This window comes from Azospirillum sp. Sh1, assembly GCF_008365135.1.
In the GTDB taxonomy this organism is placed as follows: domain Bacteria; phylum Pseudomonadota; class Alphaproteobacteria; order Azospirillales; family Azospirillaceae; genus Azospirillum; species Azospirillum oryzae.
The window spans coordinates 1-100,510 of record NZ_VTTK01000025.1 but is presented as its reverse complement, the minus strand read 5'-3'; the positions used below and the strand labels follow the sequence as shown (position 1 = coordinate 100,510).

The 100,510-nt window shown below is 67.4% G+C and carries 83 protein-coding genes and 2 pseudogenes; 35 read left to right on the top strand and 50 right to left on the bottom strand.

Features of this window, described 5'->3' with window-relative positions:
- The 6 genes from FZ029_RS22480 to FZ029_RS22450 form a co-directional block, all read left to right on the top strand.
- A partial coding sequence (locus tag FZ029_RS22480; protein WP_149272007.1) for an ATP-binding cassette domain-containing protein occupies positions 1–504 on the top strand: 504 nt, incomplete at its 5' end.
- An 18-nt stretch (positions 505–522) separates the two neighbouring features.
- Positions 523–1,410, top strand: a complete 888-nt coding sequence (locus FZ029_RS22475) for a branched-chain amino acid ABC transporter permease (RefSeq protein ID WP_149272006.1) — start codon at positions 523–525, stop codon at positions 1,408–1,410.
- Positions 1,411–1,418: 8 nt separating this feature from the next.
- A complete protein-coding gene (locus tag FZ029_RS22470; protein WP_247892447.1) occupies positions 1,419–2,390 on the top strand; it encodes a branched-chain amino acid ABC transporter permease in 972 nt (323 codons plus the stop codon).
- Positions 2,390–4,552: a methyl-accepting chemotaxis protein gene (locus FZ029_RS22465; RefSeq protein WP_149272004.1), complete on the top strand. Its 2,163-nt coding sequence runs from the start codon at positions 2,390–2,392 to the stop codon at positions 4,550–4,552. The genes FZ029_RS22470 and FZ029_RS22465 overlap by 1 nt, the downstream gene beginning before the upstream one ends.
- An 11-nt stretch (positions 4,553–4,563) precedes the next feature.
- Complete coding sequence (locus FZ029_RS22460) at positions 4,564–5,313, top strand: electron transfer flavoprotein subunit beta/FixA family protein (RefSeq protein ID WP_149272003.1); 750 nt, start codon at positions 4,564–4,566, stop codon at positions 5,311–5,313.
- Positions 5,314–5,480: 167 nt separating this feature from the next.
- Positions 5,481–6,407 carry an FAD-binding protein gene (locus FZ029_RS22450; RefSeq protein WP_149272002.1) on the top strand — a complete coding sequence of 309 codons (927 nt, stop codon included), beginning with the start codon at positions 5,481–5,483 and terminating at the stop codon, positions 6,405–6,407.
- A gap of 368 nt (positions 6,408–6,775) precedes the next feature.
- Here the strand turns inward: FZ029_RS22450 and argE are convergent, their stop codons facing one another.
- The 9 genes from argE to FZ029_RS22400 form a co-directional block, all read right to left on the bottom strand.
- On the bottom strand, positions 6,776–7,924 hold the full coding sequence (argE, locus tag FZ029_RS22440) for an acetylornithine deacetylase (RefSeq protein ID WP_149272000.1): 1,149 nt from the start codon (positions 7,922–7,924) through the stop codon (positions 6,776–6,778).
- A 31-nt stretch (positions 7,925–7,955) separates the two neighbouring features.
- Positions 7,956–9,353: a formimidoylglutamate deiminase gene (locus FZ029_RS22435; protein ID WP_149271999.1), complete on the bottom strand. Its 1,398-nt coding sequence runs from the start codon at positions 9,351–9,353 to the stop codon at positions 7,956–7,958.
- A gap of 28 nt (positions 9,354–9,381) precedes the next feature.
- Positions 9,382–10,341 (bottom strand): agmatinase, encoded by a 960-nt coding sequence (locus FZ029_RS22430; RefSeq protein WP_149271998.1) that lies wholly within the window; start codon positions 10,339–10,341, stop codon positions 9,382–9,384.
- A gap of 53 nt (positions 10,342–10,394) precedes the next feature.
- Positions 10,395–10,814, bottom strand: coding sequence for a RidA family protein (locus FZ029_RS22425; protein WP_149271997.1), 420 nt, complete (start codon positions 10,812–10,814; stop codon positions 10,395–10,397).
- Between the two features lie 105 nt (positions 10,815–10,919).
- Complete coding sequence (locus FZ029_RS22420; RefSeq protein WP_149271996.1) at positions 10,920–13,052, bottom strand: ABC transporter ATP-binding protein; 2,133 nt, start codon at positions 13,050–13,052, stop codon at positions 10,920–10,922.
- A gap of 1 nt (position 13,053) precedes the next feature.
- Entirely contained in the window at positions 13,054–13,929 is an 876-nt protein-coding gene (locus FZ029_RS22415; protein ID WP_149271995.1) for an ABC transporter permease, read from the bottom strand.
- 1 nt (position 13,930) lies between these two features.
- Positions 13,931–14,887: an ABC transporter permease gene (locus FZ029_RS22410; protein ID WP_149199975.1), complete on the bottom strand. Its 957-nt coding sequence runs from the start codon at positions 14,885–14,887 to the stop codon at positions 13,931–13,933.
- Between the two features lie 65 nt (positions 14,888–14,952).
- On the bottom strand, positions 14,953–16,455 hold the full coding sequence (locus FZ029_RS22405) for an ABC transporter substrate-binding protein (RefSeq protein ID WP_247892445.1): 1,503 nt from the start codon (positions 16,453–16,455) through the stop codon (positions 14,953–14,955).
- A 292-nt stretch (positions 16,456–16,747) separates the two neighbouring features.
- Positions 16,748–18,157, bottom strand: coding sequence for an MmgE/PrpD family protein (locus tag FZ029_RS22400; protein WP_149271994.1), 1,410 nt, complete (start codon positions 18,155–18,157; stop codon positions 16,748–16,750).
- Between the two features lie 174 nt (positions 18,158–18,331).
- Between FZ029_RS22400 and FZ029_RS22395 the strand changes: the two genes are divergently transcribed.
- Positions 18,332–19,288 carry a LysR family transcriptional regulator gene (locus tag FZ029_RS22395; RefSeq protein WP_246457368.1) on the top strand — a complete coding sequence of 319 codons (957 nt, stop codon included), beginning with the start codon at positions 18,332–18,334 and terminating at the stop codon, positions 19,286–19,288.
- Positions 19,289–19,395: 107 nt separating this feature from the next.
- Here the strand turns inward: FZ029_RS22395 and FZ029_RS33670 are convergent.
- A pseudogene (locus FZ029_RS33670) lies at positions 19,396–19,560 on the bottom strand (IS3 family transposase); the annotation flags it as partial.
- Positions 19,561–19,836: 276 nt separating this feature from the next.
- On the opposite strand from FZ029_RS33670, the gene FZ029_RS22390 reads away from it, so the two are divergent.
- The 6 genes from FZ029_RS22390 to FZ029_RS22365 all read left to right on the top strand — a co-directional run bounded on the left by FZ029_RS22390 (position 19,837) and on the right by FZ029_RS22365 (position 25,487).
- Positions 19,837–20,289, top strand: a complete 453-nt coding sequence (locus tag FZ029_RS22390; RefSeq protein WP_149271993.1) for a cytochrome c — start codon at positions 19,837–19,839, stop codon at positions 20,287–20,289.
- 13 nt (positions 20,290–20,302) lie between these two features.
- Positions 20,303–21,652 carry a cbb3-type cytochrome c oxidase subunit I gene (locus FZ029_RS22385; protein WP_149271992.1) on the top strand — a complete coding sequence of 450 codons (1,350 nt, stop codon included), beginning with the start codon at positions 20,303–20,305 and terminating at the stop codon, positions 21,650–21,652.
- Positions 21,649–22,446, top strand: a complete 798-nt coding sequence (locus FZ029_RS22380; RefSeq protein ID WP_149271991.1) for a CbbQ/NirQ/NorQ/GpvN family protein — start codon at positions 21,649–21,651, stop codon at positions 22,444–22,446. The genes FZ029_RS22385 and FZ029_RS22380 overlap by 4 nt, the downstream gene beginning before the upstream one ends.
- Before the next feature lie 8 nt (positions 22,447–22,454).
- A complete protein-coding gene (locus tag FZ029_RS22375) occupies positions 22,455–24,371 on the top strand; it encodes a VWA domain-containing protein (RefSeq protein WP_149271990.1) in 1,917 nt (638 codons plus the stop codon).
- Between the two features lie 23 nt (positions 24,372–24,394).
- Complete coding sequence (locus FZ029_RS22370; RefSeq protein WP_149271989.1) at positions 24,395–25,069, top strand: DUF4142 domain-containing protein; 675 nt, start codon at positions 24,395–24,397, stop codon at positions 25,067–25,069.
- 139 nt (positions 25,070–25,208) lie between these two features.
- Positions 25,209–25,487 (top strand): DUF6522 family protein, encoded by a 279-nt coding sequence (locus tag FZ029_RS22365; RefSeq protein WP_149271988.1) that lies wholly within the window; start codon positions 25,209–25,211, stop codon positions 25,485–25,487.
- A gap of 133 nt (positions 25,488–25,620) precedes the next feature.
- Here the strand turns inward: FZ029_RS22365 and FZ029_RS22360 are convergent, their stop codons facing one another.
- Genes FZ029_RS22360 through FZ029_RS22340 form a run of 5 tightly spaced genes read right to left on the bottom strand, consistent with a single transcriptional unit; the run spans position 25,621 to position 31,952 of the window.
- Complete coding sequence (locus FZ029_RS22360; RefSeq protein ID WP_149271987.1) at positions 25,621–26,586, bottom strand: phosphatidate cytidylyltransferase; 966 nt, start codon at positions 26,584–26,586, stop codon at positions 25,621–25,623.
- A gap of 8 nt (positions 26,587–26,594) precedes the next feature.
- On the bottom strand, positions 26,595–27,269 hold the full coding sequence (locus FZ029_RS22355; protein WP_149271986.1) for a lysophospholipid acyltransferase family protein: 675 nt from the start codon (positions 27,267–27,269) through the stop codon (positions 26,595–26,597).
- The gene (locus FZ029_RS22350; protein ID WP_247892444.1) at positions 27,266–27,973 is read right to left on the bottom strand and encodes a CDP-alcohol phosphatidyltransferase family protein; all 708 of its coding nucleotides are present in this window, start codon (positions 27,971–27,973) and stop codon (positions 27,266–27,268) included. Before FZ029_RS22350 ends, FZ029_RS22355 begins: the two co-directional genes overlap by 4 nt.
- On the bottom strand, positions 27,970–31,383 hold the full coding sequence (locus FZ029_RS22345) for an acyl-[ACP]--phospholipid O-acyltransferase (RefSeq protein WP_149271985.1): 3,414 nt from the start codon (positions 31,381–31,383) through the stop codon (positions 27,970–27,972). The genes FZ029_RS22350 and FZ029_RS22345 overlap by 4 nt, the downstream gene beginning before the upstream one ends.
- Complete coding sequence (locus FZ029_RS22340; RefSeq protein WP_188052018.1) at positions 31,380–31,952, bottom strand: TetR/AcrR family transcriptional regulator; 573 nt, start codon at positions 31,950–31,952, stop codon at positions 31,380–31,382. The genes FZ029_RS22345 and FZ029_RS22340 overlap by 4 nt, the downstream gene beginning before the upstream one ends.
- Positions 31,953–32,168: 216 nt before the next feature.
- Here FZ029_RS22340 and FZ029_RS22335 point away from each other — a divergent pair, with 216 nt between their 5' ends.
- From FZ029_RS22335 to FZ029_RS22325, 3 genes are read left to right on the top strand one after another with little or no spacing between them, the layout of a single operon-like run.
- Positions 32,169–32,582, top strand: a complete 414-nt coding sequence (locus FZ029_RS22335) for a DUF350 domain-containing protein (RefSeq protein WP_149271983.1) — start codon at positions 32,169–32,171, stop codon at positions 32,580–32,582.
- Positions 32,583–32,600: 18 nt separating this feature from the next.
- Positions 32,601–33,197 carry a DUF1190 domain-containing protein gene (locus tag FZ029_RS22330; RefSeq protein WP_247892443.1) on the top strand — a complete coding sequence of 199 codons (597 nt, stop codon included), beginning with the start codon at positions 32,601–32,603 and terminating at the stop codon, positions 33,195–33,197.
- 4 nt (positions 33,198–33,201) lie between these two features.
- On the top strand, positions 33,202–34,410 hold the full coding sequence (locus FZ029_RS22325) for a glutathionylspermidine synthase family protein (RefSeq protein WP_149271981.1): 1,209 nt from the start codon (positions 33,202–33,204) through the stop codon (positions 34,408–34,410).
- Between the two features lie 12 nt (positions 34,411–34,422).
- On the opposite strand, the gene FZ029_RS22320 is transcribed toward FZ029_RS22325, so the two are convergent.
- The 4 genes from FZ029_RS22320 to FZ029_RS22305 all read right to left on the bottom strand — a co-directional run bounded on the left by FZ029_RS22320 (position 34,423) and on the right by FZ029_RS22305 (position 39,523).
- Positions 34,423–35,175 carry an isochorismatase family protein gene (locus FZ029_RS22320; protein ID WP_149271980.1) on the bottom strand — a complete coding sequence of 251 codons (753 nt, stop codon included), beginning with the start codon at positions 35,173–35,175 and terminating at the stop codon, positions 34,423–34,425.
- A gap of 17 nt (positions 35,176–35,192) precedes the next feature.
- Positions 35,193–36,509 carry a nicotinate phosphoribosyltransferase gene (locus FZ029_RS22315; protein WP_149271979.1) on the bottom strand — a complete coding sequence of 439 codons (1,317 nt, stop codon included), beginning with the start codon at positions 36,507–36,509 and terminating at the stop codon, positions 35,193–35,195.
- A 30-nt stretch (positions 36,510–36,539) separates the two neighbouring features.
- A complete protein-coding gene (locus FZ029_RS22310) occupies positions 36,540–38,252 on the bottom strand; it encodes an NAD+ synthase (RefSeq protein WP_149271978.1) in 1,713 nt (570 codons plus the stop codon).
- Between the two features lie 113 nt (positions 38,253–38,365).
- The gene (locus FZ029_RS22305) at positions 38,366–39,523 is read right to left on the bottom strand and encodes a bifunctional nicotinamide-nucleotide adenylyltransferase/Nudix hydroxylase (RefSeq protein WP_149271977.1); all 1,158 of its coding nucleotides are present in this window, start codon (positions 39,521–39,523) and stop codon (positions 38,366–38,368) included.
- Positions 39,524–39,876: 353 nt separating this feature from the next.
- Between FZ029_RS22305 and FZ029_RS22300 the strand changes: the two genes are divergently transcribed.
- From FZ029_RS22300 to FZ029_RS22250, 11 genes are all read left to right on the top strand, one after another.
- Positions 39,877–40,752 carry an AraC family transcriptional regulator gene (locus tag FZ029_RS22300; protein ID WP_149271976.1) on the top strand — a complete coding sequence of 292 codons (876 nt, stop codon included), beginning with the start codon at positions 39,877–39,879 and terminating at the stop codon, positions 40,750–40,752.
- Between the two features lie 183 nt (positions 40,753–40,935).
- A complete protein-coding gene (locus tag FZ029_RS22295) occupies positions 40,936–43,890 on the top strand; it encodes a molybdopterin cofactor-binding domain-containing protein (RefSeq protein ID WP_247892442.1) in 2,955 nt (984 codons plus the stop codon).
- Positions 43,887–44,723, top strand: a complete 837-nt coding sequence (locus FZ029_RS22290; RefSeq protein ID WP_149271974.1) for an FAD binding domain-containing protein — start codon at positions 43,887–43,889, stop codon at positions 44,721–44,723. Before FZ029_RS22295 ends, FZ029_RS22290 begins: the two co-directional genes overlap by 4 nt.
- Positions 44,711–45,241, top strand: a complete 531-nt coding sequence (locus FZ029_RS22285) for a (2Fe-2S)-binding protein (protein ID WP_149271973.1) — start codon at positions 44,711–44,713, stop codon at positions 45,239–45,241. The genes FZ029_RS22290 and FZ029_RS22285 overlap by 13 nt, the downstream gene beginning before the upstream one ends.
- Positions 45,234–46,775 carry an AMP-binding protein gene (locus FZ029_RS22280; RefSeq protein WP_149271972.1) on the top strand — a complete coding sequence of 514 codons (1,542 nt, stop codon included), beginning with the start codon at positions 45,234–45,236 and terminating at the stop codon, positions 46,773–46,775. The genes FZ029_RS22285 and FZ029_RS22280 overlap by 8 nt, the downstream gene beginning before the upstream one ends.
- A gap of 30 nt (positions 46,776–46,805) precedes the next feature.
- Positions 46,806–47,615 carry an enoyl-CoA hydratase-related protein gene (locus FZ029_RS22275; RefSeq protein WP_247892441.1) on the top strand — a complete coding sequence of 270 codons (810 nt, stop codon included), beginning with the start codon at positions 46,806–46,808 and terminating at the stop codon, positions 47,613–47,615.
- A 44-nt stretch (positions 47,616–47,659) separates the two neighbouring features.
- Positions 47,660–48,844, top strand: a complete 1,185-nt coding sequence (locus tag FZ029_RS22270) for an ABC transporter substrate-binding protein (RefSeq protein WP_149271970.1) — start codon at positions 47,660–47,662, stop codon at positions 48,842–48,844.
- Positions 48,845–48,869: 25 nt separating this feature from the next.
- A complete protein-coding gene (locus tag FZ029_RS22265; RefSeq protein ID WP_149271969.1) occupies positions 48,870–49,763 on the top strand; it encodes a branched-chain amino acid ABC transporter permease in 894 nt (297 codons plus the stop codon).
- On the top strand, positions 49,756–50,799 hold the full coding sequence (locus FZ029_RS22260; protein ID WP_149271968.1) for a branched-chain amino acid ABC transporter permease: 1,044 nt from the start codon (positions 49,756–49,758) through the stop codon (positions 50,797–50,799). The genes FZ029_RS22265 and FZ029_RS22260 overlap by 8 nt, the downstream gene beginning before the upstream one ends.
- Positions 50,796–51,578: an ABC transporter ATP-binding protein gene (locus FZ029_RS22255; protein ID WP_211104190.1), complete on the top strand. Its 783-nt coding sequence runs from the start codon at positions 50,796–50,798 to the stop codon at positions 51,576–51,578. The genes FZ029_RS22260 and FZ029_RS22255 overlap by 4 nt, the downstream gene beginning before the upstream one ends.
- Before the next feature lie 5 nt (positions 51,579–51,583).
- Complete coding sequence (locus FZ029_RS22250) at positions 51,584–52,291, top strand: ABC transporter ATP-binding protein (RefSeq protein WP_149271967.1); 708 nt, start codon at positions 51,584–51,586, stop codon at positions 52,289–52,291.
- 167 nt (positions 52,292–52,458) lie between these two features.
- Here FZ029_RS22250 and FZ029_RS22245 read toward each other — a convergent pair whose 3' ends face one another.
- The 9 genes from FZ029_RS22245 to betC form a co-directional block, all read right to left on the bottom strand.
- Entirely contained in the window at positions 52,459–53,133 is a 675-nt protein-coding gene (locus tag FZ029_RS22245) for a TetR family transcriptional regulator (RefSeq protein WP_149271966.1), read from the bottom strand.
- A gap of 123 nt (positions 53,134–53,256) precedes the next feature.
- A complete protein-coding gene (locus FZ029_RS22240) occupies positions 53,257–54,264 on the bottom strand; it encodes a TRAP transporter substrate-binding protein (RefSeq protein ID WP_247892440.1) in 1,008 nt (335 codons plus the stop codon).
- 51 nt (positions 54,265–54,315) lie between these two features.
- A complete protein-coding gene (locus tag FZ029_RS22235; protein ID WP_149271964.1) occupies positions 54,316–55,596 on the bottom strand; it encodes a TRAP transporter large permease subunit in 1,281 nt (426 codons plus the stop codon).
- Positions 55,597–55,608: 12 nt separating this feature from the next.
- The gene (locus FZ029_RS22230) at positions 55,609–56,235 is read right to left on the bottom strand and encodes a TRAP transporter small permease (RefSeq protein ID WP_149271963.1); all 627 of its coding nucleotides are present in this window, start codon (positions 56,233–56,235) and stop codon (positions 55,609–55,611) included.
- An 85-nt stretch (positions 56,236–56,320) separates the two neighbouring features.
- A complete protein-coding gene (locus tag FZ029_RS22225) occupies positions 56,321–57,229 on the bottom strand; it encodes a shikimate dehydrogenase (protein ID WP_149271962.1) in 909 nt (302 codons plus the stop codon).
- Positions 57,226–57,690 (bottom strand): type II 3-dehydroquinate dehydratase, encoded by a 465-nt coding sequence (aroQ, locus tag FZ029_RS22220; protein ID WP_149271961.1) that lies wholly within the window; start codon positions 57,688–57,690, stop codon positions 57,226–57,228. The genes FZ029_RS22225 and aroQ overlap by 4 nt, the downstream gene beginning before the upstream one ends.
- A gap of 40 nt (positions 57,691–57,730) precedes the next feature.
- Entirely contained in the window at positions 57,731–59,656 is a 1,926-nt protein-coding gene (locus tag FZ029_RS22215) for a sugar phosphate isomerase/epimerase and 4-hydroxyphenylpyruvate domain-containing protein (RefSeq protein ID WP_149271960.1), read from the bottom strand.
- A gap of 508 nt (positions 59,657–60,164) precedes the next feature.
- The gene (gene choX / locus FZ029_RS22210; RefSeq protein ID WP_247892439.1) at positions 60,165–61,175 is read right to left on the bottom strand and encodes a choline ABC transporter substrate-binding protein; all 1,011 of its coding nucleotides are present in this window, start codon (positions 61,173–61,175) and stop codon (positions 60,165–60,167) included.
- Between the two features lie 55 nt (positions 61,176–61,230).
- Positions 61,231–62,772: a choline-sulfatase gene (betC, locus tag FZ029_RS22205; RefSeq protein ID WP_149271959.1), complete on the bottom strand. Its 1,542-nt coding sequence runs from the start codon at positions 62,770–62,772 to the stop codon at positions 61,231–61,233.
- A 111-nt stretch (positions 62,773–62,883) separates the two neighbouring features.
- Here betC and FZ029_RS22200 point away from each other — a divergent pair, with 111 nt between their 5' ends.
- Positions 62,884–63,816: a LysR substrate-binding domain-containing protein gene (locus FZ029_RS22200; protein ID WP_149271958.1), complete on the top strand. Its 933-nt coding sequence runs from the start codon at positions 62,884–62,886 to the stop codon at positions 63,814–63,816.
- A gap of 39 nt (positions 63,817–63,855) precedes the next feature.
- Here the strand turns inward: FZ029_RS22200 and FZ029_RS22195 are convergent, their stop codons facing one another.
- A complete protein-coding gene (locus FZ029_RS22195; RefSeq protein ID WP_149271957.1) occupies positions 63,856–65,238 on the bottom strand; it encodes a PLP-dependent aminotransferase family protein in 1,383 nt (460 codons plus the stop codon).
- A gap of 258 nt (positions 65,239–65,496) precedes the next feature.
- On the opposite strand from FZ029_RS22195, the gene FZ029_RS22190 reads away from it, so the two are divergent.
- Both FZ029_RS22190 and FZ029_RS22185 read left to right on the top strand, forming a co-directional pair.
- Complete coding sequence (locus FZ029_RS22190) at positions 65,497–66,786, top strand: hydroxymethylglutaryl-CoA reductase, degradative (protein WP_149271956.1); 1,290 nt, start codon at positions 65,497–65,499, stop codon at positions 66,784–66,786.
- Between the two features lie 51 nt (positions 66,787–66,837).
- Entirely contained in the window at positions 66,838–68,064 is a 1,227-nt protein-coding gene (locus tag FZ029_RS22185) for an ABC transporter substrate-binding protein (RefSeq protein WP_211104189.1), read from the top strand.
- Positions 68,065–68,119: 55 nt separating this feature from the next.
- Here FZ029_RS22185 and FZ029_RS22180 read toward each other — a convergent pair whose 3' ends face one another.
- From FZ029_RS22180 to FZ029_RS33665, 9 genes and pseudogenes are all read right to left on the bottom strand, one after another.
- Complete coding sequence (locus FZ029_RS22180; protein ID WP_149271954.1) at positions 68,120–69,859, bottom strand: M14 family metallopeptidase; 1,740 nt, start codon at positions 69,857–69,859, stop codon at positions 68,120–68,122.
- Positions 69,856–70,710 carry an ABC transporter permease gene (locus tag FZ029_RS22175; protein WP_149271953.1) on the bottom strand — a complete coding sequence of 285 codons (855 nt, stop codon included), beginning with the start codon at positions 70,708–70,710 and terminating at the stop codon, positions 69,856–69,858. The genes FZ029_RS22180 and FZ029_RS22175 overlap by 4 nt, the downstream gene beginning before the upstream one ends.
- Before the next feature lie 5 nt (positions 70,711–70,715).
- Positions 70,716–71,639 (bottom strand): ABC transporter permease, encoded by a 924-nt coding sequence (locus tag FZ029_RS22170; RefSeq protein ID WP_149271952.1) that lies wholly within the window; start codon positions 71,637–71,639, stop codon positions 70,716–70,718.
- A gap of 281 nt (positions 71,640–71,920) precedes the next feature.
- Positions 71,921–73,456 (bottom strand): ABC transporter substrate-binding protein, encoded by a 1,536-nt coding sequence (locus FZ029_RS22165; protein ID WP_149271951.1) that lies wholly within the window; start codon positions 73,454–73,456, stop codon positions 71,921–71,923.
- Between the two features lie 49 nt (positions 73,457–73,505).
- Positions 73,506–75,296 (bottom strand): ABC transporter ATP-binding protein, encoded by a 1,791-nt coding sequence (locus FZ029_RS22160; protein WP_348771134.1) that lies wholly within the window; start codon positions 75,294–75,296, stop codon positions 73,506–73,508.
- Between the two features lie 214 nt (positions 75,297–75,510).
- Entirely contained in the window at positions 75,511–75,696 is a 186-nt protein-coding gene (locus tag FZ029_RS22155) for a hypothetical protein (protein ID WP_149271949.1), read from the bottom strand.
- Positions 75,693–76,841 carry a PepSY domain-containing protein gene (locus FZ029_RS22150; protein ID WP_149271948.1) on the bottom strand — a complete coding sequence of 383 codons (1,149 nt, stop codon included), beginning with the start codon at positions 76,839–76,841 and terminating at the stop codon, positions 75,693–75,695. Before FZ029_RS22150 ends, FZ029_RS22155 begins: the two co-directional genes overlap by 4 nt.
- A 36-nt stretch (positions 76,842–76,877) precedes the next feature.
- Entirely contained in the window at positions 76,878–79,346 is a 2,469-nt protein-coding gene (locus FZ029_RS22145; protein ID WP_247892438.1) for a TonB-dependent receptor, read from the bottom strand.
- 215 nt (positions 79,347–79,561) lie between these two features.
- Positions 79,562–79,702, bottom strand: a pseudogene (locus FZ029_RS33665) (IS1595 family transposase); the annotation flags it as partial.
- 409 nt (positions 79,703–80,111) lie between these two features.
- Between FZ029_RS33665 and FZ029_RS22140 the strand changes: the two are divergent.
- Entirely contained in the window at positions 80,112–84,722 is a 4,611-nt protein-coding gene (locus tag FZ029_RS22140) for a chemotaxis protein CheB (RefSeq protein WP_247892437.1), read from the top strand.
- 275 nt (positions 84,723–84,997) lie between these two features.
- On the opposite strand, the gene FZ029_RS22135 is transcribed toward FZ029_RS22140, so the two are convergent.
- The 7 genes from FZ029_RS22135 to FZ029_RS33110 form a co-directional block, all read right to left on the bottom strand.
- Positions 84,998–86,044, bottom strand: coding sequence for a FecR family protein (locus FZ029_RS22135; RefSeq protein WP_149271946.1), 1,047 nt, complete (start codon positions 86,042–86,044; stop codon positions 84,998–85,000).
- 101 nt (positions 86,045–86,145) lie between these two features.
- On the bottom strand, positions 86,146–86,670 hold the full coding sequence (locus FZ029_RS22130; RefSeq protein WP_149271945.1) for a sigma-70 family RNA polymerase sigma factor: 525 nt from the start codon (positions 86,668–86,670) through the stop codon (positions 86,146–86,148).
- Between the two features lie 192 nt (positions 86,671–86,862).
- Positions 86,863–87,525 carry an alternative oxidase gene (locus tag FZ029_RS22125; protein WP_149271944.1) on the bottom strand — a complete coding sequence of 221 codons (663 nt, stop codon included), beginning with the start codon at positions 87,523–87,525 and terminating at the stop codon, positions 86,863–86,865.
- A 396-nt stretch (positions 87,526–87,921) separates the two neighbouring features.
- A complete protein-coding gene (locus FZ029_RS22120; RefSeq protein ID WP_149199919.1) occupies positions 87,922–88,452 on the bottom strand; it encodes an Rrf2 family transcriptional regulator in 531 nt (176 codons plus the stop codon).
- Between the two features lie 87 nt (positions 88,453–88,539).
- The gene (locus FZ029_RS22115) at positions 88,540–88,956 is read right to left on the bottom strand and encodes a cupin domain-containing protein (RefSeq protein ID WP_149271943.1); all 417 of its coding nucleotides are present in this window, start codon (positions 88,954–88,956) and stop codon (positions 88,540–88,542) included.
- A 73-nt stretch (positions 88,957–89,029) separates the two neighbouring features.
- A complete protein-coding gene (locus FZ029_RS22110) occupies positions 89,030–89,878 on the bottom strand; it encodes an SDR family oxidoreductase (RefSeq protein WP_247892436.1) in 849 nt (282 codons plus the stop codon).
- 158 nt (positions 89,879–90,036) lie between these two features.
- On the bottom strand, positions 90,037–90,204 hold the full coding sequence (locus tag FZ029_RS33110; RefSeq protein WP_188052017.1) for a hypothetical protein: 168 nt from the start codon (positions 90,202–90,204) through the stop codon (positions 90,037–90,039).
- A 158-nt stretch (positions 90,205–90,362) separates the two neighbouring features.
- On the opposite strand from FZ029_RS33110, the gene FZ029_RS22105 reads away from it, so the two are divergent.
- Positions 90,363–90,854 (top strand): Rrf2 family transcriptional regulator, encoded by a 492-nt coding sequence (locus FZ029_RS22105; protein WP_149272010.1) that lies wholly within the window; start codon positions 90,363–90,365, stop codon positions 90,852–90,854.
- A gap of 110 nt (positions 90,855–90,964) precedes the next feature.
- On the opposite strand, the gene FZ029_RS22100 is transcribed toward FZ029_RS22105, so the two are convergent.
- Positions 90,965–92,041, bottom strand: coding sequence for an alpha/beta hydrolase (locus FZ029_RS22100; RefSeq protein WP_149271942.1), 1,077 nt, complete (start codon positions 92,039–92,041; stop codon positions 90,965–90,967).
- A 185-nt stretch (positions 92,042–92,226) separates the two neighbouring features.
- Positions 92,227–93,825 (bottom strand): ABC-F family ATP-binding cassette domain-containing protein, encoded by a 1,599-nt coding sequence (locus tag FZ029_RS22095; RefSeq protein ID WP_149271941.1) that lies wholly within the window; start codon positions 93,823–93,825, stop codon positions 92,227–92,229.
- Between the two features lie 115 nt (positions 93,826–93,940).
- Between FZ029_RS22095 and FZ029_RS22090 the strand changes: the two genes are divergently transcribed.
- Positions 93,941–94,588 (top strand): TetR/AcrR family transcriptional regulator, encoded by a 648-nt coding sequence (locus tag FZ029_RS22090; RefSeq protein WP_211104188.1) that lies wholly within the window; start codon positions 93,941–93,943, stop codon positions 94,586–94,588.
- A gap of 7 nt (positions 94,589–94,595) precedes the next feature.
- Here the strand turns inward: FZ029_RS22090 and FZ029_RS22085 are convergent, their stop codons facing one another.
- Together FZ029_RS22085 and FZ029_RS22080 are read right to left on the bottom strand one after the other, a co-directional pair.
- A complete protein-coding gene (locus FZ029_RS22085; RefSeq protein WP_247892435.1) occupies positions 94,596–95,933 on the bottom strand; it encodes a HAMP domain-containing sensor histidine kinase in 1,338 nt (445 codons plus the stop codon).
- A complete protein-coding gene (locus tag FZ029_RS22080; protein ID WP_149271940.1) occupies positions 95,930–96,670 on the bottom strand; it encodes a response regulator in 741 nt (246 codons plus the stop codon). The genes FZ029_RS22085 and FZ029_RS22080 overlap by 4 nt, the downstream gene beginning before the upstream one ends.
- 225 nt (positions 96,671–96,895) lie before the next feature.
- Between FZ029_RS22080 and FZ029_RS22075 the strand changes: the two genes are divergently transcribed.
- The gene (locus tag FZ029_RS22075) at positions 96,896–97,678 is read left to right on the top strand and encodes an alpha/beta hydrolase (RefSeq protein WP_149271939.1); all 783 of its coding nucleotides are present in this window, start codon (positions 96,896–96,898) and stop codon (positions 97,676–97,678) included.
- A 61-nt stretch (positions 97,679–97,739) separates the two neighbouring features.
- Positions 97,740–99,506 carry a cytochrome c biogenesis protein DipZ gene (locus FZ029_RS22070; protein WP_149271938.1) on the top strand — a complete coding sequence of 589 codons (1,767 nt, stop codon included), beginning with the start codon at positions 97,740–97,742 and terminating at the stop codon, positions 99,504–99,506.
- Positions 99,507–99,548: 42 nt separating this feature from the next.
- Here the strand turns inward: FZ029_RS22070 and FZ029_RS22065 are convergent, their stop codons facing one another.
- On the bottom strand, positions 99,549–100,055 hold the full coding sequence (locus FZ029_RS22065) for a MarR family transcriptional regulator (RefSeq protein ID WP_149271937.1): 507 nt from the start codon (positions 100,053–100,055) through the stop codon (positions 99,549–99,551).
- Positions 100,056–100,510 lie beyond the last annotated feature (455 nt).

The window sequence follows — 100,510 nt, the reverse complement described above, 5'->3', positions numbered from 1 at the left end:
GAACTGATCGGCATGGCCCAGCACAAGATCCCCCGCCTCGGCATCGGCTATGTGCCGGAGGAGCGCGGCATCTTCTCTTCGCTCAGCGTGGACGAGAACCTGACGCTGCCGCCGGTGGTGAAGGAAGGCGGGATGACGGTCCCGCAGATCCACGACCTGTTCCCCAACCTGAAGGGCCGCGGCTCGACCCAGGGCACGCGCCTGTCGGGCGGCGAGCAGCAGATGCTGGCGATCGCCCGCATCCTGCGCACCGGCGCCACCCTGATCCTGCTGGACGAACCGACCGAGGGGCTGGCCCCGGTCATCATCGAGCAAATCGGCGTCGCCGTGCGGGCGCTCAAGGCCCGCGGCTTCACCATCGTGCTGGTCGAGCAGAACTTCCGCTTCGCCGCCACCATCGCCGACCGCCATTACGTGATGGAGGAGGGCCATGTGGTGGACATGATCCCCAACGACCAGCTCGACGCCAACATGGACAAGCTCCACACCTATCTCGGCGTGTGAGCGGGAGAGAGACGCCCGATGTCCCAACTGCTCGGCATTCCGCCGCAGGCCCTGTTCGGCCAGCTTCTGCTCGGCCTGATCAACGGCTCCTTCTATGCGCTGCTCAGCCTGGGGCTGGCGGTGATCTTCGGCATGCTCAACGTCGTCAACATGGCGCATGGTGCGCTCTACATGGTCGGCGCCTTCGTGGCGTGGCTGCTGCTGAGCTATGCCGGCGTCGGTTACTGGGGGGCGCTGCTGCTGGCGCCGCTGGTGGTCGGCGCCGTCGGGCTGGTTCTGGAGCGCACCATGCTGCGCCGGCTCTACAAGGTCGACCATCTCTACGGACTGCTGCTGACCTTCGGGCTGGCGCTGATCTTCGAGGGCGCCTTCCGCCATCAGTACGGCGTCTCCGGCCAGCCCTATCCCATTCCCGACCTGCTGAAGGGCGGCACCAACCTGGGCTTCATATATCTGCCGACCTACCGGGGTTGGGTGGTAGTGGCGTCGCTGCTGGTGTGCCTGGGCACCTGGTTCGCCATCGAGCGGACGAAGCTGGGCGCCTATCTGCGCGCGGCGACGGAGAACCCGACGCTGGTCCAGGCCTTCGGCATCAACGTGCCGGTGATGGTGTCGCTGACCTACGGCTTCGGCGTGGCGCTGGCCGGGCTGGCCGGGGTGCTGGCGGCGCCGATCTATCAGGTGTCGCCGCTGATGGGGTCGAACCTGATCATCGTGGTGTTCGCGGTGGTGGTAATCGGCGGCATGGGCTCGATCCTCGGCGCCATCGTCACTGGTCTCGGGCTGGGGCTGCTTGAGGGGCTGACCAAGGTGGTCTACCCGGAAGCCTCCAACATCGTGGTGTTCGTGATCATGGCCGTGGTGCTGATGATGAAGCCGGCCGGCCTGTTCGGACGGGAGAGATAGCCATGACCATGCAAACCCGCGACACACTGGAAGAAAGCCTCGTCATATCTGGCGGCTCGCCGAAAATCCTGCTGACCGGGGCCGGGCTGCTGCTGGCGGTCCTGGCACCCTTCGTGCTGTATCCCGTCTTCCTGATGAAGGTGTTGTGCTTCGCGCTGTTCACCTGCGCCTTCAACCTGCTGATCGGCTTCGCCGGCCTGCTCAGCTTCGGCCATGCCGCCTTCTTCGGCGGGGCGGCCTACATCGCCGCCCACACCGTGAAGGAATGGGGCTGGACGCCGGAGGCGGGCCTGCTCGCCGCCACCGTGGTGGCCGGGCTGATGGGGCTGGTCTTCGGCCTGATCGCCATCCGCCGGCAGGGCATCTATTTCGCCATGATCACGCTGGCGCTGAGCCAGATGGTGTTCTTCCTGGCGCTGCAGCTGCCCTTCACCCACGGCGAGGACGGCATCCAGGGCGTGCCGCGCGGCCTGCTGTTCGGGCTGTTCGACCTCAGCCAGCCGCTGACCATGTACTACACCGTGCTGGCGATCTTCATCGCCGGCTTCGCCCTGATCTGGCGCACGGTCCATTCGCCTTTCGGGCAGGTGCTGAAGGCGATCCGCGAGAACGAGCCGCGCGCCGTCTCGCTCGGCTACCGCACCGACCGCTACAAGCTGGTCGCCTTCGTGCTGTCGGCCTCGCTGGCCGGGCTCGCCGGCGGGACCAAGGCGTTGGTGTTCCAGCTCGCCAGCCTGACCGACGTGACGTGGCAGATGTCGGGCGAGGTGGTGCTGATGACGCTCTTGGGCGGCATGGGCACGCTGTTCGGCCCGGTGGTGGGTGCCGGACTGGTGGTGACGCTGGAAAGCTACCTCGCCTCCACCAGCCTGCCGGTGCCGGTCGTCATCGGCTGCATCTTCGTCGTCTGCGTCCTGCTCTTCCGCCGCGGCATCGTCGGCGAGCTGATGGCTCGGCTGCCCGGAAAGGGGAATCGCTGATGTCCCGCCCCAAAGGAAAGCAATTGCTGCTGCGCCATAGGATTCCCGGCGCGCTGGTGGGCGCCGCGGTGGTCACGGCGATCCTGCTCGGCGGCTTCGCCTACTCCGCGGCATCGAGCCGCCTGCGAGCGGCTGCCGGTGAAAAGCTGGTGGCGCTGGCCGATGCCCGCGCCGCCAGCGTGCGGTCCTACCTCGACGGTCTGGAAGGCGATGTCGTGCTGACCGCCAACACCCGGTCCATGCGCGATGCGACGGTGGCCCTCGTCAACGGTTGGCGGATCGAAGCCGACCGTGGCGATCCTACCGCCCTACTGCGCAAACGCTATGTCGACGACAATCCCTATCCGGCGGCCGAGCGTTACAAGCTGGAGAAATCGGCCGACAACGCCATGTACGACACGGCGCATCTGCGCCTGCATGGCTGGATGAGCGATCTGATGCAGCGGCGCGGCCTGGCCGACGTGCTGCTGGTGGCGCCGGACGGCACCGTTCTTTACAGCGCCGCCAAGGGCGACGATTTCGCCAAAGCGGTCGCCGACGGCGCGTTGCGTCGCCTTGTGGACGGCGTCATGGCGGGCACCATGGCCGGCGATGCGATGATTGCCGACTTCGCGCCCTATGGCGTCGGCAAAGCCGCCTCCGCATTCCTGGCGGCGCCGGTCGCCCTTCGGTTCCCGGACGGTCGCCAACAGCTTCTGGCGACGCTGGTATTCAGGATCGAAGCGGGCGGGCTCGACCGCATCATGCTGGCGAGTGACGGCATGGGAGAAACCGGAGACACCTTTCTGATCGGGGAGGACGGGCGTCTGCGCAGCACGCCGCGTTTCTCCGGCGGGCAGGGCGTACTGGCGCCTTATGACAGCCCCGTCGTCGCGGCGGCGAAAGCCGACCCCGACCATATCGGCGTCATGGAGGCCACCAGCTTCGGCGGCGGCTCTCCGGCTCTCGCCGCCTATCGGCCGGTGAGCCATGGCGGGCTGCATTGGCTGGTGCTGGCGGAGGCGTCGGTCGACGAAATCCAGGCTCCCGTCCGCGCCATGCGCAACCAGATGATCGGGGTAGGCGCCGCCCTGCTCCTGGTCGTCAGCCTCGCCGGGACCCTGCTGGCCCGCGGCATCGTCCGGCCGCTGACGGCCATGTGCGCGGCGATGCAGCGCCTCGCAGAGGGCGACCGCCGGCTGGACATCCCCGCGACCGAAAGGGGCGACGAGATCGGGCGGATGGCCGGAGCCATGCAGGTCTTCAAGGAGGCGTTGATCCGCGCCGACGCGCTCCATGCCGAACAGGAGCGTGTCCGTGCCCTGCGCGACGAGCGGGCGCAGGAACTGGAGCGGATGACGCAGGATTTCGACCTGCGGGTTGGCGGCATCGTCCGGGCGGTAACCGCGGCGGCCGAGGGGCTGGAGGCGACGGCACGCTCTATGAGCATCGGTGCAGACCGCACGCTGAACGAGGCGACCAGCGTCACCGCTGCGGCCGACGAGACGGCGGCCAGCGTCGGCACGGTGGCGTCGGCGGCCAACCAGCTGAGCGCCTCGATCACCGACATCAGCCGCTATATCGACGAATCCGGCCGCATCACCCAGGCGGCCGTCGGGGCGACGGCCGAAGCGGGGGAGACCATGCGCGTGGTGGTGGAGACGGCCAGCCGCATCGGCGCGGTGGTCCAGTTGATCCACGATATCGCGGCCCAGACGAACCTGCTGGCGCTGAACGCCACCATCGAGGCGGCACGGGCGGGCGAGGCCGGCAAGGGCTTCGCCGTCGTCGCCGGCGAGGTGAAGCATCTGGCGGCGCAGACCGCGAGGGCGACCGACGAGATCGGCAGCCAGATCGCGACCATGCAGTCGGTGACCGACGGCGCCGCCGCCGCCATCGGCCAGATCGTCGCGGTGATCCAGGACATGGGCCGCATCTCCGGCATCGTCGCCGAAGCGGTGGAGGAACAGGAAACGGCGACCGCCGAGATCGCCACCAATGCCGCCCAGGTCGCCAAGGCCACTCATTCCGTCACCACCATCATCGACAGCGTCGCGCGGTCGGCCGACACCACCAAGACCGCGGCGGGGGACGTGCTGAGCGCCTCCAACGATCTCGCGCGGCAGGCGGGGGACCTCCATCAGGAGATCAATCGCTTCCTTGCAGACATCAGAGCCGCATAAGGATGCAAGCCATGAAGATCCTCGTCCCTGTGAAGCGGGTGGTCGACTACAACGTGAAGGTCCGCGTCAAGGCGGATGGCAGCGGCGTCGAGACCGCCAACGTGAAGATGAGCATGAACCCCTTCGACGAGATCGCCGTCGAAGAAGCCGTGCGCCTGAAGGAAGCCGGCACAGCGACCGAGATCGTGGTCGTTTCCGTCGGCCCGACCCAGGCCCAGGAGACCCTGCGCACGGCGCTGGCCATGGGTGCCGACCGCGCCATCCTGGTGCAGACCGACGTGACGACCGAACCGCTCGCCGTCGCCAAGCTGCTGAAGGCCCTGGTCGAGAAGGAAGCGCCGGGGATGGTGATCCTCGGCAAGCAGGCGATCGACGACGACTGCAACCAGACCGGCCAGATGCTGGCGGCGCTGCTCGGCTGGGGCCAGGGCACCTTCGCATCGAAGGTGGTTGCCGGCGACGGCAAGGTCGCGGTAACGCGCGAGATCGACGGCGGGTTGGAGACGGTGGAGCTGAAGCTGCCGGCGGTGGTCACCGCCGACCTGCGCCTGAACGAGCCGCGCTATGCCTCGCTGCCCAACATCATGAAGGCGAAGAAGAAGCCGCTGGAGACCGTCACGCCGGATGCGCTGGGCGTCGATGTGACGCCGCGTCTGAAGACGCTGAAGGTCACCGAGCCGGCCAAACGTCAGGCCGGCATCAAGGTGCCGGACGTTGCCACCCTGGTCGACAAGCTGAAGAACGAGGCGCGGGTGATCTGAGCGCCGGCCCCGGTGCCCCCACCCTAACCCTCCCCCGCTACGCAGGGGAGGGAACTGCCGCCGCTCTCCCGCCTAAGCACCTACCCCCTCCCCCGCCCAGCGGGGGAGGGTCGGGGTGGGGGCAAGTGCCCGCACTGCCAACACTCCGCCCGCCAGAGGAATCCGCCATGCCCATCCTGATCCTCGCCGACCACGACAACGTCACCCTGAAGCCCGCCATCGCCCACGCGGTGACCGCCGCCGCCAAGCTCGGTGGCGACGCCCACCTCCTCGTCGCCGGCCGCAATGCCGCCCCGGCCGCCGAGCAGGCCGCCAAGCTGGCCGGCGTCGCCAAGGTGCTGCTCGCCGACGATGCCGCCTACGAGCACGCCCTGGCCGAGCCGGTCGCGGCGCTGCTGGTGTCGCTCGCCTCCGGCTACAGCCATATCCTCGCCGCCGCCACTTCGGTGGGCAAGAACGTGCTGCCGCGCGTCGCCGCCTTGCTCGACGTGGCGATGATCTCCGACATCACCGCCGTGGTCTCCGCCGACAGTTTCGAGCGGCCGATCTATGCCGGCAACGCCATCGCCACGGTGCAGTCGTCCGATCCGGTGAAGGTCGTCACCGTCCGCACCACCGCCTTCGAGGCCGCCGCCGCCACCAACAGCGCCCCGGTCGAGAGCGTCGCAGCGGTCGCCGATCCCGCCCTGTCGAGCTTCGTCTCGGCCGAGCTGTCGAAGTCGGAGCGGCCGGAACTGACCTCCGCCCGCATCGTGATTTCCGGCGGGCGCGGCATGCAATCGGGCGACAATTTCCACCTGCTGGAGGCCATCGCCGACAAGCTGGGCGCGGCGGTTGGCGCCAGCCGCGCGGCGGTCGATGCCGGCTTCGTGCCGAACGATTATCAGGTCGGGCAAACCGGCAAGATCGTGGCACCGGAGCTGTACGTCGCCGTCGGCATCTCGGGCGCCATCCAGCATCTGGCCGGCATGAAGGATAGCAAGGTGATCGTTGCGATCAACAAGGACGAGGAGGCGCCGATCTTCCAGGTCGCCGATTACGGCCTCGTCGCCGACCTGTTCAAGGCTGTGCCGGAACTGCAGCAAGCACTGTGATCGGGTGTCAATCGCTCACAGAACAAGGGTGCGATGCCCTGGCCGACACCAATGCACATGGTGCACAGGGCGTACCGGCCACCGCGCAGCTCCGGTTCGATCAATGCGATGGTCGCCAGCCGTGCGCCGGACACCCCAGCGGATGGCCGAGCAGCTGTTGGAGGCCGAGGCGATCTTTACCGAGGCCGCGTCTGCGATCCGCGCGGGCGATCCCTTCGATTCCGCAACCCAGATGGTTCCGGTGCGGAATGCCCGCCGCCTGCCGGGCGGCCAGGGACTTGAGGGCGGTACCGAAGGGTTCCAGGCCTGCGAACAGGTGAAGTTCGTCAATCAGGCGCCCCATCGATCGGGATGGACGCGGAGCGGCGTCAGGCCATCTGCACGAGCAGAGCATCCAACATCCGGTCGCAGGCGGCCAATTGGTCCTCGGCGATGAATTCGTCGGGCTTGTGGGCTTCGCCGATGCTGCCGGGGCCGCACACCACGGTGGGCATCGACAGCCGTTGCTGGAACAGTCCGCCTTCCGTGCCGAAGGAGATCTTGCCGGTGCTGTTGCCGCCGGTCAGCGATTTGACGAAGGCAACCACCTCTGCGGTACGGTCGGTGTCGAGCGCCGGATAGCTGGAAAGCTCGGCGATGGTCAGACCGGCGGTCGGGAAATCGGGACGCAGACGCCGGACGATGGCGTCGGCTTCCGCCTGGATGCCGTCCAGCAGCGGTTCCACCGGATCCTGCGGCAGATGGCGGATTTCGAAGTCGAGACGGCAGCGGTTCGGCACGATGTTCAATGCCTCGCCCCCCTGGATGACCCCGGCATGGATGGTGGTCCAGGGCACGTCATAGGCGCCGTCATGGGCGCCTTCGTCGCTCAGGCTTTTCTGGATGCGGCGCAGGCCGGTCAGCAGGTCGCTCGCCATGTGGATGGCGTTCAGGCCCTGCGGCGCCAGGCTCGAATGGCATTCGACGCCGTGGCACTCGGCGCGCAGAGCGGTCTTGCCCTTGTGGGCGGTGACTACCTGCATGCCGGTCGGCTCGCCGACGATGCAGAAGCGCGGCCGGACGGGCAAGGCCGCCATCATCTCGATCAGGCGGCGGACGCCGAGGCAGCCGACCTCCTCGTCATAGGACAGGGCCAGATGCAGCGGCTGGGACAGGGGGCGGCCGGCGGCGCGGTCGAACAGGGCCAGTGCCGCGGCGATGAAGCCCTTCATGTCGGCGGTGCCCCGGCCGAACAGCTTGCCGTCGCGGCGGGTCAGGCGGAAGGGATCGCTGGTCCAGGCCTGCCCTTCGACCGGCACCACGTCGCTGTGTCCGGACAGCAGGATGCCGGGACGATCCGCCGGCCCCAGCGTCGCGAACAGGTTGGCCTTGCGGCCATCCTCGCTCGGCACCAGCGATGTTGTGGCACCGGCGGCTTCCAGCCGTTCCTGCACCCAGCGGATCAGGTCGAGGTTGCTGTCGCGGCTGACGGTGTTGAAGCCCACCAGCCGGTCGAGGATGTCGATGGTCGCCGTCATCGGGGTCGTCCCTGTTCGTTGGGAATTTCAATCAGGCGGCTTGCAGCCGGTCGACGGCACGACGCCAGCCGTTGCGGATCGCATCGGCATCGACATGCCGGCCGTCGCGAACCACCGGCCGTCCGGCCGCGAAGACGTCGCGCACGGGATTGCGGGCGCCGGCGAAGACATAGGTGTCGAGAAGCGTGTCGTCGCTGCGGCCGTAGAGGCGTGGGTCGTCAGGATCGAGCACGACGAGGTCGGCGCGCTGGCCGGCCTTGAGTCCGCCCGCCGGCTGGGGCAGGCCCAGCGCCTGCGCACCCCCGGCAACTGCCTTCCGGTAAAGCGATGCCCCGGTCGAGGCCCCCGGCCCTGGCGCCAGCAGATTACGCCGCCTTGCGGACAGCCGTTGTCCGAATTCCAGCAGGCGCAGCTCCTCCGCCACGTCGATGACGATCTGGCTGTCGGAGCCGATGCCGAACCGGCCGCTCTGCACCAGGAAGTCGCGCGCCGGGAACAGCCCGTCGCCGAGGTCGGCTTCGGTCGTCGGACAGAGACCCGCCACGGCGCCCGAGGCCGCGATGGCCGCCACCTCCGCCGCGGTGACGTGGGTGGCGTGGACGAGGCACCAGGACGGCCCCGGCCAGCCGCGGTCGAGCAGCCATTCCACCGGCCGCCGCCCCGACCAACTGAGACAGGACTCAACCTCCGCCGTCTGCTCGGCGACGTGGATGTGGATCGGCGCCTCCGGATCGAGCGCCGCCATTCCCTCCAGCGCCGCCGCCATGGCATCGGGCGACACCGCGCGCAGGGAATGCAGGGCCATACCGACGCGATGCCCGCCGGGCGCGGCGCGGCAGGTTTCGACGATGGCCAGCAGCCGGTCGGGAGTGTTGAGGAAACGCCGCTGCCCTTCACCTGTCGGCTGTCCGCCGAAACCGCCCTGGGCGTAGAGCACCGGCAGATGGGTCAGCCCGATGCCGGTGGCGTCCGCCGCGGCCAGGATGCGCATCGACATCTCGGCCGGATCGGCATAGGGCCGGCCGTCGGGGGCGTGGTGGAGGTAGTGGAACTCCGCCACCGAGGTATAGCCCCATTCCAGCATCTCGGCGTAGGCCATCGCGGCCACCGCCTGGAGCCCGTCGGGATCGATGCGGCGGACGAAGCCGTACATCACCTCCCGCCAGGTCCAGAAGCTGTCCTCGGCCGGCCCGGACCGCTCGGTCAGCCCGGCCATCGCCCGCTGGAAGGCATGGCTGTGCAGGTTGGGCATGCCGGGGATGACCGGCCCGGCGGCCCGCTCCACTCCGGCCGGCGGCTTGTCCACCTCCGTTTCGATGACGGCGATCAGCCCCTTCGCGTCGAAGCGCAGCAGCACTCCCGACGCCCAGCCGCCGGCCAGCAGCGCCCGGTCGCAGAACAGCCGGTCTAGCCGGCGGGCGGCGGTCATCGCTCCATGCTCCCCGTCCCCGTCCCCGTCATTTGGCGTCGAAATAGCCGGCCTGGATGGTCTTGCCGATCAGGTTGCAGATGATGCGGCCGGCGGTGATCGCGGTGATGCCGTTGAGATCCTTCTTCGGCGTGATCTCCACGATGTCCATGCCGACGACGCGGCCCTTGGCGACCAGCCCGTGGATCAGCGTGCGGATCTGCGGATAGGTGACGCCGCCCGGTGCCGGCCCGTTGACCGCCGGCATGATGGTCGGATCCATTCCGTCGGCGTCGATGGTCAGGTAATAGCGGCCGCCATCGGGAATGCGGTCGAGCACTGCCTTCATGCCGATGTCCTGCAATTCGACGTCGGGGACCAGCACCGCGCCATAAGCAATCGCTGCTTCGACCTCTTCCGGCCGGGCGCTGCCGGCGGAACGCAGGCCGATCTGGAAGATCTGGCCGATATGATCCATCTCGGCGGCGCGGCGGATCGGGCTGGAATAGCCGTTGCGGGCGCCGTTCACGTCGTCGCGCCAATCGAGATGGGCATCGATGTGGACCAGGGTGATCGGCCCCTGGTCGTCGTAGGCGCGCAGCACCGGGATCGGGATGCCGTGGTCGCCGCCGATGACGATAGGCAGCATGCCCTTGGCGAGCATCCGGCGCACCACCGCCTCGGCATTGCGGTAATGCAGGTCGAGGTTGCGGGGATCGGCCTTCACATCGCCGCAATCCACCACCTTGATGTCCTTGCCGCCCAGCAGCGGGCCGCCGATGTCGAAGTCCCAGCGCTCCAGCTTGCGCAGCGCCCGCTCCGTGTAGCGGCGCACCCAGGTCGGGGCGTTGGTCTGGTCGTTGGTCACCTCGTCGATCGAATAGGGATCGCCGTAGGGGATGCCAAGGATGCCGATATGGCCGTCAAGCTGGTCCAAGTCGGTGCAGATCGGGAAGTCGAGGAAGCTCTGCAGCTCGCGGCGAGGCGGGTTGGTCAGGCTGGTGGTCATGGCGGCGGTTCTTCTTGTCGGTTGGCGGGACGGTTGGCGGCGGGACCTGAGTCTCAGGCGTCCGGGATCACCGCGGTCGCATCGACCTCCACAACCCATTCCGGTCGGGCGAGCGCGCTGACCACGATGCCGGTGGACACCGGGTAGACGCCCTTCAGCCACTTGCCGATGGTGCGGTAGACCGGCTCGCGGTAGCGCGGATCGGTGATGTAGACGGTGATCTTGCAGATGTGCTCCAGCTTTGAGCCGGCCTCTTCCAGCAGCATCTTGATGTTGGACATCGCCTGCTCGGTCTGGCCGGCGGCATCGCCGACGGCGACGCTTTCGCTGGTGTCGAGGTTCTGGCCGATCTGGCCGCGGACGAAGACCATGGTGCCGCGCGCGACCACGGTCTGGCACAGGTCGTTGTCGATCGATTGCTCGGGATAGGTCTTCTTCGTGTTGAACTGGCGGATGCGGGTGTGGACGGTCATGGCGGAAGCCCTGGCTAGGTTTGGGTATGGATCGGAAGGCAAGGGGGTGGTGTGCGGCGCCCCTGGTGGGGTGCGCCGGTGGGCTAGGCGTTCAGAATGGACCGGTCAGCGGAGCGGCGCGTCGCCGGCCAGTTCCGGGAAGACCGCGGCGCGTTCGGCCAGCGTCGCCAGCGGGATGTGGCAGGCGATGCGGTGGCCGTCCTCCGTCCGGTGGACCGGCGGAGCCTGCTCGTCGCAGACCGCGCCCAGCTTGCGCGGGCAGCGGGCGGCGAAGGCGCAGCCCTGTCCGCCGAGGGTGGGGGCCGCGTCCTCCAGCAGGATTCGCGGCGCCTCCTGCCCATCCTCGGCCAGCCGGGGCACGGCGGACAGCAGCGCCTCGGTATAGGGATGGTAGGGCGGGCGGAGCACGCGGCCGGTCGGACCCTCCTCGCAGATGGTGCCGCCATAGACGACCAGCACGCGGTCGGCGATGTGTGACACCACGGCGATATCGTGGGTGATGAAGAGATAGGACAGCCCCATCTCGTCGCGCAGTTCGGCCAGCAGGTTCAGGATGTTGGCCTGGACCGACACGTCGAGCGCCGACACCGCCTCGTCGCAGACGACGAAGTCGGGATCGGTGGCGAGTGCGCGGGCGATGTTGACGCGCTGGCGTTCGCCGCCGCTCAGTTCGTGCGGATAGCGGTCGGCATAGGCAGCCGGCAATCCGACGCGGGTCAGCAGGCCGGCGACGGTCCGGCAACGCTCCTCCGCGTCCGCCCGGCCGGCCAGCACCAGCGGCCGGTCCATCGCCGCCCCCACCGTCTTGCGCGGGTTCAACGAAGCGGCGGAATTCTGGAAGACCAACTGGGCGCGCCGGCGCAAGTCCTGGTCGCCCTGCTTCACCTGCCGGGTCAGGTCGGCCCCGTCGAACAGCACGGTGCCGGCGCTTGGTTCGGTCAGCGCCAGCAGGGCGCGGCCGATGGTGCTCTTGCCGCTGCCGCTTTCGCCGACCACGCCCACCACCTCGCCACGGCCGACGGTGAAGGAGACATCCTCCACCGCCACGGTGCCGGCCCGGCGCAGCCAGGGCAGGACGGAGCGGTTGGCGCCGTAGACCTTGCGCAGATGGTCGACCTCCACCAGCGGGGTGGAGTGCTGCACCGGTGCCTGCGGCGCGGGCGGGCGGGCCGCGGCCTCATCGTCGGGCCAGGGGGTGCCGGCCAGGGCGTCGGCCTTCCAGCAGCGTACGCCGTCGCCGGCCGCGTCCGTCAGCATCGCCTGCGGCCGGCTGCGGCAGGTCTCCTCGGCGAAGGGGCAGCGCGGTGCGAAGACGCAAGCGGCGGGCGGCCCGGACAGCTTGGCGACCGTGCCGGGGATCGAGGGCAGGCGGTGCCGCCGGCCGGCGGTGATGCGCGGCAGGGCGGCGACCAGCCCTTTGCTGTAGGGATGGGCCGGGCGGGACAGCACGCGGCCGGTCGGTCCCGTCTCCACCACCAGCCCGCCGTAAAGGACGGTGACGGTCTGGCAGATGCGGTTGACAATGCCGAGATTGTGGGAGACGAACAGTGCGCTGAGCTGGTGGGTGTCGCACAGCTTCGCCAGCAGATCGATGATGCGGGCCTCCACCGTTACGTCCAACGCGGTGGTCGGCTCGTCGAGGATCAGCAGCTTCGGCTCGCAGCCCAGCGCGGTGGCGATCAGCGCCCGCTGCTGCATGCCGCCCGACAGCTCGTGCGGATAGGCGGCGGCGACGCGGCGGGGATCGCGGATGCCGACCTCCGCCAGCAGATCCAGCACCCGTGCGGCGGCCTGCCGGGGGGAGAGGCTCTTGTGCTGGATGAGCGGTTCGGCGATCTGGCGGCCGACGGTCAGCGCCGGGTTCAGCGAGGTGAAGGGGTCCTGGAAGACTGCGGCGATGCGGTCGCCGCGCAGCGCCCGGCGCTCGGCCGCCGGCAAGCGGCGCAGATCGATACCGTCGAATAGGATCTCGCCGGAGTCCACCCGGCCGCCCCCGCCCAGCAGATCGAGGATGGCCATGGCGATGGTGCTCTTGCCCGATCCGGACTCGCCGACCAGACCCATCACCTCGCCGGGACGGATGGCGAAGCCGACGTCGCTGGCGGCGCGCAGCGTGCCGCGGGCATTGCCGTAGCTGATGGTCAGGCCGCGGACATCCAGCAGCGGCGCGGGTTCGGGCGCGGAGGCCGTGGCGGTCACCGGGGCGACGGCCGGGCGGGCTTGCGGAGCGGTCATCATCTCAGTGCGCTCCCGTGTTGCGCGGGTCGAGCAGGGCGCGCAGCCCGTCGCCCAGCAGGTTGATGCCGATCACCGCGGTTGCCAGCGCGAAGCCGGGGCAGAGCGCGATCCAGGGCGCCTGCTCCACGAAGGGCCGCGCCTCGCTGATCATCAGGCCCCAGTCGGAGGAGGGCGGCTGCGCCCCCATGCCGATGAAGCTGAGCGAAGCGCCGAGCAGGATGGCGAAGACCACGCGCAGGCTGGCTTCCACCGCCAGCGGCGGCCAGATGTTCGGCAGGATTTCATGGAAGAGGATGTAGGCGGCGTTCTCTCCGCGCAGGCGGGCGGCGGTGATGAACTCCTCCTGCATCAGCTCCAGCGTGATGGCGCGGGTCAGGCGGACCACCTGCGGCACATAGACGATGCCGATGGCGACGATGGCCTTCCATTGCGCCGGCTGGGTGACGGCCAGCACCAGGATGCCCAGCAGGATCGGCGGGAAAGACATCAGCACGTCCATGGCCCGCATGATCGCCTCGCCGATGCGCCCGCCCTTGTAGCCGGCGATCAGCCCCAACGGCACGCCGGCCAACAGGCTCAGCGCCGTGGCGGCAACGCCCATCACCAGCGAGCTGCCGGTGCCGACCAGGGTACGGCTGAACACGTCGCGGCCGAACTCGTCGGTGCCGAACCAGAACTCCGGGCCGGGCGGCTGCAGCCGGCTCATGATGTTCATTTCGTCATAGGGGTAGGGGGCGATCCAGGAACCGGCGACGGCGGCTACCAACAGCGGGGCGAGCAGGACCATACCGACGATCAGCGAGACGGGCAGGGACGGCAGTCGGCGGCGCGGCGCAAGCTGGACGGGGGGCGGTTGGACGGGAGTCGCGTCGGTCATGTCAGGCGGCCTTCATGCCGTGGCGGATCTTCGGGTTCACATAGGCGTAGAGCAGGTCGGCCGTCAGGTTGGCGAGGCAGTAGGCGGCGGAGACCACCAGGATCGTCGCCTGGATCAGCGGCAGGTCGTGGCGCTGGATGGCGAACAGCAGCAGCCGGCCCATCCCCGGATAGGAGAAAATCGTCTCGATCACCACCACGCCGCCCAGGATCAGGCCGAAGTCGATGGCGAGCACGGTGATGGTCGGCAGCAGCGCGTTCTTCAGCGCATGGCGCAGGATGACCACCGATTCCGGCATGCCCTTGGCGCGGGCGAACTTCACGTAGTTGGTCTGCAGCACGTCGATCATGCTGGACCGCGTCAGCCGGGCGATGCGGGCCAGCAGCATCAGCACCAGCGTGATGACCGGCAGCACCAGATGCGAGGCCCAGGGCAGAAAGCCGTCGGCGATCGGGGCATAACCGCCGGTCGGCAGCAGCTTCATGTAGCTGCCGAAGATCAGCACCAGCACGATGGCCCAGAAGAAGTCAGGGACCGCGATGCCGAGATAGGAGATGCCGGAGACCAGCTGGTCGGTCAATTTGCCGCGCTGCACAGCCGCCAGGACGCCGAGCCCGATGCCGACCACCGCCACCACCGCCAGCGCCACGACGGCCAGAACCAGCGAGCGGGCCAGCGCCTCCATCAGGATGGGGGCGATGGGCTGTTCCAGCACCAGCGAGCGGCCGAGGTCGCCGCGCAGGATGCCGGCCGCCCACTGTCCGTACTGGACGACCAGAGGCTGGTCCAGCCCGAGCTTGACCGCGATGGCGTCCACCACCTCCTTCGAGGCGAACTGGCCGGCGATCATCGAGGCGACGTCGCCGGGCATGGCCTGCGTCACCAGGAAGATCAGGACCGACATCACGGCCAGGACCAGCGCCAGATAGACGAGACGGGTCAATGTGTAGGCAAGCATGGGCAGCATCCCCGGAAGGAGGAGGGAAACCGGCCGCCATGGACGCGGCCGGTTTCCGGTCGGCCTCAGTCGATCGACACGTCGCGCAGGTCGAGGAACATCATCGGGTGCGAATGGAACCCGTGCACCTTGGTGCTGAGGCCGTTGATGTGGTTGATGACGTAGGGGATGACGCCGGGCGAATCCTCCACCGCCAGCGCCTGGACCTGGCCGTAGAGCGACTTGGCCTCTTCATCGCTTTTCGCCTGACGGGCGCTGTCGAGCAGCGTGTCCATCTTGGGGTTGGAGTAGCTCCACAGCGCGGTGTTCCACGACCCCTGCGAGTGGTACCAGGGATAGACGGAGGTATCGATGGTCGGACGGCTGAAGAATCCGTCGATGTAGAAGCCGGCCTTGCCCTCGATATCCTTCAGGAAGACGTCGAAGGGAACGCGCTGGACATTGACGGTGATGCCCGCCGGCTTCAGCAGTTCGCGCACGGCGAGGCCGAGACGTTCGCGGGTGGCGCGGCCGGCCGGCGTGTGCAGCGTGACCTCGAAGCCGTTGGGATAGCCGGCCTCGGCCAGCAGCTTCTTCGCCCCGGCCGGGTCGCCCTTGGCGATCTTCAGATCCTTGTTGTAGTAGGGATGGCTCGGCGGGATCGGCGAATGGGTCGGGGTGCCGTTGCCGAACAGCGCGATCTGGGTGATCGCCTGCTTGTCGAGCGCCATCGCCACCGCCTTGCGCACGCGGGGATCGTCGAAGGGCTTCACCTTGTTGTTCATGATCACGCCGTCCCAGGTCGAGGTCGGGACGGAGTCGATCTTCAGATTCGGGTCGGCCTTGACTTTGTCGATGGCCTCCAGCGGCAGGTTCCACACCAGATCCAGCTCGCCGGTGGTCAGCGCCGCCACCTGGGCCGCCGGTTCCGGCAGGATGCGCACCACCACCTCGTCCAGCTTCGGCAGGCCGGGTTCGAAATAGTTGGGGTTGCGTTTCAGGACGATGCGGTCGCCGGGGGCGAAGGAGACGAATTCGAACGGGCCGGTGCCGACCGGCTTGGAAGCCAGCGTGTCGACGGCGTCGCGCGGCACGATGCGCGCCTGCCGCTCGCCGAACAGCTCGGCGAAGCCGGCATAGGGGGTCTTCAACTGGAACTGGACGGTCAGCGGGTCCAGCGCCTTCATCGACTCCACGATCTCGAAATTGACGCGGGCGGTGGAGCCGGTGGCCTTGTCCTGGATGCGGGCGATGGTGGCGACGACGTCCTCGGCCTCCAGGTCCTTGCCGTTGTGGAACTTGACGCCCTTGCGTAGGTGGAAGGTCCAGGTCTTCAGGTCGTCGCTGTGCTCCCAGCGCTCCGCCAGATCGGGCTTCACCGTCATGTCGTGGCCGATGACGGTCAGGCCGTTGAAGATCAGATAGGCGGCGACATACTCCTGGCCGCCCTTCATCTTGGCGGGGTCCAGCGTGTTCAGGTTCGAATCCACCGAGACCTTGAGCGTGCCCGCGGCCTGGACCGACATGGCCGTCCCGGACAGCAGGATGGCCGAGAGCACCGCCCGTGCCACCAAACGTCGCATCATCATGAAAGCCCCTCTGTTTGCCGGTCCTTAAGGGCGGACCTTGGTTTCCGCTTGATCGAAACGGTCTCACAGGGCCGCCGCAGGAGGAAAGGGCGGCGGGAAGACGACAAACCGGGCGACGGATGGTCTAAATCTTAGGCAGCCGGTCGATGCGCATAGATTTTGTGCAGCGCACTCTCGGTGAAACTGCTGGTTTTCCTGCGCTTTTCGCGCATGGTTCGATGTGCCCGCTTGCCGAAAAAGCAGGCCGCCGCCGGTGGACCGGCATGCCCATCATGACCGATTTTCATCGACATCATGAACAGCCGACATGGTGGGCAAGGTCGAACAGGCGGGACAGGTCGGACTCTGCCTCGAGCCGACGCAATTTCCGGTGGAGGCGTTCCGCTCCGTCCTGCCCGACCGCGCGGGCGGCGCAGGTCAGGAACTTGGCTGCATGCTCCACCGCCGACAGTGGGCGGGCCACCGTGCCACGTGCCGAGGCGCAGAAGCGGACGAAGCGCTCCCCCGACGTCGTTACGATGCCCACCTCGGCGCCTTCCGGCGCGCAGCGGGCGCGGTCGGGATCGGCGTTCCATTCCGGATCGGCCGTCATGCAGACACGGTCGATGGCTTCGCGCATCACCGGATCGGCGAGTGTCGCCTCATCCAGATGGTCCAGCGTCAGCGTTCCGTGCAGCATCGCGCAGGCCACCGCGAAAGGCAGGCTGAAGCGGGCTTCTCCCGAAGTCATCGGGCGGTCATAGGTCAGATTGGCGGCCACCACCGGCGGGACCCGGCAGTGGATGGCCCGGATGTCGCCGGGTGCGAGCCCTTGCTCCGCCATCAGGTCGTGCACCGCATCAATGGCGGCATGAGCGGACAGGCAAACCGGATAGAGTTTGGTGTCGATGCCGGGGTCGAGCAGGCGCCAGCGTCGACCGAGCGCATCCAGGGCCGTCGGATCGAAACGGCCCGCCGCAATCAGCCGGGCGAAACCACGCGAATCCTCCACCACCCCATGGGGCACGGTCAGGCCTCGCGCGGCCAGCCGGGCGGCCCGCACTCCGTTCGCCGCGGCCTGTGCGGCCAGCAGCGGCTTGGCACCGGTGCCGAAGCAGGCGCGCAAACCCCCGGTCCCGCACAGCGCAAAGGCGATGGCATCGGCCGCCACTCGTCCGTCCAAACCGAGGGCCTTCGCGCTGGCGGCGGCGGCGCCGACGGTGCCGAACAGCGCGGTGGTCCACCAGCCAGCATGATAGATCCCGTTGCCGACCGCCTCCGCCAACGCGTATTGCGCCTCCGCACCGGCCACGACGGCGGTGAGCAGATCGCTCCCCGTACCGCCGGCCGCCTCGACCATCGCCAGCGCCGTCGGCACCACGACGGCGGAGCCGTGGACGAAACCGGCATAGCTATTGTCGTCGAAATCCAGCGCATGGGCGGCCGCGACATTGGCGAAGGCGGCGCCCTCCGCGCACAGGCGGCCGCCGGTCAGCAGCCGCGAAGGTCCCGCGGCATAGCTTTCGAGCGCGTCGTCCGCCGCCAGTCGGGTGGCCGCCTCCCTGGTCCCGGCGAGTGCCACCCCCAGCGTGTCGACGATGCAGTCCAGCGCGACGGCAGCGGTCGGTTCCGGCACATCGCTTCGTTGCAGACCCGCGACCCAATCGCCGATCCGCCGGGCGGCGGCGGTGGGGGAAGGGAGATCGTCAGGGGGCAGCGTCATGGCATGGTCTCCGGCGGAACTTGCAAGCAGGTCCTTCAGGCTGCCGCGAAAATCACGGTTACCGTCAGCCGGAGAAATTTATTTCATGGTCGGCATGAGCCTCATTCATGAGAGCATCAGGCATAAGATAGTATGCAAGGCGCTGCCACCACCAACCCCAAAGACGGGAGCCCCATGCATCACCGCGACTTCGACCTGGGATCCCTGGAAGTGTTCGTCGCCGTTGCCGAACTGGGAAGCATGACCCGCGCCGCCGGCCGGCTCGGACTGACGCAATCGGCGGTGTCGCATGTCGTGCGCCAGCTGGAAACCGCTTTCGCTACCCAGCTGCTCGACCGCAGCATCAGACCCATGGCGCTGACGGCCGCCGGGCAGCGGCTTTGGCACTGGAGCAACCGCATCCTGACCGATGCGCGGCAATTGCCGGCGGCGATCGGCGGAACGGACGCGCCATTCATGCCGGAGCTGCGCATCGGCTGCATCGACACGCTGGCGGCACCCTTCATTCCCCGGCTGCTTCAGCGGCTGCGCGACAATGTTCCGTCCTTCAGCATCGCGTCGGGTCTGTGCGGGCAACTGCGCGAACAATTCCTCGCCCGCCGGCTGGACGTGCTGTTCACCAACGACAGCTTCGACGATATGGACCAGGTCGACAGTCTGTGCCTGCTTACCGAACCGTTCGTGCTGCTGCTGCCGCGCAGTTGCCCCGAGGTCGTCGATGAAACCGCCCTGCGGGCGCTGTCCCGGACCCTGCCGCTGATCCGCAGCACGACGGACAGCGCGCTTGGCCGGCTGGTGGATCAGCATCTGCGGCGCTTGGGGATGGAGGTGCCGCGCAGCTTCGCCTTCGACGCCACCGACACCGTTATGGCGATGGTGGCGGAAGAGATGGGATGGAGCCTGCTTCCGCCGACCGCGCTGGTGAAAAGCCGTCAGCACCTGAACCATATGCGCGTGCTGCCGTTGCCGACCTCCGGGTTCCGCCGCTCGATCCATGTGGTGACCCGAAAGGGGGAGCTGGGCTCGCTGCCCGCCAACATCCACAAGGCGGGATGCGCGGTCATCAAGCAGGGATATTTCACCGACGTCTTCGCCATCTCGCCCTGGCTCAAGCCGATGATCCGACGCTGAGTGAACCGCACCGGGATTGAACCGCGCCGAATTTTTCGGAGGCCATTTGACCGGGAACACGCTGCCATGGGCACGCTCGCGGTTCGGACGGAACAACGTGCATTGGTCTCAGCGGGAGGCCTGTTGCGGATGGGTTCGAGCAGTTGCCGGTGACCAAAGCGGTCCACCCTTTCCAGGGTGGCGAACGCGATGGCTTCCTAAGTACGCCGCGGTCCGCGGCGGCGGACAACCTCGGCCTTTCTATGGCCGTAAATCGTTTCGGCGAAGGCATTGATGGGCTTATCCAGCCCCGGAGCGTTTCAGTATCGCAGCCGACCTTCGCCGCAAGCGAACTGATCGCTGCTCACAGCAAGGCGCATTCCGTGGCTGGCAGGTGTCGACACGCAGCAGTCAGCTCAACGGAGGGAGACGCCAAAAATGGAACCAAAGCGCTTAATCCATTCAATCTTCGGTGCCAGCCCTATGCCACCCGTCCGTGAGCACGGTCGAGTTGTAGGGTCGACGCAGCACCTTCAACCCGAGACAGCGCATGCTGAAGGAGGGTGACGATGGCTGAACGCCTGACCAAATCGGCCACGCGAAACATCTTCTACGGCGGCTCCGCATTCTTCTTTGTGGTATTCGTCCTTCTGACCGCCCACACCCACTATTACATGCGTACGGTCAGCACCGACGAATCGACGCTGAGTGAGAGCGTGGTTCGCGGCAAACATGTGTGGGAAAGGAATTCCTGCATCAATTGCCACACGCTGCTGGGGGAAGGTGCCTATTTCGCGCCGGAACTCGGCAATGTTTGGGTCCGCTATGGCGGACGCGACGATCCGCAGGGCGCACGCGACGCGCTGAAGGCGTGGATGCAGTCGCAGCCGAGCGGCGTCGAAGGGCGCCGCCAGATGCCGCAATTCAACCTCACCGACCAGGAACTCGACGATCTGGTCGATTTCCTGGAATGGACCAGCCGCGTCAAGACCCAGGGCTGGCCACCGAACAACGCGGGCTGAGGGGGGCCATCGGATGAGATTCGCCACGCAACGTATCGCCTACTGGTACTTTGTCTGCGCCATGGCGCTGTTCGGCGTCCAGATCCTGTTCGGGGCCCTGGCCGGAACCGTCTATGTGATCCCGAACTTCCTGTCGGAGATCCTGCCGTTCAACATCCTGCGCATGATCCACACCAATGCGCTGATCGTCTGGCTGCTGCTGGGCTTCTTCGGCGCCGCCTATTACCTGATCCCGGAAGAGGCGGAGCGCGACATCGAAAGCCCGATGCTGGCCTATGCGCAGCTGGTGATCCTGATGGTCGGCGCGCTGGGGGCGGTCGGCAGCTACATGCTGGGCATCCATGGCGGGCGCGAGTTCCTGGAACAGCCGCTGTGGGTCAAGATCGGCATCGTCGTGGCGGCGCTGATCTTCCTCTACAACGTGTCGCTGACGGTCCTGCGCGGGCGGCGCACGGCGGTCACCAACGTCCTGCTGCTCGGACTCTGGGGCCTGGCGATCTTCTTCCTGTTCGCCTTCTACAATCCCGGCAACATCGCGGTGGACAAGCTGTACTGGTGGTACGTCGTCCATCTGTGGGTCGAGGGTGTGTGGGAGCTGATCATGGCCTCCATCCTTGCCTTCCTGGTCATCAAGATGACCGGCGTCGACCGCGAGGTGGTGGAGAAATGGCTCTACGCCATCGTCGGACTTGCCCTGTTCTCCGGACTGCTCGGCACCGGGCACCATTATTACTGGATCGGCGCGCCCGGCTATTGGCAGTGGATCGGCTCCGTCTTCTCGACGCTGGAGGTCGCACCCTTCTTCGCCATGGTGCTGTTCGCCTTCTCCATGGCCTGGAAGGGCCGGCGCGACCATCCGAACAAGGCGGCCTTCCTGTGGACGCTGGGCACGCCGGTGATGGCCTTCTTCGGCGGCGGTGTCTGGGGCTTCCTGCACACCCTGTCCTTCGTCAACTACTACAGCCACGGCACCCAGGTCACCGCGGCACACGGGCATCTCGCCTTCTTCGGCGCCTATGTGATGCTGAACCTGTCGATGATCTCCTATGCCATGCCCAACCTGAGCAATCGTGCGCCCTACAACCAGGTGCTCAACATGTGGAGCTTCTGGATCATGACCTCGGCGATGGCCTTCATGACCTTCACCCTGACCTTCGCCGGGGTCGTCCAGGTCCATCTCCAGCGCGTCATGGGCATGACCTACATGGAGGTGCAGGATCAGCTTGCGCTGTTCTACTGGATGCGGCTCGGCTCCGGCATCGTCGTGGCGTTGTCGGTGCTGCTCTTCCTCTACGCGATGTTCGGCCCGGCCCGCGAGCAAATCCCGCAGCGGTCGCGGCCCTCCGTGGCGCCGGCCGAATGACGACCGGGCCGGACGGCATGGCGGTCCCCTTCTACGCGGCGACCGGCAACGAGGTGGCGCTGTTCGAGCACGCCCACCGCAACCGGTTGCCGGTGCTGCTGAAGGGGCCGACCGGCTGCGGCAAGACGCGCTTCGTCGCCCACATGGCGGCGCGGCTGGGCCGGCCGCTCCACACCGTATCCTGCCACGACGACCTGACCGCCGCCGACCTGACCGGCCGCTACCTGCTGAAGGGTGGCGATACCGTGTGGGTCGACGGCCCGCTGACCCGTGCCGTACGGGAGGGCGCCGTTTGCTATCTCGACGAAGTGGTGGAGGCGCGCAAGGACGTCACCGTCGTGCTGCACCCGCTGACCGACGACCGCCGCATCCTGCCGCTGGAGCGCACCGGCGAGACGCTGGAAGCACCGCCGGACTTCATGCTGGTGGTTTCCTACAACCCCGGTTACCAGAACATCCTGAAATCCCTGAAGCCCAGCACCCGCCAGCGTTTCGTCGCCATCACTTTCGACTTCCCGGCACCGGAGGCGGAAACGGCCATCGTCGCACGGGAAAGCGGGCTGGAACACGACCAAGTCGCTCCGCTGGTCCGCCTCGCCAACGCGCTCCGCGCGCTGAAGGGCCAGGATCTGGAGGAGGGTGTTTCGACCCGCCTGCTGATCTATTGCGCCACGCTGATCCGCTCCGGCCTGCCGCGCGACGACGCGGTTCTGGCCGCCATGGTCGAGCCGCTGACCGACGACGACGAGGTGAAGGCGGCCCTGCTGCGGACCGCCGAACTCACGATCGGGTGAGGGACGCCATGGCATCTTTCTGGGAACCGGAGGAATTCGTCGGCGGCCTGTGGCACCGCCTCGTCGGCAATACGGCCTCCTACCGGCTCCACCCGGAGGCCGCGGTCAGATTGGACGACATGCGCGTCCGCCTCGGCGTGCTGTTCCGCGCGATGGGCGGCCCCGGCGCCGTCCGCCTCGCCGCCGGCACCGCCGAGACCTCCCACCACCGGCTCGGCCTGCGCCAGCGCCTTGGGCTGGACGTCGAAAAGCTCGCCCGCCCGCGTTACGACGGCGTGACGCTTCACCTGCCGGACAGCATCGACCTGTTCGCCGAGCGCTCGCTCAATGCCGGACTCTACGAGTGGCTGGCCGCCTTCTTCGCCCACGCGCCGCCGGCGCTTCCGCTCCCGGACGACCCGCTGCAGGCCGACATTGTCCGCCTGCGCACCGCCCGCTTGGCCACCGGCCGGGCGCTCGACAGCCTGCCCGGACTGCGCCCGCTGCACGACCGCCTGTGCGCCGCCCTTCGCGCGGCCCGGCCGGCCCGGCGCCTGACCGGGCAGGAGGCCGCGGTGGAGGCGCTGGTCATGGCTCTGCTCGGCGCGGCTATCCAACCCGACCGGACGTTGTGGGCTTTGGCCGCGGACCCGGCGGCGCCGCTCGACGGCATTTGCTCCGCTCCCGATTATCGTCCCTTCCTGCCGGTGCCGCTGTGGGGGGAGGTGTCGGCTCCGCCCGCCGGCAGTGCACCCGCCGCCGGCACGGAGGATGAGGCCGGAAGCGGCGAGGATGCCGACGGCAAGCGCCGCAAGGCGTCGCGGCGGAACAGCGACCAGACGCAGCGCGACGATCCTCTGATGCTGAACCGCTTCGAGAAGATCCTGGGCTTGGCCGAGATGGTCAACCTGAACCGCAAGGTCGAGGATGACGACGCGGAGAATGCCCGCAAGGCCGCCGAAGACCTCGACGAGATCGCGCTCGGTCAACACGAGCGCCGGGTGGCCACCCGCCTCAAGCTCGACCTCGATCTTGCGCCCGCGGATGCCGACCTTGAACCGCTTACCGCCGAGGTCCTGTACCCCGAATGGGATTGGAAACACCGCCGCTACCTGCCGGACCACTGCCGCGTGATCGCCGAACCGGCGGCGCTGGAAGGGGAGGACTGGCGGCCGGACGATGGCGCGCTACGCCGCATCCGTCTGGTTCGGCGCCAGTTCGAAGCGATGCGCCCCCGTCGCCAGCGCCTTCCCGCCCAGCCCGACGGCGACGAACTCGACCTGTCCGCCCTGGTCGCGTCGGTCGCCGACCGCCGCGCCGGCGGTTGCGGATCGGACCGGGTGTTCACCGCCGTGCGCAACATCGCCCGTGACCTGTCGGTCTGCGTCCTGGTCGACGTGTCGCTGTCGACCGACAGTTACGTGGAGGACCGCCGCGTGCTCGACGTGGAGAAGGAGGCGCTGCTGGTCCTGACCCACGGGCTGACCGCCTGCGGCGACGAGCACGCCATCCTGACCTTCAGCTCGCACCGCCGGCAGCGGGTGGAGGTGCGCACCGTCAAGGAGTTCGGCCAGCCGCTGAACGCCCGCGTCCTGCGCCGCATCCAGGCGCTCCGCCCCGGCCGCTATACCCGGATGGGGGCGGCGCTGCGCCACGCCACCGCCCAGTTGAAGGATCGTCCCCACACGCACCGCCTGCTGCTGGTCCTGACCGACGGCAAGCCCAACGACACCGACCATTACGAGGGCCGCCACGCCGTCGAGGACACCCGGATGGCTGTGCTGGAGGCCCGCCGCGCCGGGCTGAAGCTGTTCGGCGTCACGGTGGACGAGAAGGGGCGCGACTATCTCCCCTTCATCTTCGGCCCCGGCGCCTATGCCATCTTCCCGCATGTGGGCCGCCTGTCCGCGGCGCTGCCCGCCCTTTACCGCCAGTTGACGGGGTGACGGACCCCCGAAGGAGAGCCGCCATGCGCAAGATCGCCGCACTCGCCCTGTTGGGGTTCGCCTTGATGCCGGCCCCGGTCTGGTCGCAAGCCAACCTCCGGCCGGATCCCAATCCGCGGGTGCCGCCCCAGCCCGGCCAGTCGCTGCCCTATGAGGACGCCCTGTTCCTCAAGGAAGCCGCCCTCGCCGGTCGGGGGCAGGCCGAATTGGGACGCATAGTCGCAGAGAGGGCGACCGACGATGCGCTGCGTGCGCTGGGACAGCGCATCGCCGACACCCAAAGGACTCTCGGAAGCGAGATCGAGCGCCTGGCCTCGTCCCGCAATCTGCCGCCGGCGAGCACGCTGAAGCAGGAGGAAGCGGACCGCTTCGGCGCCGCCGGAACCGTCACCAACCCGGCCAACGCGCGGGAGGATCTGTCTGCCAAGGCGGTTCAATCGCTGTCGGAGGCGAGCGGCGAGGCGTTCGGCAAAACCTATGTCGAAGCCCAGCTGCGGCTGCACGACAGGCTGGTCGATCTCTACCAGACCGAGGCGTCGAATTCGCCCGATCGCGAGCTTTCGACCTTCGCCATCACCAGCCTGGTGGCCATCCAGAAGGACCGCGACTCCCTGTACCAGATGGCCGGCCGCTTCGGCCTCGAGACCCATCGCGAGGGGCAGGCCATCCAGTACGGCGATCCTGCCAAAGCCCGTTGATCACTAAAGCAACGCAATGACCAAGTGTCTTTGGAGGTGAAGACCGATTGCGGCGGCGGATTTGCCGAATCGCAAACAGACCCTCTGTCCATGGTGTCATACTGTCCTGTACCTCGTTATCGGCAATCGGGTGACGCACATGACCAGTTCACAGGCAAAGCCGCAGACACTCGTCGGCACGCAAGTCGCAGGAAGGGACCAGGCCGGCAGTTTGGTGTTCGATGCAAAATGCGTGGCTCCCCTCCTCGGGCTCAAACCCGAAGTATTTATGGAAGAGTTGAAGAGAGGGATGGTTTACCAAGTTCATGAACTGGGAATGGAAGAGGACAGCGGCAGGACGCGGGTGACATTCCGTTATCGGGCACGGCAATCCGTCTTGATCGTGGATGCTCTGGGGTTTGCCCTTCATGTCGGATGAGAGTGCCCTCCCTCCACATTAAATTTTTATCAGGATCAATGGCATATCCTGCTGATTCCCATGGCTGTGCTTGGAACCGGCAACGCCGGACCCACGAACAGGGCGCGCGGGCGTTGTGGAGCGGGAAGCTTGGTCAGGTGAACCAATAGCGCGTGAGGTGGAAGAACAGCGGTGCCGAGAACACGATGGAATCGAGGCGGTCGAGGACGCCGCCATGACCCTCGATCATGGTGCCCCAATCCTTGACCCCGAGGTCGCGCTTCATTGCCGACAGGACGAAGCCGCCGAAAAAGCCGGCGATCACGATCGTCAGCGACATGCCGGCCGCCTGGAGCGGCGTGAAGGGCGTGATGACGTGCAGCCCGGTGCCGATTGCAACGGCGGTCAGCCCGCCGCCGATCAGCCCCTCTACCGTCTTGGACGGGCTGATGCCGGGCGACAGCCGGGTCTTGCCCCACAGCTTGCCGAAGACATACTGGAAGACGTCGCTCAGCTGCGCCACCGTCATCAGGTACAGCAGCAGCAGGGCGGTGGGCAGCCGGTAGCCCGGGATGTCGAGCCACAGCAGGGCCGGCGCGTGGCTGGTGCAGTAGACCGCCAGCATCAGTCCCCACTGCGCCTTGGCGGTGCGGGTCAGGAAATCGGTGGCGTCGGCGCCCAACACCGACAGCGACGGCAGCGCCATGAACACGTAGACGGGGATGAAGATCGAGAACAGTCCGTACCAGCCAACCCCGATCAGCCAGTATTGCAGCGGCACGACCACGAAGAAGGACAGGAACAGCCCGGCATGGTCGCCGCGCCGGGTCGGCGTCAGCGTGAGGAACTCGCGCAACGCCAGATAGGAGAGCAGGGTGAACAGGACCAGCGTCACCACGCTGCCCAGCAGCATCGCCGCCGCGAACAGCGCCACCATCACCCACCAGGAGCGGATGCGGGCGTTCAGGTTGCGCACGGTGTCGCGCCCGGCCGGCGTCCGCACGCGATAGGCGAGGACGGTGCCGATCAGGGTGGCGACGACCAGCAGGCCCAGGGCGGCGCCTGACAGCCAGAGGAACAGCGGGTCGGTGGTGGCGAAGAAGCTCGTCACTGCGGTCATCACGCTGCTCATTGGGCGGTCCGTTGGCCAGAGGACGGGGAGTTGGACTGGGGATTGGATTGGGATTTGGGCCGGGACAGCGACACCAGCGCATCGCGCGCCCGCTCCAGGAAAGCCGCCTTTTCCTCCCCCGCGACCGGTTCAAGGGGTGCGCCGAAGCGCATGGTGCAGATCAGCGGCACCAGCAGCGGCATGCCCTTCGGCATCACGCGGTGCAGGTTCTCGATGAAGACGGGCACCAGTTCGGCATTCGGCACCCGTTGGGAGAGATGATAGAGGCCGCTCTTGAACGGAGCCACGGTGCCGTCGCCGCGCGTGCCTTCGGGGAAGAGGATCAGCGACTGTCCGCTTTCCAGCACCGCCGCCATGGCGTCCATCACCTCCGCCGTCGCCTTGCCGGTGCGGTCGACCAGCAGCGCGTTCAGGCAACCCACCGCCACCGCGCGGCGCAGGGCCGAGCCGCCCCAATAGTCGAGCGCCGCCACCGGATGCGTGCGCGCCCGCAGCTTCGCCGGCAGGGCCGCCATGACGGCGAGCGTGTCGAGGTGGCTGGTGTGGTTGGCGAAATAGATGCGCGGGACATCCACGGGAGCGCTGCCTTCCCAGCTCGCACGGGCGCCGACCAGCAGGCGGGTCAGTCCGAGCAGACCGTGGCGGAGCGCCGGTTGGAAAAGAGGGATCATGACCGGGCCTCCGGTTTATGGGCTTCCAGATGTTGGGCGTTCGGATGCTGGATTTTCAGGCGGCGGGCGATGCCGAGCGTGCGCGTCGCGACGGTCAGCAGGCTGCCGGCCGTGATGATCCAGGCCGCCGCGAGCAGGCTGTACCTCGTCCCCCACAGCGCATGCTCGACCGCCTGGGCGAGCAGGGCGACGGTGAGGGCGGCCATGCGGCGCTGCTTGGCCATCACGCCGCCGAAATCCTGCGCCAGCCCGAGGGCGCCGCCGAAGGTGCGGACATAGGCGGTCATTATGGCGGCCAGCGCCGCCGCCCAGCCGATCCAGGGCAGGCCGGCGGCGTAGCCCAATGGCACCAGGAAGGCGGTGTCGGCGACACGGTCGGGGATCTCGTTGTAGAGCGCGCCGACCGGCGATCCCTTGCCGCCCTCCACCGCGACCATGCCGTCGAGCAGGTTGCACACAAGGCGCAGCTGGACGCACAGCGCGGCGCCGATCCAGGCCACGACGCCGCCCTGCAGCAGAAGGGCGCCGCCGATTGCCGCCCACACAGCCGACAGCAGCGAGATCTGGTTGGGGGTCACGGGCGTCGTGGTCAGCCACGCCGCCAGCCGTTGCGCCCAGCGGGCCGACCGGGTGGCGATGGGGCGGCGGTCGGCGGCCGGCTTGGCGGCGGCAGCCTTGGCGGCGGTTGCGGAGGTCTCCATCATGCAGGCTCCTTGGCGGCGATGTCGGCGACGAAGCGCGTCACGGCCGGATAGTCGGTCTTGCCGGTGCCCAGCAGCGGGACGGCGTCGATGCGCAGGATGTCGCGCGGAATGGCGATCTCGGGCGCTCCCCTGGTCCTTGCGGCGGCGGCCAGCGCGTCGCGAGACAACGCGCTGCTGGTGGTGGCCAGCACGATCCGCTCGCCGCGCTTGGCGTCGGGCAGGGCGACGGCGGCATGCGTGGCGTCCGGATCGGCGATGCTCGCCAGCTCTTCGACGAGGCCGAGCGGGATCATCTCGCCCGCCACCTTGGCGAAGCGTTTGACCCGGCCGACGATGCGGATGAAGCCGTCGGCGTCGATCTCGACGATGTCGCCGGTGTCGTGCCAGCCATCCTGCGGCGGCTGGATCACGCCGGGACGGTCGGCGTGCAGGTAACCCTTCATCACGTTCGGCCCGCGCACCCGCAGCCGCCCGCCGTCATCGACGCCGGGCACCGGCACCAGTTCGGTCTCGATGCCGGGCAGGGCCTGCCCGACGCTGCCGGAGCGGAAGCGGGCAGGGGTGTTGACGGCGATCACCGGCGCGGTCTCGGTGGTGCCGTAGCCTTCCAGCAGGTGGACGCGCAGCCGTTCGGTGTAGACGCGCCGCGTCTCCTCCTGCAGCCGCTCGGCTCCGGCGAAGACGAGGCGCAGCGAGCGGTAGTCGTAGGGGTCGGCGGACCGCGCCCAGGCGTTCAGGAAGAAGTCGGTGCCGAACAGGACGGTGGCGTTGGTCTGGTAGACCAGTTCAGGGATCAGCCTGACATGGCGCGGGTTGGGATAGAGCACTGTCTTCACCCCGTTCAGGATCGGCAGCAGCATGCCGCCCGTCAGGCCGAAGGAGTGGAAGGTGGGCAGGCAGTTGAACACCACGTCCTGCCGGTTGAAATCCACCACCGACGCCACCTGCGCCATGTTGGCGAGCAGATTGCCATGGCTGAGCGCCACGCCCTTGGGCGGCCCCTCCGACCCGGAGGTGAAGAGGATGGCGGCGATGTCGTCGCCGCTTCCCTGCGGCGGCAGCAGCCGTTCCGGGGCGACCAGCGCCGCCAGGGCGCGCAGCTTGTCGCCCAGCCGCAGCCCGCGCTTGATGTCTTCGAGATGGATGATGGCGTGGTCGGCGGCCAGCGCCTCGACCAGGGCGCCGAGGCGGGCCTTTTCGACGAACTGGGCGGAGGTGACGATCCGGCGCACCCCGGCGGCGCGGCAGGCGGCCTTCACCGACTCATGGCCGGCGGTGAAGTTCAGCATGGCGGCCGGCCGGCCATGGGCGGCGAGGCCGAAGAACACCGCCGCCGTCGGCGAGGCGGTCGGCAGCAACACGCCCACCGGCTCGTTCGCGTCCGTGCCCTTGGTCAGGATGCGGCCAAGCACCAGGGCACGGGCCGCCAGCGCGCGGTAGGACAGGGTGGAGAAGTCGCCGTCCTGGACGGCGTCCTCCCGCGCCCCGGTCTTGGCCCGGGCGTCGAGCAGGGCCAGCATCAGCGTCTCGGGCCGCGGGCGGGCGGCAAAGACGCTCTCCGTCATCACGCGCGAAAGCCAGGACTTCAGGGCGGCGCGCCGCTTCTTGCCGACCAGACCGCCAACCTCGGGCGTCATGACCGGCGGCAGCACGGTGATGGTGATGCGCGGGAACAGGCCGAGCCGCAGCCGGCCATGCATGCGCGACAGGATCGAACGCTGGGCGCCCTCGATGCAGACCGGCACCACCGGGCAACGCGCCTTGTCGGCCAGCATGCCGGGGCCGCCGTTGATCTTCATCAGCGACCCGGTTACGGTGATCCTCCCCTCCGGAAAGACGCAGACCTTGTCGCCGTCGGCAAGCGCGCGGGCCAGGATTCGGGTGCCGAGCGGGTTGGTCGGATCGATGGTGACATGGTCGGCGATCGCCAGGAACGGCTTGACCAAGGCCAGCTTGGCGATATGGGTATCGACGGCGAAGCGCATTCCCGGCAGGAAGGCGGCGAGCAGCGCGCCGTCCAGGAAGGACTGGTGGTTCGGCGTCACGACGGCGGCGCCGTCGAGACCGGCCAGATGCTCCGCCCCGCGTACCTCGACACGGAAGGCCAGTCGGAACAGGCCGCGGAAGACGGCGCGCATCAGCGCCTGGGCATCGACGGCGAGCGCCATCACCACCGCGACCAGCATGCTGGCACCGCCCACGGAGGCGACCGCCAGCGGCGAGAAGCCCAGCGCCAGCATCGCGGCGGCAGCAGCCGAGCCGGCCACCATGTAGAGCGCGTTGACCACATTGGCGGTAGCGATGACGCGGGCGCGGGTTCCCGCCGCCGCCCGGTACTGGATCAGCGCATAGAGCGGAACGGCGAAGGCCCCGCCGGCGGCGGCGATGACGAACAGGTCGGCCAGCAGCGGCAGCGCCCAGGGCTGGGCCAGCAGCGCCAGCGGCGAGAGCGGCTCCGCCGCGGGGACTGCCGGCGTCAGCAGGGGCAGGGCGGCACCCGCCAGGGCGGCGACCAGACCGGCCAGCGCGGCGCGGCCGGCGTCGGCGGTGGACGGCGTGCGGTGGCTGAGGCCGGCAAACATCGATCCGGCGGCCACGCCGACGGCGAACACCGCCAGCAGCAGGGTGGCGCCGCCGCTGTCGGTGCCCAGCGTCTCGCGGGCGATGGACGGGAATTGCGCCATCACCACCGCGCCGACGCCCCAGAACACCGAGATGCCGTGGATCGCCCGCATCGACGCCCTGTCGCCGGCGACCGAGCGCAGCACCCGCACCGTCACCGACAGCGGATTCAGCCCGACGCGCACCGCCGGGTCGGCGTTGCCTGCGCGCGGGATGAACAGCGACGCGGCCAGACCCAGCACGGCGGAAGCGCCGAGCAGCCCCGGCACCGCCCAGGGGTGGAGCAGGGCCAGCGAGCCGCCGGCGATGGTGCCCAACAGGATGGCGACGAAGGTTCCGGCTTCGACCAGTCCGTTGGCGGCGGTCAATTCGGACGGGGCGAGCAGGTCGGGCAGCAGGCCGTATTTGACCGGCCCGAACATCGTCGAATGGGCGCCCATGCCGACCAGCGCGATGATCAGGACGGGCAGGTCGGCGGCGACGATGCCCCAGGAAGCCACGGCCATCAGGCCGATCTCCGCCAGCTTGACGGCGCGGGCGATCAGCGTGCGGTCGTAGCGGTCGGCCAGCTGGCCGGCGGTGGCGGACAGCAGCAGGAAGGGCAGGGTGAAGGCGCCCGCCGCCAGCGTCGAGACCATCGCCCCGCTCAGGGCGCCATCCCCGGACACGCCGTACACCGCCAGTACGGCGATGGCGCCGCGCAGCACATTGTCGCCGAAAGCGCCGAGGAACTGGGCGAGGAACAGCGGCAGGAAGCGCCGCGAAGCGAGAAGGGCGGAAGCGTTCATTGCCCGGCTCCGGTTCTGGTAATCCCGTTGAGGATCGCGTCGGCGATCGGGCCGGCGAGGGTGGAGAGCGGCGCCGTCTGCCGGCCGTAGACCTGCGACTGCACGTTCAGCACGATGGCGCCGATGACGATGTGGGACAGTGCGTCGCGGTCGGCCGGAACGATGCTGCCCTCGGCGATCCCGTCGGCGACGATGCCGCAGATCACGTCGACCGGCGTCTCCTGGCCCTGCGGCACCAGGGGCAGCGATTCATGCTGCGACAGCAGAAGGAAGCGGGTGCGGTCGGGGGCCGCCTCCGCCAGATGGAAGGCATGGTGGATGACCCGCCGCAGCCGCTCCGGCGCCGGGCCGTGGCCGGCTGCGTCGCGCAGGCTCTGCGACATGGCCGTGTATTCCGCCGCGAACAGGTCGGCCGCCAGTTCCTCCTTGCTCGGCCAGTGGCGGTAGAGCGCCCCCTCCGACACCCCGGCGGCGCGGGCGATGTCGCGGACGGTCGTCGCCTTCACCCCTTTCTGGGCGAACAGCGCGATGGCGGCATCGCGGACCTTGTGGCGAACGTCGGTGGACATGACGCCTCCATGTGAATGAATGTTCACTCACACGGTGACGAAGCCATTTCATGTGCGCAACGGCGAAAAAGGATAGGTCTCTGGCTCCGCGCCGCCGCCCGGAGGTTTACCACTTATGATCCGACTTGGTTCGACCGCTGCCGGCCCGTCCGGCCTTGTCGGACGTCTGCAAACGATGCAACGCTGTGGGGTGGTGATGCAACGTTGGATGAAGGTATGACCTCGGTTCTCCAGTCCCTGACAACCCTGCCGTCATATCTGCTCTTCGCCTTGGTGATGCTGGGGTTCCTGTTGCTTTTCATCCTGGCCTACACCGCCGTCACTCCCTATCGCGACCTGGCCCTGGTCCGTCAGGGGAACACGACCGCGGCCCTCACCCTGGGCGGCGCCATGATCGGCTTCGCCCTGCCTTTGACGAGTGTCGCATCCCACACCAGCAGCATCGTCGATCTCGCGGTGTGGGGAGTGATCGCGCTGGTGTCGCAGCTCCTGGCCTACGTCATCGGTTCGCGCGTGCTGTTGCCGGAATTCCGTGCCGGTGTCGAAGCCGACCGCACCGCTTACGGCATCCTGCTCGCCAGCCTCTCCATAGCGGTCGGGCTGTTGAACTATGGCTCGCTGACTTATTGAGTGAAGGACGGTTTCCCAATGAAGCGCTCGCGCACCGTGGCGGCCCTGCTGCTGGGCGGCATCAGCCCGATCCTGGTTGCCTGCGGCGAGGACGGCCCTGAAGAGGCGACCGTCTATCCCTCCGTCGAAGCCTGCACCGCAGAGATGCCGGCGGGCGACTGTGCCGCCGCCTTCGCCGCTGCGCGCGAGGAGCATCGGGCGGGTGCCCCCCGCTTCGCCAACCGGGAGGCCTGCGAGGCGGAAATGGGCGACGGTGCCTGCACCCCGGCCAATGAGGGGGCGAACGAAGGCGGGGGAAGCGGCGTGGGGAACGTCTTCGTTCCGGCCTTGGTCGGCTTCATGATCGGCCGCAGCCTGACAGGCGGTTACGCCCAGCCGGTCTATTTCGACCGCCAGGGCTATGCCCGCAGCGGCAACACCCGGATCGCCGACACGCCGCTGCCACCGCAACGCCGGGACGAGGTCCGTCCGGGGAGCGGCGGTGCGGCCTCCAGTTCCGGTTCCTATTACCGGCCGGGCTCGGGCAATGCCGGCAAGTCCTTCACGGTCACCACGACCGGGCGCAGCGCCGGCTTCGGCTCGACCGGATCGTCGCGCGGCTTTTCGGGGAGCTGAGGCCATGGAGCGCGTGCCGACGGCGCCCCGCCCGCAGTGGCAGGCCAAGCTCGACGAGATCGGCTTTCCGTTTCATACCGACGCCGACGGCACGGCCTATTGGGACGAAAGCGCCCATTGGCGCTTCTCCCTTGCCGAAATCGAGACGCTGGAGGCCGCCGCCGAGGAGGTCTACCGGCTGTGCGAGCAGGCGGTCGGCCATGTCGTGACGCGGGGCCTGTACGAGGCGGTCGGACTTCCCCGCTGGGCCGCCCCGGCCATCGAGGCGAGCTGGGCGGAGCGTGACGGCAGGGACATGGCGCTCTACGCCCGCTTCGACTTCGCCTGGGACGGCAAGGGCGGGCCGCCGAAAGCGCTGGAGCTGAACGCCGAGACGCCGACCTCGCTCTACGAGACCGCCGTCGCTCAATGGTGCTGGCTTCAGGATGCCTATCCGGAAGCTGATCAGTTCAACAGCCTGGAGGAGGCTCTGGTCGGGCGCTGGCAGGCGCGGATGCAGAGCTTTCCCACCCTGGCGTCGCAGGCGGAGGCGGTGCATTTCGCCTGCCTGATGCCGCACCCGGAGGACGAGGCGACCATCGCCTATCTCCAGACCCTTGCCTTGCGCGCCGGCATGACCACCAAGGCGATGCCGATCCAGGCGATCCGCTACGATGACGCCTCCGGTTGTTTTCTGGACGATGCCGGCCTGCCGATCCGGCACCTCATGAAGCTGTATCCCTGGGACTGGATGATCCGGGAGGAGACCGGCCGCGAACTGGTGGCCGCCGCTGCTCAAGGGCGGATCCGGATGATCGAGCCGGCCTGGAAGATGGTGATGGCATCGAAGGGGCTGTTCGCCCTGCTGTGGGAGCTGAACCCCGGCCATCCCAACCTGTTGCAGACGGCGCTCGACCGCAGCGGCTTTCCAGCCGGCAGCATGGTGGTGGCGAAGCCGCTGCTCGGTCGCGAGGGCAGCAATGTCAGCATCGCCACCCTCGACGCCGCCGGCTTCCCGGTCGGCCAGCCGATCGCCCAGACCGAGGGGCCCTATGTCGACGATGGCTGGGTCTACCAAGCCTACACGCCGCTGGCGGAGGCCGACGGCAACCATGCCGTCTTCGGCGTCTGGATGGCCGGCGACAAGGCCTGCGGCCTGGGTATCCGCGAAGACCGCACGCTCATCACCGGCAACACCAGCCGCTTCGTCCCGCACATGATCGCGTCGGCCTGACGGCGCAGGCGGTCAGGGGGTCTGCAAGAGCAGCTCGTCTGCGATCACCGCACCGCTCGCCTGCATCAGGTATAGCCCCATGTGGTGGGCGACCCTCTGCGGGTGGGCCGCGGTGTCGTGCAGGCCGAGGCCGCGCGCGGTGTCCAGCGGCAGGTCGTAGGTGGCACATCCCGGTTCATACACCACGATCTCGCGCAGCGGCCCGGTCATGCCGTGGTTGCGTGCCGACAGCAGCGCTTGCACCGCCTGAAGAACGCAGATGTCGGTGCAGATGCCGTCCACCACCAGCGTCTCGATGCCGTTGGCGGCGATCCAGTCGAACAGCCGGTTCCGGCCGGTCGCAAGGTCGGTCGTTCCGACGACGCCGTTGATGCAGTCCTTGCGCATCAGCGTGACACCGGGGGCGCCGTCCAGCCAGGACAGCTCCTCGACCAGATTCTCCTCGCCCGAGCCCGCCTCGCAGTGGGGCGGATAGGGGTACTCGGGCTTGCCCGGCTCATGGGTGTCTAGGAAAACCGCGATGGGATAGCCGGACTCGATGAACAGCCGGTCGGTGCGGTCGATCTCGGCGATCATGCGGCTGACCTGGGCGTTGGCCGCTGGCAGCGCCAGATTGCCGCCACCGATGGCGGCGAACCCCTTCACCGGATCGACATCGAGCTTTCCGACCCGCTTGCCGGTCAGCGGGACGGCGGTCCTGCGCACCGGCAGGGCGGCGGCAACGGCCTCCAGCGCGGCGGCCGGGCTGATGACGGTCTCGGTCATGATGCGTCTCCTCCGGTTCAGACGAGCACCGGGACGTTGGCGACGCCCTCGGTGCCGAAGATGGCACGGTAGCGGGCGACCTCGGGGGCCGGTCCGGTGGCCTTCTCGTAATTGTCGCTGAGCTTGACCGCCCCTTTCCAGGCGCCGTCGACCTCGACCGCGGTCACCTTGCAGACCAGGCTCAGCGGATCGAGCCCCTGTCCGTTGCGCGGGTGGCAGTTCCGGAAATCCGAGGTCAGCAGGGTGCCCCAGCCGTAGCCGTCGCGGATGCGGCCGGCGAAAGTCCGGTGGAGCCGCAGGATGTCCTCAACGTCCAGCCCGTCGCTGAACAGCACGCGCTTTTCGTGGGGATCACGGCCGTGGCGCTGCAGCCAGCCGATATACTCTTCGCCCGCCGTCACCGGGTCCTTGCTGTCGACCCGCATGCCGGTCCAGTCCGCCACCCACTCCGGCGCGTTCCGCAGGAACTGAGTCGATCCGAAGGTATCCGGCAGGAACACCAGCATCGCGCCGCCATAGGTCTCCTGCCACAGCCGCAGGACGTCGTACTGTGCGCCCAGCAGCTCGTCGTCGGTCCGGGCCAGGGCCGCGACCGTCGTCGGCAGCTCGTGCGCGTTGGTGCCGATGGCCTCCAGGTCATGCTTCATGGCGAAGTGGGTGTTGGAGGTGCCGATGAAGCGCGGGCCGAGTTCGGCCGCCATCGTCTCCACCACATACTCCTGCCAGAGGAAACTGTGGCGCCGCCGCGTGCCGAAATCGGAGAGGCTGAGATCCTCCAATGGGCGCAGCCGTTCGATCTTGTCCCACAGACGGACCTTGGCGCGGGCGTAGAGAATGTCGAGTTCGGTCTCGGTCATGCTGGCGAGTGCGGCGCGCGTCTTCAGTTCGTTGATGACGCTGAGGGCGTAGATCTCCCACATCGTCGTCATCGCCCACGACCCTTCGAAATCCAGGCGCCACTGGCCGTCCTCCTCCGACAGCCGGTAGTCGGGCAGGGCGAAGTCGTCGGCGAGCCAAGCGACGAACTCGGGCCGGAAGATCCCGCGCTGACCGTAGAAGGTGTTGCCTTGCAGCCAGATCGCCTCGGACCGCTTCAGGCGCAGCGAGCGCACATTGTCGAGCTGGCGGCGCAGTTCGGCCTCGTCGATGATCCGGGCCAGCTTCACCGAGCGGGTGCGGTTGATCAGGCTGAAGCGGACCTTCACGTCGCGGAAATGCCGCCAGATGAACTGCAGCATCGCCAGCTTGTACCAGTCGGTGTCCAGCAGGGAGCGGACGATGAAGTCGGTGGCGAAATTGTGGTTGTGGGCGCGGCCGCTGAAATTGACGAGCATGGCTGAAACCTCCTGTTCTCGCTGACCGGGTCACAGCCCGTAATGGTTGGTGACCGGCAGACGCCAGCCCAGCCCGTAGGTCCGTTCGGTGACGACCACACCCGGAGGGCTCTGGTCGCGCTTGTACTGCGCACGGGCCGTCATCCGGCCGATGCGCTCGGCATAGGCGATGGAAATCGGCTGTCCCACCGCAGCGCTCGCCAGTTCGGCGGCGCGATCTGCACCATTCAGTCCCTCGACCATGGTCGCCAGCACCGCGTCCAGATGCTCGTAGGCGCCCAGGGCCTGTTCGTCCGTCTGCCCCTCGCGCAGTTCGGCGCTCGGCGGCTTGGCGATGATGCGGTCGGGCATCACGGCACCTTGCGGACCGAGCAGGCCGGACGGGATGTGCGTGTTGCGCCAGCGCGCCAGACGGAAGACGACCGTCTTGTAGACGTCCTTCAGCACTGAATAGCCGCCGCACATGTCACCGTAGAGGGTCGCATAGCCGACGCTCATCTCACTCTTGTTGCCGGTGCTCAGCACCATCAGCCCAAGCCGGTTCGACAGGGCCATCAGCGTCATTCCGCGGACCCTGGCCTGGACATTCTCGAAGGTCGTGTCGTCCGCCGGCACCGGCCGGTCGGCAAAGACCGGAGCGAGCATGCCGTCGAAGGCGTTCATCGCCGGCGCGATCGGCACGGTGAGTAGGCGGGTTCCGAGCAGGGCCGCGGCCCGTTCGGCATCCTCCATGCTCTCCGCCGAGGTGTAGGGCGACGGCATGCGCACCAGAAGCACGCGGTCGGCGCCCAGCGCGTCCACCGCGACGGCGGCCGACAGGGCGCTGTCGATGCCGCCCGACATGCCGAGCACCACGCCGGGAAAGCCGTTCTTGTTCACATAGTCGCGCAAGCCCAGCACCAGGGCCCGGTACATCGCCTCGGTCTCGTCGGGATAGCCGTTCGGCAGCATGCCGAGCACGTCGCCGCGCCGCAGCTCGACACCGCCGTCCTCGCCGCGCTCCAGCGTGATGTCGAAGTCGCATTCCCGGAAGCCGGCCTGGGCGATCACCAGCCCGGCGCGGTCCATCACATAGCTGCCCCCGTCGAACACCAGGCTGTCCTGTCCCCCGACCTGATTGACGTAGAGGATCGGCAGGCCGGTGGCCTTGACCGTGCGCCGGCCGATGGCGAGCCGGACCGCCTGCTTCCCGCTCCTGAAATGCGAGCCGTTCGGCACGATCAGCACCTCGGCACCCTCGGCCGCCAGGGCTTGGGCGATCTTGCCGTGCCAGAAATCCTCGCAGATGGCGATGCCCAGGCGGAAGCCGCGGAAATCGACGGGTGAGGGCACCGGGCCGGGGGCGAAGACCCGCTTCTCGTCATAAACCTCGTCGTTTGGAAGCGTGTGTTTGAGCACGACCTTCATCGATCCGTCGGTCTCGATGAGGAAGGCTGCATTGTAGGGCAGTGAGGCGCCGTCGAGCGGGCCGCCGACCAGCACCGCGGGTCCGCCGTCGCCCCGCATCTCTCCGGCCAGCGCATCGAGCGCCTTGCGGAAATCGCGCCGGAAGCCCGGACGCAGCACGAGATCCTGAAGCGGATAGCCGGTGCCGAAACACTCGCTGAACACCAGCAGGTCGGCCTTGCCGCGATACAGCTCGCGATGGCGGCGGACGATGTCGAAATTGCTTCGAAGCGCGCCGACCGTGGGGTTGGCCTGGACGCAGACGATGCGCAGAGTGCGGGACGAAGTGCTGAACATGGCAAAGCTCCTTTGCCGAATGCCGCCAGTCTGTCCGGCGGGCTTGATCGTCTTATTGGAATGCGGCGATGGCCATGAAGGCGGCTGGCAACCGCACCGGTCAGGCATCGCGCTCAACTGTTGGACAGCGCGATCAGTGTTTGAATGATGTGAAAGTGATCTTCGAACATCTGTTCGGGATCGATTTCCGCGATCGGTACCCAACGGGCCGATTTGGAGTCGTCACCGCCACGCACCTTGGGAAAGCCGTCGTCGGTGGGCTTGAGCTGGATGAGGAAGGCCTGCGTCACCGTGCGCCCGCGCGACGAGCGGTAGGGGTGATCGAAGATCTGGCTGGCGCGGATGCCGCCCTCCAGAAATCCCGCCGGAACCTTGAGTTTCGTCTCCTCCCGCAACTCCCGGATCATGGCGTCCTTGATCCGCTCATGCTGTCCGACGAAGCCGCCGGGCAGCGCCAGCAGGCCACGTCCGGGCAGGCCTCGGCGTTCGACCAACAGGACGTGACCGGACAGAACCACCACGGCATCGGCGGTCAGAAAGGTCGGAGGGTAGGGAGCATTGGCCCACCCCGCCTTGTATTTGGCGATATAGGCGCTTTCCTCGGCCAGCCGCTTGTACTCATCGGTGCGTGCGAACTCCGCCATGAAGGCGGCGACATTCGCGGGCAGTGCTTCTTTCCACGCCTCTAGCGCCGCTGTCGCGTCGGCGAAATAGGCGTCGCGGATCGGCGTGGCCGAAATCCCCCGGCAGTTCATGCATTCCACGGCGCCCCATTGCGGGAACATGCGCAGATAGTAGCTGCTGTTGTCCTTCGAGTGACCGATCAAGCCGACCCTTGGGGCCGAGCCATCGGCAGGCCGGTGATGCTGCACGACGACGCCATGCACCGCGGCCTGGACATCGCGGATCCATTCCAGGTCGTTGTAGCGGTCGATGAGGGGAAGCACCGTGATGCGCTCGCACTCTTCCGGTGTGAAGGCACCCACTATGCAGGAACGCACCTCTTCGAAGCCGAAGGGATTGCGGTGGCTGCGCGCCTGACGCGACGATCCGACCAGCACAATCAGATGGCGCCCCAGCGACAAAGCCCGCTGCATGACGGTGAGATGGCCGAGATGGAACGGGCGGAAGCGGCCGACAAAGACCAAAAAATCGTATGCCGAGACGCTTTCGGTTCTGGTGGCCAAGGGACCTTGCGCACGGGGAACCGCGGTATTCCTCGGCAACGACAGGGTGCCGGACTCGCGCCCGGTGCTGTTGGTAGAGACCATGCTCAGCAAGCTCCTTGCTGAAAGAACGCCGCAGTCTATCTGCGACACAAGAACGATACGGTCATGGCGGAGGTTTCTCAAGGTCTTCGTGCATGCTCTTTTGGAGCAATGACCCTCCTCCGGATCAGTGGACACCTCCGCCAAGCGCCGAATGGAGTATCCGCTGTCTTCGGGCAGCGGGCCGGCCCTTCTTTATTGCCGCTCCTTCTCCTGTTGCCGGCAGCCATGCGTCCAAGGGATCCCGTCCGATGGATCTGGTAAAGGCGGCCGCTGACGATTAGCTTGTAAAGCAAACTATCGAAGATCACCCCGGCGGCTGCTGGCCGTGGGCGGGTAGGAAAGGACCGGAAGCCATGTCGAAAGCGATGCGCATCCATCAGGGAAGCTTTGGCCGCGTCGCCTTGTTGGACATGGACAATGCGCTGATCCATCACGCGCACCCCCATTGCCATGTGCTGATCAAGGCGTCGGGCGCCGACACCCGCTTCGCGGTGGGGGAGCAGCTCTATCCGCTGCGTGACGACACCGCGGTGCTGGTCAACAGCTGGGAGGCCCATTCCTATGCCCATCAGCCGGGCGCACCGCGCACCGTGATCCTGGCGCTGTACATCGAGCCGCGCTGGCTCGGCGCCATGCAGCGGGAACTCAACGCCAGCGGCAATCCCGGCTTCTTCGCGCAGTCCTGCGGCGAGCTGACGCCGTACATCCGCCGGCTGGCCGACCGTATGGCGGCGGAGCTGCTGTATGACGACCCGTCCGGCGAGCGGATGGAGGAGGCGCTGTTCGACCTGATGATCGCCATCATCGACCGTTTCTCCGAATGGCGGACACTGGGCGGCACGCGCTATGCCGCCCCGGCGGCCGGCGACTTCCGCATCCGTCAGGCCATTCGTTTCATGCGGGGAACCCTGGGCGAGGAATTCGACGCCGGCCGCGTCGCCGCCGCCGCCGGTCTGTCGCGTGCCCACATGTTCCGGCTATTCCAGCAGACGATGGCGATCACCCCGGCGCTTTATTTCAACGTGCTGCGGATGGAGGCGGCCATCGACGCCATGGCCGCCGGGGTGGAGAGCGCCACTGAGGTTTCCGGCCGGCTCGGTTTTTCGGCGCCCAGCCATTTCAGCCGTTTTTTCCGCAACCACCAGGGCGTGACACCCACCGAGTACCGCCGCGTCGTCAATCTGGTGGACCGGGCAGGCGGGGGGCCGCCTGAGGCCGGGCATGCATGAAAATGAGACGCTAGGGTAAATCGCGACACTCCACGGTAAAAGCGTTGCGGGGCCCACGGTCTAGTCTTCTCCGGTAACCGGAGGATGACGATGACGGCCACCCAAACGGCTCCTGAGGCCGCCACGCAGACCGTTGAAATCAAAGGCAGTCCGGCCGCAACTGCGCCATTTGTCGGCCGTTCCATGCCGCGGGTGGAAGACGCCGCGCTGCTGACCGGCGTCGCCCGCTATGCCGACGATCTGCCGGTGAAGCCGGGCACCCTGCATGCGGCGATCCTGCGTTCGCCGCACGCCCATGCAGACCTGCTGGGCATCGACACCGCCGCTGCCCTGGCGCTTCCCGGCGTCGCCGCCGTGGTCACCGGGGCCGAGGCCAGACGCTTCGCCAGCCCTTTCCTGGTCGGCATCCGTGCGCCGATGGAGCATTGGTGTCTTGCCATCGACCGCGTGCGCCATGTCGGCGAACCGGTGGCGGTGGTGCTTGCCGACAGCCGCTATCTGGCGGAGGACGCGCTCGACCGCATCGAGGTGCGCTATCGCCCGCTGCCGCCGGTCACCTCGATCGCCCAGGCGCTGGAAGAGGGATCGGAGCCGCTGCATCCGGCGGTGGGATCCAACCTCGTCAACAGCCGCAGCTTCCGCTACGGCGACCCCGAGGCGGCCTTCGCCCGTGCCGCCCGCACCGTGTCGGTCGAGGTCGAGTATCCCCGCAACTCCTGCACCCCGATGGAGTGCTTCGTCGTCCTGGCCGACTACGACGCGGCCGAGGATTCCTATGAGGTGCTGTCCAACTTCTCCGGTCCCTTCGCCGTCCATCCGGTGATGGCGCGTGCGCTGAACGTACCGGGTTCGCGGCTGCGGTTGAAGACGCCTTCCCACTCCGGCGGCAGCTTCGGCAACAAGCAGGCGGTGTTCCCCTATGTCGTGCTGATGGGGCTGTGTGCCCGCGTCGCCGGCCGGCCGGTGAAGTGGGTGGAAGACCGGTTGGAGCATCTGATGGCCGCCACCTCGGCCACCGCGCGCCGCATGCGCATCGACGCGGCGGTGGAGCCGGCCGGCCGGGTGCTGGCACTACGGATGGAGCAGACCGAGGATTGCGGCGCCTATCTGCGGGCGCCGGAACCGGCCTCGCTCTACCGCAACCACGGCAACCTGACCGGCGCCTACGACATTCCCAACCTGGCGGTGACCAACCGCATCGTCGTCACCAACAAGACGCCGACCGGCCTCAATCGCGGCTTTGGCGGCGGACAGCTCTATTACGGGCTGGAGCGGCTGATGAACCGGGTGGCGGCGGAGCTGGGACTGGAGTCGCTCGACGTCATCCGCTGCAATCTGGTGGCGGCCGACGCCATGCCCTACCTGACGGCGTCCGGCGGGACGCTCGACAGCGGCGACTACCGCGCGACGCTGGAACAGGCGGTGCGCGAGGGGGCGCTCGACACGCTGAAGGCGCGGCGCGACGCGCTGCGGGCGGAGGGACGGATCTACGGCATCGGCTATGCCGCGGTGGTGGAGCCGTCGATCTCCAACATGGGCTACATCACCACCGTGTTGACCGCCGAGGAACGGCGCAAGGCCGGGCCGAAGAACGGCGCGCAGGCGACCGCCAGCGTCGCCGTCGACCCCACCGGCGGCGTGTCGGTGACGGTGGCGTCGGCCCCGCAGGGGCAGGGGCACCGCACCGTGCTGGCCCAGGTGGTGGCCGACGTCTTCGGCCTGCGCTTCGAGGACATCCGCGTCAACACCGACCTCGACACCGGCAAGGACGCCTGGTCGATCGCGTCGGGCAATTATTCCAGCCGCTTCGCCGGGGCGGTGGCGGGGGCGGCGCAGGTGGCGGCCACCCGGCTGCGCGGCCGCATGGCGGCGCTGGTCGCCGGTCCGCTGAACTGCCGCGCCGACGATGTGCGCTTCGCCGGCGGCAAGGTCTTTTCCGGCGCCAACCCGGACAACAGCCTGTCCTTCTCCCGCGTCGCCGCCGCCGGCCATTGGGCGCCCGGAACCTTGCCGGACGGGCAGGAGGCGGCGCTGCGCGAGACCGCTTTCTGGACGCCGGAGCCGCTGAAGGCGCCGACCGACGCCGACCACATCAACAGTTCCGCCTGCTATGGCTTCATCTTCGATTTTTGCGGCGTGGAAATCGACCGGACGACGGGTGCGGTGCGGATCGACCGCTACGTCACCATGCATGACGCCGGGCGGCTGCTGAACCCGCTGCTGGTGGAGGGCCAGATCCTGGGTGGCTTCGCCCATGCGATCGGCACCGCGCTTTATGAGGAATACGCCTATGGCGACGACGGCCGGTTCCTGTCCGGCACCTTCGCCGACTATCTGGTGCCGACCGCCTGCGAGGTTCCGGTTCCGGTGATCCTCCATCGCGAAAGCCCGTCTCCGGTGACGCCGCTCGGCGCCAAGGGGGTGGGGGAGGGGAACTGCATGAGCACGCCGGTCTGCCTCGCAAACGCGGTGGCCGATGCGCTGTCCGGCATAGCGGTTGATGAGGTGCCGTCCCTGCCGATCACCCCGGCCAAGCTGGCGGCGCTGATCCATCCGCCGGAACCACCGCGCCCGGCATCCGCCGCGGGTTCCGGGAAAACGTCGCCGCCGGCCGCGGTCAAGGGCGGGCGCGGCCTGACCGGGGAGGGAAGCCGCGAGGTGCCGGCGACGCCCGAACAGGTCTGGGCCATCCTGCTCGATCCGAGGGAACTGGCGGCGCTGCTGCCCGGCTGCGAGGCGCTGGACCTCGTCGGTCCCAACGCCTACCGGGCAGAGGTGGTGGTCGGCATCGGCCCGGTGCGCGGCCGCTACACCGCCGAGGTGGCGCTGTCCGACCTCGACGCGCCCAACGCGCTGACCCTGACCGGCAGCGGGTCGAGCGCGCTCGGCACCGGGCGGGGCACCGGCCACGTCAGGCTGGAGCGCACGGCCGGGGGCACCCGCGTCACCTATCGCTATTTCGCCGAGGTCGGCGGCAAGGTCGCGGCAGTCGGCGGCCGGATGCTCGACAGCGCGTCCCGCCTGCTGATCGGCCAGTTCTTCGAGAAGCTGGTGGCGCGTGCCAGCGGCCCGGCTGCACCGTCCGAACACCCGTCACTTCTGGCGCGCCTGCTGCGCCTTCTGGGATTCAACCGATGAAACCCGCGTCCTTCGACTATCTGCGGCCGGCGACCGTCGCCGACGCGCTGGCGGCGCTGGCGGCCGGGGGCGACGGCGCCCGCGTGATCGCCGGCGGCCAGTCCTTGATGCCGATGCTGAACATGCGGCTGGTCCAGCCGCGCCTGCTGATCGACCTCGGCCGGCTGGAGGAACTGCGCATCCTCCGCGCCGAGGATGGCTGGCTGACCGTCGGCGCCGCCGTCACCCAGGCCGAGGTGCTGGCCCGCCCGACCCTGGCGCAGGAGGTGCCGCTGCTGGCCGCCGCCTTGCCGTGGGTCGGCCATTTCCAGACCCGCAACCGCGGCACGCTCTGCGGCTCCGTCGCCCATGCCGATCCCAGCGCCGAGACGCCGCTCTGCCTGGTCGCCACCGGCGGCGAGGTGATGCTGCGCAACGCGAAGCGCCGCCGCACCGTCGCCGCCGCCGATTTCTTCCTGGGGCCGCTGACCACGGTGAAGGCGGCGGACGAGATCGTCGAAAGCATCCGTTTCCCCTTGGCGAAGCCGGGCAGCGGCCATGCCTTCCGCGAGCAGTCGATGCGGCATGGCGATTTCGCCATCACCGCCTGCGCCGCCACGGTGGACGAGCACTCCGCCGGCCTCGCCGTCGGCGGGGTGGCCGACCGGCCGACGCTGCGCAGTTGGCCGCTGGTTGACGGCAAGTTGCCGCCCGATCTCGACGAGGCGCTGAACGCCTTCGCCTGGGATCTCGGAGGCGACGACGACCAGCACGCCACCGCCCGCTACCGCCGCGACCTCGTCCGCCGGATCGGCCGCACCGTCCTTGAAGAGGCCCAGTCATGCCGCCGCTGAACTCCATCTCGACGCTGGCGGCGGAGACGCGCCATGCCGTCTCCATCGTGCTGAACGGCACGCCGCGCACCGGTCACGCCCATCCGCGCCTGCTGCTGAGCGATTTCCTGCGCCACGAGCTGGGCGCCCACGGCACCCGCGTCGGCTGTGAACACGGCGTCTGCGGCGCCTGCACCGTCCGCATCGACGGCGTGGCACAGCGCGCCTGCCTGACCCTGGCGGTGCAGGCCGACGGCCGGCGCATCGACACCGTCGAAGGGCTGGCGCAGGCCAACGGGGGGCAGATGACCGCGCTCCAGGAGGCCTTCCGCCGGCATCACGCCCTGCAATGCGGCTTCTGCACCGCCGGCATCCTGATGTCGCTGACCGACTATCTGAGCCGCAATCCCGAACCCACCGAAGAGGAGCTACGCGACATGCTGAGCGGCCATCTTTGCCGCTGCACCGGCTATGCCGGCATCGTCCGCGCCGTGATGGACGTCACGGGCCGGACGATGAAGGAGGTCGCCCATGTTTGACCTCGGCCGCAGCATCCTGGCCAGCGCGGAGCGCAGCCCCGGCGCGGTCGCCATCGTCGACGGCGAGCTGCGGCTGACCTACGCGCAATGGCTGGAACGCATCCGCCGGCTGGTCGGTGCCTTCGACCGGCTCGGCCTGCACCCCGGCGACCGCGTCGCCACCGCGCTGCAGAACACATGGGAGATGGCGACCATCCATTGGGCTTGCCAACTGGCCGGCATCGCCGTCGTGCCGTTGAACTGGCGGGTGAAGGCCGACGAGCTGGATTACTGCCTGCCCAACGCCGAGGTGCGCGTCCTGTTCTGTCAGGACGTGTCGGCCGACGCCGTCCGGGACTCCGCCGCGGCGCGGGCTCTGCCCCGCATCGCGGTCGGTGATAGCGACCACCAGGCCGACCACCGCTTCACCGACCTGCTGGACAGCGAACCGGCTCCGGCGCTGCCGCGCGCCACGGCGGAGCATATCTCGCTGTTCCTCTACACCTCCGGCACCACCGGCAAGCCCAAGGGCGTGCCGCGCCGTCACCGGACGGAGCGTGCCGCCGCAATCGCCCATGTCGCCCAGAACTGCTACCGCCGGGGTGAGCGCACGCTGGGGGTCATGCCGCTCTACCACACGATGGGGGTGCGCTCGCTGCTGGCGATGGCGCTGGTCGACGGCTGCTTCGTCTGCCTGCCGCGCTTTGACACCGGCCGCGCGCTTGACCTGATCGCGTCTGAGCGGCTGAGCTGCCTCTATCTGGTGCCGACGCTTTACCACGACCTGCTGGCCGACCCGAAATTCGCAAGCACCGACGTGTCGTCGGTGCGCAAGCTGGGCTTCGCCGGGGCGTCGATGACCGACGGCCTGCTGAAGCGGCTTGACGCCGCCTTCCGGCCCGAGCTGTTCGTCAACCATTACGGCTCGTCCGAGATCTACACCTTCACCATCGACCAGAACGCCCCGGCCAAGCCGGGGTCGGCCGGCAAGGCGGCGCTGAACCAGCGCATCCGCATCGTCCGCCTCGGCAGCTTCGATCCCGACGAGTGCGCCGCGTCCGGAGAGGAGGGGCAGATCGTCGCCGACCTGTCCGGCGACGAGTCCTTCGAAGGCTATTGGAAGCGGCCGGACGCCGACGCCAAGGCGCTGCATGCCGGCTGGTACTTCACCGGCGACATCGGCTTCCTCGACGCCGACGGCGACCTCTTCGTCACCGGCCGGGTCGACGACATGATCATCACCGGCGGCGAGAACGTCTCGCCGGTCGAGATCGAAAGCGTGCTGTCGTTGCATGACGGCGTGCTGGAGGTGGCGGTCGCCGGCCTGCCCGACGAGCGCTGGGGCCAGCGGGTCGTCGCCTTCGTCAAGCGCACCCGCGGTGTCGAGGCGAAGGATCTCGACGACCATTGCCGCACCTCCGGCCTCGCCAACTTCAAGCGCCCGCGCGAGTACGTCTTCCTCGATGAAATCCCGAAATCGCCGGTCGGCAAGATCCTGCGCCGCAAGCTGCAGGCCGGCGAATTCGCCCTCGAACATAGCCCGACACTCTCCTGAACACAGCCTTCATCCATGGAGTTTCCGACCGTGACCCCCTATCGCTTCGACAGCACCGACCGCCTGCTCGCCGATCTCGACGGTTTCCGCGTGGAGATCGACGAGGCCAAGGAGCGCGCCGACGTTGTGCTGCACCGTCCGCCCTTCAACATCGTCAGCATGCTTCAGCGCGACCAATTCGCCGCGGTGTTCGCGGCGCTGGACCGCGATCCCACGGTTCGGGTGATCGTCCTGCGCGCCGAGGGCGAGAATTTTTCGTCCGGCGGCAACATCGCCGGCTTCATGGAGAAGTCGGCGGAGCATGTGTCGGAACTGGCGGTCAACATCGCCGCCCCGGAACGTTGCCGCAAGCCGGTGATCGCCCAGGTCCGCGGCTATTGCTTCGGCGTCGGCTTCGAGCTGTCGCTGGCCTGCGATTTCCGCATCGTGTCGGAGACCGCGCAGTTCGCCTTGCCGGAAATGCGCATCGGCATGATCCCCGGCTCCGGCGGCTCGGCCCGCCTGCTGCACATGATCGGCATCTGCCGGACCAAGGACATGGTGATGCGGGCTAGGCGCATTTCCGGCCGGCAGGCCGCCGACTGGGGTTTCGTCACCGATTGCGTCGCCGACGCCGAACTGGAAGCGACGGTCGCCGCCCTGGTGGACGAACTGCGCGGCTTCTCGCCGCTGGCCCAGCGAACGATCAAGGGCGTGCTGAACAGTGGCAACAACGTCTCGGTCAACGGCGCCATCGAGATCGAGGGGCAGGCTTATGGCCGCCTGCGTGGCTCCGAGGACTTCAAGGAGGGTGTCGCCTCCTTCCACGAGAAGCGCAAGCCGGTCTTCAAGGGCGTCTGACCGACGCCTCCAAGCACCGACAACATAGGGAGGAACCAAAAATCATGACCAAGACCACGCTTCTCGGCACCGCCGCGCTCGCCCTGCTCGGGCTCCCCGTCGGCGCGTCCGCCGCCGAACCGATCCGCATCGGGGTGGTGACGCCGCTGTCGGGCACCTACGCGCCTATCGGCCAGCAGGTCCGCTGGGGGCTGGAACTGGCGACGAAGGAGGTCAACGCCGCCGGCGGCATCCTCGGCCGCCAAATCGAACTGCTGTTCGAGGACGAGGAGGCCAACCCCGCCGTCGCCACCCAGAAGGCGGAGAAGCTGTTCCAGGTCAACAAGGTCGATTTCCTGACCGGCACCGTCAATTCCGGCTCGACCCTGGCGGTCGGGCAGCTGGCGGAGCGCAATGGCCGGCTGATCGCCACCACCGTGTCCTTCTCCGACGCCATCACCACCGACAAATGCTCTCCCAACGTCTTCCGGGTGAACGCGCGGGCGGGGCAACAGTCGGCGGCGCTGGCGGAATGGCTGGCCAAGGACAAGCCGAAGGCCAAGGTCTATTATCTCGGACCCGATTACGAGATGGGCCGCTCCACCGTCGCGGCCTTCAAGGCGGCGGCGGAGAAGACCGGCGCGCAATCGACCGGCGAGGTCTTCGCGCCGCTCGGCAGCAAGGATTACTCCCAGTATTTCGGCCAGCTCCGCGCCGCGCGCCCCAGCGTGCTCTACACTTCCACCGCCGGCAACGACACCGTGCGCCTGCTGACGCAGATGGGCGAGTACGGGCTGCTGCGCAACCTGACCATCGTCGGCGCGTCGGGAACCGTCACCGCCCAGAACATCGGCGCCATCGGCAAGGCGGCCGACGGCTTCGTCACTGGTGTCGGCTATTCGGCCGAACTGGCGACGCCCGAGAACAAGGCCTTCGTCTCCGCCTTCCGCAAGGCGTACGACACCGCCCCCGACCTCTACGGCGCCGACAGCTACGGCCTGATCGGCTTTTTCAAAGCGGCGGTCGAGAAGGCCGGCGGCACCGACACCGAGGCGCTGCGCAAGGCGATGGAAGGGCTGAGCTGGAGCACGCCGCAGGGCACCAAGACCATGCGGGCCGGCGACCATCAGGCGGTCCAGGACATGTACGCCGTGCGCATTTCGTCGGACGGCACCAACAACCGCTTCGACGTGGTCGGCACCGTTCCGGGCGAGAAGGCCATCGGACCGGATCTCTGCACCCGCTTCTGAGGACGCAGTCAAGGAGCCGATGGCCATGGCCGATCTCATCGACTATCTGCAATTCGTCCTGGCGCCGCAGGCGCTGAACGGTCTGTCGCTCGGGGTTGCCGTCGTTCTGATGGCGCTGGGCCTGACCATCATCTTCGGGCTGCTGGACGTCATCAACATGGCCCATGGCGAGTTCTACGCCATGGGTGCCTTCCTGGCGCTGACCCTGGCCGGGCTGGGGGTCGGGTTCTGGGCGCTGCTGGTTCTGGTGCCGCTGCTGATGCTGCCGATCGGCTGGATCGCCGAGCGCTGGCTGATCGCGCGGGTCTTCCACAGCCGCGACCGCCACATCCTGACCCTGCTGCTGACCTTCGGGCTGGGCATGATCATGGAAGACCTGCTGAAGCTGGTCTACGGCCCCAACACCCTGCGGCCCGAGAACCCGATCGAGGGCGGCACCGAGATCCTCGGCATGTTCCTGCCGAACTACCGCCTGTTCCTGATCGGCTTCGGCCTCGCGCTGATCGCCGCGGTCTGGCTGGTGGTCTTCCGCACCGGGCTCGGCGCCATGGTCCGGGCGGCCGCCTTCGACAAGGACATGGCCTCGTCGCTGGGGGTGCCGGTGCGCCGGGTCTATGCCGGCACCTTCGCCTTCGGCGTGGCGCTGGCCGGGCTGGCCGGCGTGCTGCTGGCGCCGATCTATTCGGTGTTCCCGACCATGGGGCGCGATTTCATCCTGATGGCCTTCACCGTGGTGATCGTCGGCGGGATGGGGTCGATCCAGGGGGCGGTGATCGCCGGCCTGCTGCTGACCCAGGTCCAGGCGCTGTCCAGCCTCTACATCTCGCCGGTGTGGTCCGACCCGCTGGTGTTCGGGATCATGGTGCTGGTGCTGATGGTCCGGCCGCAGGGCCTGTTCGGGAGGCTGGGACATGCCTGAAGCCACCACGTTGCGCACCCTGTCCGATCCCGGCCGCGCCGGTCCGGCGTCCCGGCTTTCCCGTCTGGCCCCGGTCCATTGGCTGGCGCTGGCCTTCCTGGCGGCGGCGCTGGGCTTCGCCGCCGCGGCCTGGGCGACCGGCAATGGATTCTACCTGCGGCTGGCGACCGAGGCGCTGATCTTCGCCGGGCTGGCGATGAGCGTCGACCTGCTGCTGGGCTATACCGGGCTGCTGTCTCTGGGGCAGGCGTTGTATTTCGGGCTGGGCGCCTATGTCTCCGCGCTCGTCCTGCGCGATGTCGCCCCCAGCTTCTGGCTGGCGATGGCGGCAGCCCTGCTGGCGGGAAGCGTGGCGGGCCTGATCGGCGGCGTCATCGCCAACCGGGTGAAGGGCGTCTATTTCGCCCTCATCACCTTCGGGCTGGCTCAGGTCGCCGCCAAGACCGTCTACAACACCCGCGCGCTGGGGGCGTCGGATGGGCTGATCGGCATCCCGCAGATCCAGGTGGGCTTCGGGCCGCTCAGCCTCGACACGGCCGATCCGCTCTCCTTCTTCCTGCTGGTTCTGGCCCTGACCGTGGTCGCCTATGCCGGTCTGTCCTACCTGATGGATGCGCCGTTCGGGCGGACGCTGGCCGCCATCCGCGCCAACGAGAAGCGCGTGCCGTTCCTGGGCTTCAACGCCTGGCGCTACAAGCTGGCCGTTTACGTCCTTGCCGCCTGCGTCGCCGCGCTGGCGGGGGCGCTCTACCCGATGCTGCGCGGCTTCGTCTCGCCGGAACTGATGTTCTTCGAGACCTCCGGCAACGCCGTCATCACCGTCATCGTCGGCGGCGTCGGCACGCTGGTCGGGCCGGTGGTGGGCAGCCTGCTGCTGACCGCCCTGCGCTCCGTCGTCGGATCCTGGACCGAGCATCACCTGATCGTCGTGGGGGTCATCTTCATGCTGTCCGTCATCTTCCTGCGCAAGGGGCTGGTCGGCGCCCTGCTGGCCCGGCTGAACCGCCGCGGCGAATCCGGGAGGACGGTGTCATGATGGCATCCTCCCTCAAGACGGCGGCGGCCGGCGCAGGCGCCGCCGGTGCCTTGGGCGTGCGCGACCTGTCGGTGAATTTCGGTGGTCTGCAGGCGGTGGCGGGCGTCGGCTTCGATGCCGCCGCCGGACGGATCACCTCGGTCATCGGGCCCAACGGGGCGGGCAAGAGCACGCTGTTCAACCTGATCAGCGGCGCCATCCGACCCACCGGCGGCCGGGTGACCCTGGACGGCGCCGACGTCACCGGGCGGTCCCCCGACCGCCTGCTTGCCGCCGGACTGGCGCGGTCCTTCCAGATCACCAACCTGTTCTTCGAACTGCCGGTGCTGGAAAACCTGCGGATCGCCGCGCAGGTGCTGGAGAGGCCCTGGCACGCGTTGCGTCCGGTCGGCCACAGCCGTCGCGCACTTGCCAAGGCGGAGGCGCTGCTGGAGCGCTTCGGCCTGTCGGCCAAGGCGCGTGAGCTTGCCGGCAACCTGTCGCACGGCGAACAGCGGCGGCTGGAGATCGCGGTGGCGCTGGCCGCCGAACCGCGGGTGCTGCTGCTGGACGAGCCGACCCAGGGCATGAGCCACGGCGACACGGCCGACACCGGCGCGCTGATCCGCTCGCTGGCCGGCGACCTGACCGTGCTGCTGATCGAACACGACATCGGGCTGGTGATGAGTCTGTCGGACCATGTCGTCGTGATGGCCCAGGGCCGGAAGATCGCCGAAGGGCCGCCCGCCGTGGTGCGCGCCGATCCCGCCGTACAGACTGCCTATTTCGGACACGGGTGACACCCATGCTTTCCATCGAGAACCTGCACGCGCACTACGGCCTGAGCCATGTTCTGCAAGGGGTGTCCCTGCAGGCCGGTCCGGGCGAGGTGGTCGGGCTGTTCGGCCGCAACGGCGTCGGCAAGACCACCATCCTGAAATCCGTCGCCGGCTGGGTGCCGGCCAGTTCCGGCGCGATCCGCTTCGACGGCGTTGATCTGACCGGGCAGACGCCCGACGCGATCGCCCGCCTTGGGCTCGGATTGGTGCCGGAGGATCGACGCATCTTCCCGGGCCTCAGCGTCGAGGAAAACCTGCGGCTGGGGCTGCGCCAATGTCCTGGGCGGGCGCGCCGGGAGAATGAACAGGCGATCGGACAGGCCTTCGCCCGCTTCCCCCGGCTGGCCGAGCGGCGGCGGCAACTCGGCACCACGTTGTCCGGCGGCGAGCAGCAGATGCTGGCGATGGCCCGCGTGATGGTGGGCACCGCCAGGCTGTTGCTGATCGACGAACCGACGGAAGGTCTGGCGCCGATGATCGTCGACGAGATCTTCGGCATCATCACGGAACTGAAGCGGGCGGGATTGACCATCCTGCTGGTGGAGCAGAACATCCACCGTGCCCTGGATGTCGCCGACCGTTTCTACGCGGTGGAACGGGGACGCATCACGCTCCATGGCGAAGCGGCCTCCCCTGCCGATCGTGCCCGGCTGATGGAGATGGTTGCCGTGTGATCCGGCGATCCGTTCCGATGTCCCGTTTCCCGATCCTGGGAGCAGGCTGAAGCGCGGCAACAAGTTCCAGCCGCGATAGGTTGACGGTGCCCTTACGATGCCGTCCGCTGTCCACTCACGCTGTGGTGCGAGAGCCGACGCATCCACCTTTCCGCTTCCAACCGGAGCTAGGCGCTTGCTGTCCCCTTGAGCAGGCTGACGATGGCGTCCGCAATCATCCTTTTGTGGCGGGCGCGGGTGTCGGTGGCGGTCAGGTCCTGATGGAAGATCAGATTGAAGGTGTGGCGGTTCGACACCCGGAAGAAACAGAAGGCGCTGATCATCAGATGCAGGTCGATCGGCTGGATGTCGGTCTTGAACACGCCCAAATCCCGGCCGCGCTCCAGGATTCGGGCCAGCGTGTCGATCACCGTGATGTTCAGATTGGCGATCGCCTTTGATTTCTTCATGTGTTCGGCGCGGTGGATGTTCTCGATGCTCACCAGCCGGATGAAGTCCTCGTGCTGCTCCTGATAGTCGAAGGTGAAGTCGATCAGGGCGCGGATCGCCGCCTCCGGCTCCAGATTCTGTAGGTTCAGGCGGTTCTCGATGGCGCGGATGTCGCCATAGACCTTCTCCAGCACGGCAAGGTACAGTTCCTCCTTGCCGCCGAAGTAATAGTAGATCATGCGCTTGGTGGTGCGGGTGCGCGCGGCGATGGCGTCGACCCGGCCACCGCTGAAGCCCAGCGAGGAGAACTCCTCCGTCGCCACCTCGAGGATGTCCTGGCGGGTGCCTTCCGGATCGTTCTTGCGGCTTGGCTTGGTTTTGTTGGTTGTGCCGGTCGCGTCGTCCGCCGTCATGCCCTGTCCCATGGTTTTGCGGCGCGGAGAGCGCCTTCAACGGAGGTAATGGACGAACGTTGGGGAAAGCTCAATGCCGGAGTGGTGGAGTGCGCGAACGCTCTCCACCACAGGGCTTCACCGTCAGTTCGAAGCGCGTTTCTTTTCGATCGTCGTATAGGCCTGCGTGACCAGCGCATCGCCGATTTCGGCCTTGTACTTGTCGACCACAGGCTTGACCTTCTCACGGACTTTGGCGAGTTCATCGGCCGGCAGTTCGTCGATGATCATGCCCTTCGCCTTCAGGGATGCCAACGCATCGGCTTCCTGCCCGCGCGACAAGTTGCGTTGGAAGACGGTGGCTTCGGCGGCAGCGCTCTGGAGCAGAGACTTTTCATCGGCGCTCAGCGTATTCCAGAACTTGCCGGAGACGATCAGCGCCTGCGGATTGTAGATGTGCCGCGTGAGCGTCATGTATTTCTGGACTTCGTTGAACTTGGTCAGCTCGATGGTCTTGGGCGGATTCTCCTGTCCATCGACGGTCCCGGTCTCCAACGCGCCGTACAACTCCGGGAAGGCCATCGGTACCGGGTTGGCGCCCAGCGCCTTGAAGATGTCGATGTAGATCGGCGTCTGGATCACCCGGATCTTCAGGCCGGCGATGTCGGCGGCGGTCTTCACCGGCCGGCGGTTGTTGGTCAGGTCGCGGAATCCCAGGTCCCAGAAGCCGAGGCCGACCAGCCCCTTCTCCGGCAGCTTCGCAATCAGCTGCTCGCCGACAGGGCCGTCCAGCAGGGCGTCGGCCTCCGACGCGCTGTTAAACAGGAAGGGCAGGTCGACCAGGGCGAATTCCTTGGCCTGGGAAACCAGGATGCCGGCATTCATCACCGACATCTCGATGATGCCGCCCTGCATCGCCGACACGGTCTGCACGTCGCCGCCCAGCGTGCCGCCGGGGAACAGCTTCACCTTGATCTTGCCGCCGCTCTTCGCCTCGACGATGTCGGCGAATTTCTGGGCGCCCTGGCCCTGCGGGTGTTCCTTGACGTTCTGGAAGGCGAATTTGATCGAGCGGTCCTTGTAGTCCGCAGCGCCGGCGGCACCGGCGAACAGCAGGCCCGGCAGCAGCAGGCCGGCGAGCAGGGATTTCATGCGCGTCCTCATGGGATTTCCTCCGGTTTTCATTCTTGAAGAGAACAAGGGTCAGTGGCTGAGCCAGGCCGCCGGAACCATCACCAGCGACGGGAACAGGGTCAGCAGGAACAGGACGACCAGTTGCACCAGCATGAAGGGCCAGACGCCTTTGATGACGCCTTCCATGCTGACCTTCGACACGCCGCAGACCACGTTCAGCACGGTGCCGACCGGCGGCGTGATCAGGCCGATGGCGTTGTTGATGATGAAGAGCACGCCGAAATAGACGGGATCGATGCCGGCCTGCTTGCACACCGGGACAAGGATCGGTGTCAGGATCAGGATGGTCGGCGTCATGTCCATCGCGGTGCCGATCGCCACCACCAGGGCCATCATCGCCAGCAGCAGCAGGGTCGGGCTGTCCATCAGCGGATCCAGCAGATCGGTCACCATTCCCGGCAGGTTGGCCACCGTGATCAGCCAGGACGACACCAGCGCCGCGGCGACCAGGAACATGACGACGCTGGTCGTCTTCGCCGCCCCCAGCAGGGCTGGATAGATGTCGGTAATCGACATCTCGCGATAGACGCAGACGGCGACGAACAGCGAATAGACGGCGGCGACCACGGCGGCCTCGGTGGGGGTGAAGACGCCGAACTTCAGCCCGACGATGATGATCACCGGCAACATCAGCGCCCACACGCCTTCGCGCAGGATCGCCAGCACCTCGCGCAGGGAGCGGCGGGGCGGCGGGGAAAGGTTCTCCTTGCGCGACACGTACCACCAGGCGCCGCACAGGCCGACGGCCAGCAGGATGCCGGGGAAGATGCCGGCGAGGAACAGCTTGGTGACCGAGACGTTGCCGGCCACGCCATAGATGACGAAGCCGATCGACGGCGGGATGATCGGCGCGATGATGGCGCTGGCGGAGACCAGTCCGGCCGACTTGTTGCGGTCATGGCCGGCCGCAACCATCATCGGAACCAGCAGGGTGGCGAGTGCCGCCGCATCGGCCACGGCAGAGCCGGACAGGCTGGCCATCACCGTCGCCGCCAGGATGGTGACGTAGCCGAGCCCGCCGCGGATATGGCCGACCATCGCCATGGCGAGGTTGACGATGCGCTTGGCGAGGCCGCCGGTGTTCATGATCTCGCCGGCCAGCATGAAGAAGGGCACGGCCATCAGCGGGAAGCTGTCGGCGCCGTTGATCAGGTTCTGAGCCACGATCTGCGCGTCGAACAGGTCGAGATGGATCATCAGCGCCACGCCGCACAGCAGCAGGGCATAAGCGATGGGCATGCCGATGGCCATGGCGCCCAGCAGGGAGCCGAGGAAGATGGTGATGGTCATGGTCCGGCGTCCTCAGCGGCTGGAGGCGGTGCGGGAAGGCAGCGGCAAGGCTTCATCCCGGGCCCCTTCCCGGTTGGTGCTCTGGTGCGTCCGGTGTCCGCCGGTGTGGGCGCCATGGGCGGTCGCCTCCGGCAGATCCTCGGATTCCGCAACCATCACGAGGTCGGCGTCGGAGAGTTTGCCGGTCAGCAGCAGATACATCTCATGCAGCAGGATGATGCCGGTCGACAGGCCGAACACCACGCCGACGCCGTACAGAAGCCCCATCGACAGGCCGGTGGCCGGTGCCTGCGCGTCCCAATTGATGAGGGTCTGCGTCCAGCTTCCCTGCAGCACCAGCCAAGTGACCCACAGCATCAATCCGCAGCTGGCCACCGCGCAAGCCAGCTTGCCGGTCCGCGGCAGGCGCGCCACCAGCGCGTCGACGCCGAGATGCGCCCGTTCCCGCAGGCCCAGGATGGCGCCGAGGAAGCACATCCAGACGAAGAACAGGCGCGACATCTCCTCCGACACCGTGATGCCGCTGTTGAAGGCGTAGCGCAGCACGACGTTGCCGAACACCAGCACCACCATGCCGGCCATGCACAGCGCCATCAGGATTTTGATGAGGGTGAAATAGGCCTCGACCAGCCGTCTCATGCGGTCCTCCCGGTGCCGGCGGCCCCGCCGGCTTGTCTGTGTGAATGGCGCCGATTGTCAGGCGGACATTGTCAGGCGGCCAGTATCAGCCGGTGGCTTGGCCGGCGTCCATCGACGCGAAATGCGCGCGGATGCGTTCGGCATCGGGGGAAACCCCGGTGAACAGCCTGAAGGCATCCACCGCCTGGAACACCGCCATGCCGCCGCCGTCCAGCGTCCGGCAGCCGATCGTCCGTGCCGTGCGCAGCAGCTCGGTCTCCAGCGGGAAATAGACGATCTCCGCCACCCACAACCGCGGGTGCAGCATATCGGCCGGCAGCGGCAGGCCGGGGAACTTCGCCATGCCGGTGGGCGTGGCGTGGATCAGCCCGTCCGCCGCCGCCATCGCGGTGCCCAGCCCAGTCAGATCGGCAACCGCCGAGGCTCGCCCGGCGCCGAAGCGGGCGTTCAGTTGATCGGCCAGCAGCATCGCCCGCGCCGGGGCGGCGTCGAAGATGTCCAGCCGGCCCGCTCCGAGATGGAAGGCGGCATGGCCGACCGCCGCCCCGGCCCCGCCGGCACCCAGCAGCACCACCCGGTCCATCGGAACGGTGCCGAGCCCGCGGCGGAAACCCTCGGCGAAGCCGGAGCAATCGGTGTTGTGACCGACCCGGCGGCCGTCCTTCAGCACGACGGTGTTGACCGCCCCGATGGCGCGGGCATCGTCCGACAGCTCGTCCAGCAGCGGGATGATCGCCTGCTTGCAGGGATAGGTGACGTTGAGGCCTGTGTAGCCCATGCGCTCGGCCCCCGACAGAAGCTCCGGCAGGGCATCCGGGCCGATGCCGAGGCGGTCGAGGTCGATCAGCCGGTAGAGGCAGCGCAGGCCGAGGGCGTCGGCCTCCCGCTCGTGCATCGCCGGGGTTCTGGAGGCCTGGATGCCGGCGCCGATCAGCCCGACGAGGATCGAGTTGGCGGCAGCGGGGGTGGGGGCCGGTCGGGAGATGGCGTTCATTTCTCGGCGGTCTCCAGCAGGCGGGCCATGCGCTGGAGGGCCAGCGTATAGCCCTGGGTGCCGAAGCCGCAGATCACACCGGCCGCGACCCGCGACACATAGGAGAAATGGCGGAATTCCTCACGCCGGTGGATGTTGGAGATATGGACCTCCAGGATGGGGAAGGCGCAGGCCGACAGCGCGTCCATCAGCGACACCGAAGTGTGGGTCAGGCCGGCCGGGTTGATGACCAGCCCGTCGACCGTCTCGCGCGCTTCGTGAATCCAATCGATCAGGACATGTTCGGCATTGGACTGGCGGAAGTCGACCGCAAGGCCCAGCGTCTCGCCTGTGCGGCGGCAGTCGGCTTCGACATCGGCCAGGGTCTCATGGCCGTAGATGTGCGGCTCGCGCTTGCCCAGCAGGTTGAGGTTGGGTCCGTTCAGGACCAGGATTGGGCGGCTTATGGTGGGGCGGTTCATGGCGGGGCGTCTCCAAACAAACGCACTGTTTCGTTCATTTTCAGTCGAGATAGAGTTCGGGGCGGGCGCCTTCGCGCAGTTGCGCCTGTACCGCCATGCGCACGGCGGCATTCACGGCGCCGAACTGGCGGTATCCGGCACGCCGTTCCACCACCTCGAAGAAGAAGCGGTCGTCGAAGCTGTCGGTGTAGGCGTGCAGGAACTCGCCGCCCCCGTCCGCCTGGCCGTCGCGGTCATACAGCAGTTCACGCTGCTTCAGCGCTTCCAATGCCGCATCGTCCAGCGGATGTTTGACCGCGAGGTCGTCATAATAGTTGGCCGGGATCGGCAGGAAGGGCGCGCCGGCCGCCAGACGGTTCTCCACCAGGGCGGCGGCATCCGACGCCGCGAAGGCGATGTGATGGACGCCGGCTCCGGCGGTGGCGCTGACGAAGCGGCCGGTTGCCGTCCGCCGGCTTTCCGAGATGTTCAGCGGCAGCCGCACGCCCCGGCCGGGCTCCGCATCGGGGCTGACCAGCGCCCGGCTGCGGATCAGGCCGTAGGGGTCGGGCAACTCCCACAGGCTTTCCGGAACGAAGCCGAAGACCGTTCGGTAGAACAGCACGAAACCGTCCATCCGGCCGAAGGGCAGGGCCTGGGCGACATGGTCGATGCCGAGCAGGGGCGGAGGGCCGGCTGCTCCAGCGGGCTCCTCCGCGAACAGGTGGAAGTCGTCCTCCCAGATGCTGCGGTTGGCTTCCTTGTCGTCGACCAGATAGATCAGCGTGCCGTCGGGGGCGCGCAGCGCCGGGATGCGGCGTTCGCCGTCGCCGACCCTCTCGCGCCACAGCACGCAGCGCAAGGCCTCGGCCCGGGCAATCGTGCGGGCGGCATCGTCCACCGCGAAGGCCATGGCGCAGACCGAGGGGCCGTGCATCTGGAAATGCTCCGACGCTGCGGAATCCTCCTCGCTGTTCAGCACCAGATTGACGCCGCCCTGGCGGTAGAGGTCGACATCCTTCGAACGGTGGCGCCCGGCGTGCCGGAAGCCCAGGCTGCCGAGCAGGGCGGACAGCTTGTCCCGCGCCGCCGCATCGACGGCAAATTCCAGGAACTCCACGCCACGGCAGACCGGCGGCGCCGGCAGGCCGGGTCCGAAGCCTGCCTCGGCCTCCGTATGGATCAGTGACCGCAGACCATCGAGGGCGGTCAGGCGGGCTGGGGCGGCGCGGAATTCGTCATTGAAGATCTCCAACGACAGGGGGCCGCGGTAGCCGGATGCCAGCACCGCGTCGACGAAGCGCCCGACAGGCAGCTCGCCCTGGCCGGGGAAATTGCGGAAATGGCGGCTCCAGGACAGCACGTCCATCGACAGCTTCGGCGCGTCGGCCAACTGCACGAAGAAGATGCGATCGCCCGGCAGACCGGCAATGCCGGTCGGGTCGTCGTCCAGGGCCAGCGTGTGGAAGCTGTCGACGATCAGCCCCAGTGCCGGGTGATCGGCGCGCTGCACGATGTCCCAGGCCTGACGCCAGCGGTTGACATGCCGGCCCCAGGCCAGCGCCTCGTAGCCGACGCGCAGACCGCGGCGCCGCGCCCGCTCCGCCATCTCGGCGAGATCGGCGGCGGCACGGGCGGGGTCGTCGATGGCGGCGGGCTGGACGTTGGAGCAGACCAGCACGAGGTCGGTCCCCAATTCCTGCATCACGTCGAACTTGCGTTCCGCCCGGTCGAGGTTACGGGCGCGGATCGGGTCCGGCATCGCTTCGAAATCGCGGAAGGGCTGGAAGATGGTGATTTCCAGCCCCAGACCCTCCGCAATGCGGCGCACGTCGGCCGGGGAGCCGTCGAAGGTCAGCAGGTCGTTCTCGAAAATCTCGACCCCGTCGAAGCCGATGCTGGCCGCCGCCTCAAGCTTCTCCGGCAGGGTGCCGCTCAGCGAGACGGTGGCAATCGACTTTTTGAAGGTGAAGGCGCTGGACGGCATGGGAGCCCTTTCGGCAGCGGCATGGTTCGTACATGCCAACAAACGTACCAGTTCGTACATTTTGCCGCAAGATGCTTTGTATGGCGATGGTTGAGAATGCGAACTATCTGGCGGGATGATGTGGTGGACAGCCCTTCCACCTTCCTGAAGCGATGGCACGCTGACGTCGTGGAATGTGGGTAGGCGTCCAGGCTCGGCGGGCAACTGAACCCGGCTACATTGTTGATTTAACGAGATAAAGCCTTTGGCAATTGGCCTTTCACCGGTGCCGATGCGGGGCCACTCTGCGGTGGGATTCCTCCAGCATTGCCCAGGCTGACGGACCGGAGGGAGACGACGGATTGACGGTCCACAATCCTCCCCCTCGGGCCTCATCGCAAACCGGAGGGACCCCGCATGTAATGGCGTTCGGGTCGGTAGGTCGGCCGGAACCAGGACGGGAAGCGGCTTCGGACCCATGCGCGCAACGCGGCAAACACGGCTGTTCGTCTCCTTATCGTTTGTTGCCTCACTTCAGGCCCAACGCCGCGCGCACGGCTGTTGCGGCATCCTTGCCGTCGCGGGTCGACACGCCGGCCAGCCAGGGGCCGAGCAGGTCGGGATGCGCCTTCAGGTGGCTGGCCGCGGCGTCCTTGGGCGCCTTCTTGTCGTCGGTGATGGCGGCCATGATCTCGTTCTCCATCCCGACGGTGAAGGCGAGTTGGCTGAACAGGCGGTGGACATTCGCACATTCGGTGCCGTAGCCGCGCCGGGACAGGGTGTTGACCGTGGTGCTGCCATAGTTCGGACCGAAATAGGCGTCGCCGCCGCTGAGATACGTCATGTCGATCCGGGTGTTCATCGGGTGCGGTTGCCAGCCGAGAAAGACCACCCAATCCTTGCTGCGCGTCCGGCGCATCGCCTGTGCCAGCATGGCCTGTTCGCTCGATTCGACCAGGGTCCAGCCATCAAGCCCGAAATCCTTCTTGTCGAGCATGCGCTGGATATTCTGGTTCGCCGGCGCGCCCGGCTCGATCCCGTAGATCTTCTTTTCGAACCGGTCACCGAACCGGGCGAGGTCGGCGAAACTGTGCACGCCGGCTTCGGCGACCGCGGTCGGAACTGCCAGGGTGAATTTGGCGTTTTCCAGGTTCGGGCGCACGATCTCGACCGATTTCTCGGCGATCAGCTTGTCGAGGAAGGTGGATTGGGCCGGCATCCAGTTGCCGAGGAAGACGTCGATCTGCCCGGTCTTCAGCCCCTGGAAAATGATCGGCACGGCGACCGTCTCGATCTTCTGCTGATAGCCCAGCGCGCCCAGCAGCGTTCCCGCCACCGCATTGGTCGCGGTGATGTCGGTCCAGCCGGGATCGGCCATCCTCACCATCCCGCAGTTTGCGGGCTCCGCCGCCGCTGCCGTCCCCGACACCACGGCCGCTGCCGAATACGAGCCGGCCGCGATCCCGATCACGGTCATCAGGCCGGCCAGCGCCGCACGCCCTGCCGTCAAACCGCCCATTGCAACCCCGGGTACATGCATGCTGCCTTCCCTCCTGTCGGGTGATGGTCGACGTCCGGCGCGCCGTCGCGCCGTCCTATTGCACAGAGGTACCAGGGCGCGGGAAGCGCGCCATGGCTTCCAGATCGTCGAGATCCAGATGGTTGCGCATATAGCTGGTGCCTGCGTCGGTGAAGGGCTGGAAATCCCAGGAGCGGTGCTTCCCCTGTCGCAGCGCGTCGGCCACCAGGAGGCGCCGCTGCTGACTGGCGACAACCTCCTCATGCAGGCGCGCCAAGTCCCAGCGCTGTTCCACCTCGGCGCGGTAGCGTCGTACGGCATCGGCCGCCGCGGAGCCGACGGTGGGCTGCTCCGCCCGGTTCACCAACTCGTCCGGGTCGTCGGACAGGTCGTAGAGCTGGTCGGGATCGGCCGGCGAATGGATGAATTTATCGCGGCCGCGCCGGATCATCACGATCGGGGCCAGGGCACCTTCGGCCAGATATTCGCCGATCACCTCGTCGTGACCGCCGCTGCGCTGAAGGTGCGGCAGCAGGCTGCGCCCGTCGATCGGCGTCCGCCAGCTTGGCACCGCTCCGTCATGGGCGAGTTCGACCAGGGTCGGCAGCAGATCCATCGACGAGACAGATGCGGCGACCCTCCCGGCCTGGAACCAGCCCGGCGCCCGGACGATCAGCGGGATACGGCAGGCGGACTCGAAGAAGCTCATCTTGTACCACAGCCCGCGTTCGCCCAGCATGTCGCCATGGTCGGACAGCAGGACGATGACGGTATCCTCGGCCAGTCCGGTTTCCTCCAGCGCGCCCATCAGCCGACCGATCTGGTCGTCCACATAGGAAACGGCGCCGTAGTAGGCGCGGCGGGCATTGCGGATCTGCCGTTCGCCGAGCGGCATCTCGTCCATCGCGCAGACATGGCGCAATCGCCGCGAATGCGGGTCCATCGCGTCCGGCGCCAGGGTGACGCGCGGCAGCGGCACCTCCGCGTCGGTGTGGCGGTTCCAGTAGCGCTCGGTGATGGCGTAGGGGTCGTGCGGATGGGTCAGCGACACCACGAAGCAGAAGGGCCGTTCCCGCCGGCCGCGGGCGATGTCGTACAGCTTGCGTTCGGCGGTGAAGACCACCTCCTCGTCGAAGTCGAGCTGGTTGGTGCGCAGGCAGGGGCCGGCGTCGCGCACCGAACTCATGTTGTGATACCAGCTCGGCCGCTCCTGGGGCCGGGTCCAGTCCGGCGTCCAGCCGAAATCGGCCGGATAGATGTCGGTGGTCAACCTTTCCTCGAAGCCGTGAAGCTGGTCGGCCCCACAGAAGTGCATCTTGCCGGACAGAATGGTCTGGTAGCCGGCCAGCCGCAGGTAATGGGCAAAAGTGGGGACTGTGGAGGGAAATTCGGCGGCGTTGTCGTAGCCGCCGATGGCCGAGGGCAACCGCCCCGACAGGAAGACATAGCGCGAGGGGGCGCAGAGCGGGCTGTTGCAGTAGGCGCTGTCGAACACCACGCCGCCTTCTGCCAGACTGTCTATGTGCGGCGTCCGCACCGTCGGATTGCCGTAGGCGCCGAGCGCCTGCGGGATCATCTGGTCGGCCATGAGGATAAGGATGTTGGGGCGCCGTGCCATATCCGCCTGCTTCATACCGTTTGTGGACAGATCGTTCGGGAACGATAGAATTGACGCACCCAACAGGGGTCGTGAAGCTCCTGTCTCATCATGGTGATATGAAGGGTGCTCATGGGAAAGGACCGCCTGCCACCGCTGCGCACCCTGCTTTTCTTCGAGGCGGCCGGCCGGCTGCTGAGCTTCAGCGCCGCCGCCCGCGAGCTTGCCTGCACCCAGTCGGCCGTCAGCCACCAGATCGGCTGGCTGGAGGCCGATCTGGGGACGGCGCTGTTCCGTCGTCTTCACCGCGGGGTCGCGCTGACGCCGGACGGCGTGCGGCTCTACGAGGCGACCCGCGAGGCGCTGGACGGCATTGGTGATGCGGTGACCCGCATCCGTGACAGGCACCGGCCGGGCGTTCTGAACGTCGCCACCGATTTCGGTTTCGCCTCCGGTTGGCTGTTGCCGCGTCTCGGCGCCCTGCGCCAGCTTTTGCCAGAGTTGGACGTGCGGATAGTGACGACGCAGAACGCGATCGATCTGCGCCGCGAGGCGGTGGACATCGCCATCACCTTCGGCCACGGTCATTGGCCCGGTTGCGAGGCGGAACTCCTGTTCCCCGAACGGGTCCTGCCGGTCTGCAGCCCTGCCTTCCGGGCGAGCCGCGCCCCGTTTGCCGCCGGTGCCGCCGCCGACCCGGCCGATCTGGCGTCCCTGCCACTCCTGCATCTGGAATCAATCGGGCCGGCCGCCTGGCTGTCCTGGAGCGACTGGTTCACCCTGCACGGACTGCCAGTGCCGGCCGGCGGCCAGGACCTGACCTTCAACAATTATCCACTGGTCCTGCAGGCTGCCCTGATGGGGCAGGGGGTGGCCCTGGGATGGAGCCCGCTGACCGACGAGCTGATGCGGGACGGGCATCTGGTTGCCCTGATCGACCGGCCGATCCAGACGGAACGGGGCTATTTCCTCGTCGTCTCCAGCCGGCGCAAGCCGGATGAGCGTCGCGATCGCTTCCGCCGCTGGGTGATCGAGGAAAGCCGCCGGGATGGCGACCGTAGATAGCGCCCTTTGTGGCGCAGCGGCGGGTCGGCGCGGCGCCGGTTACCGCGCGCCCTGTGCGTGCAGACGGTCGCCGAGAAATGCAATGAAGCGGGGGTCGTCGGCGTAGGCGATGTTGATCCGCATTGCCGGCGCGGTGGCCGTCCGCGTCGGCAGGAACAGCGTGCCGGGTGCCAGGAAAATCCCCTGTTCCGCAGCTTGGCGCACCAGATCCGCCTCGTCGATGCCGTCGGGAAGCTCACCCCACAGATAATAACCGCCGGGAGCGGCCGGCGGCAGTCGGACGCCGATGCGGGTAAGTGCGAGCGTCGCCTTTTCCGTATGCTCCCCGATCAGCGTCTTCAGCCGGCGCAGATGTCGAAGATATTGGCCGGAGGCGATGAAGGCGTAGACCATCCGCTCGACATAGTCGGAGGTGCTGACCACGGTCAGCATCTTGACGTCGCACAGCCGGTCGATCAGCGGGCGCTTCGCTGCGACGTAGCCGACACGGAGGCTGGCCGACAGGGTTTTCGAGAAGGTGCCGACATAGATGACCCGTTCCAACTGGTCGAGCGCGGCGAGCCGCGGGCTGGCGGCGGGCAGGACATCGGCGAAGGGGTCGTCCTCGACAATGTGCAGGCCGTGCTGTTCGGCAATCCGCAGCAGGCGGTGCGCGACGGCGGGGGTGATCGAGCCGCCGGTCGGGTTGTGCGCCAGCGACTGGGTGAAGAACAGCTTCGGCTTGTGGGCGGCGGCCTTGGCGGCGAGATCGTCGAGGTCGGGGCCGTCGTGGCGACGCTGGACGCCGACGATGCTGATGCGCGACAGCCGGAGCTTGCCGAACAGCGGGTAATAGCCGGGGCTGTCGACCAGCACTGTGTCCCCCGGTTCCAGCATCTGGCGGGCCACGAGGTCGAGCGCGTGGTTGGCGCCCTGGGTCAGCAGGATCTGGTCCGGCGACGCCGTGATCGACCGCTCGCCGAGCGTCAGCGCCAGCCGCTCCCGCAACGGCAGGAAGCCCCAGGGGGAGCCGTAGCCGTGTTCCGGCGTCAGGCCGCGGCTTGCGGCCAGGAAACGCGGGCTGCCACCGACCTCAAACCGCTCCATCCAGGACGGCGGCGGCCGGCCGTCGCCGATCCGCACGGCATAGCTCTGCACCAGCTGTTCGCGCAGAAGGGACACGAAGTCCACTGCCTCTGCGACATGGGCGGACTGCTGCCCCACCACCGCGTGGCGGACGCGGGCGACGTAATAGCCGGCCCCCTGCTTCGCCTCGACATGGCCCAGCGCCACCAGACGGTCGTAGGCCTCGGCCATGGTGTTTTTCGAGACGCCATGCTCGACGGCGCCGGCCCGTACCGACAGGAGGCGCTCCCCCGGCTTCAACAGACCCTCGCCGATCAGGCCGGCGATCCTATCGACGATGCTGCCCACCCGTGTCATCGCATCACCGCTGCAGTGTCCCAACGAACGCGCTGGTACAGTGTCCCGGAGATTCCGGGAAACTGTCCCTTGTGCTGTCCCTTTGTATCACTGATCATCAATTGAACGAATGGTGATGGCGGGACGGCCCGCGGTGCCCGTTCGACCGGCATCACCCCAGCACCACCATTATCCCGCCTCCATAGTCCCATCCGGTGCGCGCCTCTGCGCGGCGCCGGAGGGGGATGCATCCACAAAGCGCACGGACAGGGTTCAGGAATGATCGACACCACCCGCAGTTCCCGCATCTCCGGATTCCACAAGAAATCGCCTGCGGAGCGCCTGGGCATCGTCTCGGACTTCGCCGGCCTCGATGCCGCCGCGGCTGCGCGGCTGTCGGACACCGGCAACCTGGATCTGGGGCTTGCCGACCGTCTGGTCGAGAACGTGATCGGATCGATGAATATCCCGCTGGGGATCGCGACCAATATGAGGGTCGACGGCGAGGATGTGCTGATCCCGATGGCGACGGAGGAGTCGTCGGTCGTCGCCGCAGTCTGCAACGCGGCCCGGCAATGCTATGACGCCGGCGGCTTCACCACCTCGATGTCCGGCACATTGATGATCGCACAGATCCAGGCGGTCGACGTGGCCGACCCCCATGCGGCCCGCCTGCGCATCCTCGGGCGACGCGAGGAGATCAAGGTGATCTGCGACGGCTGCGACCCGGTGCTGCTGTCCTTCGGCGGCGGCTTCCGCGACGTCGAGGTGCGTGTGCTCGACAGCCAGAGCGGCCCGATGCTGGTGACCCATCTGATCGTCGATACCCGCGACGCAATGGGCGCCAACGCGGTCAACAGCATGGCGGAGGCGCTGGCTCCCCACATCTCCGCCTGGACCGGCGGTCGGGTGTATCTGCGCATCCTGTCCAATCTGGCCGACCGCCGGCTGGCGCGGGCGCATGCGGTGTGGCCGCTCGACCAGATCGGCGGCGAGGCGGTGCGCGACGGCATCGTCAGCGCCTATCACTTCGCAGCCGCCGACCCGTATCGCGCCGCCACCCACAACAAGGGGATCATGAACGGCGTCAGCGCCGTCGTGCTGGCGACCGGCAACGACACCCGCGCGGTGGAGGCCGGCGCCCATGCCTTCGCCGCCCGCAGCGGCCAGTATGGCAGCCTGACCCGCTTCGAGGTGACCGCCGACGGACAGCTCAGCGGCTCCATCGAACTGCCGATGGCGGTCGGGCTGATCGGTGGCGCCACCAAGGCGCACCCGACGGCGCAGGCCTGTCTGAAGATCCTGGGAGTGACCAGCGCCGAACGTCTCGCCCGCATCATCGCCGCGGTCGGACTGGCACAGAACTTCTCGGCGCTGAAGGCGCTGGCGACCACCGGCATCCAGAAGGGCCACATGGCCCTGCACGCCCAGAACATCGCGATGATGGCCGGCGCGGTCGGCGATGAGATCGACCGCGTCGCCGCCGTGCTGGTGGAGCGCGGCAGCGTGCGCCAGGACATCGCCCAGGCGGTCCTGCAGGACCTGCGCGGCGGGGCCGCCGGCGCCTGACGGCAGCGGGCAAAACCGTCGAACATCAAAATGAAAAAGGGGAGGACCTTGATGAAGACCGGATACACGCTGGCCGGCATGGCCGCGGCCAGCCTCGTCGCATTGTCGATCGGCACCGTCCCGGCATCGGCCGAGATCGCGAACCACCGGGTGAAGCTGGGGGTGCTGACCGACATGAGCGGCTTTGCGTCCGACAGCACCGGGCAGGGCTCGGTGGTGGCTGCGCAGCTGGCGGCGGAGGATTTCGCCAAGGAGCTGCCCGGCGTCACCATCGAGGTCATCCACGCCGACCACCAGAACAAGCCCGACATCGGCGCCGCCACCTCGCGCCGCTGGCTGGACCAGGAGCATGTCGACGCGATTCTGGACGTGCCCTTCTCGTCGGTGGCGCTGGCGGTGAACGAGGTGACGCGCAATTCCAAGGCGGTCTTCATCGCCTCCGGTCCCGGCACGACCGAGCTGACCGGGCCGAAATGCTCCCCCAACACCATCCAGTGGACCTACGATACCTGGGCGCTGGCCAACGGCACGGCGCGGGCGGTTACGGAGAGCGGGGGCAAGCGCTGGTTCTTCATGACCGCCGACTACGCCTTCGGTCATGCGCTGGAGCGCGACGCCTCGGCGGTGGTCAAGAGCATGGGCGGCACCATCGTCGGCAGCGTTCGCCATCCGCCCAACGCGTCCGATTTCTCCTCCTACCTGCTGCAGGCGCAGGGCAGCGGTGCGCAGGTCATCGGGCTCGCCAACGCGGTGGGCGACACCATCGGGTCGGTCAAGCAGGCGACCGAGTTCGGCATCACCGCCGGCGGTCAGCGGCTGGCCGCCCTGCTGATGCAGTTGAGCGACGTCGCCGCCGTCGGGTTAAAGGATGCGCAGGGATTGTATCTGACCGAGGCCTTCTATTGGGATCTGAATCCCGGCACCCGCGCCTTCGCCGACCGCTTCGCCGCCCGGATGGACGGGCGCCGTCCCACCGGCAACCAGGCCGGCGTCTATGCCGGCGCTCTCCATTACCTGAAGGCGGTCAAGGCGGCGAACAGCATCGACGCCACCGTCGTCGCCGCCAAGATGCGGGACCTGCCGACCGATGATCCCCTGTTCGGGAAGGGCAGTGTCCGCGTCGACGGCCGGGCGGTCCACGACATGCTGTTCTTCGAGGTCAAGAAGCCCGAAGAGTCGAAGGGACCTTGGGACTTCTACAAGCTGATCAAGACGATCCCCGGCCCCGAGGCGTTCCGTCCGCTGTCGGAAGGTGGCTGCCCGCTGGTGCAGAAGTAAGGCCGGTCGTCGTGCCGGCTTCGAAGGGAGCCGGCACGACCCAATCGACCGCCGGTCAGCTCACGACAAGCTCCTGCCAGGCCTCGTAGGCGGTGAGCGCCGTCGCCATCTGTGCCGTATGGCCCTGGATGAAGGCATCGCCATAGATGGTTTCGTCCGGATATTCGGTGATCAAGGTCACCGGCACCGTGCTGCGTTCATCCAACGACGACAGGCAGGGGAAGCCGTTGATGAGGCGGAACCCGGTCTCGCCGGCATGGATTTCATAGAGCGCGATCTGTTCGGCGTTGCGGGCAGCCAGTTCCGGAATCGTGGCAAGATGCGCCGTCACCCGGTCGAGCAGGCGCTCCGCCGCCGTCTCCCAACCCGCGTGGTGGCGCATCACCAGGAAGAAGCCCTTGGGCAGGGTCCACATGGCGAAGTTGCGCGGCACATAGCCCGACAGCGGCCGGGTCCATTCATGCGAGGGGTAGCCGTGCAGGTTCAGGTGGAGACGGGCACCGCTCCGCCGCTCCGCTTCGAGCCGGATGGCCTTTTCATTCAGGTGGGGACCGGCATCCACAGGGTTGCGGTATTCCAGGTCGTCGCCGAGCGCGGTGTAGCGCGCCGCGTGGTGCATGTGGCGCGGGTTGTCGGCCCGCAGCCGGTGATGCAGGGCGTAGCCGTCCGGGTTCTCCAGGGGCGACACCGTGAAATGCGCGCCCGGACGCTGCGCCAGCCGGTCCGCTGCGCGCAGGGCGCCCACCACGCCGGTCGTCTCGTTGGCGTGCTGGCCGCCGCTGATCATAACCGGTGCGTCGCTGCCCCGCACATGGCGGGCGAGCACCCGGCGTCCGCTGCGCGTCCCCGCCTCGAACGGCTCGCCGCCGATCCGCTCCAGCCCGGCCCGGATCGCCGCGTTCCCGATCGGAGCGGCGGCGCGGTCCAGCGAGGCGGCGTCCAGGGGATCGTCGGCGGCCGTAACGGCGTCGCGCGACAGGGGGCACAGCTCCACCCGCACCCGCACCGTGCCGTCGCTCAGTTTGATGTCGGGCGCGATCTGGCCCGGCTTCAGCCCGCGGTCGCCGAGCGGCCGGCCGGACTTGCGCTGGAACACCTCCAGCAGGGAGAAGTAGAAGTCCTCGTGCAAGGCCTCGCGCAGGCTCACGACCTCGTCGGCGAAGCCCAACGGTTCGTCCGACGCCGGATAGTCGGCGCGGATGCTCAGTTCCTCGAAATAGGGCTCGCCGCCGGTCCAGGGGTGGCCGGCGATGGCCGTCATGGCGGCCTCGAACAGCCGCTCGTAATCGGCTTCCAGCCGTTCGCCCTCTCCATCGCCGCCCAGGCGCAGCCAGCCGGTCGGCGAGACGCTGGTTTCCCCCGCCATGTCGGTGTGGACGCGGTTGGGCGCGGCCACCCGCCGCTCCTCCCGCCGGCCGTCCTTGAAGGTCAGCGTCACGTCGTAATGGAACGCGGCATCGGTCCGCGGGTGGAACGCCACCTCCGCCCCCGCCAGCAGGGCGGCCAGCGGATAGGCCTCCAGCAGGAAGCGGTTGGCGGGAGCCTGCGGGTGGACCGGATAGGCGACGGTCACGGCCGCCAGATCGCGGGGCTCCACCTCTTCCAGGAAGAAATGCAGCAGGGGCTTGTAGGCGCTGCGGATTCGGGCGGACACGCCACGCTCCGCGAGGCGCCGTTCGGCGGCGCGGCGGCTCTGCGCGTCGTCGAAGGTCCAGGCCTCCGCCATCTCGCCTTTCAGCCGGGCGCACAGGTGATCGAGCGTCCGCTCGAACGAGGCTTCGAACAGGACGGTCATCGAGAGGTTCTCCCGGTGGGGTCGAGGCTGTCGCGCAGCCAGTCGCCGAGCAGGTTCAGGCCCAGCACGGTCAGAAGAATGGCAAGGCCGGGGAAGACGCTGACCCACCAGGCGACCTGGAGATAGGTGCGCCCCGAGGCCAGCATGCCGCCCCAGCTGGGGATGGTCGGATCGATGCCGAGCCCGAGGAAGGTCAGGCTGCTTTCCAGCAGGATGTTGTTGGCGACGTTCAGCGTCAGCAGCACGATCACCGGGCCGATCAGGTTCGGCAACAGGTGCTGGACGATGATCCGCCAATCCTTGACCCCGATGGCGCGGGCGGACTGGATGAACTCCCGCTCGCGCAATGCCAGGACGGAGCCGCGGACGAGTCGTGCGTATTGCACCCACTGCGACACGATCAGCAGGATGATGGTGTTGGTCAGGCTGCCGCCGACGATGGCGATGAAGGTGATCGCCAGCAGGATGAAGGGCAGCGCCAGCTGCACGTCGGCGAAGCGCATCACCACGATGTCGCAGATGCCGCGGTAATAGCCGGAGATCAGGCCCATCAGCACGCCGATCACCGCCGCCCCCGCGACCGAGACGAAACCGACCAGCAGCGAGATCTTGCCGCCCGCAACGACGCGGGCCAGCACGTCTCGCCCCAGCGGGTCGGTGCCCAGCGGGTGCGCCGCAGTCCGGAAGGGCGGCGACAGGCGGGCCATCAGGTCCATCTTGTCGGCGCCCCCGGGGAACAGCTGCTCGGAAAAGAGCACGGCCAGGCAGATGACCAGGGTCAGCGTGGCGCCGAGCAGGAATTCGAGGTTGCGGAAGCGCGGGGAGCGCAGGAAGGAGAGCGCAGGGGCCATGGCGGTCACGAGGTCCGGATGCGCGGATCGACCAGCCCATAGGCGATGTCGACCAGCAGGTTGACGCCGACGATCAGCAGCGACAGGACGGTGATGACGCCCTGAAGCACTGGGTAGTCGCGGGCGGCCACCGCGTCGAAGGCCAGCGTGCCGAGCCCCGGCCAGTTGAAGACGCGCTCCACCACGACGATGCCCCCCAGCAGGCCGCCGAACTGCAGGCCGAAATAGGTGATCAGCGGGATGGCGCAGTTGCGCAGCGCGTGCTTGTAGAGGACCTTGCCCTCGCTCAGCCCCTTGGCGCGCGCCACCATGACATACTGCGACTGCAGGGTTTCCAGCATGGCGCTGCGCACCAGCCGCACATTGGTCGCGGTCAGGATGACGCCCATGGTGACCGCCGGCAGGATGAAGTTAGAGGGGCTCTCCATGCCGCTCGGCGGCAGCCAGCCCAACGTGATGGCGAACAGCAGCACCAGCATCGTCGCCAGCCAGAAGTTGGGCACCGACAGGCCGACCAGCGACAGGATGCGGATCGCCTGATCGGCGACCCCGCCCCGCGATGTCGCCGCCCTGATGCCGAGCGGAATGGACAGGGCGATGGATACGGCCATCGACACCAGCGCCAGCAGCAGCGTGGCCGGCAGCGCGTCGGCGATCAGCCGCGACACCGGAGTGCCGCCAAGGAAGCTGTTGCCGAAGTCGAACCGCAGCAGTCCGGTCAGGAAGCCTCCGTACTGGACGAGGAAGGGCCGGTTGACCCCCAGCGCTTCGCGGATGCGCTCCAGGTCCTGTTCGGTGATGCTGCCCGCCCCTTGCGTGAGCATGAGGGCCGGATCGCCCGTCAGGCGGATCGCGAAGGAGACGATCAGCGTCACCACGACCATGACGAAGACCGCCTGGATCAGGCGCTTGAGAAGGAATCCGGCCAAGACTTGCCATCCTCGAAAAATGGGCCCGAATAAAGCGAGCGAAACCGCATCCGGCACCGCCTCACCCCCTCGGAGGGGCAGGGCGATTGCTTATGAAATCTAGAGTTCCATAAGAGGACTTCCGTCATCCCCGCGAAGGCGGGGATCCAGGAAACGTTCGTGCAGAGCGACTGAAACGGCTGGATTCCCGCCTTCGCGGGAATGACGTCTTTCCTTGTACAGGACCATTATTGCCATATGCGATTGCCCCCTTGGAGGGGAGAGCGGTGCCGGATGCGCGGTCAGTCCACCGTCACTTCGGTCAGCTTCGGACGGTTGTCCGAGGCCGGCGGGAAGTTCTTGACCCGCTTGGCGACGCCGTAGATGGCGTTGGAGTTGTAGAGCGGCATCTCCAGCGCCTTGTCGGCGACGGTGCGCGCGATCTGCTTCAGGATGCGCTCGCGCTCCGCCACGTCGGTGATCGCGCGCTGCGATTCCAGCAGCTTGTCGAGATCGGCGTCCTGCTCGTACGGGTTCCACTTTTCGCCGGAATGGTACATGGCGTAGGCGGTGTTGTCGTAGTCGAAGGTCCAGCCGCCCCATTTCTGCTGGAACATCGCGCCGGTCTTGCCCTGCGGGATGATATCGTTCAGCAGCACGTTGGTCTCGTACGGCTTGATCGTCGCGACGACGCCGACCGCGCCCAGATAGGCGGCGACGGCCTGGGCCACCTCGTTCATCGTGGCGTCGTTGCCGCGGATGTCGATCTGCACCGTGGCGCCCGGCTTCACCCCGGCCTGGGCCAGCAGGGCCTGCGCGCCCTTGGGATCGAAGGGCAGCGGCTTCAGCGCCGGGTCGTAACCGAAGGAGAGTTCTCCCTGGAAGCTGGCGATTTCCGACGCCTGGCCGGCCAGGATCGACTTGACGATGGCGGCGCGGTCCACCGCCATGATCAGCGCCTTGCGCACCCGCGGATCGGCGGTGATGCCGGACTTGGTGTTGAAACGCAGCGCGTCCACCGTCGGCCCCGGAATGCTGATGACCGTCAGCTTCGGGTCGGCCTGGATGACCGGGACCATGCCGATGGGAATGGTCGGCGGCAGGACGGCGTCGACGCGGCCGGCCTGAAGCTCCGCGACCGCGGTCGCCGGCTCGGTGATGAAGCGGTATTCGACCTCCGACAGCTTCGGCGCGCCGCCCCAGTAGTTGGGGTTGGCCTCAAGCTTGATTCCGGTCTTGGGGGCATAGGAGACGAACTTGAAAGGCCCGGTGCCGACAGGATTGACGTTGAAGAAGGCGTCGCCCTTCTCCTGGATGTATTTCGGCGGGACGATCATCGCGCCATAGCCGGCCAGCTTGGTCAGCAGGACCGGATCGGGCGCCTTCAGCTTGAGATCGACGGTGGTGTCGTCGATGACCTCGACGCTTTCAATGGCGATGTAGTTGGAGCGCTGCGGCCCCTTCGCCCCTTCCTCGCCCAGCAGCCGGTCGAAGGTGAACTTCACGGCGGCGGCGTTGAACGGCTCGCCGTTGTGGAAGGTCACGCCGCTGCGCAGCTTGAAGCGGATGCGCTTGCCGCCGTCCATCTCGGTCCAGGATTCGGCCAGTCCGGGCACCAGCTTTCGGTCCGGGCCGCGATAGGTCAGCCCGTCGAAGATGTTGGTGCCCACCGAGGCCCAGTTGACCAGGAAGGTGTCGATCGGGTCCCAGCTTCCGGGATCCTGCGGCGATGAGATCGTCAGTTTCCCGGCGGCCTCCGCGGGCGTCGCCGCGAAGGCTGCTCCGGCCAACAGCGCCGCCATGAACGCGGTTTTGATCCCCTTCACACCCAATGCCATGACACCTGTTCCTTGATCGATGGTTGTTGTTGGTTGAGGCGATGCCGGGTCATGCGCTCCGGCGGACGAAATGGCCCGGCTGCACCTCTTCCAGCGGCAGGACCGCGGGGTCGTCGCCGACGGCGCGGATCGGGCTCGGGATTTCCCCGTCGAGCAGGGCCCGGCGGCTCCGCCGCGACGGGTCGGCGACCGGGACCGCGGACAGCAGGCGGCGCGTGTAGTCGTGCGCCGGACTTTCGAAGATTTGCCGCCGGCTTCCCATTTCCATGATCTGGCCGAGGAAGAGGACGGCCACCCGGTGGCTCATCTTCTCCACCACCGCCATGTCGTGGCTGATGAAAAGGTAGGCGAGGCCGCGTTCGGCCTGAAGATCCATGAACAGGTTGATGACCTGCGCCTGGATCGACACGTCGAGCGCCGACAGCGCTTCGTCGGCGATGATCAGCTTGGGGTCGGAGGCGAGCGCACGGGCGATGCAGACGCGCTGGCGCTGGCCGCCGGAGAATTCATGCGGGTAGCGGGCGGCGTGGGCGGGAGAGAGCCCGACCCGTTCCAGCAGGCCGTCCACCCGTTTGCGGATCTCGCGCTCGCCGTCGAGCAGGCCATGGGTGCGGATCGGCTCCGCGATCGAGAAGCCGACCGTCTTGCGCGGATCCAGCGACGCGAAGGGGTCCTGGAAGATGTACTGGACGTCGCGTCGCAGCCGGTTGCGGTCCGCCATGCCCATCTCCGACAAGGGTCGGCCGTGGAACGAGATGCGGCCGGAGGTCGCCTCCTGCAACTGCTGGATGGTGCGCCCGATCGTCGATTTGCCGGAACCGGACTCGCCGACCAGCGCCAGCGTTTCGCCCGGATGGATGTCGAAGGAGACCTGAGTCACCGCATGGACCTGATGCGTGGCGCGGCCGAGCCAGTTGGTCCTGGACTTGAAGCGGACGGACAGGTCGCGAACCGACAGAAGGGGCGCCGCGCCATAGTCGGCCGTGTCCTGCACCCTGGCCTCGCCCACGGTGGTGACGTGGTCGCCGTCCAGCACGGTCAGCGGCAGGCGGCGGGGATGGTCCTGCCCCGCCATGGAACCCAGCCGCGGCACGGCGGCCAGCAGGGCGCGTGTATAGGGCTGGCGCGGGGTGGCGAAGAGATCGGCGGCGCGGCCCTCCTCGACCTTGCGGCCCTTCCACATGACGACGACGTCGTCCGCCATCTCGGCCACCACGCCCATATCGTGGGTGATGAACATCATCGCCATGCCGAGTTCGGCCTGCAGGTCGCGCATGATGGTCAGGATCTGCGCCTGGATCGTCACGTCGAGCGCGGTCGTCGGTTCGTCCGCGATCAGCAGCCTGGGCCGGCAGGCCAGCGCCATGGCGATCATCACCCGCTGGCGCATGCCGCCCGAGAGCTGGTGCGGGTAGCGCTTCAGGATCTGGGCGGCATCCGGCAGGCGGACCATGTCGAGCAGCCGCCGGGCCTCTTCCGCCGCCGCGGCCTTGCCCATGCCTTCGTGCAGGATCAGCGTTTCGCCGATCTGGTCGCCGATGGTGAAGACGGGGTTCAGCGAGGTCATCGGCTCCTGGAAGATCATGGCGATCTCCTTGCCGCGGATCGCCCGCATCTCCTTTTGTGTGGCCGTCAGCAGGTCGCGCGGCCCCTGGCTGCCCTGGAACAGGATGCGGCCGGTGGGGAAGCGCGCCCCGGCCATGTCGGCGAGCCGCATCACCGACAGCGACGTCACCGACTTGCCCGACCCCGACTCGCCGACGATCGCGAGCGTCCGACCCGGATGAACACGGAAGCTTAGATCGTCGATGACCCGTTGCCCGCCGAACGCAACGGACAAGCCCTCGACGCTGAGCAAAGGTGGCGTGGCCGGCTGTGCGGGAGCTGGAAAGGCGTTCCGGGTGGACGGCTGCATCGGGCGCGGAACCTTGGTGTCCCTATTGTCAAGAGACTGAGGTTTCCCGGATCCACCAGTTCCGTCAATGCATTATTTCGGATCGTTAACCGTGCCCGATGTTATCATCCGGTCCCCGCCGTGGTGTCGTGAGGAGCCGTCAGCGCTCGCGGTTCCGCCAGGACCAGACCGCGGCCAGGATGGGTACGGACAGCGCCGCCCAGGACAGCGCGTCCACCAGGCCGTCGTCCAGCAGGGCGATGACCAGCCCGGCGGTGGTGACGAGCGCGATTGCGGCGGGAAGGCCGAAGATCGCCGGCAGGGGGAGGGGAGCGCGCGGCTTCATTCCGCGGCCTCCCTGGCGACAGCGCGTAGGCTTTGGGGTGCGCCAGCCTGTTCCTGGGCGCCGCGGCGTCGGGCGATCCACAGATACAGGCCACTGCCGAGGATGACGATGGTCAGCACGTCCAGCACCGCCCACAGGACCTTCATCGGCAGCCCGCCATAGTCGCCGAAATGCAGCGGCTGCGACAGCCGCAGCGCGAGCATGTACCAGGGCATGGACCGCATGTCGGTGAAGGCCCCGGTTTCGGCGTCGATCAGGGCGGGGGTCAGGATCCGGTTGGTGGCCGGCGTGGCTCCCTTCAGCCAGACGGCGTAATGGTGGTTGCTGGAGAACCGCACGCCGGGAAAGGCGATGAACTGCGGGCGCATGCCAGGGGCGGCCTCCATCGCCTTGCGGACGGCCGCATCGACGGAGGCGAAGCGTTCCGGCACCGGCTTGCCCTCATAGGGGGCGATCATCGCCGCCAGTTCGTTGGAACGCCAATAGGCGACCAGCGGAACCGACAGGGTGTTGATGACGCCGGTCAGCCCGACCACCATCACCCACATCAGCGTGACGATCCCCAGCATGTTGTGCAGGTCGAGCCATTTCAGCCGACTGCTGCGCCCGGCCCGCACGGTGCCGAAGGACAGCTTGCGCATGAACGGAGCATAGATCACCACGCCGGACAGGGTGGCGAGGAACAGCAGGAATCCCATGAAGCCAAGGAACAACTCGCCGGGCAATCCTGCGAACATGTCCACATGCAGGCGCAGCATCACATGCATGAAGCCCTGGTCGTCGTTCAGGTCGGCCAGAATTCGCGTGGTGCGCAGGTCGATGGCGGAGATGTGCATCTGCGACACCGGCGGGCGGGCGGTCGGGCCGGTCGTGACGTTCACCACCGGCCGGTCCTCGTCGAAGCTGAGGAACAGCGGACGCTCGCCGGGATATGTCGCCAGCGCCGAGGCAACCGCCTCGTCCAAAGATTTCAGGGGTGTATCGGCCGGCATGGGCGGAAGGTTGTCCTCCGCCGTCAGCGCCTCGATCTCGTCATGGAAGATCAGCGGCAGGCCGGTCAGGCACAGCAGCAGCATGAAGAGCGTGCAGATCAGGCTGGTCCACTTGTGGATCAGCGTCCAAATCCGGATGGTTCGGTTGGTCATCGGGCACTCCTCATGCCGCCGTCAGGACTGCAGCGTTCAGAAATCGACCGACAGCGACAGCTTGGCGGTCAGCGGAGCGCCCTGGCTCAGGTAACCGCCATAGGCCGACGCCCAATAGGCCTTGTCGGTGACGTTCTCCACCGCCGCCCGGACGGTGACCGGACGGTTCCGGATGTCGGTGACCATCCGCGCGCCGACGTCGAAGCGGGTCCAGCTTGGGATCTTCAGCGTGTTGGCGGTGTTGAGATACTGCGATCCGGTGTGGATCACGCGCCCGGTCAGCGTCACGGTGGGGAAGGAGGCCGGGAGGAAGGGCAGGTCCCATTCGACGTTGGCGTTGAACTGGTGGCGCGGCACGCCGACGGCGTCCTTGCCCTCGGTCGCGGCGCTTCCGGTATCGGTCATCTCCGGATCGATGAAGGTGGCGCCGCCCAACAGCCGGACGCCCTGCACCGGCTCGCCATACAGCATCAGCTCGATGCCGCGGTTGCGCTGTTCGCCGGACACGCTGTAGATGCGGGTGAACGCGTCGGTGACGCCGCTGGGCTGGGTGGTCTGGAACAGCGACAGCGAGCCGCCGAAGTTGCCGAAGTCCAGCTTGCCGCCGACCTCGTACTGGACGGAGCGGTAGGGCTCGAAGATCTCTCCGGAATTGGCCGCCGTGGACGGGGCGGTCGGCCCCTGCGCCAGCCCTTCGATGCGGTTGGCGTAGAGCGACAGTTCCTCGATCGGCTTCACCACCAGCCCGACCACCGGCGTCAGCGCCGACTGGTCGTAATCGGACGTGCGAGCGCCGTTGGCCCGGTTGAAGCCGCGGACCTGGATGTTCTGCTGGCGCAGGCCGGCGGTGACCATCACCCGGTCATCGAGGATCGACAGCGTGTCCGAGGCGTAGACGCTGCGCAGCACCGACTCGCTGACCTTCGGCGGGTCGCCGACCATGCCGCTGGCCGATGTCGTCGCCGGGCGCGGCAGCCCGACCATGCGGTAGAGGTTGATGGCGGAGGTCGTGCCGAATTCGAAGCCGTTGTTGTTGGTCGTCCGCAGCGCGGAGGCGCCGGCATTCAGCTGGTGCCTGATTGGGCCGGTGTGCAGGTCGGCCCGGAGTCCGGCCTGACCGGTGCTGGTGAAATCCTCGCGCGGGACGGTCAGGCGCCTGACGGTGCCGGTGCCGTCGACCCGCGTGACGGTGGGGGAGGCATAATCGCCGTCCTCGCGCATGCTGCGCATGCCGAAGGCGCCATAGGCGGTCAGGTTCGGCAGGATGTCGTATTCGGCACGGATCTGGCCGAAGGTGTCGCGCATCTGCGAATAGCTCCAGGGCTGCGCATAGTTCTGCGAAGCCGACGGCACCGCCGGGACGAAGCTGCCGAAATAGACCACCGGGCGGCCCTGCTCCACCCGTTGGGTCTGGGTCCCGACGTCGAGCGTCACGCGGGTGCGCTCGCCGCGATAGTCGAGCGCCAGGGAGCCGAGCTTCAGCATCCGCTCCTCGTCGTCGATGGCGGTCTCGCCGCCGCGGACGGCGGCGTTGACGCGCACGCCGAACTGGTTGGCATCGCCGAACCGGCGGCCGACATCGGCGGAAAGGCCGAAGCGGCTGTCCATGGCATAGCTGGCGGTCAGGCGGGTCAGCGGTTCATCCTCCGCCCGCTTGGGCACGAGATTCACGCCGCCGCCGATGCCGGATCCGCTGGGGGCCGCGCCATTCAGGAAGGCGTTGGCACCCTTCAGCACCTCCACCCGTTCGAACATGTTGGTGGCGACGATCTGGCGCGGTGCGGTCCCGTAGAGTCCGTCGATCGACAGATCCTCGCCCATCAACTGGAAGCCGCGGATGACGAAGCTCTCCGCGAAGTTGCCATAGCCGAGGCCGCTGCGCACCGCCGGGTCGTTGGCCAGCACATCGGCGACGGTATCCGCCTGCTGGTTGCGGATGGTTTCGGCGGTGTAGCCGGTGACGGAGAACGGAACATCCATCGCGTCCTGGTTGCCCAGCGCGCCGATGCGCCCGCCGCGCGCCACCTGACCGCCGGCATAGGGCGGGGGCAGGGCGCCGGGACCGCTCGCGCCCCCGCTGCCTTCGATCTGCACCGGGTCCAGCTGGATGGCGCCGCCGGCCGCCGCACGCTCGACCGTCACTGTTTCGGTGTTGAGGAAGCGGGCGACCAGCCCGGTGCCGGACAGCAGGCGGTTCAGTCCCTCGCGCGCGGACATCGAACCGCTGACACCGGGGGAGTTGACGCCCTGCGTCACCGCGCCGGGGCTCAGCACCTGGATGCGTGTCGCGGCGGCGAAGGCGGCGAGCGCTCCGTCCACCGATTGCGGCGCTATGGCGAAGGACACCGCGCCGGCCGGATTCGTTTGCGCCGTCGCTGCGGGGACGTGGGAGAGCAGGAGGCCCGGCGCGATCAGCACCGTCGTCGCCAGCAAACGCCCCAGGAACACGCGGCCGAACCGCTCACCAGCGACGCTGCCCCGGCGCCCGATCATCACCCCGGTCATTCCGGACTTCGCCCCAATCTTCGCAAATGCCATCGCTCGCCTCTGTCATCCGGTGAGAGACCGCGCCGCTTTCTGCGACTGCGTCTCATTATCTTCTTTCCCGGTGATGACGATGGGGATGCGGAGATCCCTGGGAAGTTTTTTAGACCTCCCGGATTTTTTCCAGCGAAGCAGAGGAGAGCGCGATAGGTGTCACGGAAACAACGCCGCCATCATCAACCAAAGACAGCTATGGCGGAGCGGATGCTGATCCCGACGTCCTTGGTCCGCCGGAATTGGCGCCCGACAGCGTAACGAAAGACGGCCGGAAGCTGAAGGGCTGGAGGAAGACGGGACCACAGGGTTTCTGGGCGGTCAGGATCCGCGCAAGCGATTTTCCCATGGGCTGAACCATACATTCCAGTGGAATATCACACGGAGTCGAAGATGGCATCTTGAATACAATCGAATGACTGCCGCGATTTCATGGTCAAGAATTCAGGGATGCCGGACGCCTTAACGTCGTCGTGCATACGAAACTATACCGCTAATGCTTATAATTTTCCAAACACACGACGGCATGCTGTAGACTTCTAAACATATGAATTGGTCGTCGTCCGCATACCGGCCTAATGCCGTCCACCGCACTGCCATCCCACCAAAAAGGTTCGGTATGGCGGTATGGCGGTATCGGCTAAGACCATCGTGGGTCGGGATCGAGGTATGGGATGGAGGCCGGTCATGATTTCAACGGATGAAGGCTCGGACCGATATGGCCAGGAGCCCATGGCTCGGACCGAACGGCGGGACACCCAGACCGGTCCTTTGGCAATCGTCGGAATCGGCGCCTCGGCCGGCGGCCTGAAGGCCATCACCGCGCTGCTCGGCGCCGTGCCGACGGCCAGCCGCCTCGCCTTCGTTGTTATCCAGCACCGGATTCCGAACAACGAGAGGCTGCTGTCCGATCTGCTGGCAAAAGCAACGCCGCTGTCGGTCCAAACGGCGCATGACGGCATTCTGCTGGAGGCCGATCACATATACATCGCTCCCGCGGGCCTGTTGCCGACCATGGAGGCCGGCCAACTGCGTATTCGCGAACCGAAGATGTCGGCCGATGCCAGCCTGCCCATCGACATCTTCTTCCGTACGCTGGCGACCGACCAGCATGAGAAGGCGATCTGCGTCGTGCTGTCCGGGACCGGGGCGGACGGCACCAACGGCCTCCGCTCGATCAAAGAGTGCGGCGGATTGGTGGTCGTCCAGGACCCGACGACCGCCGAGTTCGACGGCATGCCGAACAGTGCCATCGCCACCGGTATGGCCGACTACATCCTGGCGCCGGAGCGCATGCCCGGCGTCATCGTCGACTTCGTTCACCAGCCCTATCTCGGCCCCGTGGCGTTACAGAGTGTAGAGGCGCCGGACGATGCATTGGATGGCATCCTGGACCTGCTGAACGTACAGACCAAGCGAGACCACCGGGCCTACAAACCGCGGTCGCTTTCCCGCCGCATCGAACGGCGAATGGGAATTCACCACATCGGCGACATGTCCGAATACCGGGCCTTTCTGGGCACGCACCCCGCCGAGATCGAACTGCTGTCCCGCGACATTCTGATCAGCGTGACCCGCTTTTTCCGCGATGGTCCGGCTTTCGAGGCCCTGGCTGACGATTTCATCGCCCCGCTGGTGCGGAGCCGGCCGGCGGGCAAGCCGATCCGCGTGTGGGTCCCGGCCTGCGCCACCGGGGAGGAGGCTTACTCCATCGCCATCCTGCTGCTGGAGGCCTGCGCGCAGAATGGATCGTCCCCCGACTTCCGGGTGTTTGCCACCGACGTGGACAGCCGGGCGCTGACCATCGCCCGCACCGGCCTGTATCCGGAAACCATCACGGTGGACGTGTCCGCCGAACGGCTCGACCGCTTCTTCACCAAGGCCGAAGGCGGCTACAAGGTGGCCAAGCCGTTGCGCGACGCGGTGTCCTTCGCTCAGCACGACCTGCTCAGCAATCCACCTTTTTCCAAGCTCGATCTCATCAGCTGCCGCAACATGCTGATCTACATCGAGCCGGATGTGCAGAAGGCCATCTTCGCACTGTTCCATTTCGCTCTGGTCGAGAATGGCGGCCTGCTCCTCGGCACCGCAGAGACAATCGACGCGCGCTCCGACCTGTTCCGGCCATTATCCAAGAAATGGCGCCTTTACCGGAAGGTCGGCACCACCCGCGGCAGCGCGATGTCGGTTCCGTCCACGGGCGGGCGATCCGCGATCACGCTGCCGGCGCCGCCCGCCCCCTTGCGCGGCAACAGCCCGGCCGACCTGATCCGACAGGCGCTATTGCTGGAATATGCGCCTGCGGCTGTTTTGATCGACGGTCAGCACCGGGTCCAATACCTGTTCGGTCCGACCGGCGAGTTTCTCGACCTGCCGACGGGGGAGCCGCCCTGGGACCTGACGGCGATGACGCGCGGGGAGTTGCGCCTGCAACTGCGCCGCGCCGTCGCCCAGGCGCTCGCTTCGCACGGACGGGTCCAGATCTCGGGGATCAGACACAAGCGCCAAGGGGTTATGGTGCCGGTGACCATCCTGGTGATCCCGGTGCGCTTCCCTCGGGCCGGCAACGAACTGCTGCTGGTGACCTTCACCGCCGGCGACGCGGCACCAAGCATCCCGACTGGCGAGGCCCCGGTGCTGCCGGCCGCCATGGACAGCGTCGAACAGCTCGAAAGCGAGCTGCGCATGACCCGCGAGGAGCTGAACGAAACCATTGGGGAACTCAGCGCGACCAGCGAGGCATTGCGGGTCGCCAACGAGGAGATCCTGTCGATCGGCGAGGAGTACCAATCGACCACCGAAGAACTGGAGACATCGAAGGAAGAGCTGCAATCCCTCAACGAGGAACTCAGCACGCTGAACACCCAGCTCCATGAAAAGGTCGACGAGCTGGAGGCGACCACCAACGACCTCGGCAATCTGCTGAGCAGCACCGACATCGCCACGGTCTTCCTGTCATCGGATCTGCGGATCAAGCGTTTCACTCCGCCGGCGACCCGGATGTTCGCCCTGCTGCCGCAGGATACCGGACGCCCGATCACCGACATCGCCCGCCATTTCTCCGACCCCTGCCTGCTGACCGACATCCGCTCCGTGCTGTCGTCCATGACGCCGTCGGAACGGGAAGTGTCGATGGACGGCGACACCACGTACCTGCGCCGTATCCAGCCCTACCGCACCCAGCACGCCCAGGTGGAGGGCGTCGTCATCACCTTCAGCGACGTGACGCCGCTGAAGCGAACCAGCCTGGCCATGGCTCTGCGTGCCCGCCAGTACAAGCTGATCGCCGATCTCGGACGCAAGGATCCCGTCGGGGCCGACGGGCCGGAGACGCTGGCGGAAGCGGCCCACCTCATCGCCGAAGGGCTGGGCGTGGACGGCGTCGCCATCCTCGGCCCCGGCGACGATCCGTCCGGCCGCCGCACCGGGGATGCCGACGACCTTGTCCTCCTCGGTAGCGTCGGATTTTCCGTTCCGCAAGACCCCGCGGTCAGGATCTCCACCGACATGGCAACGCTGGTCGGACGGGTGTTCCGGTCCCGGCAGCCGCTGATCGTCGAGGATTTCGCCACCGATCAGCGCGTCCGCTCCCCTCTGGCGCTGCCCGGCGGTCCGGCCGTCAGCGGCCTGGGCGTCCCCTTCGGCGACGGGACGCGGGGACCATCCGTTCTCGCGGTGCTCAGCCAAACGGCTGGACGGTTCGGAGACGCCGACCTGGAATTCGTCCAAGCCATCGCCAGCGTGCTGGGGCTGGTCATCGAGCGGGCCGGGGTGCTGCGCGCAGCGCGGGCGGAGCGCGATTTCGCCCAGGCCATCGTCGACACGGTGCGCGAACCTCTGCTTGTGCTGGACGAGACGCTGCGGGTGGTCGGCGCCAGTGCGGCCTTCCATCACATCTTCGCCACCACGCCGGAGGACGTGCAGGGCGCCCGGCTGGCCGAAATGGCCGGCGGTCTGCTGGCCGATCCCGGATTGCGCCGGGCGCTGGAACGGATCATCCCCAACGGCACGGTCATCGAGGCGTTGGAACTGACCGTTGGTCGGGACACCGATAACCAGGAGGCCGGCGGCCAAGACGCCGATGGCCGGAACCTCACCCGACGCACCCTGTTGCTGAACGCCCGCCGCCTGAATCAGGCGGGCAGGCTGATCCTGTTGGCGATGGAGGACGTCACCGAGCAGGTGCGCGTCCGCCAGGCCCTCGCCGCCGCCAAGGCCGCGGCCGAACAGGCGAGCGCCAGCAAGACCCGCTTTCTCGCCGCTGCCAGCCATGATCTGCGGCAGCCGGTGCAGGCCCTGATCATGTTCCATCATCTGGTGACCATGCAGCCTCAGGGCGAGGCGGCAGCCAAGCTGCTGGCCAGCATGGGCAACGCGCTGGGCGCCATGACCGTCATGCTTGACGATATTCTGGACGTGTCGCGGCTGGACGCCGGCATCATCCAGGTCATGCTGCGGTCCTGCTCGATCCAGACGATGATCGCTTCACTGTGCGCCGAATTTTCGCCACTGGCCGAAGCAGCCGGCCTGGAGTTGCGCTGCATTCCGACCAACCTGGCGGTGCGGAGCGACCCCAAGCTGCTGGAGCGCATTCTGCGGAATTTCATCGCCAACGCGATCAAATACACCGACAAGGGCGGCATCCTGGTGGGGTGCCGCCGTGCCGGCACGAACCTGCGCATCCAGGTTTGGGACACCGGGCGCGGCATTCCGCCGAACCAGCTGGCCTCGATCTTCGAGGAGTTTCATCAGGTCGACAATCCGGAGCGCGACCGCCGGCAGGGGCTGGGGTTGGGGCTTGCCATCGTGGAACGCCTCGCCACGCTGCTTCAGCACCCGATCCGGGTCCGGTCGACGCCGGGGCGGGGATCGATGTTCGAGATCCTTGTTCCGTTAGCCAGTCAGAACGATCCCGTTCCGAAGGACGAGGAGACGCCGATACCCAACGGAGGCAACGGCGAGCGGGTCGCGGTGGTCGACGACGACCCGGCGGTCCTCGACGGGGTCACCGCCTTTCTTCAGGAACAGGGGTATGAGGTGGTGGCGGCACCAGACGGCGATACCGCCGTGAAACGCTTGGCGAACCAAGCGCCAGACCTGGTCATCGCCGATTTCCGGCTCAAGGGCACGGAAAACGGATCGGAGGTCATCAGCCGGCTGGCGCGGCACTTCGCCGTCCAACTGCCTGGAATCCTCCTGACCGGCGACACCTCGCCCGCACGCATCCGGGAGGCGAGTGCCAGCGGCTTCCTGCTGCTGCATAAGCCACTCAGTCCGGACCCATTGCTGACCGCCATCAGATGCGCCCTGGCAGACCAGCCCTCGACGCGGACGGGTTCCTGATTCCCGACGGCACCGTCAACGGCTCTGTCGCAGCTTTTCCGGCTCAACCCGGATCGTACAGAACCCAGCCCCGTTTGGCCGTTGGGGTGGCAGGGTGATGCGATCCACGAAGGACCCGTTCAAGGGCCGCCATTCCCGCCAAAGACATGGGCAGCCAGGTCTCCTTCATCGCCACCCTGTTCGGGGCTGCTGCCTGAAGCTGTTAAAACTAGAATGACTTCCACCATAACGCCGACTTTGCAGCAGAACCCTTTGGTTGATAATGGCGGCGTTGTTTACCTGACACCTGTCGCGCTCCCCTCAAGCAGGGTCAGGTAGGGGGTGATGCGGATGGCGCGCACGCCGAGGCCGCGCTCCAGCGCATCGAACACGGCATCCGGCCGGTCGAGCGCGAAGACGCCGGAAACCACGCGCTCCGCCGCTTCGTCGTTCAGCAGGACCACGCGGCCCGGCCATTGCTGGTTCAGCGCTGTGATGACCGAGGCGAGTGACTGCTGACGGAAGACGATCTGACCCTGGCGCCATGCGAAGGCGACGGCGGGATCCACCGCCCGTGGCCCGGTCAGGCCGTGGGGGTCGGCCTCCGCGCTTTCGCCGGGGTGCAGGCGGATGCTGTGGGGCCAGGGGGCGTGGCTGTCGGCGTTTCGACGGGCGGCGACCTCCACCAGCCCCTCGCCGACCGTCACCGTCGTGCGGTCGTCCTCACGCCGGACACTGAATTGGGTGCCCAGCACGCGGGCGGCACCCGCCCCGCCATCGACGACGAAGGGATGGTCGGGATCGCGGGTGACGTGGAACCACGCCTCTCCGCGCAGAATCCGGACACGCCTCTCGCGATCGCGGAAATCGAGAACCAGCGCGGTGTCGCCGTTCATCTCGGCGGTGGAGCCGTCCGGCAGGGTCAATGTCCGCCGCTGCCCGGTCGAGGTCACCTGATCGGCGACGGCATTCTGGTAGAGCGTCGGTCCGCGCCAGACGCCGAGCCCACCGGCCACCAGCAGGACCGCCATCGCCGCAGCGAAGCGCCGAGCAGCGGCCATCGGCGGACGGCGGCGAGGCGCAATGCGGGACCCGGCATAGGCGGCGCGGGCGGGTTCCTTGAGGTTGTGCAGGAGGGTCCGCAGTTCGCTCCAGGCGCGGGAATGGGCCGGGCTGCGGGCCAGCCACTCGGCGAAGGCGGTACGCTCCACTGGGGTGAGGTCGTCGGACTGCAGGCGGAAGAACCACGCGTTGGCTTCCGAGAACAGCCGGTCCTCATCCGGTCCGCCGTCCGCCGGATCCCCATCTACCGGATCCTTCTGCCGTTCATCCCGATGATCCATCGCGTCTTGCCGCAAGCTCCTGTTGCCTCGTGTTTGGTGAGACGCCCAGCGAAGGCCGATCCCTCAAAGAAAATCGCCTGCTGGGGAAGGGAAATTGCCGATCATCGCGGCGGGCGCCGCTTCATATGGGCGCGGCACTGTTCCAGCGCCGTGCGCAGATGGTACTCCACCGTGCGCGGGGAAATGCCGAGCCGTTCGCCGATGGCGCGGTAGGGCAGGCCTTCGACATGGTAGAGCAGGAAGACCTCGCGGGTCTTGGGCGGCAGGGCATCGATGGCGCCGCGCAGCCGGGCCATGGTCTGGTTCCGCTCCACCACCGCGTCGGCGCCGGGGCCGACGGCCGGCAACTCCTCGTCGGGCGGACCGGACTCGCGCAGGCGCTGGCGCTTGGCGGCGCGGCAATGGTCCAGCGCGATGCGGTCGGCCACCACATAGAGCAGACCGGCCGGATTCTGCACCGCCTCGCCGTCGGGCAGGCGGGCCAGCCGCAAAAAGGCATCCTGCGCCAGATCGCCCGCCGTCTGCGGATCGCCGGTCCGCCGGGCGATGGCACGCTCCACTCGCAGCCGATGCGCATCGAACAGTTCCGCGATCCTGCGCGCCCAGGTGCCGACAGGGCCGGTCATCGGGCGGGCCGGGAGCGGAGGTCATCGGACAGGGCAGGGCGGAAGGTGTCGGTCACGGATGCGCGGAATGGCGGAAACGAAGGGACCGGCATCCGTGGGGCCATCGCCCGGGACGCCGATCACACCGGTATAGCCGCACTGAACTTGGAATGCGAACAATTCTTATTATCGCAGGGTGTCCCTCATGCGCGATCAAGCCGCCTTGCGCGGCTCGTCACGGTGATCCGCATCGGCAGACGGCTGGCCGGCCAGCGTATCGGCGAAGCCGTGGTTCACGTCGCGGTGGTTGGCCTCGTCATTGCGCACGGCGAGCACGACATCGCGCAGGGTGGCGGTTTCCGGAAGCTGCCAGTAGTCGATGGCAAGGCGCGGGGCCGGCGGGTTCGCGTGACGGCCGGCATCGATTTCAGCGAGGTAGCCGGTGTAGCTGATGACCGCCTCCTCTTCGAAATAGCCGACCACACGGTGGGCCGTCTGCGGCGAGACCAGATACAACAGGAAGAAAGCGTTGTAGAAGGCTCCCTGGGTCAGCAGGATCAGGGCGCGTTCCAGCCAGTTCGGCTTCGCCACCTCGATGAAGGTCATCAGGTGCATGCGTTCATTCTCGGCCTCGTCGAGCAGGGTGTGAATCCAGCCCTGATCATGCTGCATGCGGCGCAGGCAGCGCAGATGCTGCAACGTCGCGCCGACCATGCCCGGAACCGCCGCCACCGTTTCCAGCACGATGGCGCGATGTCCGTAGCGCTTGGCGAAGAAGGTGTCGGCGAGCAGGCGCAGCGCCTTGGTGAAGCCCAGCGCGATGTGGTCGCTGACGTTGCGCGGCGTGTGATGCGTGGTGAGGATCAAGGTATTCATGATCTGAGCTCCTCGGCTCCAGTGCGCCGGTACGCTCTGTCGGCGGTTGTCGACGGCGTCCACAGCGTGACGTGTCAGGTGCATCGAGCGGGTCGCCGATGGCGCCAGCCGCTTGATGGTGTGGCTATAATATGCGCAAAAAATATATCTTTAAGAGCGGACAGATTGTCGCACTTCGCTCCCGGGATTCGGATGACGGTCGAGAGAGAAGCGGTTGATCGAGGCACCGCTCTGCGCTCGTCAATGAGGTTTGTGGGCGGGTCGCACGGTTACGGGCCTCCCAGTGATACAAATCATACTTATTTTATGAATGTTAATGCGATGATCTCGGTCCCGACGCCGCGTCCAAGCTCAATGCCCGATGCTCTGCGATCCGCCTAGGGGATGACGGACGATTCATTTGGATCGCGACGTGCGTGTCGAGGTCCGGGCATCGAACCGGTCCTGCATCCAGTGCGCAATTTTGTCGGAGAATTCCGGCGGGGCCTTTCGGCCGAATGTATTGGCGACATTGGCAAGTGTCTCCTGGGCCAATTCCGCCCGCATCGCCTTTTCCGCGCGCAGCATCACCGCATGCACCGCACAGACGCCGGATGTCGCCCAGGAGGGCGGCCGCTGCCCGAACACCGCGCAGCGGCCGCGGATTTCCTGGCAATCGAAAAGCGGTTTGTCGCCCTCGATCGCATCGACGATTTGGAGAAAAGTGATGTCCTCCGGAGCTTTGGCGAGCCGATAGCCGCCGCGCACACCTTCGCTGGCCATCACGAGCCCCGCTTTTTCAAGCTTCGGAAAGATCTTGGCGAGGAAGGTCGGCGAGATGCCCTGCAATTCGGCCAGATCGCGGCTACTCAGCGGCTGGTCACCCGATGAGACCAGCCAGAGAAGGCAGTGAATGCCGTACTCGACGCTGACGGTGAGATGTGCCATGGCTGGTTCCGACAGGATGCAAAGGAACAGGGACGTTAGTCATCCGTGTTTCAAAGCGCAAGCCGTCCCTGTTCCGCAATTCCTTCGTCACTTCTTGTCCGGCGTGGTCAGCTCCGAATCCGCGGTGTCCACGACGAAGACCGCGAGGAGCTTCGCCGGTCGGGTGTCGCTGGCGTTGGCGCTGACCCCATGGTGGTCGCCCGGCAGTTCGGTGAAGTTCTCGCCCACCCGATAGGTCTTGGTCGGGCCGTCATTGACCTTGCTGCGGATCGCCCCCTCCAGGACGGTGGCGTAGATGAGCGCCGACTTCGCATGGGTATGGGCAGGCGAATAGCCGCCCGGACCATATTCGACCAGCACGCCCTTGACGCTTTTGCCGGGCACGTCGGGCAGCGCGTGTTCGTAAACCAGGGTCACCTTGGCATTTTTCGATTGGGGAGTATCGGCGAGAGCCGTGGCGAACGGCAGGGTCGCAACCAGGAGAGGGGCTAGAAAGCGCTTCATGGTTCTGGTCCTTCAGCGATCGATGGTGTTGGATGGGCACCGCGTAACGGACGCCAATGAGGCGGAACGTCGATCAGCCACCGATCCGGGACCGTTCGAGCCAATCGTTCAGACCAATGTGGCCAAGGCGGGCGGGACCGGTGGGGACCAGGGAGAGTTCGGTGACGCTGCCGCCGAAATAGCGGGCTGCAGGATCGCCGACGGCGCTACGGCGGTCGCCCGCTGCCTTGAGATATCGGCCGATGATGTCGGCAAAGGGGCCGCGGTCCGGACCTGCGATGTCGATGTGTCCGTCAAGCGGCGCCGCAAGCGCGGTTTCGGCCAGAATGGCGGCCACATCGTCCGCGGCAATCGGCTGGAACTGCACCGGCGCCAGCCGCACCGTGTCGCCATCGGCATGGCCGTCGGCGATGCCGGCGAGGAATTCCAGGAACTGGGTGGCGCGGACGATGGTGTAGGGAATGCCGGACTGCGCGATCAGCCGCTCCTGCTCTACCTTCGCGCGAAAATAGCCGAGGTCGGAGACGCGGTCGGTGCCGACGATCGATAGGGCAACATGGTGGCGGACGCCGGCTTTCGCTTCGGCAGCGGCCAGATTGGTGCCGGAGGTCCGGAAGAAATCAGTCACGACCGTTTCGTCGAAGGACGGGGCATTGGACACGTCAACGACCACCCCGGCCCCGGCCAGCGCGCCGGCCAATCCCTCGCCGGTGATGGTGTTAACGCCCTTGCTGGGCGAGGCGGCAACGACCTCGTGGCCGCTGGCGCTCAGAGTGGCGACAAGCTTGGAACCGATCAGTCCCGTTCCACCGATGACGACGATTTTCATGAGTCCCTCTTTTGTCCGATGGGCATCCGGTGCCCGATTGAAACGCCGGGAATGGCGAATGGCGGCGGCGAGCGTTCGGACCCTGCGGATCACCGCAATTCGTCTGCTCACCCAATAACGCAGACCATATCAGTCCGCGTTTAACGGCGCAAGCAGAAACGAAGACGGATTTTGTCCGCGTTAATGTCGCCGGGTGAGGATGCTGCATCTCATCAGGCGGCGATGCGGGTTCAAGCCTCCTGCATGGCTGCTCAGTCCCTGTGCAGGGGCGACCCTTCGGGGCCAGCTCCTGACTGCGTGGAGGTGGGGTCGAAGGGGTTCAGCCATTCCCGATGGCGGGCGAAATGGACGGCAAGCAGGTCGATGAAGGGGTGGAGAGCGCGGCTGGCGACTTCCCCGGCGACGAACTGAGGGGCCATGTCGACAGCCTGCCGCCAGACAACGCCATCAGGATCGTGCGGCGCCCATTGAACTGCATTTTCGGCCGGCGTTCCGCCATGACGGAATGGAAGGGTCGATTGCAGAATTCAAGAAGCACGAATATATTGATGTAGAATTTATGCAGGTTTGGTCGGCGATGCGCTTGTCGAGCTATACGGATTATGCTCTGCGCCTGCTCATGTACCTCGCTGTGAGGCAGGAGGGGTTGCCGACCATCAGCGAGGTTGCGCAGGTGTATGGCATTTCGAAAAACCATCTGATGAAGGTGGCGAACGATCTCGGGCGTGGCGGCTATATCGAAACCGTGAGGGGACGGAACGGCGGACTGCGCCTCGGTCGTCCGGCCGAGCTGATCCGGATCGGCGACGTCGTCCGCTACACCGAAGAGGACATGGCCATCGTCGACTGCATGGGCGCGTTGCAGGACCCGCCCCTCTGTCGACTGAGTCCGGCCTGTAACCTGCGCAGCGCCCTGCATGAGGCGTTGCAGGCCTTCCTGGCCGTCCTCGACGACTACACCTTGGCCGACATTGTCCGCCATCGCCGCAGCATGGCATCCATGCTCGGCCTGCCGCAGCCCCCAGTCCTCCATACCCTCGGGCAGGGGGCCGCAGATCAGGGTTCGTGACCATCAGGCTGCTTCGGGCTCTTGGCCAGCGTCGACTGCGAACTCCATCGGCATCCGCATTGTCGACATCCAACCGAAAGGCCAATGCCGCTTTTGCGGCCAAGCCTTGGTCAGGCTTTGCCGACGTCCAACACGGCCTGGGCGAAGGCCTTCGGCGCCTCCTGCGGCAGGTTGTGACCGATGCCGCCGGTGATCAGCCGATGCTCGTACCGGCCGGTGAACTTCGCACGGTACATGTCCGGTTCCGGATGCGGCGCGCCATTGGCGTCGCCTTCCATGGTGATCGTCGGAACCTTGATGGTCGGGAAGGCCGCCAGCGCCCGTTCAAGCGCATCATACTGCGCTTCCCCCTCCGCAAGGCCGAGCCGCCAGCGGTAGTTATGGATGCTGATGTCGACATGGTCCGGATTGTCGAGGGAAACCGCGGACCGTTCGAACGTGACGTCGTCGAAGGCCCAGTTGGGAGAGGCGAGTTGCCAGATGAGCCGGGCAAAGTCATGCGTATACTTCGCATAGCCGGCCCGGCCGCGTTCGGTCGCGAAGTAATACTGATACCACCATTGCAACTCCGCCTTGGGAGGCAGCGGCGCCCGGTTGAGGTCCTGACTGCCGATCAGATAGCCGCTCACCGAAACCATGCCCTTGCAGCGTTCCGGCCAGAGTGCGGCCATGATGTTCGCCGTCCTGGCGCCCCAATCATAGCCGGCAAGTATCGCGCTCTGAATTTTCAGCGCATCCATCAGGGCGATCATGTCGGCGGCGATGGCTGCCTGCTGGCCGTTGCGCGGCGTCGCGGCGGACAGGAAGCGCGTCGTGCCGTAGCCGCGCAGATGGGGAACGATGACACGGTAGCCGGCCGCCGCCAGAATGGGGGCCACCTCCACATAGCTGTGGATGTCATAGGGCCAGCCGTGGAGGAGAAGAACCTCCGGCCCGTCGGCGGGACCATCCTCGGCGTAGCCGATGTTGAGCGGTCCGGCATCGATCTGCTTCAGCGATTTGAAGCCGGTGGGCGAGGGGGATCCCGCCGTCGGCCGGGCCGCGGGTGGTTCCGCTGCCTTCGCCCGTCCCATTCCCAGCCCGAGGCTGGCCGCCGCGGCTGCGAGGGTCGCCGTGCCGATGAAGCGCCGCCGCCCATGGTCGACCAGGGCCGTGCCGACGGTCTCCGTCTCTATGTCCCGTGCCATCGATTTCTCCTTTGATGCGTTCATTCCTGGCTGCAACATCCGATGCCGATGTATCCCCCGCATGTCGGGCCATCGGGCATGGTGAAAGCGTCTGTATCGTCCGGCCCATCGGATACAGTGGGATACAAAGTCCCGACGGGGGTGACCGTCCCGATCCCGTTCCGGATCGACGATGCCGGCAGAGGCTAAGCGCTCCCGCCTCCCCGTGGGCCGAGGCTCAGCCGCCGTTTGATGCCGATGTTGGTCATGAAGGTCTCGTCATGGCTGACCAGCAGGATGGCACCGTCATAGGATCTCAGCCCCGCCTCCATCGCTTCGACCGATTCGATATCCAGGTGGTTGGTCGGCTCGTCCAGGATCAGCAGCGCCGGTGGCCGCGGTCCGCCCAGCGTGCAAGCGAGGCCGGCGCGCAGCATCTGTCCGCCGCTCAGCGTCTCGACCTGTTGCAACGCCGCGTCCGCCCGGAACAGGAAGCGGGCGAGTGCCGCCCGGCAGGCATTGTCGGTTGCGCCGGGATTGATGCGTTTGAAGTTATCGAGGATCGACGCGGCGGGATCGAGGATGCCGACGCGCTGGTCCAGCATGGCGAAGTCGACGGCGACCGACACCGTTCCCCGGATCGGCGCGATCCCGCCGGCGATCAGCATCAGCAGCGTCGTCTTGCCCGATCCGTTCGGTCCGACGATGGCGACCCGTTCCGGCCCCTCCATCGTGAAGGAGAGGTCGCGGATGATCGGATGGTCCGGGTCATGGCCTGCGGTGACGCTGTCCAGCTGCAGGACGGTCCGGTTGGCCGGAAGCCCGGTGGGTGTCAGCGCCACCGAGAGGTCCTGCAGGATCTCGATGCGGGACCGCACCGAGGCGAGTGCGGCCTGGGCCTCCGCCCGCTGGCGGTCGGCCAGTTTGGCGCCGGCACCCCGGCTTGCCTCGGCGTTGCTCTTGCGTGCGCCCAGCAGGATGCGGGGCATGCCTCCTTGTGCCGCCTTCCGTGACCCGGCTGCATCGCGCCGATCCTTCCGTTCCGCCGCGAGTTGCGCCTTGCGCCGGACCTCCGCCGCCTGCCTTTCCGCGTGGGCCAAGTCCTGCTGTGCCGCTTCCAGTTCCGTCGCCTTGCGCTCGCGATAGTGCGTCCAGTTGCCGCCGTAACGCGTCGTGCCCAGCGAGGTCAGTTCAATGATGGAGTCCATCTGGTTGAGAAGCTCGCGGTCGTGGCTGACCACGATCGCTCCGGCCCGCCAGCCGGCGAGGAGGGTGACCACCGCGTCGCGGCCGGAGCGGTCGAGATTGTTGGTCGGTTCGTCAAGCAGCAGGAAATCGGGTGCGGCGAAGACCGCCGCGGCAAGGCTGGCGCGCGTCCGCTGGCCGCCCGACAGCTCCGCCAGCCGGGTATCGGGACCGGCATCGAGCCCGACGCGGGCCAGGGCGGCGGTGATGCGCTCCGCCAGCGTCCAATCGGCGTCCGCCAGTTCCTCCACGCTTGCCGTCCCAGCCTCGGCGCGGCGCAGGAGGGCGAGCGCCCCGGTCACGCCGAACAGGTCGGCCACCGTTTCCCGCTCGCCGGGTTGGACCACCTGTTTCAGCAGGCCGAGCGTGCCGGTGACCTGGACGCTGCCGGTCATTGGCTTGAGTTCTCCCGTGATGAGTTTCAGCACGGTTGTCTTGCCGATGCCGTTCCGTCCGACGAGGCCGGTGCGCTCTTGTCCGAAATTCAGGTCGAGACCGGTCAGGACACCATGGCCATGTGGCGTCACCCAACTGATCCGGGACAGGGAAATGGCCGCCATGCGTCACCCCTTGTTGGAGTCGAGATATCAGCACGCATACGTGCTGATATCAGGTGGTGGTGGAAAACGCAACGATCCTGTGCTGTTTTGGCGGTGGGTAGAGAATTGAAAGGACGTGAGCGTGGACATCGGTGGACGCAAGCCCGGAGGGAGACCGACCAGGGAGCAGGCCGCGGCCATAGATGCGCGCATCCTCGACGGCGCCAGGGCCGTCTTCTGCCGCAAGGGCGTCGCCAACAGCGGTTTGGAAGAGATTGCGGCAGAACTCGGTGTGTCCAAGCACACGCTTTACCGCCGTTACCCCAACAAGGCCGCCCTTCTTGAGGCCGTGGTCGGGCGTGACGTCTTGCGGTTCCGCGACGCCCTGCTGTCCGCCGCTGCCGGCGGGGAGGGAGAGGGAGCGCTCGACTCACTGCGCCGCGCCGCGTTCCGCTATGTCGAGATCGGGTCGTCGCGCGACTACGCCGCCTTCTATCTCTCTGTCAGCGCCGAGGCCGCGGTTTCGCCGGTTCTTCGGGAGCGGCTGGCATCCTGGTCACGCGATGCCCTGGAACCGCTGGTCGGGCTCGTTTCGACCGCGCAAGCGGCGGGCGAACTGCGACCCGGCGATCCGGCTTCGGTCTGCGGGATCCTGATCGACCTGCTGGAGGGCGTGAACAACCGCCTGCGGCTCGGCGAAGACGCAGCGGCGGACGTGCCGTCCCTCTCGCGGCTGTTCGATGAACGCTGGGCGGTCTTCACCACCGCCTTCGGAAACGGTTAGCCCCCGGTCAGCCGAGCGTCACCTCGGCACAGAGGCCGCCCGCCGGCCGGTTCCGCAACGTCAGTGACCCGCCGATCGCCAGCGCCAACTGGTGGGCGATGGCCAGCCCCAGTCCGGTTCCTCCGGAGTCACGGTTGCGGGACTGTTCGAGCCGGTAGAATGGCTGGAGGACGGCGCTGAGCTGATGCTCGGGAATGCCGGGGCCGGTGTCGCGGACAGCGATGCCGATCGGGCCGGCGCCGTCCCGGCTCACCGTGATCTCGGCCTCTCCGGCGAATTTCAGGGCATTGTCGATCAGGTTGGTCAGGATGCGGCGCAGCGCGTGCGGCCGGGTTGTCAGCACCACGCCGGAGAGCCCGCGGACGGTCACCGGCTTGCCCATGTCCTGATAGTCGAAGGCGAGGCTCTCGACGAAGGACCCAACATCGATGCGGGCCGGAGTCTCGACGTCGCCATGGGCGCTGCGCGCATAAGCCACCCCTTCGCGTACCAGCCGTTCGATCTGCGACAGATCGCGGAGCAGCCGCTCCTTCTCCGGACTGTCTTCCGCCATCTCGACCCGCAGCGCCATGCGCGTGATCGGTGTCTGCAGGTCGTGGGAGATGGCTGCGAGGATCCGCACGCGCTCCTCCAGGTAATGGGCGATCCTGTCCCGCATGGCGTTGAAGGCGGTCGCGGCATGGGCGACCTCGCTCGGGCCGTCCTCCTCCAGCCGTGCCGACGTGCCGCCGGGGTCGAGCGTCTCGGCCGCCTTGGCGAAGCGCGCCAGCGGGCGGATCGCCTGCCGCATGGCAAGCCAAGTGCAGAGGACCAGCAGCAGGAGTTGACCGACCAGCAGCAGGGGGAGCCAGGCGGCGAGCGGCATGAGCGCCGGCGTCACGTCGATCGTCACAGGTGAACCGTCGCGAAGCGTGACATGGGCCTGGAGATGCGGGCGGTCACCCGGAATGCTTTCGACCACCACTGGGAAGCCGGGGCCGGCACCGCTGTTGATGGCGCGGGCGATCTCCGCGCCGCGGCTGCTCAGTTCGGGCACGCCCGGCAGGCCGGGACCAAGCTCGTAGCGGTAGGTACGCCGCTCCAGCACCGCCAGCCAGCGGCCGCGCTCCTCCGGCGGCAGGCGGTCGAGCAGGGCGACCGAGGTCGCCACATCCTGCTCCAGCGTACCGAGCATCATCGCCTTGGCGGCACTGGTGCGCTCCAGGAACAGCGCGCCGAAGGACAGCCCGTGCGCCAGGACAAGCCCGGTCAGGAGGATGAGGAACAGCCGCCAGCGCAGGGTGCGCGGCGGGTGCAGGAAGCGGTGGAGCCGGCGGGCTGCGCCTTTCATTGCCGCGCCGCTCATGGCCTTGTCCTCGTGATCTCGACCGGCATCGCCAGCACATAGCCTTCGTTGCGGACCGTCTTGATATGGCTGGGCTCGCGTGCGTCGTCGCGCAGCCGCTGCCGGAGCCGGCTGACCAGCAGGTCGACCGACCGTTCGAACAGTTCCGCCTCGCGCCCCTGCGTCAGGTTGAGAAGCTGGTCGCGCGACAGGACCCGTTGCGGGTGGTCGAGGAAGACGCGCAGCAGCCGGTATTCGGCACCGCTCAGCGCGACGGCCGTGCCGTCCTGGTCGAGCAGATGGCGGGCGACGGTGTCGAGCCTCCAGCTGCCGAAGCTCAGCAGGTGTCCGGCCTCGCTGATCTGGAGGTTGGGCGGCAGCATGCGCGCCCGGCGCAGGATCGCCTTGATGCGCGCCAGCAACTCGCGCGCCGCGAACGGCTTCGCCAGATAGTCGTCGGCCCCCATCTCCAGGCCGAGGATGCGGTCCATCTCGTCGTTGCGCGCGGTCAGCATCAGCACCGGCGTCGTGGCATGCCGCCCGGCGCGAAGCTCCCGGCACAGAACCAGCCCGTCGTCGCCCGGCATCATGATGTCGAGCACGATGAGATCCACCCGGTCGCGCTCCAGGAACGACCGCATCTGCCGTCCGTCGGCGGCGAGGGTCACGCGCAGGCCGTTCCTCTTCAGATAGCCGGACACCAGTTCCCTGATGTCGCGGTCGTCATCGACGATCAGGACGTGGTCGATGTGATCCATTCGGTCGAACCCCGCTGCTGTTCGGCGGTCTTGTGACGGGTGGAGCCCTGCCCGCTTCCGGCGGTTTGTGTCGGTCTGTATCCGCCCTATCGGCTGATACATGCCGGTACAAAAAACCCCTGCCGCGAGCCGGCATCCGCATCGTTCCGTCTGGACAGCCTGCCGTTCCGCAATGTACTTATCAAAATAATCATTATGACGCAAATCACATGAGGGGATACCTCCATGCTCCGGTGCAAGTTTCCGGCTGCCCTGTTCGGTCTCGCCCTGTCGCTGGGCGCTCCCTGGTCGCCGGCCGCAGCCGCCCCGGTGAAGTCCGTGGTCATCGTGCATGGCGCCTTCGCCGACGGCTCGGGCTGGCGCAGGGTGTCCGACATCCTGACCGCCAAGGGCTATGCCGTGTCGATCGTCCAGCAGCCGCTGACCTCGCTCGGCGACGATGTCGCGGCCACCCGCCGCGTCCTCTCCCTTCAGACGGGCCCGGCCGTCCTGGTCGGCCACAGCTATGGCGGTATGGTGATCAGCGAGGCCGGGAACGACAGCCATGTCGCGGCCTTGGTCTATGTCGCCGCCTTCCAGCCCGACAAGGGCGAGAGCCTCGCCAAACTGGCCGAGAGCAAGCCGGTGTCAGGTGCCGAGCCGGGGGCCGTCAAGGCCACCGCCGACGGCTACCTCTACCTCGACCCGCCGGCTTTCGCCGGTGCCTTCGCCGCGGACCTTCCGGCGGCTGATGCGGCCTTCCTCGCCCATTCCCAAGTCTTCGCGGCGAAGGACGCCTTCACGGCGCCGGCTGGCGAACCGGCATGGAAATCCAAACCGAGTTGGGCGCTGGTGGCGACCGCCGACCGGTCGATCAACCCGGAGCTGGAACTGGAGATGGCCCGCCGGGCCGGCAGCCATGTCCGGTCGGTCGAGGCCAGCCATGCCGTCTATGCCGCCAAGCCCGAGGCCGTCGCCGCCCTGATCGTCGAGGCGGCCGAGGCGGTCTCCCAACGACTTCCTAAGTGATCTCCCAGTGATTTGTGGGCCGGGCGTCAACCCGTGCCCGGCATTTCGAAAGGGTTCAGCCATGATCCTCTTTCTCGTCTCCTTCCTGGCGGGCGTCCTGACCATCGTCAGTCCCTGCATCCTGCCGGTCGTGCCCTTCGTCTTCTCCCGTGCGGGGCAGCCGCTGTTCCGCAGCGTCCTGCCGATGCTGTTCGGCATGGTGGTCAGCTTCGCCGGTGTCGCCACGCTGTCCGCTGTCGGCGGAAGTTGGGCGGTGGAAGCGAACGGAGCCGGGCGGGCCGCCGCCATCGCGCTGATGGCCGTGTTCGGATGGACGCTCCTGTCGCCGCGCGCCGCGGCGATGTTCAGCCGTCCGCTGGTCGCCGCCGGCAACCGGCTGTCCGGGCGGGCCGGTGTTGCCGGATCGCTTCTGCTGGGCGTCGCCACCGGCCTGCTCTGGACACCGTGTGCCGGGCCGATCCTCGGGCTGGTCCTGACCGGTGCGGCGCTTCACGGCGCCAGCCTGCAAACCACCCTGCTGCTGGCGGCCTATGCGGCCGGAGCGGCGACCTCCCTGACGCTCGCCCTTCTGGCCGGCGGCCGGCTGCTGGCGGTGATGAAGCGGTCGCTCGGCATCGGGGAGCGTCTGCGCCAGGGACTCGGCATCGCCGTCCTTGCCGGTGTCGGCGTCATAGCCCTGGGGCTCGACACCGGGCTGCTGGCCCGCCTGTCCTATGCCGGAACGTCCGGCGTCGAACAGTCGCTGATCGACCGGTTCACTCCCGCCTCTGCCCCTGCGGCTTCCGGAGCGTCGGGTGCGCCGGAGACGTCCGCGACGGGTCTGGTGCTTGCCGATGCCCGGCGTGTCTACCGCAGCAGCCTGCCGGTCGAGGGCCTTCTCCCGTCCTTGGACGGTGCGACGGACTGGCTGAACTCAAAGCCGCTCAGTACCGAGGAACTGCGAGGAAAGGTCGTCCTGATCGATTTCTGGACCTACTCCTGCATCAACTGCATCCGGACGCTGCCGTACCTGCGGGCATGGGCGGAGAAGTACCGGGACCAGGGGCTGGTGGTGGTCGGTGTCCATGCCCCGGAGTTCGCCTTCGAAAAGCGGATCGGGAACGTGCAGACGGCGCTGCGGGATTTCGCCATCACCTACCCGGTGGCAATCGACAATGACTTCCGGATCTGGCGGGCGTTCGGCAACAGCTATTGGCCGGCCTTCTATATCGCCGACGCCATGGGCCGCATCCGCCATCATCAGTTCGGGGAGGGCGGGTACGAGCAGACCGAACGGGTCATTCAGGATTTGCTGGCAGAGGCCGCCGGACGTCGGGACGAGGATGGCAGGCTGGTCAGCCCGACGGGGCAGGGCGCGCAGGCGCCCGCCGACCTCGACGAAATCCGCTCCGGCGAAACCTATGTCGGCTATCGGCAGGCTGCGAACTTCGCGTCGCCGGAGCGGGACGGCATCGACCGGCCGCAGGACTATACGGTCGGTGCGCTGCGGCTCAATCGCTGGGGGCTCTCCGGCAACTGGACGGTCGGGGCCGAGCAGGCGCGGCTGAATCGGGCTGGCGGGGCGATCGCCTACCGCTTCCGGGCGCGCGACCTGCACCTCATCCTCGGCCCAGCCCAGGATGGCAAGCCGGTCCGTTTCCAGGTCTTGGTCGACGGCATGGCCCCTGGGCCGGATCACGGAACGGACACGGACGCCGAGGGCTACGGCACCGTTTCTGAAACCCGGCTCTATCAGCTGGTGCGACAGGCGGGCGCGGTGCGGGAACGGACGTTCGAGGTGCGTTTTCTCGATCCCGGTGTCGACGCCTACGCCTTCACCTTCGGCTGAGGAGAGGCCCTCATGGCGTCGACCCTCCGCATCCGATCTCTTTCACTTGCCGGCCTGCCGGAGGTTGTCGCGCAGTCGGGCGACCGCTCTCTGGAGCGCTCGGAACTCGTCCGGCGGAAGTCCGGAGGCCTTCACCGTCATCTCGCCGAAGCCAAAGCCCTTCTCGCGAAGTTGCCGGCCAGCCTCCGTCAGAGAGACGCGCACGCTGCGTTCATCCTCGTCGTCGCGTGTCCGCGTGACATAGCCCATCGACTCCAGCCTTTGCAGCATCGGCGTCATGGTGCTGGGTTCGAGGAACAGCTTCTCGCTGAGGCTCTTGACGGTCTGCCGATCCTCCTCCCACAGGGCGATGATGGTGATGTACTGGGGATAGGTGACGCCAAGCTGCTCCAGCACCGGTTTGTAGACCCGCGAATAGGCGAGGTTGGCCGAATAGATCGTGAAGCACATGAAATCGGCCAGCCTGGCGGTTTGCGACCTCCCGGCCGGTGTGGCAGCCGGCGGGTCGGAGGTGGGGGCGGCGGGTGTGCTGGCGGTATTGCGGCTCATGTCGTCACCGGAAGTTCGGTTGTCCTGATCACCATCGCGGCAACCGCCCGGCACGGCGGCACGTCAATGTTGTTACGATCATAATGATTATCATACATCCACCGTGGGAGACAGCACGATGCGTGTCCTTCTCGCAATGGCGGCGGCCATCGGGCTCGCTGCCGCCCCCTGTGCCTGGGACGATGACCCCCGCGAGGCGCCCTCCATCCTGGCGCTGCTCTCGCGGCCGCAGCCACTCCCTTCCTCCGTCGCCCCCTTTTCACACCAGCCTGTCGAAGCACCGGCAGTGGTGAGCACCCCCCACCAGTGAGGACAAAGACATGAAGCTTTTCGAAGACCGGATTTCCTCCGCCGTCGCCCGTGTGCGCATCGCGTTGGCTGAGCTGGTCCCCATTTCCCGGACAGATTTGCGGCTAAAATAAGCTTGGTTCCGGTTCGTGTTATGCCGCCATTCT

Bases quoted from the DNA above. Each gene is read 5' to 3' on its own strand.
- FZ029_RS22475 (WP_149272006.1), top strand. From the start codon at position 523: ATGTCCCAACTGCTCGGCATTCCGCCGCAGGCCCTGTTCGGCCAGCTT.
- FZ029_RS22470 (WP_247892447.1), top strand. From the start codon at position 1,419: ATGCAAACCCGCGACACACTGGAAGAAAGCCTCGTCATATCTGGCGGC.
- FZ029_RS22465 (WP_149272004.1), top strand. From the start codon at position 2,390: ATGTCCCGCCCCAAAGGAAAGCAATTGCTGCTGCGCCATAGGATTCCC.
- FZ029_RS22460 (WP_149272003.1), top strand. From the start codon at position 4,564: ATGAAGATCCTCGTCCCTGTGAAGCGGGTGGTCGACTACAACGTGAAG.
- FZ029_RS22450 (WP_149272002.1), top strand. From the start codon at position 5,481: ATGCCCATCCTGATCCTCGCCGACCACGACAACGTCACCCTGAAGCCC.
- argE (WP_149272000.1), bottom strand. From the start codon at position 7,924: ATGACGGCGACCATCGACATCCTCGACCGGCTGGTGGGCTTCAACACC.
- FZ029_RS22435 (WP_149271999.1), bottom strand. From the start codon at position 9,353: ATGACCGCCGCCCGCCGGCTAGACCGGCTGTTCTGCGACCGGGCGCTG.
- FZ029_RS22430 (WP_149271998.1), bottom strand. From the start codon at position 10,341: ATGACCACCAGCCTGACCAACCCGCCTCGCCGCGAGCTGCAGAGCTTC.
- FZ029_RS22425 (WP_149271997.1), bottom strand. From the start codon at position 10,814: ATGACCGTCCACACCCGCATCCGCCAGTTCAACACGAAGAAGACCTAT.
- FZ029_RS22420 (WP_149271996.1), bottom strand. From the start codon at position 13,052: ATGATGACCGCTCCGCAAGCCCGCCCGGCCGTCGCCCCGGTGACCGCC.
- FZ029_RS22415 (WP_149271995.1), bottom strand. From the start codon at position 13,929: ATGACCGACGCGACTCCCGTCCAACCGCCCCCCGTCCAGCTTGCGCCG.
- FZ029_RS22410 (WP_149199975.1), bottom strand. From the start codon at position 14,887: ATGCTTGCCTACACATTGACCCGTCTCGTCTATCTGGCGCTGGTCCTG.
- FZ029_RS22405 (WP_247892445.1), bottom strand. From the start codon at position 16,455: ATGATGATGCGACGTTTGGTGGCACGGGCGGTGCTCTCGGCCATCCTG.
- FZ029_RS22400 (WP_149271994.1), bottom strand. From the start codon at position 18,157: ATGACGCTGCCCCCTGACGATCTCCCTTCCCCCACCGCCGCCGCCCGG.
- FZ029_RS22395 (WP_246457368.1), top strand. From the start codon at position 18,332: ATGCATCACCGCGACTTCGACCTGGGATCCCTGGAAGTGTTCGTCGCC.
- FZ029_RS22390 (WP_149271993.1), top strand. From the start codon at position 19,837: ATGGCTGAACGCCTGACCAAATCGGCCACGCGAAACATCTTCTACGGC.
- FZ029_RS22385 (WP_149271992.1), top strand. From the start codon at position 20,303: ATGAGATTCGCCACGCAACGTATCGCCTACTGGTACTTTGTCTGCGCC.
- FZ029_RS22380 (WP_149271991.1), top strand. From the start codon at position 21,649: ATGACGACCGGGCCGGACGGCATGGCGGTCCCCTTCTACGCGGCGACC.
- FZ029_RS22375 (WP_149271990.1), top strand. From the start codon at position 22,455: ATGGCATCTTTCTGGGAACCGGAGGAATTCGTCGGCGGCCTGTGGCAC.
- FZ029_RS22370 (WP_149271989.1), top strand. From the start codon at position 24,395: ATGCGCAAGATCGCCGCACTCGCCCTGTTGGGGTTCGCCTTGATGCCG.
- FZ029_RS22365 (WP_149271988.1), top strand. From the start codon at position 25,209: ATGACCAGTTCACAGGCAAAGCCGCAGACACTCGTCGGCACGCAAGTC.
- FZ029_RS22360 (WP_149271987.1), bottom strand. From the start codon at position 26,586: ATGACCGCAGTGACGAGCTTCTTCGCCACCACCGACCCGCTGTTCCTC.
- FZ029_RS22355 (WP_149271986.1), bottom strand. From the start codon at position 27,269: ATGATCCCTCTTTTCCAACCGGCGCTCCGCCACGGTCTGCTCGGACTG.
- FZ029_RS22350 (WP_247892444.1), bottom strand. From the start codon at position 27,973: ATGATGGAGACCTCCGCAACCGCCGCCAAGGCTGCCGCCGCCAAGCCG.
- FZ029_RS22345 (WP_149271985.1), bottom strand. From the start codon at position 31,383: ATGAACGCTTCCGCCCTTCTCGCTTCGCGGCGCTTCCTGCCGCTGTTC.
- FZ029_RS22340 (WP_188052018.1), bottom strand. From the start codon at position 31,952: ATGTCCACCGACGTTCGCCACAAGGTCCGCGATGCCGCCATCGCGCTG.
- FZ029_RS22335 (WP_149271983.1), top strand. From the start codon at position 32,169: ATGACCTCGGTTCTCCAGTCCCTGACAACCCTGCCGTCATATCTGCTC.
- FZ029_RS22330 (WP_247892443.1), top strand. From the start codon at position 32,601: ATGAAGCGCTCGCGCACCGTGGCGGCCCTGCTGCTGGGCGGCATCAGC.
- FZ029_RS22325 (WP_149271981.1), top strand. From the start codon at position 33,202: ATGGAGCGCGTGCCGACGGCGCCCCGCCCGCAGTGGCAGGCCAAGCTC.
- FZ029_RS22320 (WP_149271980.1), bottom strand. From the start codon at position 35,175: ATGACCGAGACCGTCATCAGCCCGGCCGCCGCGCTGGAGGCCGTTGCC.
- FZ029_RS22315 (WP_149271979.1), bottom strand. From the start codon at position 36,509: ATGCTCGTCAATTTCAGCGGCCGCGCCCACAACCACAATTTCGCCACC.
- FZ029_RS22310 (WP_149271978.1), bottom strand. From the start codon at position 38,252: ATGTTCAGCACTTCGTCCCGCACTCTGCGCATCGTCTGCGTCCAGGCC.
- FZ029_RS22305 (WP_149271977.1), bottom strand. From the start codon at position 39,523: ATGGTCTCTACCAACAGCACCGGGCGCGAGTCCGGCACCCTGTCGTTG.
- FZ029_RS22300 (WP_149271976.1), top strand. From the start codon at position 39,877: ATGTCGAAAGCGATGCGCATCCATCAGGGAAGCTTTGGCCGCGTCGCC.
- FZ029_RS22295 (WP_247892442.1), top strand. From the start codon at position 40,936: ATGCCGCGGGTGGAAGACGCCGCGCTGCTGACCGGCGTCGCCCGCTAT.
- FZ029_RS22290 (WP_149271974.1), top strand. From the start codon at position 43,887: ATGAAACCCGCGTCCTTCGACTATCTGCGGCCGGCGACCGTCGCCGAC.
- FZ029_RS22285 (WP_149271973.1), top strand. From the start codon at position 44,711: ATGCCGCCGCTGAACTCCATCTCGACGCTGGCGGCGGAGACGCGCCAT.
- FZ029_RS22280 (WP_149271972.1), top strand. From the start codon at position 45,234: ATGTTTGACCTCGGCCGCAGCATCCTGGCCAGCGCGGAGCGCAGCCCC.
- FZ029_RS22270 (WP_149271970.1), top strand. From the start codon at position 47,660: ATGACCAAGACCACGCTTCTCGGCACCGCCGCGCTCGCCCTGCTCGGG.
- FZ029_RS22265 (WP_149271969.1), top strand. From the start codon at position 48,870: ATGGCCGATCTCATCGACTATCTGCAATTCGTCCTGGCGCCGCAGGCG.
- FZ029_RS22260 (WP_149271968.1), top strand. From the start codon at position 49,756: ATGCCTGAAGCCACCACGTTGCGCACCCTGTCCGATCCCGGCCGCGCC.
- FZ029_RS22255 (WP_211104190.1), top strand. From the start codon at position 50,796: ATGATGGCATCCTCCCTCAAGACGGCGGCGGCCGGCGCAGGCGCCGCC.
- FZ029_RS22250 (WP_149271967.1), top strand. From the start codon at position 51,584: ATGCTTTCCATCGAGAACCTGCACGCGCACTACGGCCTGAGCCATGTT.
- FZ029_RS22245 (WP_149271966.1), bottom strand. From the start codon at position 53,133: ATGACGGCGGACGACGCGACCGGCACAACCAACAAAACCAAGCCAAGC.
- FZ029_RS22240 (WP_247892440.1), bottom strand. From the start codon at position 54,264: ATGAAATCCCTGCTCGCCGGCCTGCTGCTGCCGGGCCTGCTGTTCGCC.
- FZ029_RS22235 (WP_149271964.1), bottom strand. From the start codon at position 55,596: ATGACCATCACCATCTTCCTCGGCTCCCTGCTGGGCGCCATGGCCATC.
- FZ029_RS22230 (WP_149271963.1), bottom strand. From the start codon at position 56,235: ATGAGACGGCTGGTCGAGGCCTATTTCACCCTCATCAAAATCCTGATG.
- FZ029_RS22225 (WP_149271962.1), bottom strand. From the start codon at position 57,229: ATGAACGCCATCTCCCGACCGGCCCCCACCCCCGCTGCCGCCAACTCG.
- aroQ (WP_149271961.1), bottom strand. From the start codon at position 57,690: ATGAACCGCCCCACCATAAGCCGCCCAATCCTGGTCCTGAACGGACCC.
- FZ029_RS22215 (WP_149271960.1), bottom strand. From the start codon at position 59,656: ATGCCGTCCAGCGCCTTCACCTTCAAAAAGTCGATTGCCACCGTCTCG.
- choX (WP_247892439.1), bottom strand. From the start codon at position 61,175: ATGCATGTACCCGGGGTTGCAATGGGCGGTTTGACGGCAGGGCGTGCG.
- betC (WP_149271959.1), bottom strand. From the start codon at position 62,772: ATGGCACGGCGCCCCAACATCCTTATCCTCATGGCCGACCAGATGATC.
- FZ029_RS22200 (WP_149271958.1), top strand. From the start codon at position 62,884: ATGGGAAAGGACCGCCTGCCACCGCTGCGCACCCTGCTTTTCTTCGAG.
- FZ029_RS22195 (WP_149271957.1), bottom strand. From the start codon at position 65,238: ATGACACGGGTGGGCAGCATCGTCGATAGGATCGCCGGCCTGATCGGC.
- FZ029_RS22190 (WP_149271956.1), top strand. From the start codon at position 65,497: ATGATCGACACCACCCGCAGTTCCCGCATCTCCGGATTCCACAAGAAA.
- FZ029_RS22185 (WP_211104189.1), top strand. From the start codon at position 66,838: ATGAAGACCGGATACACGCTGGCCGGCATGGCCGCGGCCAGCCTCGTC.
- FZ029_RS22180 (WP_149271954.1), bottom strand. From the start codon at position 69,859: ATGACCGTCCTGTTCGAAGCCTCGTTCGAGCGGACGCTCGATCACCTG.
- FZ029_RS22175 (WP_149271953.1), bottom strand. From the start codon at position 70,710: ATGGCCCCTGCGCTCTCCTTCCTGCGCTCCCCGCGCTTCCGCAACCTC.
- FZ029_RS22165 (WP_149271951.1), bottom strand. From the start codon at position 73,456: ATGGCATTGGGTGTGAAGGGGATCAAAACCGCGTTCATGGCGGCGCTG.
- FZ029_RS22155 (WP_149271949.1), bottom strand. From the start codon at position 75,696: ATGAAGCCGCGCGCTCCCCTCCCCCTGCCGGCGATCTTCGGCCTTCCC.
- FZ029_RS22150 (WP_149271948.1), bottom strand. From the start codon at position 76,841: ATGACCAACCGAACCATCCGGATTTGGACGCTGATCCACAAGTGGACC.
- FZ029_RS22145 (WP_247892438.1), bottom strand. From the start codon at position 79,346: ATGACCGGGGTGATGATCGGGCGCCGGGGCAGCGTCGCTGGTGAGCGG.
- FZ029_RS22140 (WP_247892437.1), top strand. From the start codon at position 80,112: ATGGCTCGGACCGAACGGCGGGACACCCAGACCGGTCCTTTGGCAATC.
- FZ029_RS22135 (WP_149271946.1), bottom strand. From the start codon at position 86,044: ATGGATCATCGGGATGAACGGCAGAAGGATCCGGTAGATGGGGATCCG.
- FZ029_RS22130 (WP_149271945.1), bottom strand. From the start codon at position 86,670: ATGACCGGCCCTGTCGGCACCTGGGCGCGCAGGATCGCGGAACTGTTC.
- FZ029_RS22125 (WP_149271944.1), bottom strand. From the start codon at position 87,525: ATGAATACCTTGATCCTCACCACGCATCACACGCCGCGCAACGTCAGC.
- FZ029_RS22120 (WP_149199919.1), bottom strand. From the start codon at position 88,452: ATGGCACATCTCACCGTCAGCGTCGAGTACGGCATTCACTGCCTTCTC.
- FZ029_RS22115 (WP_149271943.1), bottom strand. From the start codon at position 88,956: ATGAAGCGCTTTCTAGCCCCTCTCCTGGTTGCGACCCTGCCGTTCGCC.
- FZ029_RS33110 (WP_188052017.1), bottom strand. From the start codon at position 90,204: ATGGCCCCTCAGTTCGTCGCCGGGGAAGTCGCCAGCCGCGCTCTCCAC.
- FZ029_RS22105 (WP_149272010.1), top strand. From the start codon at position 90,363: ATGCGCTTGTCGAGCTATACGGATTATGCTCTGCGCCTGCTCATGTAC.
- FZ029_RS22100 (WP_149271942.1), bottom strand. From the start codon at position 92,041: ATGGCACGGGACATAGAGACGGAGACCGTCGGCACGGCCCTGGTCGAC.
- FZ029_RS22095 (WP_149271941.1), bottom strand. From the start codon at position 93,825: ATGGCGGCCATTTCCCTGTCCCGGATCAGTTGGGTGACGCCACATGGC.
- FZ029_RS22085 (WP_247892435.1), bottom strand. From the start codon at position 95,933: ATGAGCGGCGCGGCAATGAAAGGCGCAGCCCGCCGGCTCCACCGCTTC.
- FZ029_RS22080 (WP_149271940.1), bottom strand. From the start codon at position 96,670: ATGGATCACATCGACCACGTCCTGATCGTCGATGACGACCGCGACATC.
- FZ029_RS22075 (WP_149271939.1), top strand. From the start codon at position 96,896: ATGCTCCGGTGCAAGTTTCCGGCTGCCCTGTTCGGTCTCGCCCTGTCG.
- FZ029_RS22070 (WP_149271938.1), top strand. From the start codon at position 97,740: ATGATCCTCTTTCTCGTCTCCTTCCTGGCGGGCGTCCTGACCATCGTC.
- FZ029_RS22065 (WP_149271937.1), bottom strand. From the start codon at position 100,055: ATGAGCCGCAATACCGCCAGCACACCCGCCGCCCCCACCTCCGACCCG.